Here is a 115,343-nt window from a genome sequence, read left to right on the forward strand (position 1 = left end):
TTAGGTCTAACTTTTGGGGGTCAGTTCATTATTTCTCCTTTTTTTAGTAAATAAATAACTATTTATTTACTAATTTTTGATTCATGGAATTTTTTCATAATTCCTTGTTTAGATAATAGGCTTCTTACAGTATCTGATGGTTGTGCACCACATGATAACCATTTTAATGCCAAATTCTCATCTATTTTAACTTCTGCTGGATCTTTAATAGGATTATAAGTTCCAATATTTTCTATAGAACGACCATCACGAGGTGCTCTAGAATCAGCTACAACAATACGGTAAAAAGGTGATTTTTTAGCACCTAATCTTTTCAAACGGATTTTTACTGCCATTTTATACTCCTTTAACTTTGCTCAACTTAAAATTTATTTGTGTTTATGATTTATTTAATGAAAAGTTGAATCAATAAGCTATTGTTAAGCTTTATAAATTTTATCATTTTATCTACTTAAAGTCAATATTTTTAAAGAAAAATGTCAATTTTTTTTATTGACACTTATTTTATACTGTTAAGAATGAGAATTTTGTATAAAATAGTAGAAAAGAAATAGTTTTAAAAATTAATTTTATTTTCTAAGAAACTTTTTAATTTAGATATTTCTACTCTTTCTTGTTTCATAGAATCTCTGAATCTTATAGTAACCATGTTGTCATTTTGAGATTCAAAATCATAAGTTATGCAAAAAGGTGTTCCTATTTCATCTTGTCTTCTATATCTTTTACCTATAGAACCTGTTTCATCAAATGTTATCATAAAATCTTTTGATAGATTATAAAATATTTCCATTGATTTTTCTGATAATTTTTTAGAAAGAGGTAAAATAGCTGCTTTGTATGGTGCTATTGCAGGGTGAAGTGATAAAACCAAACGTGTTTCATTTTCTGATATATTTTCTTCTTTATACGCATCACAAATAAATGCTAATAAAACTCTGTCAACTCCGACAGATGGTTCTATACAGTATGGTATAAATTTCTTGTTTGAGATTAAATCTTGATAGGAAAGATCTATTTTAGAGTGTTCTGAATGTTGTTTAAGATCGTAATCAGTTCTTGATGCAATTCCCCAAAGTTCGCCCCAACCAAAAGGGAATCTATATTCTATGTCAGTAGTTGCATTTGAATAGTGTGATAGTTCTTCTTTTTCGTGATCTCTTAATCTTATTTTACTTTCGTTTATACCTAATGATAATAACCAATTTTTGCAGAAATTTTTCCAGTAAGATTGCCAATTAAGTTCTGTACCAGGCTCACAAAAGAATTCTAATTCCATTTGTTCAAATTCTCTTGTTCTAAATATAAAGTTTCCTGGAGTTATTTCATTTCTGAATGATTTTCCTATTTGTCCTATTCCAAATGGTAATTTTTTTCTCATAGATCTTTGCACATTTTTAAAGTTTACAAAAATTCCTTGAGCAGTTTCAGGTCTAAGAAAAATTTGATTAGTTGAGTTTTCTATAACTCCTTGATTTGTTTTAAACATTAAGTTGAATTGTCTAATATCTGTGAAGTTATTACCATTACATTCTGGACATTTGATATTATTTTCATTTATTATGTTTTTTAATTCTTCGAATGAAAGTCCATCTACTACAATATCTTCCCCTTTATTTTTGAAAAAGAATTCTTCTATTAATTTATCAGCACGAAGTCTAGTTTTACAATTTTTGCAATCCATTAATGGATCTGAAAAGTTGCTTAAATGTCCAGATGCTTCCCATGTTTTTGGATTCATTAAGATAGCACTATCTAGGCCTACGTTATATATAGATTCTTGTATAAATTTTTTCCACCATGCTTTTTTAATATTATTTTTTATTTCTACACCCAAAGGTCCGTAGTCCCATGTATTTGCAAGTCCACCATATATTTCTGATCCTTGAAAAATTATTCCTCTATTTTTTGCTAAATTTAAAATTTTGTCCATTATTTTTTCTCCTTTTTAATAAATAAAAAAACCCTGTATATAAAAATTAATTTCATATACAGGGACGAATTAAATCCGCGGTTCCACCCTTATTAGTATTATACTCTCTTTTAAAATATAAAATTGTATACCAAATTTTTTCTAGCCTTCCACCATCACTAGATCGCTTATATAGATGATAACATTTTTATAAAAATATATCAATAAGTAATTTATTTTTAAATAAAAAAATGATATAATAAAATAAACGTTTAGCCTTTTTTAGCTATTTAGGAGGATTAATTGGTTAAAATTTCACAAAAAGATATAGATTTTATATTAGATACTTTAGACATTGTTGATTTAATAAGTGAATATATAAAGTTAGAAAAGAAAGGAAGAAATTATTTGGGCCTTTGTCCTTTTCATAGTGAAAGGACTCCGTCATTTACTGTTTCTAGAGAAAAAAAAATATTTCACTGTTTCGGATGTAATAAGGGAGGTAATGTATTTCAATTTTTATCTCAAATTGAAAATATTACTTATGCACAAGCTGTATCAAAGCTGGCTTCTAGGTTTGGAATAAAAGTAGAGGAAAAAGAATCTTTTGAGTATGATATAACAAATAAAAAAGATTCTATGTATTATGCCTACATATTGTTAGCAGATTACTATAATTATATATTATTAAATACAGCAGAAGCTTCAATTGCTTTGAAATATCTTTTAAATAGGGGATTAAGTCTTCAAACTATCAAGGAATTTAATATTGGCTATGCACCTAGTAATAATGATTCAGCAGTTTCTTTTTTGGAAAAATATAATTTTAATATGTCTTATGCTGTAGCTGCAGGTGTAATAAAAGAGTCAAATAAAAAATATTGTGATGTTTTTAATGATAGAATAATTTTTCCTATAAGAGATGATAGTGGTAAGATAGTAGCTTTTTCAGGACGCACATTATCTAAAGAAAAAGATATTGCAAAATACTATAATACTCATGAAACAGAAATATTTGAGAAAAAAAATATTCTGTTCAATTTATCAAACTCTAGACCATACATAAGAAAAAAGAAAGAAATAATGTTATCTGAAGGATATATGGATGTCATATCATCATATCAAGAAAATGTTAAGAATATCGTTGGTCTAATGGGTACTAATATAGATAATAGTAAAATAGATAAAATATCTCAGATTGCTGATAAATTTATTTTAGCACTAGATAATGATAGTGCTGGTATAGAGGCAACTATAAAAATAGGAGACAAATTATTATTAAAAAGTGATAATGTATATAAGTTGGTATTTAGTGGCTCAAAAGATATAGATGAATTTGTATCAGAAAAAAGAAAAAAAGGTATAGACTTTGATTTTAATGATTATATAGAAAAAAATATAGTTCATTATATAGAGTATAAAATAGACTACTATAAGAATAGTATCAAGAATTTACAAGAAAAAATAAAATGTAAAGATTTATTATTAAAAAATATTTCTGTTATTAAGGATATTGCTCTCAAAGATATACTTTTATCACAACTTTCAGAAAAATTTTTAATAGATAAAAAGATTTTATTAAAGGATATTTTATTAATTTCTAATAATAATTTTCAAAGCGAAGATAAGTTTTTAAATAATTCAGACATTTTTTATTATTATGATAAAGGGCATTTCAATAAAAAAATATGTAAATTATTTAAATATTTTTTTGTTTCCAGAGATAATTTTTTATTAGTTTATAGAAAACTAGAAAATTTTAAATTTGAAAATAATATCTTTAATATGTTATTGAAAAATTTAGTAACATATTATAATAATTATAATATTTTTTATATTCATAAATTTATTAATATAGTAGAAGATGATGAAATTATAAATTTAGTTGAGTATATAGAAAATAACAATTTTTTCATAAATGAAGAGGTAGATTTATTAAATATTGAAGAGTATGTAAATTTTGTTAAAAATGAAGAAATTCAATCAAAAAATGTAGAAAATATAAAAGATAATTTAAAATTTGCTATTGTAGAATCTGATTTTAAAAAACAATTAGAGTTATTAAATAAGTTAAAAAAATATAAAAAATAAAGAGGTAAAAATGCAAAAAAATAATAATGAAAAAACTTTTGAAATTATAAAAAAAGAATTTATAGAAAAAGGGAAAAGAAATGGTCAGTTGACACAAGAAGAAATAGTAGAAACATTTTCTGAGTACGAGATAAGTGCAGAAGATATAGAAGATTTTTATGAAGAATTAAATAAAGAAGATATAGTTTTGATAAATGAAAACCAAAAGGATGATGAAGAAGAGTTAGATTTAGAAGATATGTCTGTACCAGCAGGTATAAAAACAAATGATCCGGTTAGAATGTATTTAAAAGAAATAGGGAAAGTACCTTTATTATCAAAGCAAAAGGAATTAGAGTTAGCTGTTATTATAGAAAATGGTTCAGAATCCGAAAAAGAGATTGCTAAAAAAGAATTAGCAGAAGCAAATTTAAGATTAGTGGTAAGTATAGCTAAAAGATATGTGGGAAGAGGTATGCTTTTTTTAGATCTTATACAAGAAGGAAATATGGGACTTATTAAAGCAGTAGAAAAATTTGATTATTCAAAAGGTTTTAAATTTAGTACATATGCAACTTGGTGGATTAGACAAGCAATTACGAGAGCAATTGCAGATCAAGCTAGAACTATAAGAATTCCTGTACATATGGTTGAAACTATAAATAGATTAATAAAAATACAAAGACAATTATTACAAGATTTAGGAAGAGAGCCAAAACCAGAAGAAATAGGTGTTAAAATGGGCATAACTCCTGAAAAAGTAAGAGAAATTTTAAAAATCGCTCAAGAGCCAGTATCACTTGAAACTCCTATTGGAGAAGAAGATGATTCACATTTGGGAGATTTTATTGAAGATAAAGAAGCACAGTCTCCAGCAGAGCATGCGTCTAATGAGTTATTAAAAGAACAGCTTGAAGAAATTTTAGAAACATTGACAGATAGAGAAGAAAATGTATTAAAATTAAGATTTGGTCTTAAAGATGGGAAAACTCATACCTTAGAAGAAGTAGGGACAGCTTTTGGAGTTACTCGTGAAAGAATAAGACAAATAGAATCTAAAGCAATAAAAAAATTAAAACATCCAGCAAAATTAAATAAATTAAAAGGATATATGTAGATTTTAGATGAAATATAATATATATTTTAAAATATATAAATTTTAAAAATTTAATAAATTTAGAAATAATGATAGAATAATATAAAACAAAGGAGAAAAAATTAATTAGTTGAAATTAACTAAAATATTTTTTTCTCCTTTGTTTTATTAATTATTAACAATGTCTATTTTTTTAATTATTTAGCTCTATAGTTTAATTAATATATTATAAAAATTAAGATTATATATAAATATAATAAGTATTATTTAAAAGTATTTTGTAACTTATTGTTGAAAATGGAAATCTTCAAAAATTTCTGTTACTACGTCATTCCAAAAAGAAATTTCTTTTTCATTAAATCTATTGTATTTTGTAGAATCAATATCTAAAAGAACGACAACAGAATTATTTTTAATTATAGGAATAACAAGTTCGCTATTTGTATTACTATCGCAAGCTATATGATCTTGAAACTCATGGACATTATTCACATAAATTGTTTTTTTGTTTGTATAACATTTACCACAAACACCTTTATTAAAAGGTATTCTGACGCACGCAACCTTACCTTGAAAAGGGCCTAGAACTAAATTTTTATTAACATCATCAACTATATAAAAACCTACCCAATTAGTATCAGGTAAATATTCTTTAAAAAAAGAACTTAAATTAGAAAGATTTGCATATATATTATTTTCATTAGATATTAAAGATTTAGCTTGTGAAATTATTAATTTTTTATTTTCCATAATATTTTAACCTCCTAAAAATAGATATTAAAAATTATTACATAAAAATGAAAAAAATAAAAGTAAAAATTTGTAAAATTTATAATAAAAATAGATAAAAATAATTATATGTGATAAAATTAAATAAAAATATATTAGGAGAATGTATGAAAAAAGAAAGAGCAGACGTTCTTTGTGTTTTACAAAATTTGTTTGATTCAAGAGAAAAAGCAAAAAGAGCAATAATGGCTGGAACGGTATATATTGGGAATATAAAAGTAGATAAGGCTGGAGAAAAATATAAAAATACAACTATTTTTAATGTTAAAGGTAATATACTACCTTACGTTAGTAGGGGTGGCTTTAAATTAGAAAAAGCTATCAAGTTATTTTCTTTTTCTGTAGAAAATAAAGTTATGTTAGATATAGGGGCTTCTACTGGTGGATTTACTGATTGTGCTTTACAAAATGGAGCAAAATATGTATATGCTTTAGATGTTGGAACAAATCAATTAGCGTGGAAATTAAGAATAAATGATAAAGTCTGCGTAATGGAAAAAACTAATTTTAGACATTGTACAAAATCACTTTTTAGTAAAAAAATAGAAGTGGTATCTATAGATGTTTCATTTATATCGCTTACAATTATTCTTGAAAAATTAACAGAAATAATTGAAAAAAATGGAGATGTGTGTGCCTTAATAAAACCTCAATTTGAAGCTGGAAAAATAAATGTTTCAAAAGGAGGAATAGTTAAAAGTAAAAAAGTACATGAAGATGTTATAAAAAAAATTTTCGAATTTGCAAATTCAAAAGGATTTAGTGTTAAAGGATTAACACATTCCCCGATAAAAGGAGGAAAAGGGAATATTGAGTTTTTAATTATATTAAAATATACTCCTAATAATGTGGAAAATGATAAATCTTTACAATTTAAGGAAGTTGTAGAAAATGCTCATAATGAATTATAGAGGTATTTATTTATGTTGTTGCAATTAAATATAAGAGAATATGGAATTATAGAAAATTTATGTATAGAATTTAAAGAAGGACTTACAGTTTTGTCTGGAGAAACTGGAGCAGGTAAATCTATGATATTATCTGCAATATCACAATTAACAGGGCAAAAAACTTCTACTATATATATAAGACATGGAAAAGAAAAGGCAACCATTGAAGGGGTTTTTGATTATATACATGATGAGAATTTAATAAAAATATTAGAAGATTTAGATATATCTACAAAAGAAGAAATTTTAGTTATAAAAAGAGATATTTATAAGTCAGGTAAAAGTATTTGTAGGATAAATAATGTTATTGTAAATTTGTCAGTTTTAAAAAAAATATCTCCTTTTTTCATAGATATACATGAGCAGAGAGATGGAAATATTTTACTTTCAGAAAAAAATCATTTGTTATTATTGGATCAATTTGGAATGAATGATTTACAGCCGTATATAGAAAATTATAATAATAATTATTTAGAATACAAAGTATTAAAAGAAAAATTAATTAATATAGAAAATGAAAATAGAGAATTAACAGAAAAAATAGATTTTATAAGGTATCAGATACAAGAATTAGAGTTATTAAATTTAAAAGATGGAGAAATAGTTACTTTAGAAGAAAAAATAGATTATTTAAGTAATTATGAAAAAATAAATTTTATTTGTAATAATATAAAAAACAATATAGTTAGAGAAAATGGAATTTTGGAACAAACTTATGAAATTAAGATACTAATAGAAAAACTAGCGAAATACACTAATAAATTAAACGATAAAATTGAAAAAATTAATGATTATTATTATTTAATAGAAGATGTAAATAATGATATTGATGATTTAATTAATAATATTGATTATGATGAAGAAATATTAGATACTATGGAAAGTAGATTATTTGAACTTAAATCAATAGAAAAAAAATATTCTAAAAGTATAGATGAATTAATTTTATATAAAAAAGAATTAAATGAAAAACTTTATAATTTTGAAAATTTTGATAATAACTTATCTCAAATTAAAAAAAAGGTAAACACTAAAGAATTAGAATTGAGAAAATCAGCTGATAATCTTTCAGAAAAAAGAAAAGAAATAGCGATGAAAATGGAAGAATTAATAGAAAAAGAATTGAAATATTTATATATGGAAAATAGTACTATTAAAATAGATTTTCAAAAAAAAGAATTTTCACAACATGGAGTAGATGATGTAAAATTTTTAATTAGTGCAAACGAAGGGGAACCTTTAAAATCTTTATCTAAAGTAGCATCTGGAGGGGAATTATCAAGAATAATGTTAGGATTAAAGATAATATATACAAATAAAAATTCTTCATTATTAACTATATTTGATGAGATTGATACAGGAGTAAGTGGAAGGGTTGCTCAAAGAATGGCGGAAAAAATTTATCAATTATCAATTTCTTCTCAAGTATTTGCTATAACTCATTTGCCACAGATGGTGGCCATAGCAGATAATAATCTACTTATTAAAAAGAAAGAGATAAATGGAAGAACAATTTCCGATGTTTATGAATTAGATGATAATAAAAAAGTTATAGAGATAGCTAAGATGATATCTACTTCTTCTATTACTGAAATAACAAAAAAACATTCTTTAGAAATGATAAATAATGCAAAAAAAATAAAAAAAGGTTTAAATAAAATATATGACAAGTAATAAAGGAAGAATAATAAAATCAATAGGAGGATTTTATTATGTTTTATTTAATAATTCGTTGATAACTTGCAGAGCTAGAGGAAAATTTAGAAATGACAAAGTAACCCCTTTAGTAGGAGATATAGTAACGTTCGATATTAGTTCAGATAATAGTGGATACATAACTGATATAGATAAAAGAAAAAATAAGTTGCTAAGACCAAAAGTAGCAAATATAGATTATAATATAATTGTTACTTCAGTAAAAAGTCCTAATTTTTCCAGCAAGTTATTGGATAAAAGTATAATTTTGAATGAGAATTTTCATGTTAATACTATTATAATATTGTCTAAATTAGATTTGTTAGATGAAGAAGAATTAAATAAAATAGAGAATATAAAAAAATATTATCGAAATATAGGATATTTGATTTATACAAATAGTAAAGAGGATATATCTATTTTGAAAAATATTTTAAAAAATAAATTTGTATCTGTATCAGGTCAGTCAGGTGCTGGAAAATCTACTTTTATAAATAATTTATCTGATAGAAAATTAAAGCTAAAAACAGGAGAAATATCTTTTGTTTTAGGAAGAGGAAAACATACTACAAGACATATAGAGTTTTACAATATTGATGGTTTTTATATAGCTGATACACCAGGTTTTTCTTCTCTAGATATTTCTTTATTAGAAAAACAAGACTTAAAATTTTTATTTAGAGAATTTAAAAATTTTAATTGTAAATTTAAGTTGTGTAATCATATAAATGAGCCAGAGTGTGAGTTAAAAAAAATTTTAAAAACTAATTTAGAGAATTCTTATCTAAAAGAAAGATATAATAATTATAAAAATATTATGGATGAAATAGAGAAAGGAAGGAGAAGATATTGAGAATGAAAAAGATATTACCTTCGATATTGTCTGCAGACTTTTCCAACTTAGGAAAAGAAATTATAGAAATGGAAAATATAGGTGTTGATATGTTTCACATAGATGTGATGGATGGACATTTTGTTCCTAACATTTCTTTTGCATTTCCAATTATAAGTTCCATTAGAAAAATAACTAATAAGATATTTGATGTGCATTTAATGATAGATAATCCTGAAAATTATGTTGAGAGAATATGTGATTCTGGAGCAGATATGATTTCATTTCATATAGAATCTACAAATCATGCAGATAGAGTAATTCAATTAATAAAAAATAAAGGAAAAAAAGTAGGTATAGCTATAAATCCTCAAACTTCTGTAGACAGTATTATTTATTTGTTATCTACAGTTGATTATGTTTTAGTTATGAGTGTAAATCCAGGATTTGGAGGGCAAAAATTTATTAGTTATGTGCTAGACAAAATAAATATTCTTGATAGTATAAGAAAAGAAAAAAAATATAATTTTTTAATAGAGGTAGATGGAGGAATAAATATAGAAACCTCAAAGATTTGTAGAGATAAAGGAGCAGATTTATTAGTTTGTGGATCGTTTTTGTTTGCTTCAGATGACAAGAAAAATACATATAAAGAGTTGTTAAAATAATAATGAATGATATAAAAGAGATTAATATAATGTTAGGTGGTGAAACACCTGAGTTTGAAAATATAAGAAATAAAAAAAACTGGATAGCTGTCGATTCGGGATTAGAATATTTAATTGAAAACAAAATAAATCCAATATTAGTTTGTGGGGATTTTGATTCTTTTAAAAAATCTAGGATAAATTACGATTATGAGTTTATAAAAAAAGATAATCAAGATATGACAGATGCAGAGTTTTGTCTAAATATAATAATAAGAAAATTTTTAAATTTGAAAAAAATAAATATTTATGGTGCAACAGGTAGAAGACTAGATCATTTTTTAGCTAATATATTATTAATATCAAATGATTTATATAGAGGTATAGATATATCTATTGTAGATAATTATAATATAATCAAATTTTCTGAAGAAGGTAAAAATATAATAAAATATAACAAATATTATAAATATATATCTTTTGTTCCCTTTTTTGACGATACAATTGTTAGTATATACAACGCAAAATATAATGCTAATTTATTAAAATTGACAAAAAATAGAGCTAATGCAACTAGTAATGAATTTATTGAAAAAAAAGATATAATATTAGAAACTAATAATAGGTGTTTAATAATATATTCAAAAGATAATTAAGGAGAAAAAATGGAAACTGTTTTTTATTTATTGATTTGGTCTTTATTGGCTGGTTTTATAGGATCTTTAATAGGTTTAGGGGGAGGAATAATATTAACACCTATATTAACCATTATTTTTAACGTTGATATAAAATATGCAATTGGTTCAAGTATAATAGCAGTTATAGCAACAAGTAGTGGGTCGGCAATATCGTACATTAAAGAAGGTATTGCTAATATAAAATTAGGCTTATTTTTAGAAATTTTTACTACTCTTGGAGGAATAATAGGAGCACTTTTATCGGGTATTTTTTCATCTAGAATTTTATATTTGTTTTTTTCTATTATATTACTAAACTCGTTTTATGGAATGTTAAAAAAATCGGGACTGATAAGAAAAAAAAGTTTAGTTATTCAAGATATAGTAGAGGATAAATATGAAGAAAAATATAAATTTTCTACGTCATATTACGATAAGGCAGAAAATAGAGTTATACCTTATAAGGTAACTAATGTAAAAAAAGGCTCAATTGTAATGCTAGCTGCAGGGTTAGCAAGTGGTTTGCTTGGCATAGGAAGCGGAGCATTTAAGGTAATAGCACTTGATGATTATATGAAACTACCATTAAAAGTAAGTACAGCAACAAGTAATTTTATGATGGGAGTTACAGCATGTTCTAGTGCATTAATTTATTTTTTTACTGGAATGGTTAATCCTTTAATAGCAGGACCAGTAGCAATTGGAACTCTTTTAGGATCTAGAATAGGTTCTATAGTTATGCAGAATATAAGTTCTTTTTATATAAGAATAATATTTTTACCAGTATTATTTATTACTATTATTAATATGTTATTAAAGGGATTGGGTGTGTTATCATGAAGGATGTTCGAAAAAAAATTTCTAATATTTTAACTTTTGGTATATTTTCAAGTTCTATAGTTATTTTACTTGGTATTATTTTGGCGATATTTGGCAATTCAGAGTATAATTTAAATAAATTCTATTTTTTTGATTTTAAGAAATTGAAATTAGAAAATTTTTTAGAATATGAAAATTTAATGATGATAGGAATATTTATTTTAATACTCACTCCTATTATAAGAGTAATAGGGATGGGAATAGAATATGCAATCATTAAAGACTATAAATATATGAGAATATCTTTAATAATAGTTTTTATATTAGTTATAAGTTTAGTAATAGGATTACAAGGTAAACACCGATAAAAGTGACGTTTTTGTGAACTTTTATTGGTGTTTTTTTAACAATTACAATGTTATAAAACATATCAGTTTAAATAGAAAATATGTTATATTAAAATATAAATGTAACAAAGTAACAATAGTTTTAAAGGAGGAATTATAGTGGATTTATTATTACTTTCAAGATTACAATTTGCTGCAACAACAGTATTTCACTTTTTCTTTGTTCCAATAACTATAGGAATGGTGTTTTTAATTGCAGTATATGAAACTTTGTATGTCCGAAGTGGAGATGAACATTATAAGAGAATTACTAAATTCTTTGGACATTTATTTTTAATTAATTTTGCAGTAGGGGTAGTAACTGGTATATTACAGGAATTTCAATTTGGAATGAACTGGTCAGAATATTCTTCATTTGTAGGAGATGTATTTGGTCCTTCGCTAGCAATAGAAGCCTTATTAGCCTTTTATTTGGAATCAACTTTTATAGGTATTTGGATATTCTCATGGGAAAAAATCAATAAAAAATTGCATCTTATGTGCATATGGTTAGTGTCTATTGGAACCATACTATCAGCATTTTGGATTTTATCTGCCAATTCATTTATGCAACATCCTGTCGGATTTAAAATAGTAGAAAATAACGTAATAGGTAAAAAAGCAGAAATGGAAAACTTTTTAGAAATTATTACAAATAGTTATCTATGGCATCAATTTCCGCATGTAATATTTACATCACTAGCTACGGGTGCTTTTGTAATTTCAGGAGTTTCAGCATGGAAAATTTTAAGAAAACATGAAATAAAACTATTTCATAAAGCATTTAAAGTTTCTATAGTTGCTGCATTAATAGGATCATTGGGTCTTTTGTTAACTGGACATTCTCAAATGCAATATCTTGTAAGAGAGTATCCTATGAAAGTAGCTGCAGCGGAAGCTTTGTATGAAAACACTGATAATCCAGCACCTTTTACTGTTTTAGCATCAATAAATGAAAAACAACAACAGACAAAACCTTTAGTTGAAGTTCCGGGATTATTAAGTTTTTTAGCTTTTGATAAATTTGATGGTTCTTTAAAAGGAATGAAGGAATTACAAAAAGAAATGGATGATAAATATTATCCTGTTATTGGAGAACATTTAAATTATATACCAGAAGTGACATTAATTTTTTACGTTTTTAGAGCTATGTCAGGTGCAGGAGGAATTATGTTTATAATTTCATTATTAGGCACTATATTTGCATTTAAAAAAGTAGAAACAAAAAAAAGATGGTTATTGCATTTAATGCCTTGGATGATACTTGTTGTAGAAGTTGCAGCAGCATCTGGTTGGATTTATGCAGAAATGGGAAGACAGCCATTTTTAATATTTGGTATTATGCCAACTAGTTCTGGTGTATCACCAATACCAGCAAGTTCAGTATTGTTCTCATTAATTGTATTTTGCTTTTTATATACAATTTTAGGAATAGCTCAATTTGTTTTATTTAGATATACAATGAATAAAAAAGAAACAACAATAGGGGAGGTAAATTAATATGAATTTATCAATTGTGTTACCTAATGTTTGGTTCCTTCTAATAACTATTCTATTTACAGGTTTTTTTATATTAGAAGGATATGACTTTGGAGTTGGAGTTCTATCACATATTTTAGGACGAAATGACACTGAAAAAAGAACGTATTTTAATACTATTGGTCCTTTTTGGGATGCGAATGAAGTTTGGTTACTTACAGGGGGAGGAGCTATGTTTGCTGCTTTTCCAATCTGGTATGGGAAATTATTTAGTGGCTATTACATAGCGTTTGTTTTAATGTTAATAGCACTAATTTTAAGAGGTATATCATTTGAATTTAGAGGAAAATTAGGTAATAATAGAAAATGGATAAAATTTTGTGATTTTTCTATGTTAATAGGAAGTGCACTTCCACCAATATTATGGGGAGTTGCAGTAGCTAATTTTATGACAGGTTCAAGACTTGACGAAAACAAATCATTACTTGATGGATTTCTAGGATTGTTATCTCCTTTTTCAGTGTTAGGAGGAGTCATGATGTTTCTTTTGATGATGGTTCATGGAGCACAATTTTTAACACTGAAAACTGATGGAGATTTAAGAAAAGCAGCACAAAAGATTTCTGTTTTACTATTCCCTTTAGCCGCAGTAATAACGTTAATTTTTGCAGTATGGGCTTTATTCAAAACTGATATTTTTATAAATAATTATTATATTGGACTAATTTTGGCAGTCATAGCAGTAATATTCTTTATATTATCATTTATATTAAATTTAATTCATAAAGATTTGCTTGCATTCTTATCTACATCGGCTACATTAGGATTTTTAACATTAAGTGTTTTTGTAGGATTATTTCCTAGAGCTATTATTAATAGTGCAGATGTAACAAAATCATTATTAATATATGATGCGGCAAGTGGAACATATACACTTACACTTATGACTATAGTAGCTTGTGTCATGCTGCCATTTGTACTTGGATATCAAGTTTGGTCTTATATAGTTTTTAGAAAAAGATTAAAAAAAGAGGATAAATTGGAGTATTAATATATGAAAACTACAAGGAAGAACAAGAAATGTAAACTTCCAATTAAAAAAAGTTTGATTATTTTATTAATATTATTATCATTTTTAGAAGCAGCCTGTATAATAATGCAGGCTGCTTTTTTAGCTAAATCTATAGTATCTTTATTTTACAATGATTATAATATTTTTAAATATTCAGTATTTTTCTTTTTTGGATATTTATTAAGAACATTATTTTTACATTTAGAACAGTATTTTACTGAATTAGAGGCAATATCTTTAGAAAAAAGATTAAGAAAAAAATTAATTAAAAAATATATTTCAAATGGTGCTGATTTTACATTGAAAGAAGGAACAGGTAAATTGGTTACTCTTGCGATTGAGGGAATAGGGCAAATTAAATCCTTTTATGAATTAAGTGTATCAAAAAAAATGAGAACAGTAATAATACCTATTATGATTGTAATATACATTTTTTATACTGATAAAACTTCTGCATTACTTATATCATCATTCATTCCAGTAATAGTTATATTCATGATTTTATTAGGGATAACAGCTAAAGAAATGGCTAATAGACAATATAAAAAATATAGAATTTTATCTAATAATTTTATAGACACTATAAGAGGAATAGAAACGTTAAAATTTTTAGGTATTTCTAAGCAATATTTACCAATAATGGAAAAGAAAAATGCAGAATATAGAAAAAGTACGATGAATACTTTAAAATATGCTTTTTTAAATAGTTTTGCTTTAGATATTCTTACTACTTTAGCTATAGCATTTTTAGCTGTTAGACTAGGGATTTTGTTGTTATCGGGAGATACTAATTTATTGCCGTCATTGACAGTGCTTTTAATAGCACCTGAATTTTTCTTGCCAATGAAACAAGCTGCAACTGATTATCACGCTTCGTTAAATGGTCAAGTAGCCTATGAAGAGGTATTAGACATTTTAAATAAACAAACACATGATGAAGGGACATATACCAGAGTTTTAGAGTTTAATAACATAGAATTTAAAGATGTCTGTTACAAAAAAGATGATACTTATATTTTGTCTAACATTAATTTTAGACTAAGAAAAGGAGATAGAATTTGTTTTGTGGGGCATAGTGGTTCAGGGAAAACCTCATTAATATCTCTGATTACAGGATTTTCTAATCAAACATCAGGAAAAATAATTTTGAATGATAAAGAAATAGATTTGAAAAATTCTAATTGGATAAATAATGTTTCATATATATCTCAGTTTCCATACATATTTCCGGATACAATAAAAAATAATATATTATATTATACTGATAGAAAAATCTCATCAAAAGAATTAGAAGAAGTATGTGATATGGTAGGGTTATTACCGTTGATATCTACCTTGGAAAGAGGATTTGATACTAAAATAGGTGAAGGAGGAATAGAGCTTAGTGGAGGAGAATCACAAAGAATAGCCATAGCAAGAGCTTTAATATCTAAAAGAGATGTAGTAATATTAGACGAACCTACTAGTCACTTAGATATAGAAACTGAATATGAGATAAAGAAAAAATTATTACATTTATTCAAAGGAAAAACCGTTATAATAGCAACACATAGATTACATTGGTTAAATGATATGGATTACATACTACATTTAGAAAATGGGAAAATAAAAGATTTAGATAGTTTAAAAAATTATAAATATACTTCAAAATATTTAGATTTAAAAGAGAGTTTAATTGGAGGCAATTATATTGGATAATATACATATAGTAAGAAATGAATTAAAATCAAACTATAAACAAATAACTTTAATTATACTATTGGGCTTGACTTCAGTCATTTCAGGAGCTGCTTTAATGTATGTTTCTGGTTTTTTAATAAGTAAATCTTCACTAAAAATTGGAAATATTTTAATGTTACAAGTACCTACAGTTCTTACAAGAACATTTTCATTAGGACAGTCTGTATTTTCATATTTACAAAGATTGGTTAGTCATGATTTAGTATTAAAAATAATAGAAAAAATGAGATCAAAGACATATTCAATTTTAGAACCTATGGCATTAAAACTTAAAAAAGAGTATAAGTCTGGAGATTTATTGAGTTTAATTTCAGATGACATTGAGTATTTACAAAATATATATTTAAAAAGTATATTTCCAAGTATTATTTCTTTGATATTATATGTTATTTTTATTACGATGATATCAGAATATGATGTAAATTATGCTATTTTGTCTATGTTATATGGATTATTTATCATATTTATAGTGCCATTTTTATCTTTAGTTATAACAAAAAAACACTTAAAAGTAATGAAAGTTTCTAAAAATAAATTATATAAAGAAATAACTAGTGCTATTTTTGGTATAACTGATCTTATTTCTGCAAACAGGGTGGAAAATTTTATTGAGAAATACACAGAAAAAGAAAAATTATTATTAAGAAAAGAGCATAAGATAAAAATTTTAATTCATTTAAGAGAAAACATTATAAATTTCTTTGCAGCATTAACAGCGATATCTATTGTATATTTTTGCAAAAAAATGACTATTAATAATAATATAGAAAATGTATATATAGCCTCATTTTGTATGATAGTACTGTCTATTTTAACAGTTGTTTCATTAACAGGGGACGCTATATCACATATTCCAATATATCAAGAGTCAATTAATAGGGTGAAAAATTTTTACAAAAATGAAGGGAAAAATAAAAATAAATTTATTTTTGAAAATAAGGAATATGAACGAATAATAGAAGTTAAAAATCTTTCATTTAAATATGACGATAAAAAAATAATAAAAAATATTTCATTTTCTGTAAAAAAAGGTGAAAAGGTTGCTATTATAGGAAAAAGTGGAGCTGGTAAATCAACTATAATGAAATTATTAACTGGAACATATGCAGACTATACAGGTAAAATAAAAATTTTTGGTAATAACCCTAATGAAAGTATGTTAGGAAATAAGATATCTATGTTAAATCAAAAACCATATTTGTTTGATATGACAATAAAAGAAAATATAGCACTTTCTATTATAAATAAAAATATAAACAATAATAATAAAATTAATAAAAAAATAAATGATTCTTTAGAAAAAGCACATATAAAGAAATTAATCGATAGGTTATCTGATGGGATAGATACAACTGTCTATGAAACAGGTGCAAGATTTTCTGGAGGAGAAAGGCAACGATTAGCTTTTGCTAGAACTATAGTACAAAATAATGAATTATTATTTCTTGATGAACCTACAGTAGGATTAGATCCAAAAACAGAACATGAGTTGATTAAAACAATATTTGAAAATTCAAGAGATAAGACAATATTATGGATAACTCATCATCTAAATTTGGTAGAATCAATGGATAAAGTTATTTTTATAAATGATGGTGAAATAGAAATGATTGGAAATCATTATGAATTATACAAAAATAATGATAAATATAAAAAATTATATGATTTAAATGAAGGCTTTTAAAAAAGAGAATGTGTAAAAATTCTCTTTTTTTATGCTATACTAATGTTAAAGTTAATGAAATATGAGGTTAATTATGAGAGTAGTTCTTTTTTGTAGATATGATGGCACTAAATATTTTGGATTTCAAATTCAGCCTAATGTTATAACTGTACAAGAAGTAATTGAAAATAGTTTAAAAAGAATACATAAAGGAAAAAGTATTAGAATTCAAATGAGTGGGAGAACTGACAGTGGTGTTCATGCCTATATACAGCTAATACATTTTGATACAGAACTGAATATTAACGAAAAAAGTTGGGTAAATTCAGTTAATGCATATTTACCAAAAGATGTGAGAATAATAGCTTCAAAAATTGTAAATGATAATTTTCATGTTAGATATAGTAGTATTAGCAAAACATATGAATATAAATTATGCATTTCTAAAATATTAGATCCTTTTATGGTGAATTACGTTGGGCATTTTCCGTATAAATTTGATTACGATAAAGCCAAAGAATGCTTAGAATTATTTATAGGAAAGCATGATTTCACTTCTTTTTGTTCCAAAAATAGTTCTGTTGAAAATAAGATTAGGACAATAACTGATTTTAATATTAATAGGGATGGAGATATAATAACTTTTGAAATTACAGGAGATGGATTTTTATATAATATGGTTAGAATAATTATTGGAACTATAATAAATGTTGCTAATAGTCGCTATTCTAAAGACTATATAAAAGAAATATTTAAAAATAAAAATAGAATGTATGCAGGTAAAAGAGCTAGTGGAAGTGGGTTGTATCTAAAAAAAGTATTATTTAACAATGATGAAATAAATAATATTGTAGAATCCTTAATTAAATAATATTTTAATTTTATTTTAGATACATTATTTTATAATGTTTTCATAATATTTTTAAAAAATTTATGAGATAAAAAATAAAATTTATTTATTTTTTAAAATAAAAATGTTATAATATTGTTGTAGTATACAAAATTAAATGTGGAGGAAAATAATGGTTTATTTTTATATAATTATTTTTGCATTAATAATAATAGGAATAATTTATCTTTTTGTATTAAAAAATAGAAAAAAACAAGAATTATTTCCATTATTGAAAGAAAAAGATGAATTAGAACGTGAAACAATAACGGAAGAGTTAAAAAAATTAAAAAATTTGAATATATCAGGAAAGGCAAAAGAATTATATGATGATTTTGAAAATCAATGGTTTGAGATTCAAAGTGTAAGTATAGATGAATTAGATAAAGATTTATATTTTGCAGAGTCTTGTATTGATAAATTTAATTTTAAAAAAGCTGATGAAGTAATATTTAATAGTTTAGAGCTAATATCTGAAATAAAAGAAAAAATAACAAATATAAAAATGAATATAAAAAAATTATCAGATATAGAGTCTATAAATAAAGAAAAATATGAAGAAATTGTCAAAAATTATAAAGAATTAAATAGACAATTATTAGCTAAACGTCATCAATATGGTGGAGCAGCTGAAAATTTTGAGAATAGTATAAAAGAATTAGGACCTATATTAGAAGAATTTAAGAAATTAACATCTGTTGGAAAATATATTGAAGCAAAAGATATATTATCTGATTTAGATAGTAAGTTATCAAACTTAAAAAGTAAGATGTTAGTATTACCAGATATATTGAAAGAAATTGAAAAGACAGCACCAACACAAATACAAACTTTACGTTTGAATGTTGAAGAAATGGAGAAAAAAGGGTTTAAATTATCTCATTTAGATATAACAACTAAAATAGAAAATTGTATATGGCAATTAAATGATGCAAGAGAAAAAGTAAAAACAGGAGATATAGATTTAATAGAATCTATATTAGATGACATATATGATGTTGTTGATGAATTATCTAATAGTTTAAAAAATGAAATAGAATGTAAAAAATATGTAGAGGAAAATTATTCGGAAATTTCAAATAAAATAAAAGTACAAGATAAGTTAAATAATGCTTTATATAACAATATAAAAGAAATAAAAAATAGATATCAGATTTATTCAAAAGATGAAGAAATGGTTGAAAATAATTTTAATATTATTAGTGAAATTATGGAAATTAAAAATGATATTGATGTGTATATAAAAAATCAACCAAGATTAAACTATAAAGACTTGAAAGAAAAAATTTTAAATTTATCAAGAGATATAGAAAAAATAGAAGAAGAACAAACAGAATATTCTAAATATTTAACAAGCTTGAGAGAAGAAGAAATAGCTTCACGTAAAAAATTGGATAGTGTAAATCAAGAAAAAGAGTTTATAAAGAGAAAATTATTTAATACTAGAGTACCTGGATTTAGTGAAAGATTTATTGTTTTGTATAAAGATGTAACAGATAGTTATAAATGTGCTTTAGAAGAATTGCAAAAAGAACCAATGAATATAGATATTGTAAAAGATTCTGTAAAAGAAGTCGTTGAATCATTAAATATTTATAAAAGGGAAGTAGAAAATATATTAGTAGATATAGAATTAATAGAAAAACTTATAAGATATGCTAATAGATATAGAAAAGATAATATAGAACTACATAAACAACTTACAATTGCAGAACAATATTATAAGGAATATAGATATACTAAATCATTAGATATAATAAAAAATGCATTAAATAAAATAGATTCTAGTATATTTGATAAAAAGAAAGAAGAAATATTAAAAAAAAGAAAAGAAAGTATGATATAACTTTCTTTTCTTTTTTTAATTAAATAATAAAAAATTTAAAATATAATAAAAACAAATTCAACATAAATAAGTGTAAGCATTTTACTATATTTTTTTATAAAAAGAAGATATAATAAAACAAGAATAAAAAGAGGGTAAAATGTAAGAAGGAAGGAAGTAGGATAAATTTAGAAAATATAGATTAAATACTTATTATAAAAGTAGTATAAGTAGTCGTATAAAAAAATTAAAAAATTTAATATCTAAAAAATATAAAATTAAGGAGAAGTTATAATGAAAAATATACTTATATTGGGAGCAGGATATGGAGGATTAACAACTTTAAAAGGATTAAAGAAAGTCATTAAAAGTGGAGATGTAAAAGTAACTTTAGTTAATAAAAATTCATATCATTATGATACTGTTAATTTGCATGAGGTGTCTGCTGGAAATATAAAAAGTGATGATATATGTATAGAAATAAAAGATATTTTAGAACCAAATGTAGATTTTGTACAAGATGAAGTAGAGAGCATAGATGTATGTAAAAAAGTTGTATATACTAGTAAAAAAGAATTAAAATATGATATTTTAGTTATAGGATTAGGATTTGAATCTAATACATTTGGTATAGAAGGAATGTTAGATAATTCTATTGCGATAACAGACATAGTTCAAGCTGAAAAAATTGCAAATAAAATAGAAAATAATTTTAAAAAATATGCTGAATCTACAGAAAAAGATGAAAAAGATATTTCTATTGTAGTGGGTGGTACAGGTCTTGCAGGAATGGAATTTTTAGCCGAATTAGTAACTAAAAGAAAAGAGTTGTGTAAAAAGTATGGTATTGATGAAAAATTAGTAAAAATTGTTGGATTAGATGCTGCTCCCGTCCTTCTTCCTATGTTTGACAAACAATATAGTAATTATGCAAGAAAATACTTAGAAAATAACGGGATAGGAATAATATTAGGAGCTGGAATAAAAGGTTCAACAAAAGATAGTTTTATAATTGAACTTAATGGAGAGAGAAAAGAATTAAGAGCTAGCACATTAGTTTGGACTGCAGGAGTAAGAGGAAGTAAAATAATGGATGATACCTTTAAAGAGTTATCAAGAAATGGTAGATTGGTTACTACTCAAGAGTTAACAGTACCAAATAATGAAGATATATATATAGTAGGAGATTGTGCTGCATTTATAAAAGAAGGAGAAAAGCGACCTTATCCAACAACTGCACAAATAGCAAATCAGATGGGAGCGTATGTTGCTAAACATATAACAAATAGATTAGAAGGTAGAAAAAATTCAAAATTTGAATATATAGATAGAGGCGTTGTTTGTTCGTTAGGTTCAAAAAATGCAATAGCTCAAGTATTCGGTAAATTCAAATATAAAGGATTTTTAGCAGCTAAAACAAAAAAAGTTATTGAAGCAAAAGCAATTAATGAATGTACAGATATAAAAACTGCAATTAGAAATCAAAGAATTATATAATTTTCAATTTTAAAATAAGTAAGGAATATCAATTCCTTACTTATTTTATTATAATTGAAAAAAAATATTACTTATGATAATATAATGATTAGTAAATTTATTAATGAGGAAATAGGGGAAAAAATGATATTTAAAATAGCTAATACAGAAGAAGAATTTAACCAAATATTTAAATTAAATTACAAAACATTTGTAGATGAGATTCCTCAACATGAAAAGAATGAAAAAGAAATACTAATAGATAAATTTCATAAAGATAATATATATATAATAGCTAAAAACAAAAAAGATGTAGTTGCAATGGTATCTCTTTGTGATAAACGACCATTTTCTTTAGACGATAAAATTGGTGGCATAGAAAAAAATTATAAAGGAGTTTTTAAAAATCCTATAGAAATAAGACTACTTTCTGTGAAAAAGGAATATAGAAAAAGTAAAGTTTTATTAGAATTATTAAAAAGAGTTTATAGTTACACTATTCAAAATTCTTATGATATTGTATTTATATCAGGAATTACAAAACAGGAAAAATTATATAATCATATTGGTTTTAAGAGATTTTATAAAAATGTAGGAACAAAAGATGCTCAATACATACCTATGTTTTTAAAATTAAATGATGAAACAAATGAAGTTTTTAAAAATTTTAATAGTGGTAAGATAATAAATTATATACCTGGGCCAGTAGATTTATCACAAAGAGTTATAGAAAAGTTACACAAAAAACTATATTCACATAGAAGTAAACAATTTGTGAATTTAACCTTACAAACAATAGATAAATTAAAAAAATTGTTAAATGTAACAGATGTTACTATATTGCATGGCTCTGGGACTTTGGCTAATGAATCCATATTGGCACAATTGTCATCAAAAGAATTGAATAAAGGACTAATATTGTCAAATGGAGAGTTTGGAAATAGGATAATAAGACAAGCAAAAAGGCATAATTTAAATTTTGATACTTACGTTGTTGATTATTCAAAAAGTTTTGATATTGATGCTATAGAATTATTATTTAGTAAAAATAATTATGATTTTATTTATCTTGTTCACCATGAAACAAGTGTAGGCATAATTAATAATTTAGAAAAAATAACTAATATAGCAAAAAAATATTCAGCAATTGTTGCTGTAGATGCAATTTCGGCTGTAGGTGGAATCAAATATGATTATTCAAATGTAGATTATGTTGCTTGTTCTTCAGGTAAAGGGTTAGGGTCTGTTGCTGGATTAGCAATCGTAGGCAGTAACATAAAGTTAGTGGACGTTCCCAAAGAGAGTATATATCTTAATTTAAAGTATGCCAATGAAAATAATTCTATACCTTTTACACAACCATCTCTTTTGATGGAAGCATTGAATGAAGCACTAAATTCATTTGAAAATGATGATATATATAATAAAATATTAGAAAAAAGCTCATATATGAAAGAAAAAATAAATAAAATAAATTTAGATGTTCTTGATGTTAAACAGTCAGAACAATCTCCAATTATTATGACTATAAAAATACCTAATGATATATCATCAAAAACTTTAGGAGATTCTTTAGCTATAAATAATATTTTAGTGCACTATAATAGTAAATATCTTGTAGAAAAAAATTTAATTCAATTTTCCTTTATAAATAAATATACAAATTTAGAAGAAATAGACTTTACTGTAGATATGATAAAATATATGTTAGGAGATGAATAATGAAAAAATTTAAAGTTTTTTATCAAGAAAATAATAAAGAAATACCAGTTCGAGAAAATACAAAATCAATGTTTATAGAATCATCAGATAAGCCTTCAGTTTTAAGATATTTAGAAAGTAAAAATTATAACGTAGAGTACGTACAAGAAATGACTGAGGAATATCTAAATTTTGAAAAAAAATCATCTGATTTTAAAATGGTGAAAATAAATGGATAGATTTATAAAAAAAAATGAAGTAGGAATTGCTGCTATAGGAGGAATGGGGGAAATAGGTAAAAATACTTATGCAATCCAGTATAGAGATGAAATAATAATTATAGATGCTGGAGTAAAATTTCCTGGAGATAATATGTTAGGAATTGACTATATAATTCCTGATTATACTTATATAAAAAATAATATATCTAAGGTAAAAGCATTGGTTATTACACATGGACATGAAGACCATATAGGAGGAATTCCCTTTCTTATTAGAGATTTAAATATACCTATATATGCAGGAGCATTAGCAATAGGATTAATAAAATCTAAATTGGAAGAGCATAATTTATTAAATAGAGCGAAATTATATGAAGTAGATGAACAGTCTATAATAAAATTTAAATATTTAACTGTAGAATTTCATAATACAACCCATTCAATACCTGATGCTTTTGGGGTTATTGTTTCTACACCACAGGGTAAAATTGTTCATACTGGGGATTATAAATTTGATTTTACACCAGTTGGATGTCCACCAAATTTGTTTAAAATGGCAAAAACTGGAGAAGAAGGAGTTTTATGCCTTTTGGCAGATTCAACAAATTCTGAGAGAGAAGAATTCACTATGAGTGAAAAAGAAGTAGGTATAACTATTTCAAATATTTTGAGAAAAGTAAAAAATAGAATTATCTTTGCAACATTTGCTTCAAATGTATTTAGAGTTAAACAAGTGGTAGAATCTTGTATAGAGCAAAATAGGAAAATAGTAGTGTTTGGTAGGTCAATGGAAAAAGCTATAAAGATAGGTACTGAATTAGGTTACATAAAAGCCCCTAAAGATACGTTTGTAGAAGCTAAACATATAAACCAGATAGACCCTAATAAACTTTTAATATTATGTACAGGTACTCAAGGAGAAGAGTTGGCAGCATTAACAAGAATAGCACACGGTACCCATAAAAAAATAACTATTATGCCAACAGATACAGTAATTTTTGCAAGTTCTGCAATTCCAGGAAATGCTTTATCAATAAATAAAAGTATAGATTTATTATCTAAATTAGGGGCTAATGTAATAACATCTAGCATAAATAATGTCCACACTTCTGGGCATGGAGCAAAAGAAGAACAAAAATTAATGTTTAGACTTATACGACCTAAGTATTTTATGCCAATTCATGGAGAATATAGAATGCAAGTTATGCACGCTAAGACAGCTATTCAGTGTGATGTTAAAAAAGAAAATACTTTCATTTTGGAAAATGGAGATATTTTAGCCTTGACAAAAGATACTGCTAGAGTAGCAGGTAAGATAGAAGCAGGAGATGTTTATGTAGATGGTTTAGGCATAGGAGATATAGGTAACGTAGTAATAAAGGACAGAAAAGAATTATCTGAAAATGGTGCTATTATTATTTCTGTAGTTTTGGATATGAATAAGAGAAAAATTTTAGGTGTTCCAGACGTAATCACAAAAGGGTTTAGTCAAAATAATGAAACAAAAGATATCATTCTTATTTTAAAAGATAGTATTGAAAAAACAATAACAAATATGTTTTTAGAAGAAGATACAAATATATTTTGTATAAGACAATCTATAATAGAAAATTTACATAAATTTTTTGAAAAAGATTCTGGAAGAAAACCAGTAATAATTCCTACAATAATAGAAATATAGTACAATAAGAGGTGACATAATATTATTTAAATGTTACCTTTTTATTTAAATAGAATATTAAAGGGAGATAGAAATGAAATTTAGAAGTGTATTTGACATAATAGGTCCAATAATGGTGGGACCATCAAGTTCACATACAGCTGGTGCTGCTAGAATAGGTTTGTTTGCTAGACATTTATTTGGTCAAGAACCAAAAAATATAAAAATAACTTTATATGGATCATTTAAAGATACATACAAAGGACATGGTACTGATATTGCCTTAATAGGGGGATTATTGGGATATGATACATATGATAAAGCTATAAAAACTAGTTTAATAACTGCTAATAAAAAGAAAATTAAGTATAAATTTATTGAAAGTGATATTGAGTATGTTCATCCTAATACCGCTAAAATTCAGCTTGAGGGTAATGGAAAATATCTTGAAGTTATTGGGAAATCTATTGGCGGAGGAAAAATGGTGATTTTTGAAATTCAAGGCTTTGATGTTGAATTATCTGCTGATTTAAACACACTTTTACTGTTTTTTACAATAAATAAAGAAAATAAAGAATTATTAAAACAAGAGGTAATAAAACATGACTCAATATCTAATTATAGATTTTCAAATTCTGTGATAGAAGGAAATGGCTTATTAGTAATAGAATTATTAAAAAATGAAGATAAAATAATAAATATTTTTAAAAAATTTTCTTTTATTAATGATATAAAATATGCTGAAAAAGTTTAGGAGATTTTATGTTTAGAAGTATTAGTGATTTAGTAGAACAAGCAACTAATTATGATAAAAAAATTTCACGATTGATGATAGAACAAGAAATTGAGTTGAACGGTGGAAATGAAGAAGAAATAAAGAAAAGAATGACTGATAATTTAAATGTTATGCTGTCTGCTATAGATGAAGGTATAAAAGGAGTCGTTTCAAAAACTGGTTTAACAGGTGGAGATGCTAAAAGATTACAAAGTTACCTTGATAGTGGAAGGTCAATTTCTGGAGAAGATTTTTTAAATGGTGTAGTTGCAGCTATTGCTACTAATGAGGTTAATGCATCTTTAGGAATTATATGTGCTACTCCAACAGCGGGGTCTGCTGGTGTTTTACCGGGGTGCATACATATTCTTAAGAAAAAATTTAATATATCTAAAGAAGAGCAATTGAACATGCTGTTTGTTGCAGGAGCATTTGGATTTGTTGTAGCAAATAATGCTTCTGTATCAGGTGCAGAAGGAGGCTGTCAGGCGGAAATAGGATCTGCTAGTGCTATGGCAGCTGCAGCAATAGTAGAAGTAATGGGAGGCACTCCAGAAATGTCTTCTAATGCTTTTGCAATTGCTTTAAAAAATATGTTAGGATTGGTTTGTGATCCAGTAGCTGGGCTTGTAGAAATACCATGTGTAAAAAGAAATGCAGCAGGAACAAGCATAGCAGTCATGGCGGCTGATATGGCATTAGCTGGTGTGAAAAGTAGAATTCCAGCAGATGAAGTATTAGAGGCAATGTATAAAATAGGACAGGAAATGTCTACTAAATTTAAAGAAACAGCCAAAGGTGGATTAGCAATAACAAGAACTGGCGAAAAATATAGGAGCTTATTATTTGATGACTAATAACGTATTACAATTTTCTATAGACAAACTGCCAGGAGTAGGTATTAAAACAAAAAAATTGCTAAATTCATTTAATATATATAGTATAAAAGATTTACTATTTAACGTCCCCTATAAATTGAACTATATTCCGAACCTTACCAGAGAAATAAAGAATAAACAAAAAGTAAAAATTTTGGGAACAGTAAGTAGTCTAATAACTACAAGGTTTTACAATAAAAATAAAAGTAGATCTTATTTTACTATTATTTCAGATATAGGTTCTTTAAAAGTGTTCTTTTTTAATCAGATGTATTTAAAAAAGAAAATAAACATTGGTGATAAAGTGCTTATTATAGGAATTTATAATATAAATACTTTATCAATTACAGCATCAAGTATTAGTTTAAAAAATCTACCTAATAATGATGATGATGAATTTAAAGTCACTTATAGCCTTCCAAAAGGTATATCACAAAAAAAATTCTCTCAACTTATAGTAAATTCTTTTGAACTTTTAAAAAATGAAGATAATGAAATTGTAGATATAGTTCCAGAAAATTTTAAAGGAATTAAAAGTTTAGAAAAAATTCTTTATAATTTGCATTTTCCTAAAAATGAATGTACTTACAATAAAATAAAAAAAATGTTTGCTTTTCATGAACTATTATATTATCAATTGAAATTACAATTACAATTTTCCCAAAAAAAAGATGATAAAAAATTTGCATTAAAAATAAAACAGAGTGATGTAGATTTTTTTATAAAAAAACTTCCTTTTTTACTAACTAAATCACAGAATAGCTCAATAGAGGAGATATGTGAAGATTTAAAAAGTCCTTATCAAACAATGAGATTACTGCAAGGTGATGTTGGATGTGGAAAAACTGTTGTAGTAGCAACTCTTATATATGCAGTATCGAAATTAGGGATGCAGTCAGCTATTATGGCACCAACAGAAATCTTAGCAGTACAACATTATAATTTATTTAAAGATTTTTATAAAAATAAAAATATAAAAATAGAATTAATAACAAGTAATACAAAAAAAAATACTAGAGAAAATATTTTAGAAAAGTTAGAAGAAGGAGAAATTGATGTATTAGTAGGTACGCATTCTATTATTCAAGAAGATGTAAAATTTAAAAATATAAAATTTGCCGTTGTAGACGAACAACATAGATTTGGTGTCAATCAAAGAAAAAAATTTTTAGAAAAAAGTAAAAATATAAATTATTTGATGTTGTCTGCAACCCCTATACCTAGAAGTATGGCAATATCGTTAGTAAGTAATATAAAAATAACAAATATCGATGAGTTACCATCAGGTAGACAAAAAACTTTAACTTTTAAAGTTAATAAAAAAGATTTAAATAGTGTTTATAAAAACTTAAAAAAGGAATTGGATAAAGGTAGACAAGCCTATGTTGTTTGTCCATTAATAGAAGAATCAGAAAAAAGTGATTTAAAAAATATAATCAATGTATATAATGATATAAAAGATTATTTTAAAGATGAAATTAGAGTTGCCATATTAAATGGAAAAATGAAGATAGAAGAAAAAGATTTTATTATGAAAGACTTTGCTGAAAGGAATATAGATATTTTAGTATCTACAACTGTTATAGAGGTAGGTATTAATGTTCCTAATGCAACCTATATGATAATAATGGATGCGAACAGATTTGGTTTAGCAACACTTCATCAATTAAGAGGAAGAGTGGGTCGTGGAAAGGAACAAGCATATTGTATTTTAGTATCGGATGTAAAAAATGAAAGAATAGATATTATGTGCATAGAAAATGATGGCTTTAAAATTGCAGAATTTGATTTAAAAAATAGGGGTCCTGGTGATATTTTTGGTATTAAACAAAGTGGTTTACCAGAATTTAAAGTTGCAAATATTTTTGAAGATGTAGAATTAATGTATTTGGCTAAAAAATTATCATTTAAATTATTAGAAGAAAAATCGAATAGAGAAAAAATTATGAATTATATAAATTTCAAAAATTACAATTATTAGGAGCAGTATGAAAAAGAAAAATAGAATAATAAATATTATTATAATAATTTTGCTTTTATTATCTCTAATTTTAATATTTAAAAATTATATTAGAGAATACTTTACTGGAGATATAAATAATAAAATAATAACTGCATATAAAAATAATGAAGATAATTTAAAAATTCCATGGTGGAAAAAAATGTTTACTGAAAATTCATCAAATATAGAATTAAAGGATTCTATGTTAGGAATACTATATATAAATGATTTAAATATAAAAGAACCAATTTTTCAAGGAGCTACAGAAATAAATCTTATAAATGGTGTAGCTACTGTAGATGAAAATCAAACTCTAGAATATCAGAATGTGGTCATTGCTGGACATAGTGTACAAGGAGTAAATATAAGATTTTATAATTTAAAACATATAACAATAGGTACATCTGTTCAGATAATAACTAAAGATAAACTTTTAAATTATGAAGTAGTAAATATTTATAATGTAAGAGAAAATCAAACTGAGATTTTAGAGCAACATTTTGATGAGCCGAAAAAATTAACTATGTTTACTTGTGACGGATATAATAGCGTAACAGGTGAATGGGAGGAAAGATTTGTTGTGGAATGTAAATTTTTAGGAGAAGAATCAGAATAATATGAGAATAGGAATAGATTTATCAGGTGTAGATGATAAAAATGAAATAATATCTTTTTTAAATACTTTTTATGAAAAAGATGTGACTATGGTATCTTATGGAATACCACAAGATTTGAATTTTATAAAAAATGAACATATAGAAAAAATTTTTTGTTCGGAAGAAGTACATATTTCAGACGATCCAGCAAGAGTTCATAGAAGAAAAAAAGATTCTACTATGATAAGAATGATTAATGATTTAAAGGAAGATAAAATCGATATTTCTATATCAGGAGGAAGTACAGGTGCCTATATGGCAAGTGGAATATTTATTATAGGTAGAATATCGGATGTAAAAAAACCGGCATTAGCAACAGTTTTACCTACCGTAACTGAGCATAAATTTTTGTTGGCTGATTTAGGAGCAAATGTAGAAGCAAAACCTAAGGATTTGTATAATTATGCGAAATTAAGTATTTTATACATGAAAAATATTTATAAAATTGATAATCCTACACTATCTTTACTTAATATAGGAACAGAAGAAAATAAAGGCAATAAGTTATATAAGGAAGCATTTTTATTATTAAAAAATGGTTTTGGAAATTTTAAAGGTAATATGGAAGCTAGAGAGATATTAAATCATAAATATGATATAATATTAGCAGATGGCTTTTCAGGAAATATTTTATTGAAAACTATTGAAGGAGTAGCTAAGTCATTGTCTTCTATGATAAAAAGCATTTTTCTTTCTAGTATATTATCTAGAATATCTGGGTTATTAATAAAAAAACAATTAAAAATTTTCAAAAAAAAATTTGATTATTCAGAATACGGGGGAGCTATTTTGTTAGGATTAACAAAACCATTAATAAAGGTGCATGGATCTGCCGATAAAAAAGCTATCTATTTTGCAGTACAGCAGGCAAAAAAAATATATAAAACTAATCTTTATGAAAAGATGATAAAAGAATTTAAAGGAGAATAGTATACTATGATTTTAGAAGATTTAAAGAAAATAATCACAAGACATATAGATGTATTGCCAGAAAATATAACAATGGAGTCTGATTTAAATGACGATTTAGATGCAGATTCTATTGAAATAGCAGAGGTAGTAATGGATATTGAAGAAAAGTATAATTTTGAATTTTCTGATGAAGATACAACAAAAATTAAAAAGGTAAGAGATTTAGTAGAATTTATTAAATCAAAAATGAACAATTAGTATATAGAGTTAATAATCTTAATAAAAAAAATAGAAACTATAATATTTATAATTTCTATTTTTTTATTATATAAGTAACCATACTTTTATGTTATTTCACCTGCTCAAGAAGAACCTGCTCCTGCAGTGCAACCATAACAGTGTATAGAAGTTTGTATTCTTCTTCGACCAATTTTATTATTTACTAAATCGAAAATACTTTTAAATTTTCCATTAATTGTTATATTTTCAATATAGTTAAAGTCGCAATCAAACAATCTTCCATCTGGTCCTACTGAAATCATGAATCTGCACATAATATTTTCTACTGTTTGTTCGTTATAGGAATTGTAAAGTTTATTTATATATGATTCATATAAATTTTTTTTATTCAAAAAATCACTAAATCTTCCTATAGGATTATTTGTAAAAACAAATAAATTATTGAAGGTTACTTCAAAATTATTATATAATTTTTTTTTATATATTCTTTCTAAATTTTCTTGTTTTGGAGGAAGAAAAGCACCGTTAGGGTTGTAGACTAAATCTAATTTTAGATATGGTTCTATACCAAATCCCATTTTATTAAGCATTTTTAAAGCTTTTATAGAATTGGGAAATACTTTTTCACCTCGTTGTTTTGAAACTACTTTTTCATTATAATAAGGCAATGATGCGATTATATGTACTTTATATTCTTTATAAAGATTGGGTATGTCTTTATATTTTGGTAAAAGAAGAATAACTAAATTTGTTCTTACAATTATTTCTTTAGCATATTTTTTAATTTCCTTTAGAAACCATCTAAAATTATCATTCATTTCTGGAGCTCCTCCTGTAATGTCTATTACAGAGTAATTTCCAAATTTAAACGCCTTTATTACACTTTCTAATGTTTTTTTTGTCATATTATTCTTACGGTTCGGGCCACCATTAACATGGCAGTGAGAACACGTTAAATTACAGAGACTACCTAGATTTATTTGCATTATAGATGGGAATTCTTCTGATAATAAAAAATGTTTATTTTTAACTTTATTATAAAAGGAAGGGATATTATTCATAAAAAATTTCAATAAAATTAGTTAGTTAATTTATCAGATAATTCTTTGCTTTGGAGTCCCATAGCTATAGTCATACCTGCTTTCATTGCAGATGCAACATGAATTGCTTCAGCTAATTGGTCTTGATCGCATCCTTCTTCTAATAATTTGGTAGTATATGCCTCTATACAGTATGGACATCCTTCTGCGTGTGCTACGCCAAAAGCAATTAATGCTTTTTCTCTAGTAGATAAATCACCTTCATCCATAACAGAAGAATAATAATTTAAAAATTTTTTCCATAGTTCTGGAGCATCTTCACCAAATTTTCCTTCTGAAAATTCTTTTAAATGATCTCTTTTAAAATATGTCATATTTAAATCTCCTTACATTATTTGTGTAGATTATATCATATATAGGCATTTATATACAAGCATTCGTAACTATTTTTATCATCGTATATCTTTATATTCATTAGAAATTTTATTTATGTCTATACCTTTTTTATATTGTTTTTGCAATTTTTTCATTAAAATAATTGTTTTAAAAAATTTATTATTATATCTTCTACTAGAAGTAATTATTGTTGAATTTAGAATGTTTATTTTATATCCAAATTTTGTTATATCATTTGATAATTTAATATCTTCCATGATAGGAATTTCTGCATATCCATTTATTTTATTAAAAATTTCTTTTTTAATAAAAATCCCTTGATCTCCAAAAGCTATATTATTTTTTTTTACTCTTCGAGTAGACATTATTGAATTAATATACATTAATATATTATTTGGTTCAAATTTTATTTTTAAACATCCAACAGGGAAATTTGAGTTAATTATTTTATTCACTACATCTTTTTCTAAAAGTGAGTCTGCATGTAAAAACCATAATATATTTTTTTTTGCAAATTTTGTTCCATAATTCATTTGATATGCTCTTCCTTTTTGGGGGGATACATGGTATTCATAGCCTAAGTTTTTATATTTTAATAAAATTTTATTAGTTTTATCTGTTGATTTTCCATCAATAAAAATTATTTGGCAGTTATTAATATTTTCTATTTCAAATATATTTTTTATAAATTTTGATAGAATTTTTTCTTCATTATAAATTGGTATTATTATTGATATCATGTAACTCCTTAAAAATAATTATAAAAAAACTCTAGAAAATTCTAGAGTTAAAATTTTATTTAAATTCTGAAGTATCTACTTTAATTCCTGGTCCCATAGTTGTAGTAATAGAAACAGATTTAAAATAAGTTCCTTTCGAAGAAGCTGGTTTAGCTTTAGATAAAGCTTCTTGAATAGCTTTAAAGTTTTCAGCTAAATCTTCAGTAGAAAAAGATACTTTTCCAATAGGTGTATGGATAATTCCTGATTTTTCTGCTCTATATTCTACTTTACCTGCTTTGATTTCATTTACTGCTTTAACAACATCCATTGTAACAGTTCCTGTTTTAGGATTAGGCATAAGACCTTTAGGACCTAAAATACGTCCAATTTTACCAACTTCTCCCATCATATCAGGGGTAGCTACAATGACATCAAAATCAAACCAACCTTGTTGTATTTTAGTTATGTATTCTCCTTGTCCAACAAAATCAGCACCAGCTTTTTCTGCTTCAGCTGCTTTATCACCTTTAGCAAAGACTAGAACTTTAGCAGTTTTACCTGTACCTTTTGGTAAAACAACAGCTCCTCTAACTTGTTGATCATTTTTTCTAGTATCAATACCTAATCTAAATGCAACTTCAACTGTTGCATCAAAATTAACAACACTTGTTTTTTGAGCTAAATTAACTGCTTCTAAAACTGAATATGATTTAGAAAAATCAACTAATTTAGCAACTTCAAGATATTTTTTACCTTTTTTTGCCATATTATTTTTCCTCCTATTCAGCAATTAAGATACCCATGCTTCGAGCAGTACCTTCAATCATTTTCATTGCTGCATCCACTGATGCGGCATTTAAATCTTTCATTTTTAATTCTGCAATTTCTTTAACTTGCTCTTTAGTTACTGTAGCTACTTTATCTTTATTAGGAACAGAAGATCCTTTTTCGATTTTAGCTGCTTTTTTAAGTAAAACTGGAGCAGGTGGTGTTTTTGTAATGAAAGTAAAAGAACGATCTTCATATACTGAGATAACAACAGGAATTATAAGACCTGCTTGATCTTGTGTACGAGCATTAAATTCTTTACAAAATCCCATTATATTTACACCAGCTTGTCCTAGTGCTGGTCCTACTGGTGGTGCTGGATTAGCTTTCCCAGCTGGAACCTGTAATTTGACTATTTTTATAATTTTTTTAGCCACGATTATACCTCCTATTTTTCGTGATGTGGTAGATGAATTTAAAATTCTCCCACTCAAACAAATAATATTAATTAAAATTAATATACTGAATTATTATAACATAAATCAGAAAAAATTCAATACATAATGTTTCGAATATTTTAATTTTTATAAGTTTTTACTTATATATAAGTAAATAAAATTAGAATATATTTTTTGTTGAACATTTATGTTATAATTAAAATGTTATACAGGACTATTAATTAATATAAGGAGTTTTTATGTTTGAAAAATTTTTTAAAAAAAATAATACTTTAGAAAAATCAATTAATAATTTTAAAAACAAAGATTTTACAAAAGTTCCCAAACATGTGGCAATAATAATGGATGGAAATGGTAGATGGGCAAAAGAGAAAAAATTGCCAAGAATAAACGGCCACTATGAAGGAATGAAAAGAGTAGAAAAAATAGCTGTATATGCCTCTAAAATAGGTATAGAGTATTTAACATTATATGCATTTTCAACAGAAAATTGGAATAGACCCAAAGAAGAGGTTAAATTTTTAATGAGTTTACCAGAAAAAATGTTCAACTTTTTTTTACCTTCTTTAATGAAAGAAAATATTCAAATTAATACAATAGGTGATATAAATTCATTACCTGAGCATACTAGGAAAGTTGTAAATAATGCTGTATACGAAACTAGAAATAATACTGGATTAAAACTTATTTTTGCATTGAATTATGGAGCACGTACAGAAATTTTGAATGCTGTAAAAAAGGTAGCTATAGATTATAAAAATTCTGTTATAAAGTTAGATAATATTAATAATTCTATATTTTCTAATTATTTAGAAACAAGAAGTTATCCAGATCCAGATCTTTTGATAAGAACTTCCGGAGAACAAAGAATTTCTAATTTTTTATTATGGCAAATAGCTTATAGTGAATTTGTTTTTTCAAAAGTTTATTGGCCTGATTTTTCAGAAGAAGAATTCAATAATTCATTAGTACAATTTCAAAATAGAGATAGAAGGTACGGGGGATTAAATGAAAACTAGAATATTAACAGCTATTTTAGCAATAATAATATATTTACCTTTTTTGGTTTTAGGGAATAATTACTATTTATTTGCTAATATAATTTTATCTATTTTTGCATCGAAAGAAATATTTAATATAATTTTTAAAAAAAAGAATATTAGTATTTTATTATTAGAAATATACTTAGTATTATATATATTTCTTAGTAAAAATATAGAAAATTTTTATTTTAGATTATTATTATTCTTTATTATAATTCTTTTTATGTTTATAAAAGTAATACTTAGTTCGCATCAGGTTAAGTTAATTGACATATTAGTGTCAATATCACTGACAATATATGCATCTATAGGATTTTATTCATTAGACCTCTTGAGGAATATTAACATAAATTTAATATTTTTTATTTTAATAACTATTTGGGTTACAGATAGTATGGCATATTTTGGAGGAATGAAGTATGGTAAAAATAAATTATCTGTAAATATAAGTCCTAAAAAGACAATAGAGGGTTCGTGTATAGGAACATTTTCATCATTATTAGTGGGTATTGTATTTTACTTTTTTACAGATATATTTAATAATATTATACTATCAATTTTTATAACATTTATTGTAAGTATATTGGGTCAAATAGGTGATTTAATTGAATCGGCATTTAAAAGGGAATATAATGTAAAAGATAGTGGAAATATACTACCAGGACATGGGGGGATATTAGATAGATTTGATTCATTAATATTGGCATCTCCATTTCTTCTTATAATAGTAGAAATTTTAAGATGACTAATTTTATCATAATTAATTATAACGTGTAGAAAGGAAATTTAATGCAGGGAATAATAGTTTTTATAATTGTATTTTTTGTTGTAGTAACAGTTCATGAATTTGGACATTTTTTAGTTGCAAAAAAATCAGGGATACTTTGTCAAGAATTTGCTATAGGATTTGGTCCTAAAGTATTCCATAAAAAAATAGGAGAAACTAATTTTACAGTGAGATTACTTCCTATTGGTGGGTATGTTAAGATGCCTGACAATGTTTTTGATTTTAACAATGAGGTGTCACCTTATGATATTAAAAAAGGAATGAATATATATTTAAAACTTGATGAAGATAATAAGGTGCAAAAGATTTTATTAGATGTAACTAATGATGTAGACGCAGTTAAAATACAAGTAAATGATTGTGACTTAACATATAAATTGTTTATTGAAGGGTACTCTAATGGAGGAGAAACTTTAGAAAAATTTTTAGTAAAAGATGATGCTTGTGTAGTTTTTTCAGGTATGGAAGAGCAGATAGCACCTATTAATAGAATGTTTTCTTCACATTCGTGTGGAAAAAAGATAGCAACTCTTTTTGCTGGTCCTTTTATGAATTTTGTTTTAGCAGCTTGTATATTTGTAGGTATATCGATGGTGAATGGAGTACCTGTAGATAAACCTATCATTGGTGGTATTATCGATAATTCACCAGCATATAATGTAGGACTGAAATCGAATGATGTTATAAAAAAAATTAATGATAATGAAATTAAAAGTTGGAATGAAATAAGAAATAAAGTTCAAGAAACTAACGGAAATGAGTTAAGATTAATTATAGAAAGAGAAGGTAGAACATTAGAATATAATATAAATCCTAAAAAAGAAACATTAAGTGATAAAAATGGTAATTTAAAAAACACCTATACATTAGGGATAAAAGTAAAATATGAAAAAAATCTAATGTATTCTATTAAGTATGGACTAAAACAAACATTATATTATGGTGGTATAATTTTCATGGGGATTGTAGGACTTTTTATTTCTTTAATAAAAGGAATTTTTAGTTTAAATCAATTGGGAGGTCCAGTTGCAATATACGAAATGTCTAGTGAGGTTGCTAAAAATGGTTTAGAGAGTACATTGAGATGGATTGGAATACTTAGTGTTAATTTAGGATTGATGAACTTAATTCCTATACCTGTTCTTGATGGAGGAAGAATAGTATTTGTTTTGTATGAAGCAATATTTAAAAAACCTATTAATAAAAAAGCACAATATTATATAACGATAGTATTTGCTTTGTTGCTATTTATTCTTACCATAGCAGTGACATGGAATGATATTTCTAGACTTTTAAAATAAAAAATAAAACTATACTAAAAATTTTACTAATTTAGATGTATAATATAATATATAAAATTATAAAAGGAGTAAGGGAAAAATATGGAAATTTCAAAAGATCATTTGGAGTTATTATCTAAAAATTTTAAGAATAAAAATGAGGTAATAACAGAAATAATAAATTTAGAGGCTATTTTATCATTGCCAAAAGGGACTGAACATTTTATAAGTGATATTCATGGTGAATATGAGGCATTTGATCATATATTAAGAAATGGGTCTGGGGTAATAAAAGAAAAATTAAAACAAATATTTGGAAAAGAGTTAGATCCTAAACAAATTAATTTAATAGCAACAGTAATATACTATCCAGAAGAAAAATTAAAATTATTAAAAAAAGATTTTTCAGCAGAAGAATATATTATTTTTCAAAAAGAATTGATTTTAAGATTATTAAAAGTTTTACAGGTTGCAGCTAGAAAATATACACGTTCTAAAGTAAGAAAAACCTTACCAAAAGATTTTAGCTATATTATTGAAGAATTAATTTATAAAATGGAATTTAATGCAGATAAAAAAGAGTATTATAGTAGGATAATTGATTCTTTATTTGAACTTGAATGTTCTGAAAAATTTATAGCTGGTATATCATATTCAATACAAAAATTTGTTGTTAACCACTTACATATAGTGGGAGATATTTATGATAGGGGCCCATATCCTGATAGAATAATGGAAAGATTAATGAATTATCATTCTGTAGATATACAATGGGGTAACCACGATATGTTGTGGATAGGAGCGTGTTGTGGAGATTTATTGTGTATATCTAATGTGCTTAGAATATGTGCTAGATATGATAATTTAGACATTGTTGAGGATAGATATGGAATTCCACTTAGAGGATTGATGAATTTTAGTGAATTTTATTATGGTAAAGATGATTGTAAAGAGTTTTTACCGAAGTTAGCAGATAAAGAAAAATATTCAGAAAGAGAAATAATGCAAATAGCTAGAATGCAAAAAGCTATGGCAATAATCCAATTTAAATTAGAAAAAAAATTTATAGAAAAATATCCAGAATTTAATTTATCTAGAAGATTATTACTTGATAAGATAGATTATGAGCATAAAACAGTTAAAGTAGGGGAAAAAATATATAAGTTAACTAGTTTATATTTGCCAACAGTAGATAAAAATGATCCTTATAAATTAACTAAAGAAGAAGAAGTATTAGTAAAAAAATTACGTGAATCATTCTCTACAAGTGAAAAATTAAGAAGACATATAGAATTTATGATAAACAATGGAGCTATGTATAAATGCTATAATGATAATTTACTTATACATGGATGTATGCCTGTTGACGAAGAAGGAAATCCTAAGGGTATAACATATGAAGGGAAAACTTATTATAGTAAGGAAATGTTAGATTTTTTTGATAAAAAAGTAAGAGAAATATTTTTTAGTAATAAAAAAGATGGGCACGGGATATTTTTATACCTATGGCAAGGAGAAAATTCGCCATTGTTTGGTAAAAAAGATATGACTACATTTGAAAGATATTTTATTGCAGATAAAGAATCTCATGTAGAAGAAAAGAATCCTTATTACAAATTAAGGGAAAAAGAAGAATATGCTAAAAGATTACTAAAAGAGTTTGGATTAACTGGTGAAGGACATATAATTAATGGACATACTCCTATAAAATCTAAAAATGGAGAAGATGCAATAAAAGCTAACGGAAAAACAATAGTTATTGATGGTGGAATGTCTAAACCTTATAATAAAACAACAGGACATGGTGGGTATACTTTGACATATAATTCTATAGGTTTACAGATAATGAAACATGATATTTTTAGTAATAAAGAAAATGCAATAAAATTAGAAACTGACATTGTTTCTACTAAGAGAGTAGTAGATCAAAATCTAAAACGAAAAATGATAAGAGATACTGACACAGGTAAAGAAATAATTAAACAAATTGAGATTTTAAAAGTATTATTGTCTAAGTATCGTTCAGGAGAAATTAATGAAAAAGCAGATTAAACAAGTTCTCTTTATAAAGCAAATTTTTTGAATTAATTATAAATATTTATTATTATTAAATAAAAAGAAAATAAAAGGAGTAGTTAATATGATTTATATTGAAACTAATACAAATGATCCTAGATATAATACGGCGGTAGAATTGTATGCCTTTAATGAATTGGCAAAAAAAGATGATATATTTATGCTATGGATTAATGAACCTTGTATAGTTGTAGGAAAAAATCAAAATACAACAGAAGAAATTAATCAAAAATACTGTGATAAAAATAATATAAAAATTGTAAGAAGAGTTAGTGGTGGAGGAGCAGTATATCACGATTTAAATAATCTGAATTATACTATAATATCAAATGGTAACGGAGAAAAAGCATTTGATTTTAAAAGTTTCTCTAAACCAGTTTTAGAGGCATTATCTTCTTTAGGTGTAGATGCAAATTTCACAGGAAGAAATGATTTAGAAATATCTGGTAAAAAATTTTGCGGTAACGCACAATATGTTCGTTCTGGAAGAATAATGCATCATGGATGCTTAATGTTTGACGTTAATACTGGTGTACTATCTGAAGCTTTAAAAGTTTCTAAAGATAAGATAGAATCTAAAGGAATTAAATCTGTTCGTTCAAGAGTTACTAATATTAAAGAACATTTACCAAATCAAGATATGACAGTATTAGACTTCAAAAATGCTTTGAAAAAATTTATGAATAAAAAATTTGGTATGAATGACTATGAATTTACTGAAAAAGACTTAGAGGAAATTAAGAAAATTCAAGAAGAAAAAAATAATTCATGGGACTGGGTATATGGGAAAAATCCAAATTTCAATATTAAGAGAAATAGACGACTTTTAACAGGAAAAATAGAAGCTAATATTCAGGTAGATAATGGTATAATAACAGGAATAAAATTTTTTGGTGATTTCTTTGGAGTTATGGATGTAGAAGATATAGCTAAAAAATTAATCGGAGTAAAATATAATAAAAAAGAAATAACAAATGTTTTAAAAGATATAGATATTAATTCATATTTTTTAGGAGCAAAATTGGATGAGGTTGTCGATATAATAGTAGATTAAGGAGATGAATAATAATGTTATTAACAACTACTAATAATATTTCAGGATATGAAAATTTAGAATATATAGGATTGATAAGTTCTGAATTAGTAATAGGAATTAATATTTTTAAAGACATTGGAGCATCTATTCGTGATATCATTGGAGGTAGAAGTAAAGGTTACGAAGAAGAAATAAGCAATGCTAAAGTGGAAATAATAAAAAAATTAGAAAATAAAGCAAGAAATAAAGGGGCAGATGCTATAATAGGAATAGATTTTAATTTTCAATGTATGGGTACCAAAAATGCTATGATATTAATATCTGTTGTGGGGACTGCTGTAAAATTAAAATAATAAAATTTTAATATTTTTGTATACTATATTATTTATAAGGTAAAAAGATGAAAAAGAACAGTAAAATTTTTAAAAAATTATTTTTTGTAATATTAATTTTTTTAATATTATTCTCTATTTTCTTTTTTTTAGTAGGCAATAGTAAAAAACATAATGAAAAACAGAATATAGCAGAAAATACTTATACAATAAATGATAATGAAAAAGAATATTTGAAGAAAAAATTTGATGATTTATCTTCTATAAATAAGGATACTATAGCTTATATATATATACCAGGTACAAAATTAGATGAACCTGTTGTTCAAACTAATGATAATACTACATATTTAGATAAAACATTTGAAGGTAAACAGCAACCTTTTTTTGGAACTGTGTTTATGGATAAGGATAATAAAAGTGACTTTAGTGATAAATTAACATGGCTTTTTGGGCATGCTAGAGGAAGTCAAGTTTCAGACAATAGAATGTTTAATGATGTTAATTTTTATGATAATAAAGATTTTTTTGATAGTCATCCATTTGTAGTTGTAGAAACTCCAAAAAGAAGATATTATTATCAAGTGTCATATTTTCTTATAGTTCCAGAAACGACTCCTCTTTATAAAAATTCCTTTAAAGATGACGAAGAATTTGAGGAACAAATTAAACTTGTTTCAGAAACAGCTATTTTTAAAAATCCTAATATTAAAATAAATCCTAAAGATAAATATTTAGTCTTATCAACGTGTAGAGAAGAAGATTCAACATTAAGAGCTAACTTATATTTAAGATTAGTTCCTGATGATGAATTAAAAGATTTTTTATCAACAAATTCAGAGAAGATAAAATATAAAAAAACTAGGTAATAAAATAATAAAAATCATTGACAATTTAGTTTAATAATAATATAATATTATAAGAAGTTAATATTATATTATTATGTTGCGGGTGTAGTTTAGTGGTAAAACCTCAGTCTTCCAAACTGATGTTGTGAGTTCGATTCTCATCACCCGCTCCATTTTTATTTTAATATCATTCCACAGTAGCTCAGTTGGTAGTAGCATCTGACTGTTAATCAGAGGGTCGCAGGTTCGAGTCCTGCCTGTGGAGTTTTGATTATATAGTTTTATACATTTTGGTTGTACAATATAATCGTTGATAAACGATTTAGAGAGAAAACTAGCTTTAAAATCAAAAAAATAAAAAAATAAATATTAATACAAAAGGTAAAACAAGTTTTTTTGTCTTTTGTATTTTTTTTTGTAAGGCAATTGTTATCTTATTTTTATATGGAAATTAGTTATATCATAGAGGAGAAGAAAATAAAAAAGTTGTCAGCAGGAGCTAACAACAAAATAAATTTAAATTTTTTAAAATATTTTATATACATATTTTTTTTAATTCTTCTACAGCTTCTCTAAAATTAAATACTAATACTCCATTTGCTAATATTGCCCCCAATAAATAATGATTTATTGAATAACTCGGTATATCATACTTATTAGCTGATTTAAGTCTAATATCAGAGTTTACTGCAATAATTTTTTTACCTAAAGAAATTGCTATTCCTAATTCTATCATAACACCACTATCTTCGTTTGTAATATCAGCTAAGAAAATATCACAATCTTTTATTGCTTCTGTATCATTTGAAAATATTTCTTTTGGAGAAGGAATACCTTCTTTATTTTTATTAAATGGTTGATTTATTGGATTAAAAATATTAATTTTGTCTTTAAATTCATTTTTTAATATAATTTCTTCTTTTTTTCTTTGATGAATTTCCGCTTCATTAAATAAGGCTCCTGCAATATATATTTTCATAAATGTTCTCCTTGTAAATTATTTACTTCATTATATAATATTTAAACTTTCAATACAATTTTAAGCAAAATATTAATATCTAATAAAAGCTTTCTGCATAAGCTTTTTATTTTTGCTTTTTTGTATTTTAAATAGATAATGATGTGTTGCATTTTTTAAGAAGTGGAAAGAAGAAATTGTTCAAAATATTTTAGTAAAAGGTTGCTTAAACATTAAAAAAGTAAAAAACACCAAAAATAGAATTTGGAATACTCTTTATGTTTATTTGAAAGCAATGCATTAAAATGATATAATATTATTTATTACAACAGTTCATAGGAGTAAATATGTTTAATAAATTATTAATTGATTATAATTTAAAAAATAAAATAACTAAGAGAGAAGAAATTTTTTTTAAGAGAAATAACATAAAATTTGATTTTATTAATACATTACCAAAAAAACAAAAGAATTTATTATTTTTAACTTCTGATATTAATAAATTAAATAATGACGTTAAAACTATTTTTTTAAAAAATAATACAAATAATTTTATAGAAAAAAATGATATAATAACTATAAGTAGCATATATGAAATTAGTAAAATATATAAATCAGACTTACTTTTATCTTGGGCATTTGAACTTCAATTTTTGGCTCAAAATACACTAGCATATAGTAAAAATAAATTTGATATAGAAAGAGCAAAAAGGATTAGAGATATTTCTTGTGAAATGATGAGCATGAAATATGATAAAAGTATAAATGATATTAAAAAAAATTTTGCTCAGGAAACAGGGTACCAAACTCCTAAACTAGAAAATAGAGCTGCGATAATTCATAAAAATAAAATATTATTAGTCAGGGAACAATCTGATGGAAAATGGGCTATGCCAGGAGGATACCAAGACGCTAATAAAAGTATTAGAGAAAATATTATAAAAGAATCTTATGAAGAAGCAGGTGCTTTAGTTACCCCTATAAAAATTGTTTCTATTATGAATTATAATCTTCATCATGAATTTTTATTTCCACTAGGTATGGTAAAAATAATAATTTTATGTAAATATATTAAGCATAATTTTATTGATAATATAGAAACAAATAATGTAGGATTTTTTGATATAAATAATTTGCCAGAATTATCAAATAATAGAACAACTAAGAAACAAATAGAATTAGCTTTTAAATGTTATAATGATAAAGGAAATTGGGAGGCATTTTTTGAGTAGCAGTAACTTAAAAAAAACACAAAAAAACAAAAATATTTTTTTTCAAAGAACATTGCCTAGTAATGAACAAATAATTTTTGCGATGTTATTGACGTTATCTGGTGGTTTTTTTGATTCATATACGTTTGTAAATTGTAATGGTATTTTTGCTAACGCACAAACAGGGAATTTGATTTTTATAGGTTTGGAGATAGCACAAGGAGAATATCATAGAGCATTAAGATATGTTCCTTCAATAGCATCATTTGTATTAGGGGTTATTTTTAATAAGTATATAATGAATAAAATAAAGAATATAAGAATTTCAAATTATATAAATATTTCTTTATTAATTCAGATTTTTGTTTTAGTTTTAATATATGTTATACCAAAAATATATATATTTGACATAAGACCATGGGGAATATCATTTACATGTGCAATGCAATTTGATAGTTTTAGGAGAGTTAATAGTGTACCTTTTGCAAGTGTTTTTTGCACTGGAAATTTAAGATCTATGAGCGAGCATTTATTTAGATATTTTTATAATAAAGAAAATTTAAGTAAAATAAATGCATTAACTTACATAATAATAATTTCAGTTTTTTTACTAGGTGTAATTATAGGAGGAGTTTTATCTAGTATATTACATCAACATGCTATATTGGTACCTATAATAATATTGACATTAAATTTATTTTTAGCAGTTGTACATGACATATATTTATTTGAAAATGAGGTATAATGGTGGAAATAGATGTTTTAAAAGATTACAAAACTTATTTGAATAGTAATTTTTCTTCAAAAAATACAATAAATTCATATCTACTAGATATAAAAAAGTTAAATATGTATTATGATAATAAAAGTATTGAAAAAATTACTGTTAATTATCATGAAGTTGAGGAATATATAACATATTTAAAGTTAGAAAATTATTCTAAGGCTACATTATTAAGGGTCATTTCTTCTATAAACACTTTTAATAAATTTTTGTATAAAAAAAATATAATAGAATATAAAGCAAAAATAAATATATCAATAATAAATTTTGAAAAAGAAACAAATTCAAGACAAAATGAAGATGATTTTTTCACAAAAAAAGAAATAAAAAAGATATTAGATTTTAATGATTTTACACTAATATCACTTAGAGATAAAGCTATTTTTGAATTAGTTTATTCTATAGGTATAAAGCCCTCAGATTGTATAAACTTAGAACTATCTAATATAAATTTTAACATAGGATATCTAAAATATTTTAAAAACAATGTTACACATACATATCCATTGAATTATGAGTCTATTCAATCAATAAAAAATTATTTAAGATTACGTAAAAAAGAAAATATTCAGTCTGATTTTTTATTTGTTTCAGAAAAGGGGAAAAAGTTAACAAGGCAAGCTTTTTGGAAAATTTTTAAAAGACGTCAAAAAGATATTAATTTAAAAAAAGAACTTACACCTACAACTTTTAGAAATTCTTTAGTATTACATTTAATTGATGATGGATTAACTTTAGAAGAGGTTAGAGATATTTTTGGACTTTCATCTACACAAAGTTTAAAAAAATGTTACGTTAATATTAAAAATAAAAACTTATCAAATAAATTTTTAAAAATTCATCCAAGAAATAAATTAAATAATTGAGGTAATAGATGTATAATGTAAATTTGGAATGTTATAAAGGACCTATGGATGTATTATTATATCTAATAGAAAAAATGGAAATAGATATTTATAATGTTTCTATAGCTAAATTAACTGAAAATTATTTAGAATATATAAAAAATATGAGAACTATATCGTTAGAAAATGCAGAAGAATATTTAGTTATGGCTTCAAAATTATTGTACTTAAAAAGCAAATCATTGTTACCAATAGAAAATGAAGAGAACAATAAAGAAGAAAAAATTTTTGTTTCTAAGCTAGTAGAGTATCAAAATTATAAGAAAATATCATTAATTTTGCAGGATATGAAGAATATAAGAGAAAATTTTGGTGAAAAAGAAAGTGAAGATATTCTTATAGATGAAAAATTACAAAATATTGATATTAATTTATTGATGAATTCCTTTATAAAAATAATAAAAAATTATAAACAAGAAAATCATAGTAATAATATTATAAAATTTAAAGAAATATCAAAAAAAGATGTAAGAAATAAAATATTAATTAAAATTAGAGATAAAAAAAATATATACTTAAATGATATTTTTTTAAATTTTGTTTCCAAATCGGAACTAATATTAGGATTTTTGTGCATTTTAGATATGTTAAGCGAACAGTATATAACTTATGACAGTAAGAGTAATACAATAATAATAAAGGCGAAAGACAAATAATATGTTATTAGAAAACGAGAAAAAGGTTATAGAAGCTTTATTTTTTATACAGGGTAACGAAGGAATATCTTTAGATTACTATGTTAAGTATTCTGGAAAAACAAAGATAGAGGTAAAAAATACTTTAAATATTTTTATGGAAGAGTACAACAAAAGAAATAGTGTATTTTTAATAAAAAGGTTTGGTAACACATATAAAATGCTTATAAAAAACGATATATACAAAAATATTAAAGAAAATTTATCTATAAAAAAAATGACCAGACTTTCCAAAGCCTCTTTAGAAACATTATCTATTATTGCATATAATCAACCTATATCTAAAATGCAAATAGAAGAGATTAGAGGAATAAATAGTGATACAATAATATATAATTTATTAGAAAAGGGTCTTATTTATTCAGAAAAAACTTTAGATAAAATAGGTAAACCTAAATTATACGAAACAACTGATTTATTTTTAGATATATTCAATATGGAAAGTTTAAATGATTTGCCAAAAATAAAAGATGTAGATTTACAGTAAAAAATTATAAGGAGAAAAGATGAAAGAAAGATTACAAAAAATAATAGCTTCATCAGGTTATACTTCACGCAGGAAGGCAGAGGAGTTAATCTTAGATGGTAAAGTTTCTTTAAATGGTAATATTGTAAAAGAACTAGGTACTAAAGCTACAGCTGACGATATTATTATAGTTAATGGAACAAGAATATTGAGAGAAAATAAAAAGTATTATCTTTTTTATAAACCAGAAAAAGTTATAACATCTATGTCCGATGAAAAAGGAAGAAAATGTGTTAATGATTTTTTTAATAATGTGGAAGAGAGAGTATATCCAGTTGGGAGATTAGATTACAATACATCTGGATTATTAATAATGACAAATGATGGCAAATTTACTAATTTAATAACTCATCCTAAAAATATTATAAATAAAGTGTATATTGCCAAAATAAAAGGATATGTTCATGATGAAGACATAAAAAAATTAAGAAAAGGTGTTAAAGTAGAAAATTATATAACATCTAAAGCAGGGGTAAGAATAATAAAAAATAAAAATAAAAGTTCAAATACTTTAGTAGAAATTACAATTCATGAGGGTAAAAACAGACAAGTAAGAAAGATGTTTGAGTCTTTAAATTATACTGTTTTAAAATTAAAAAGAATTTCTATTGAATTTTTGAATTTAAACGGACTGAAAATAGGAGAATACAGACCTTTAACAGTGCATGAAGTCAAATCATTAATTAATTTAGCCAAAAATAATTAATATCATATGTAAAAAAGGAGTATAAAAATGTCTGAAAAAATATTGATTGTTGATGATGAAAATAGAATTAGACAGTTATTGACAATGTATTTAGAGAGAGAAGGATATATTGTAGATGAGGCATCTGATGGGTTATCTGGTCTTAATAAAATAAAAAATATTGAATATTCATGTGTTCTTTTAGATACACATCTTCCTAAATTGAGTGGAGTGAAAATTTTAAGAGAAATTAGGACAATGAAAGCAACGCCAATAATTATAATTTCAGCAAAAGGTGATGAACAGAGTAGAGTAGATGGTTTTGAAATGGGAGCTGATGATTATATTGTAAAACCTTTTAGTCCTAGAGAAGTAGTTTTAAGAGTTAAAGCAATATTACAAAGAACAAAGAAAAGTGTTTTTTATATGCCAGAATTTAGTGTTAAAGATGTTTTAGTATTTAATGATTTAATCATTGATGTTAATTCTCATAAAGTTATAGTAGCAGGAATTGAGGTTAATTTAACTCCTAAAGAATTTGATTTATTAATATTTTTAGCAAAATCTCCAGATAAAGTATATAGTAGAACAGAACTTATAAAAACTGTTTGGGATTATGATACATATGGTGATTTAAGAACTGTTGACACACATATTAAAAGAATAAGGAAAAAAATTTCAGAGCAATCTAAAGATGTTGCTAAGATGATAGTAACTGTATGGGGTACTGGTTATAAGTTTGATGCAAACAAAAATTAAAAGGAGAAGTATGTATAATATTATTTGTAAAATAGTCGCAATTTTTATACGCATATCATGTAAATGCATTAATAAAAAAGGAACAGATTTACCTGGAAAAATATTAAGAAAAATAGATAAGAATGTATTAAAAAAATTATCTAAAAATTTTGATGAAATAATTTTTATAACAGGAACAAATGGAAAAACAACAACATCTAATCTTATTGGATATTCATTAAAAAAAATAGGGAAAAAAATTGTAAATAATTATGAAGGGGCTAATATGCTTGATGGAATTATTACTTCTATTGCTATTCAGAATACCTCAAAAACAAAAATAGCAATATTAGAAGTAGATGAAGGATCTATAAAAAAAATCATGAATTTTATAATTCCTACTAAAATTGTATTTAACAATTTTTTTAGAGACCAAATTGATAGATTTGGAGAAATTGATGTCCTTATAAGCACTATATCTGAACAAATAAAAAATAAAGATATTCAATTGATTTTAAATACTGATGATCCTTTTGTAATGAGATTAGATAAACATGGAAAAAATAATAAATATTTTGGTTTAGAGGAAAATTTATATGATTTTAATGATACAGGTATTACAGAATCTAAGTTTTGTCCTGTCTGTTCTAATAAATTAAATTATAAATTTATTCATTATAGTCAATTAGGAATATATAATTGTTTAAAATGTGGCTTTAAAAGAAAAAATCCAAACTATTCTGTATCAAAAATAGATTTAAATCCTGAAATTAATATTTTAATTAATAAAACTAAATTTCATACTAAAATGTTAGGTGTTTTTAATGTATATAATATTTTAGCCGCATATTCATTATTAAAACAATTAGAACTTTCAGATAATGAAATCGAAATAGGTTTTTCTAGTTATGTTTCATTAAATGGAAGGATGGAAATTTTTGAAGATAAAAATAATTTAAAATATATAATTAATTTAGCTAAAAATCCTGCTGGGATGAATGTTTCCCTATCAATAGCAAATAACGTGAAAAATGATTTAAGTATAAGTTATTTGCTAATACTAAATGATAACTATGCTGATGGTTTAGATATATCATGGATATGGGATGCAGATTTTGAAATCTTGAAAAATCAAAATATTAAAAATATAATTTGTTCTGGTAAAAGAGCAAAGGAATTAGCTTTACGGCTTAAATATACAGATATAAAAGTAAAGATATATGTTGAAGAAGATATAAAATCAGCTATTTATTTATTAAAAAATAACAACTCAAATCTGAATATAATAATACCTAATTATACTGCATTGATTAAAACTAAAAAAGAAGTAGAAAGAGAGTTAAAATAATGGAATTAGAATTATATCACTTTATGCCAGATAAACTTAATTTATATGGAGATATAGGTAATATCATTGCTTTAAAAAAACGTTGTGAATGGAGAGGAATAAACTTAAAAATAACTAATATAACTGATACATCAGATGTAAAACTTTCTAATTGTGATATTTTTTTTATAGGGGGAGGATCTGATAGAGAACAAAGTATAGCAACAAAAGAATTTATGAAAATAAAAAATGAATTTAAATCAGCTATAGAAAGTGGAGTTCCTGCACTAACTATATGTGGTGGATATCAATTCTTAGGAGAATATTATAAAACAGCTGATGGAGAAAAATTAGAAGGGTTAAATATATTAGATTTTTATACAGAATCATATAATAATAAAGAACGTTTGATAGGAAATATTTTAGTAGAATCAAAAAAATTTGGCAGTATTGTAGGTTTTGAGAATCATGGGGGTAGAACTTTTCATGAGTATGAAACTTTAGGAAAAGTGTTAGTAGGTTATGGAAATAACGATTTTGATAAAAAAGAAGGACTTTTATACAATAATTTGATAGGAACATATTTACACGGACCAATTTTACCTAAGAATCCTATTTTAGCAGATTTTCTTATTAGAGAAGCGTTAAATAACAAATATAGTAATTTTGATTTTTTAAATATAGATAATACTGAAGAGAATATTGCAAATTCTTTTATGAAAGAAAAGTTACTTAAAGGTAATAAAAAAATATATATATAAAATAAAAAATATGATGTTAAACCTAAATTAGATTTAACATCATATTTTTTTTATTTTGTTATGTATTCTATAATTTTTTCTAATTGCATACTTCTGCTAGCCTTAAATAATAGAATTTCATTATTAATTTTATTTTGTTTAATGTAGTCAGAAATTTTATTTATATCATCAAAATGGATTGTTTTAATTGTGTCTTTTTTTATATTTTTTGTTATATTTTTTGCCAATTTTCCTATAGATATGACTTCATTTATTGTATTATTTTTTATATCGTTAATATATTTACCTACATTTTCATGAAATAATATTTCATTTTTTCCTAATTCATACATATCTCCTAAAATGATTCTTTTATAATTGTAACCTACTTGAGCATTTAAAACATCAATTGCAGCTTTCATTGAGGTTGGACTTGCGTTATAAGCATCATTTATAATCAATGAATTATTTCCATAAGGTATTTCTTCTAATCTCATTTTTGTTATGTCTTTAAATTCATGTAGTGTATCTAATATTTCTTGTTCATTTATATTCATTTTTTTGGCTATTGTTATTGCATAGGTTATGTTTAAAATATTATGTTTTCCTTTTATTTTAGTTGTTATCAAATTCTTCATAATATTTAGTTTAAAATCTATACAATCTTTTTTTAGCGAATAATTATTTACTTTTACAGCATTTTCTTTATTAAAACCACAGGATATATTTTTGATGTTATTTTTTAATACTAACTTATTAAGTAATGGTTCATCTCCATTATATATTAAAGTCCCATTTTTTTTCATACCTCTTGTAATTTCAAATTTTTCTTTTGCTATACCATCTCTAGTTTTAAAAAATTCAATATGACTTTCTCCAATATTAGTTATAACACAAAAATCAGGATTAGATAATTCAGATAGTAATTTTAGTTGACCAAAATTATCAGCACCCATCTCAAGTATCAGAATATCAGTATCACAAGGTGTACTAAGAATAGTAATAGGAACACCTAACTCATTATTATTATTAGATTTTGTCTTATGTACTTTATATTTAGTAGATAGTATTTTAGAAATTATATCTTTTGTGGTAGTTTTACCATTAGAACCAGTAATAGCTACAACTTTAGTATGTAATGATTTTAGATAGCTCATAGCTAATTTTTGAATAGAGGAAAGAGAATCATTAATAAAGATTATATTTTTATTTTTTAGTTTTATATTTTTTTTTATAGATAAAGAGCATACTGCTCCGTTTTTAAAAGCTTCTTCTATATAATCATGTCCATCAACGTTTTCACCAATGAATGGTATAAATAGATCTCCCTTTTTAACTTTTTTACTATTTAGTGAAATCCCTGTTATTTTTAAATTTTTATCTATTATATTGTATATTTTAGTATCTAGTATTTGAGGTAATTCAGTAATTTTAAATTCCATAAAGATGTCCTTTTTAAAGTAAATTGTTTTTTTCATCAAATGTTATTTTTGCTAGTTTTATTAATTTTTCTATAAGATTTGAATAACTTAGACCCATATTTTTCCACAGTAAAGGATACATAGAAAAAGGGGTAAATCCAGGCATTGTATTTATTTCGTTTATATATATTTCATTTTTTTCAGTTAGAAAGAAATCTACCCTAGCTAGTCCATTAGCATCGATAGAGTCAAATGCTATTTTAGCCATATCCATAAATTTTTCATATAAGTTGTTATCGATATTGGCTGGAATTTCCATTTTAGATTTTCCATTAGTATATTTAGTTTTATAATCATAAAATTCGGTTGATGATATATTAATAATTTCTCCAGGATATGTTGCATCAGAGTTTTTTGCAGTTCCTAGAACTGCTACTTCTATTTCTTTAATTGCTGATAAACCTTTTTCTATTACAACTTTTCTATCGTATTTAAATGCTAAATTAATGCCTTCTATTAACTCTATGTCATTATGAGCTTTTGTAATACCAACTGATGATCCCATATTTGCAGGTTTTATAAACATTGGGAATCCAATTCTTTTTTGTAAAACAGTAATTATATTTTCTTTATTATTTATCCATTCGTTGTTTAAAAAATCATAGTAAGGTAACTGTGGTAATTTAGCAATGGAAAATAATTTTTTCATTATTGATTTATCCATACCTGTTGCAGACGATAATACTTTATTTCCTACATAAGGAATATTCATTATTTCTAAAAGTCCTTGAATAGTTCCATCTTCTCCATTTGGTCCATGCAAAACTGGAAAAACTAAATCCATTTTTTTATCATTTATATAGAGTAATTCACTAATATTTTTATTATAATCACTATATATCAATTGGCTTTCATTTTTTATGTCTTTAACTATTTCTTCTCCTCTTGCCCATTCTCCTTTGTTAGAAATAAATATAGGAAACACTCTATATTTATTTTTATTTATGGCGTTTATTATAGATTTTGCCGTAAGTAATGAAACTTCATGTTCTGCACTTTTCCCACCATAGATTATTGCAATGGATTCTTTCATAATATTCTTCTCCTTGTAATTTTAAATGCTTACTAATTATATCATATATGATAATACTATTCATCTTTTATTTTGTATTTTTCTTTTAATTCATATATCTTATCTCGTGTATTAGCAGCATTTTCAAAATCAAATTTTTCCGCATATTTAAACATTTGTTCTTCTAATTTTTTAATTTGTTTTTTTATTTCTTTTTCTGAAAATTCTAATGGGAGTTTTAACTCATTTTCTAATTTATATCTTTCTTTTTTATATGATATTATATCTTCTATATCTTTTTTTATTGTAGTAGGAACTATATTATTTTTTTTGTTATAAGATTTTTGTATTTTACGTCTTCTATTTGTTTCTTCGATGGCCTTTTTCATACTTTTTGTTATAGTATCAGCATACATTATAACTCTTCCTTCACTATTTCTTGCAGCCCTTCCGATTGTTTGTAATAATGCTTTATCTCCTCTTAAAAATCCTTCTTTATCTGCATCTAATATTGCAATTAAGGAAACTTCTGGAATATCTAATCCTTCTCTTAGTAAATTTATACCTATAAGAACATCAAATTTACCTATTCTTAAATCTCTTATTATCTTTGTTCTTTCTAAAGTTTTTATGTCTGAATGTAGATATTTTGCCTTAATTTCTGCATTTTTTAAATAATCAGAAAGTGATTCAGCCATTTTTTTTGTTAAAGTAGTAACAAGTATTCTATTATTTTTTTTTATTTCTTTTTTTATTTCGTTAATTAAATCAAATACTTGACTATCAATAGGACGAATTACTATAGTTGGATCTAGTAAACCTGTAGGTCTTATAATTTGTTCTGCAATATTATCACTTATATCTATTTCAAAATCTGATGGTGTAGCCGAAACAAATATAACTTGATTTAATTTTTTTCTAAATTCTTCAAAATTTAGGGGTCTGTTATCTAAAGCAGAAGGTAATCTAAATCCATAATCTACTAAACTTTTTTTTCGTGCTTGGTCACCATTGTACATGCACGAACCTGGGGAATTGTAACGTGGGATTCATCTATAACTAATAAAAAATCTTTAGGAAAATAGTCAAGTAGTGTATATGGTGTTGATCCTCTTTCTCGTAAGGTTAGATGAAGAGAATAGTTTTCTATTCCAGAACAAAATCCCATTTCTTCTAACATTTCGATATCATAATTTGTTCTTTCTTCTAATCTTTGAGCTTCAAGTAATTTATTTTGCGATTTTAATTCTTTTAATCTATAATATAGTTCGTTTTTAATTCTTTCTATAGCTTTTTTTAATGTTTCCTCTCCTGCAATAAAATGACTTGCGGGATAAATAACAATATGCTCTAGTTCATATAAAATTTCTCCAGTTGTGGGGTTTATTTCTCTTATTTTTTCTACTTCATCACCAAATAATTCTATTCTGAATGAATTGTCACTTTTGGAGATTGGAAAAATATCTATAACATCACCTCTAATTCTGAAAGTGCCACGTGAAAAATTGATATCATTTCTTTCGTATTGTATACTAACTAATTTTTGTATTATTGACTTCCTTGATATTTCCATTCCAATTTTTATGTTAAGTCTTAAATGTTCATATTCTCTTGGAGAACCTAGTCCATATATACAACTGACACTGGATACAACAATTACATCTTTACGTTCTAATAGCGATGATGTTGCACTATGTCTTAATTTATCAATTTCATCATTAATTGAAGAATCTTTTTCTATATAAGTATCAGAAGAGGCTATATAGGCCTCTGGTTGATAATAATCATAATATGAAACAAAATATTCTACTCTATTGTCTGGGAAAAATGTTTTAAATTCATTATATAGTTGTGCTGCTAAAGTTTTGTTATGAGCAAGCACAAGAGTAGGTCTAGAAAAATTATTTATTATATTAGAAATTGTAAATGTCTTACCAGTTCCTGTAGCTCCGTATAATGTTTGAAATTTTAATCCATTATTTAATCCTGTTGTAATAGATTTTATAGCTGACTTTTGATCACCTTTTGGTGAATATAAACTTTTTATTTTAAATTTATTTTTATTTTTGTCCATACACTACACCTTTAATAATAATATAAAACAATTATATACTTAATAATAAAATAATTCTATAATTTAAAATTAAATTAAAATAGAAAAAAAATCAATGTAATGTTATAATAAATAATAAAAATGGAGAGTTATTATGAATAATTGGGTTGAAATAAAAATTAATACTACTGTTGAGGCCAGTGAAATTATAGAAAATATTCTTTTCGAATTAGGCTCTAGCGGTATTTCAATAGAAGGAAAATCGTTACTTGAAGAAAATTTAGATGATAATTTAGGAACAATAGTAGCTATAGATGAAAAAAAATATTCATTCGAAGGGGTGCTTATAAGAGGTTATATAGAAAAAACAGATTTTTCAAAAGATTTTTTTGAGAAACTAAAAGAAAAAATAAAAAGTATTTCTAATAATTTTGACATTGGATATTTTTTCAATATATCTTATAAAATTATAAAGGATGAGGATTGGGAAAATTCATGGAAAGATTTTTTTGAAATTTTGGAAATTGGAGATAATTTTGTTATTGTTCCTACATGGAAAAAATACAAAAATGAAAATAATAAAAATATTATTAGGATAGATCCAGGTATGGCTTTCGGCACTGGAGGTCACGAAACAACAACTTTATGCATAAAAAATTTAGAAAAATACTTAAATAAAGATGATAATGTTATTGATGTTGGGTGTGGTAGTGGAATACTAACTATAGTTTCAAGTTATTTGACGTGTGGAAAATTAAAAGCTGTAGATTTAGACGAAAAAGCAGTTGAAATATCAAAAGAAAATTTTAAAGTAAATAATATTTTAGATAGGGTATCAGTACAAAAAGCAAATCTTTTAGAAAATGAAAGTGATAATTATAATGTTATAGTATCTAATATACTTCCTCATATCATAGAAAAAATGTTAGAAGATGCATATAAATTATTAGAAAAAAATGGATATTTTATAGTATCAGGAATTATAAAAAATAAAAAAGATGATTTTCTAAAAAAAGCTATAAAAAAAGGTTTTATTTTAAAAGAAGAAATTCATCAAAATGATTGGTGTTCTTTGGTTTTTACTAAGTAATTTAACTTAATATTTTATATTAAATAAAAAAAGGAGATAAAAATGATTGAAAGATATTCTACGAAAGAAATGAAGGAAGTTTGGTCGGAGAATAATAAATATAATGCGTGGTTGGAAGTAGAATTATTATCTTGTGAAGGTTGGTCAAATTTAGGAGAAATAGAAAAAAAAGATATAATAAATTTAAGAAAAAATGCTTCTTTTGATTTAAAAAGAATATATGAAATTGAAAAAGAAACAAAACATGATGTGATAGCTTTTACAAGAGCTGTTAGTGAGTCATTAGGATATGAAAAAAAATGGATTCATTATGGATTAACTTCTACAGATGTTGTAGATACTGCATATGGCTATTTGTATAAGCAAGCTAATAATATAATAGACAATAAGCTTAATATACTTATTAAACTTTTAAAAGAAAAAGCGTATAAGTATAAAAATACTTTTATGATTGGAAGAACTCATGGCGTTCACGCAGAGATAACCACTTTTGGACTAAAAATGGCTTTGTGGTATGACGAAATGGAAAGAAATTATAAAAGATTTTCAGAAGCTAGAAAAATGGTAGAGGCAGGGAAAATATCTGGTGCTGTGGGTACTTATGCAAATATTCCAACATATATACAAGACTATGTTTGTAAAAAACTAAATATAAATTCTAGTAAAATATCTACACAAATATTACAAAGAGATAGACATGCACATTATTTTTCAACACTAGCACTAATAGCTACCTCAATAGAAAAATTTGCAGTGGAAATAAGACATTTACAAAGAACAGAAGTTAGAGAGGTAGAGGAATTTTTTGATAAAGGACAAAAAGGTTCTAGTGCCATGCCTCATAAAAGAAATCCTATCTCTTCTGAAAATATAACAGGAATAGCTAGAGTAATTAGAGGATATATGTTAACATCGTATGAGAATGTTGTATTATGGCATGAAAGAGATATATCTCATTCATCTGCAGAAAGAATTATTTCTCAAGATGCAACTAATCTTATAGATTATCAAATAACTAGATTTACAAACATATTAAAAAATTTAAAAGTATTTGAAAAAAATATGATAAAAAATATAGATAAAACTAACGGAGTTATTTTTTCCCAAAGAGTATTGCTTAAATTAGTAGAAAAGGGCTTATCTAGAGAAGAATCATATGATATTATTCAACCAAAAGCAATGTATTCTTGGGAAAATAAGATAAATTTTAAAGATTTATTGTTAAATGATAAATTAATAATGAGATATCTTTCTAAAAATGAATTAGATGACTGTTTTAACTATAAATATCATGTTTCAAGATTAGAGGAAATTTATGATAGAGTTTTCAAAAAGTAATTTTAATAAAAAGTTTAAGAATGCATTACCATTATTAGAAAAAATCAAAAAAAATTCTTATGATGCATACTTTGTTGGGGGATGTGTTAGGGATTTTATGCTTAACAAAGATTTTTGTGATATAGACATAACAACATCTGCTACTCCTGATGAAATAAAAAAAATATTTAATAATGTTATAGATACAGGAATAAAACATGGGACGGTTACTGTTATAAATAAAGGTATCCCGTATGAAATAACAACATTTAGAAGTGAAGGAAATTATATCAACCATAGATTTCCAGAAAAAGTTTTTTTTGAAAAATCTATTTCTCAAGATTTAGAAAGAAGAGATTTTACGATAAATGCTATGGCATTAGATATAAAAGGAGATTTAATAGATTTACATTCGGGAATATTAGATATAAAAAGAAAATTAATAAGAACTGTTAATAATCCTGATGAGCGATTTAATGAAGATGCATTAAGAATGCTTAGAGCTTTTAGATTTTCGTCTATGTTAAATTTTATTATTGAAAAAGATACTTATGATTCTATATGTAAAAATAAAAAATTGATAGAATATATTTCTATAGAAAGAATAGTTAATGAATTAAAAAAACTATTTATGGGAGAAAATAATTATAATTCATTTAATTTGTTAATTAAAAGTGGTTTAAATATCTATATACCTTTTTTTAAATATGTAAAACGTATAACAAATTTTTCAAATTTTAATTTTAATCAAATAATTTTTTATTTATTAATTAAGAATTCTATTGAAATACAAGATTTAAAAAAATTAAAATTATCAAAAAAAGATTACAAAGAGATAAAAGATTATTTAAAAATATCTAATTTGATAAAAAATTCAAATTTAATAAATAGAATAATATTTGATTTTAGCAAAGAAAAAGTTATTTTTGTTTTAAAGGTTATAGAATATTTTAATGAAGATGATATAGAAAAAATAAAAAAAATAATATTACCTATAAATTCATTTTCGGATGTTAATATCACTAATAGAGAAATAATTGATACAATAAAAATTAAAAAACCGGGTCCTTGGATTAAAAATATAAAAGACAAGATTATTAATAATATATTACTTAATAATTTAGAAAATGATAATTATAAAATAAAAGATTTTATAGTAAGGATTGGAGATTTATAGCATGAAAAAATATAATTTTTCTGTTATAGATTTAGAATTGACAGAAAAAAAAGAAATTCTTCAAATAGCTATTATATTCTTAAATGAAAAATTTGAAGTTATTGATAAAATAAACTATTTTTGTAATGTTAATTCTAAAATCTCATCTTTTATATCTGAATTAACAGGTATAAGAAAAAAAATGGTAAAAAAAGAAAAATATTTTTTTGAAATATCTTATGAAATTTATCAGAAAATAAAAAATAGCACATTAATTTTTCATGGGGGACAGCAAGATTACCAAATATTGAAGACAGAATTTTTAAAAAATAATAATAAAGAATTAAATAATATAGTTATTGATACGTTGGAGTTATCTAAAATTTTTTTTCCAACATTAAAAAGTTATAGGCTTGAAAAAATAGCGAAAGAACTTGATATAAAAAATATAGATTTATATCATAGAGCAGATAACGATGCGTATATTACATATAAATTATTATTAAAAATTTTGTATAAATCTTCTTGTTTGAATATTTCAAATTATAGTAAATTGATTGATGTTTTAAAAATATATTCAATAGATTATTATAATTTTTTGAAAAATTTTAGAGAAAGATTTCATAGAAAAATAAAAATAAACAAAAATGACTTCTTTAAAAATAAAGGAATTTATTTTAAGAAAATACAGGAAATAAAAACAAAAAAAGATAAAGTTAATAAAATACATGTTACATCAATATTAGAAAATGAATATATATCATTTTTTTTATCTGATGAAAAAAATGACTCGTTAGTATTAGGAAACTTTAGTGATTATATTGATTTTAATTTTCATAAAAAAATAGTAATTGAGAATAAAGTAGAATTATTTTTATATATGAAAATTCTTGTATGGATAATGGAAACAGATACAGGAAATTTAATAGAGTTAAATATAAATAATGAAGAAAAAGAGTATTTGAAAAAATATAAAGGTAAAAATAAAAAAAATTATTTTTATAAAAAAAATATTGAAAATTCAAGAAATAAAAAAAACATTGTAATAAGTTATAATACATTTCGAAATATATGGAAAAGTACATTATTTTCTAATAGTATATATGTTTTTGAAGACTTAGATATATTGAAATTAGAGATAAAAAAAATGTTTTCATCTAAAATAAGTTTTAGAGATATAGTGAAAGAATTTGATATAGATAATGATGGCTTAGATGCAAAAAGAAATATATTAATTTTAAATAAAATACAAAAAATGATAGACTTTATATACATATTGTATAATAAAAACAATAAAAAAGTTGATAATGAGCATATTAAATATTTTATATCAGAAATTAAAATATTAAAACAAGATGTGAATAAAATAAAAAATAAATTATATTTAACAAATATTTTTTTAAAAAAACTTCAGGAGATTTTATTATTTAATATTGATGGTATTGTAGGTTTCGAAATAATTAATAGCTATCCTTGTATTTATATACAATATAGTCATAAAACAAAAGAAAAAAACTGTTTAAATAAATTATTTTCAAAAAAAATAATTTATTTAAACATTAATCAAAAAAAAGATAAAATAAATAGTATAAAATCCTGTGATAAATTTATAATTTTTGATGACAATATAAAAAAAGATGTATCTTATTATAAAAGAAAAAAATCTAAACATAAAAAGTATAAGAATTACTCTTATTTTGATAATTTTTATAAATTATTTAAATATATAGAAAAAAATGATAATTATAAGTTCTATTGCTATGTCGATAAAAGTATTTTTACCTATAGTTATTATTTAGAAAAATTATTTAATTAATTTTTTGATGAAATTCTAAGCATTTGAATGTATATAAATTTTTGATATACTATAATATGAATAATAAAAATAAGGAGAAGTATAATTGAATAAATATAATTTTAAAGAACAAGTAGGAAATGAAATTTCTTTTGGAGCATGGATTTCTAACAAAAGAAGTAGCGGGAAAATAGCCTTTTTAAAATTAAGATATGGAAAAGGATTTATTCAAGCAGTAGCGATAAAAGAAAAACTAGGAGAAGAAAAATATAATAAATTAAGACATTTACCTCAAGAAACATCTATTAATGTCAAAGGAATTATTAAAGAAAATATTAGAGAAGCTTCAGGAGTAGAATTAGAGCTAATTGATTATGAAGTAATAAATATATCTACTGATTATCCAATAACTCCAAAAGAACATGGTGTAGAATTTTTGGCAGATAATAGACATTTATGGATAAGATCAGAAAAACAACATGCGATTTTAACAATTAGAAATCAGATAATAAAATCAACATATGATTTTTTTGAAAACGAAGGATTTTTAAAATTAGATCCACCTATATTGACATCTTCAGCTCCAGAAGGAACTACAGAATTATTTCATACTAAATATTTTGATGAAGAAGCATTTCTTTCACAATCTGGACAATTATATATGGAAGCATGTGCTATGTCATTTGGTAAAGTTTTTTCTTTTGGACCTACATTTAGGGCTGAAAAATCTAAAACAAGACGCCATTTAATTGAATTTTGGATGATAGAACCAGAAATGGCATTTTACAATCATGATGATAGTATGAAATTACAAGAAAAATATGTTAATTATTTATTAGAAGAAGTTCTAGAAAAAAATAAATTACAACTAAACATATTAGGAAGAGATATTGAACCGTTAAAAAAATGTCTTGGAGAGTTTCCAAGAATAAAATATAAAGATGCTGTAGAATTGCTTAAAAAAAATGGTTTTGAAGACATAGAATATGGAAAAGATTTTGGCTCTCCACATGAAACATTTATAGCTAACCATTATAATAAACCTGTTTTTATAACAAATTGGCCAAAAGATATAAAACCTTTTTATATGAAAGAAGATATAAATGATAAAAATACAGTATTGTGTGCTGACTTAATTGCTCCAGAAGGATATGGAGAAATAATAGGTGGTTCACAACGTGAAGATGATTATAATATATTATTGTCTAACATAAAAAATAACAATCTAAATTTGGATGAATATAAATGGTATTTAGAACTAAGAAAATATGGTTCTGTAGAACATTCAGGTTTTGGATTAGGATTAGAAAGGACTGTAGCTTGGATAACTGGTAATGGACATGTAAGAGAAACTATACCATTTCCTAGGTTACTAAATAGATTAAAACCATAAATATGAAAAATATACAAACAAAAGGTTTATTTATAGAAGAAAATTTTTTATTAAATTATAGCCGATATAATATTAATTCGAGCGAGGCATTCTTTTTATTGCAATTAAATTATATTTCCAATCAGGGAAAAATAAATTTTGATTCAAAGAGATTTGCTTCTGAACTCTCTATGTCAGAAGAAGAATTAATAGCTAATATTAATTCTCTTTATAAAAAAAATATTTTATTTATTTCAGAAAAAAATAAAATTCAATTTTTATTAGATAAATCAGCGAATTATTATACACTAAAAGAATTATATATTGTAGTAGAAAAGATAACTAATAAAATTTTAAATTCAAAAGAAATGAATATATTATCTACTTGGATAGACAAGTGCTATACAAAAGAAGAAATACTTAGTGCCTTTAAATCATCGAAAAATATTAATTATGTAGATGCTATACTTAACAATAAGCCAATAAATATTAATAATAAAGAAGATGAGGATGATATTTTATTTTATGAATGGCTCCATGACTAATATTTCAAAGAGTAGACTGATAAAAAAATATTTAGATGATATGTATCCTGATGTAGAATGTGAGTTGAATTTTAAAAATAATTTAGAGCTTCTAATAGCTGTAATATTGTCTGCGCAATGTAAAGATGAATATGTCAATAGAGTTACACCTAAATTGTTTAATAAATATAAATCTATTGATGATTATGCAAATGCTAAAATTTCTGATATAGAAATTTATATTAAAAGTTTAGGCTTATATAAATCTAAATCAAAAAATATAAAAAATATGGCTATAATGTTAAAAAAAGATTTTAATAATAAAATTCCTAATGAATTAGATAAATTACTGCTATTACCAGGGGTTGGAAGAAAAACTGCAAATGTGGTTTTATCAGTAGGTTTTAATATACCAACAATTGCCGTAGATACTCATGTAGAAAGGGTATCTAAAAGATTAGGATTAGCTGACAAAAAAGATACAGTTTTACAAGTTGAAAAAAAATTGAATAAAATATTTCCTAAAAATGAATGGGGAAAAATTCATCATCAATTAATTCATTTTGGAAGATATAAATGTAAATCTATAAATCCTAAATGCGATGGTTGTGGACTTTCTAAAATTTGTACATATAATAGGAGTAGTAAATGATAGTAATAGTGGTTATATCTATTATACTTGTTTTAATAGATCAAATTTCTAAAAAAATAATAGAATTAAATTATAATATAGGAGATAGTAAAGAAATAATAAAAAATTTTTTTTATATCACATCGCATAGAAATAGAGGAGCAGCATGGGGTATATTGCAAAATTCTAGATATCTATTTTTATTTATTACTATTTTATTTTTATTTTTATTATTTTTTTATATTTATAAAAATAAAGTATTACTAAAAATAAATGATTATGTTATGTTCTCCTTAATTATAGGGGGGGCACTAGGAAATTTTCTTGATAGAATAATAAAAGGAGAAGTCATAGATTTTTTAGATTTTCATATTTTTGGGTATGATTTTCCTATATTTAATTTAGCAGATACATTTATTTGTTTAGGTATTTTTTTATTAGCTTTAAAAATATATAAAGAATAATATAATTACATAATGAAACATTTTAAATCATTAAAAAATAGTAAGGAATTCGATAGTTAAATGTATGCGTATATAAATGGTATTATAAAAGAAATTAATCCTAAGAATATTATCTTAGAATCTTCTAATATTGGTTATGAAATTTTTGTTTCTAATCCTTATGAATATGAAATAGGAGATAGAATTAAAATATATATAAGTCAACAAATAAGAGAAGATTCGAATAATTTATATGGTTTTAAAAAAAAAGAACAAAAAAAATTATTTTTGGACTTGCTTAAAGTAAAAGGAGTAGGTCCAAAAAGTGCTTTAGCTATTTTAGCAAGTGCTAATTATAGTGAGATAATATCTGCAATTAATAATTCAGATATTAAATTCATGAAAAAATTTCCTGGAATAGGAGTTAAATCAGCGCAACAGATAATTTTAGATTTGAAAGGAAAATTAAAATTCTCAAAAAATAATCTAGAAAAATCTAATCAAAAGGTAGTAGATGCAATTTTAGTTTTACAAGCACTAGGATATAATAAAACTGAATTATCTAAAATAGAAAATAAGTTATATGAATATAATTTTGAAAAAACAGATGATTATGTAAAAGAAGGATTAAAGTTATTAATAAATAAGTAAATTTAATAATTAGGAGATTTTATGGATGAAAGATTGCTTTCAGAAAAAAAGAATGATGAAGATAGATTAAATGAATATACATTAAGACCTAAATTTTTAAATCAGTATATTGGCCAAAAAAATATAAAAGAAAATTTAAATATCTTCATCAAAGCTGCAAAAATTAGAAATGAAGTATTAGATCATTGTTTAATATATGGACCGCCTGGATTAGGTAAGACTACCTTAGCAACTATAATATCTAATGAAATGGGAGTTAATATTAAATATATATCTGGGCCAGCAATAGAAAAAGCAGGTGATTTGGCTGCTATTTTATCAACGTTAGAACCAGGAGATGTTCTATTTATAGATGAAATACATAGAATAAGTAGATCTATAGAAGAAATTTTATATTCAGCAATGGAAGATTTTTATTTAGACATAATAATAGGAAAAGGGGAGGAATCAAGGACAGTTAGAATAGATTTACCTCCTTTTACTTTAGTAGGAGCAACAACAAGAGCAGGAGCACTTACTGCACCATTGAGAGATAGATTTGGTGTACATTGTAGATTAGAGTTTTATGATATTGATGAATTGAAAAAGATAATAAATAGAAGTTCAAAAATATATAATTTCGATATAGATAAGTATAGCTGTTATCAAATAGCCAAAAGGTCTAGAGGAACTCCAAGAATTGCTAATAGATTATTAAAAAGGATAAGAGATTATGCTCAAGTTCAAAATAATGGAAAAATTAATGAAGAATTGACAATAAATTCATTAAATGCATTGCAAATAGATGAATCCGGATTAGATAATATTGATTATAAAATTCTTGAATGTTTGGTTAAAAGGTATTCAGGACGGCCTGTAGGATTAGAAACTATAGCCATTTCTATAGGTGAAGAAAGTATAACAATTGAAGACTTATATGAACCTTATTTAGTAAAAGAAGGATATATAGAAAGAACCCCAAGAGGAAGAAGAGCTACAAAAAAAGCATTTGAACACCTAGGAGAGGAATATATGGACAAATAGATGATTGATAGTAAAAACTTTATAAATATAAGACACAAAAATCAAAAAATTAATTATGATAATTTACTAAAAAGGTTAATTATAGAATGGGAAAACAAAAAAATAAAACCCAATATATTGATACATTCTTGTTGTGCTCCTTGTAGTACATATGTATTAGAATATTTATCTAAATTTGCTAATATTACTATTTATTTTTCTAATTCTAATATACATCCTAAAGATGAATATATAAGAAGAGCATTAGTTCAGAAGAACTTCATATATGAATTTAATGTTAATACAGGTAACAATATTAAATTTATAAGTGAGAAGTATAGACCTAATGTTTTTGTTAAAAAAACAAAAGGTTTAGAAAAAGTTCAAGAAGGTGGAGAAAGATGCAATATATGTTATGAAATGAGATTAGAGGAAACCGCTAAAAAGGCAGAAGAATTAGGATTTGACTATTTTGCATCTGCCTTAACAATAAGTCCGCAAAAAAATTCTATTAAAATTAATAAAATAGGATATGATATACAAGAAAGAATATCTATATATTATTTACCATCAGATTTTAAAAAGAATAATGGATATAAAAGATCAGTAGAAATGTGTAAAGAATATAATATATATAGACAATGTTTTTGTGGGTGTATATATGCTGCTATTAAACAAGGTATAAACATAAAAAAAATAAAAAAAGAAGCTCAAGAATACAATAAAAAATACAAATCATATACATCGTTATTTTTGTAGTTAAATTTAAAAAATATTTATATAAAAATACTATAATTTTAATAAACTTGTAAATAAGTTTTTTATATGGTATTATTGCATTGTAAATGCTTAAATAAAAGGAGAAAAAAATGATAAAAAAAGAATATAAGATTATTAATGAAACAGGTATACACGCAAGACCGGCAACTATTTTGGTTCAAGTAGCATCAAGGTACGAATCAGTTATAGAATTAGAATTTAAAAATAAAAAAATAAATTTGAAATCCATAATGGGAGTAATGAGTTTAGGTATATCTCAAGGCTCTACAATTACCATAACAGCAGATGGGACTGATGAGAATGATGCAATTAGAAATATAGAAAATACTTTAAAAACAGAGGGCCTTGTATAGATGATTCAAATAAAAGGTATTGCTGCGTCGCAAGGAATATCTTTTGCAAAGGCTTATTTTTTTAATAATCCAAAGTTGGAAGTATTAGAAAAAAAAATAGTCAACACTTCAGAAGAATTATTAAAATTAGACTCAGCTATAGAATTATCAAGAAGAGAACTAAAATTAATAAAGGAAAAAACTTCAGAAATGATTGGAAATGATAAAGCAAATATATTTGAAGCACATTTATTAATTTTAGAAGATGAAGAATATATAGAAACTGTAAAAACTGATATTATATCAAAAGAAATAAATGCAGAATATGCTTTAAAAGAAACGTCAGATATGTTTATACATATGTTTGAATCAATGAATAATAAATATATGAAAGAAAGAGCATCCGATATAAAAGACGTTTCTAAAAGAATTATAGCTCATTTATTAGGAGTTTCTTTACCTAATCCAAGTCTAATAAATGAGAAAGTAATAATAGTAGCTAATGACTTAACACCATCACAAGTTGCACAATTAAATCATAAATATATAAAAGGATTTGTTACTAATATAGGTGGAAAAAATTCTCATTCATCTATAATATCAAGGCAATTAGGAATTCCTGCAGTTGTAGGAACAAATAATATAACAAGTATTATTAAAAATGGAGATTTTTTAATAGTCGACGGTACAACTGGTATTGTGGAAATTAATCCAAATAATGAAATTTTAAAAAAATATAAAGAAAAAAAGGAAATTTTAAAAAAGGAAAAAGAAAATCTTTATAAATTGTCATTATTGAAAACAGAAACAGCAGATAATAAAAAAATTATTTTATCTTCTAATATAGGAACATTAAAAGATTTGCAAGAAGTAAAAAAGAATGGTAGTGAAGGGATAGGTTTATATCGTACTGAATTCTTGTATATGACAAAGGGAGAATTACCAACTGAAGAAGAACAGTTTAATATATATAAGCAAATCCTATTAAATATGAAAAATAAATCTGTGGTAGTGAGAACGTTAGATATAGGTGGAGATAAACGAGTTCCTTATTTAGGATATCCTAATGAGATGAATCCTTTTCTTGGATGTAGGGCAATTAGATTATGTTTGAAAGAAAAAAATATTTTTAAAACACAATTAAGAGCATTAATTAGAGCATCTATTTATGGGAAATTATGTATAATGTTTCCTATGATATCGACATTAACAGAGTTAAGAGAAGCAAAAAAAATATTTGAAGAACAAAAAATAATATTAAAGAAAAAAGGATATAAAATTGCTGAAAATATAGAAATTGGAGTTATGATTGAGGTACCATCTGCGGCTATACTTTCTGACTTTTTTTCTAAAGAGGTAGATTTCATATCGATAGGAACGAATGACCTTATCCAATATACAATGGCAGCAGATAGAATGAATGAAAATGTATCTTACTTATATCAGCCTTATAATCCAGCAGTATTTAGATTAATAGATTTTATTATAAAGTCTGCACATAATGAAAATAAATGGGTTGGAATTTGCGGAGAAATGGCATCAGATCCTATAGCTATACCTATCCTTGTAGGTATGGGCATAGATGAGTTATCAATGACATCTACATCAATTCTTAAGGTTAGAAAACATATTAAAAAATTGAAATTTTCAGAAATGAAAAATTTATCAAAAAAAATACTAATGTGCAGAACATCAGATGAAGTAATTTCAGTTGTAGAGAAAGAAATTATTAAATAATAACTTATGATTTTTAAATAAAAAGGGGGAGAGAATATGGAAGAAGTAAAAATAAACTTTTCAAAAGAAGAAAAAAAATTTGTAGAAAAATACGCTGAACAGCAAAAAGAAACTTTAGCAGAATATATAAAAAAAGCAGTATTTGAACAAATAGAAGATGAAGAAGATAAAAAAGCTTATCAACGAGCAAAAAAAGAATATGAAAAAGATAAAACTACATATTCTCACAATGAAATGAAAATATTATTAGGACTATAAAAGAATGTACACACTAATATATTCAAAAACAGTTCTAAAAGATTTTAAAAAAGCAGATAAACAACTTCAAAAAAATATATATAATTAGATAGATAAAAATTTACAAAACTGTATAAATCCTAGAGAAAAAGGGAAAGCATTATCTTATAATAGAATAGGACAATGGAGATATAGAATAGGAAATTACAGACTAATCTGTGAAATAAAAGACAAAGAATTAATAATTTTAGCATTAGAATTTGGACACAGAAAAAATATCTATAAATAAAAAGTGGGAAGAATATGGAAGAAATAAAAATAAACTTTTCAAAAGAAGAAAAGAAATTTGTAGAAAAATACGCTAAAGAACAAAAAGAAACTTTAGAAGAATATATAAGAAAAGCAGTATTTGAACAAATAGAAGATGAAGAAGATTTAGATGAACAAGAACTTTTAAAAGAAATAGAAAATACAAAAACTGATAAAAAGTAAACTCATGAAAAAGTGTGGAAAATATTGGGAATATAAATGTATCAAGTAATATTCACGGAAGTTGGTACTATTTTAACGAGTCTGGATATATGGTAGCTAGTATCTGGATAGGTAATTATTACCTAGGAGAAAACGGAGCAATGCTTACAAACACAACAACACAAGACGGATACAAAGTAGGTTGTGATGGAGTGTGGATAGCGTAATACACCAAAAAAAGGCAACTAAATAAAACAAAAGAGAGTAACAAAAGTTACTCTTTTTTCATACTCAAAAGCACACGCAAGTAGTGTTTTTTTAACGGGATTGACATATCATTAAAAAAATTAAACGGAGTAGAAAGACTAAAACTATTTGATGAAATACTAAATAGAAATAGTAACTTTAGCTACACATACGAAGACATAAAACAAAGTAAAATAGGAGCAAAATCATTTATAGCACCGTCAAGAATAGAAATAAAAGAAAACTTCCTAAAAATAAATGAAGAATACGCACAAGTGTTATATATAAAACATTTTCCAAAATCATTAAATGATAAATTAATAAAAAACTTAACGAATTTATCGTTTGAATTAGCAATAACAGTCAACGCAGAAATCTATGAAGAAGATAAAGTACGAAAAGAATTGGAATATATAGAAACAACATCATATATAAACCTAGTGAAAAGTCAAAAAAAAGCAAGTAGGGACGGAGTGTTCGTATCAGATGAATTTATAGGAGGAGATATAGACAAAAAAACCGTAAAAAACATAAAAAAATGGAAAGAAGAAATGGACGAATATGACCAAAAAATATTTAATCTTTCCATTTGAAAACAAAAGTAACTATAAAACCTACCTTGCAGTGTTTTTAAGTTTTCTAATAATCTTAATTATAAGCTTAACATTAAAATGTTTTTTATTGATTTTTAATTTTATGTAACGTTTATGTAACGTTACTTTTTATTTACTGGGTTTTTATGGATTATTTAAAAATTAAAAACCTTGTTATATAAGCTTTTTAAGAGATATGAGTTTTTTTGAATAGTCAGTATTATATATAATAATTTATTATTAAATATCTAAATATGAGTTAATATATTGATATAATTTTTTATGCTTTATAGTTTAAACTCAATGTGATAAAATAATATATAAATACTTTTTAAGGAGAATATTTTGGAAATAAATAAAATTTTAAAAATAACCAAATTATATGATTTTTACTCAGAATTGTTAAAAGAAAAACAAAAAAAATATATTGAAAGTTATTTTTTCAATGATTTATCTCTTACAGAAATTTCAGAAAATTTTAATATATCAAAACAAGCAGTTTCGAATAATATAAAAAGAAGTATATTAGAATTAGAAAATTATGAAAAAAAATTGTCTTTAATTGAACAAAGTGATAAAAGAAATAAGTTATATAAAAAAATAGAAAATATTAATAATGATGAAAAAATTTCAAATATGATTGAAGAATTAATTAAATTAGAAAATTAGGAGAATAAAATGGCATTTGAGGGATTATCTAAAAAATTACAAGATACTATTTCAAAAATAACAGGAAAAGGGAAAGTTTCAGAAAATGATGTTAAACAAATGATGAGAGAAATAAGATTGGCATTATTAGAAGCTGATGTTAATTTTAAGGTAGTTAAAAGCTTTATAAAAAAAGTAAGCGAAAGAGCTGTTGGAACAGAAGTTATGAAATCCTTAACTCCTGCACAACAAATAATAAAAATAGTTAACGAAGAATTAGTTTCATTATTAGGAGGAGAATCAGCAAAATTATCCGAGGGGAAAAAAATAACAGTAGTGATGATGATTGGTTTGCAAGGAGCAGGAAAAACAACAACAGCAGCAAAATTAGCACTTAAAATAAAGAAAAAACATCATAAAAATCCGTTATTAGTAGCAGCTGATACATATAGACCAGCTGCTGTTCAACAATTACAATTATTAGGGAAGCAATTAAATATACCTGTTTTTTATTGTGAAAAAACACCTGTTGAGATAGTAAAAAAGAGCTTAATTTATGCTAAAGAGAATAATCATAATTATATAATTATAGACACAGCCGGAAGACTTAACATTGATGAAAAGTTGATGAATGAATTAAAAATGATAAAGTCTGTTTCTAACCCTAATGAAATATTATTGGTTGTAGATTCTATGATAGGTCAAGAAGCAGCTAATATTGCTAAATCATTTGACGATCAATTAAATATATCTGGATTGGTTCTAACTAAATTAGATGGTGATGCCAGAGGTGGAGCAGCATTATCAATAAAATCAGTAACAAATAAATCTATCAAATTAGTAGGATTAGGGGAAAAAATGAATGATTTAGAATATTTTTATCCTGATAGAATGGCATCAAGAATACTAGGAATGGGCGATGTAATATCATTAATAGAAAAGGTACAAAGTACAATAGATAAAGAAGAATCTAAAAAGATTCAAGAAAAAATGTTAAAACAAACTTTTACATTTGACGATTTTTTGAAGCAGATAGGGCAAGTAAAAAAAATGGGGTCTATAAAAGATATTATAGGAATGCTTCCTGGTATGAGCAAATTAAAGGGCTTTGATGTTAGCAAAATTGATGAAAAGCAGTTTGTTTATATAGAAGCAATTATTAAATCTATGACTAAAAAGGAAAGAGAAAATCCTGATATTTTAAATATTTCAAGAAGAAAAAGAATTTCTTTAGGAAGTGGAAGACCGATTTCTGAAGTTCATAGACTAATAAAACAATTTAATGAAATGAAGAAAGTCATGAAAAAATTTGGTAATATGTTTGACAATAAAAATAAAATGAAAGGATTAGGAAAATTATTTTCTAAAAATTTTCCTTTTTAGACAATATAAATGATTAATATAGTACTATTTCAACCAGAAATACCATCTAATACAGGTAACATTTCAAGAACTTGTGTAGGGACTTCAACAAGATTACATTTGATAAAACCATTAGGTTTTTTATTAGATGACAAGCATTTAAAAAGAGCAGGTCTTGATTATTGGAAAAATCTTGATTTAATTATATGGGATTCTTTTGAAGATTTTTTGCAAAAAACTAATTCAAAAAATTATTTTTTAATTACTAAATTTGGTAATAAATTATATTATGAAGAAAATTTTAAAGATAAAATTAATGAAGATATATATGTAATATTTGGTAGAGAGACCAAAGGATTACCTGAAAATTTCAGGTTAAATAATATAGATAAATGCTTAAAAATACCTATGAGTAAAAACGTAAGATCGTTAAATTTATCTAATACAGTGGCTATCGTATTATATGAAATTTTAAGACAACAAAATTTTAAAAATTTATAATATATTTAAAGGAGGTAAAATGAGTAAAGATTACATTATTTCACAAAAGGCAACAAAAGAAAATATAAAAAATATAGCGAAAAAATTAGATATAAATGAAAATAACCTTGAAATCTATGGAAATTATAAGGCAAAAATAAAATATGAAAATTTAAAGAATAATCAGAAAAAATCTAATTTGATATTAGTATCTGCAATAAATCCAACTCCATCAGGAGAAGGGAAAACTACAGTTACAATTGGATTATCAGATGCTTTGAATATGATAGGGAAAAAATCATGTGTGGTATTAAGAGAACCCTCACTTGGTCCTGTATTAGGGAAAAAAGGTGGAGCATGTGGAGGAGGATATTCTCAAGTTGTACCAATGGAAGATATAAATTTACATTTTACTGGAGATATGCATGCAATAACAACTGCTAATAACGTAATTTCTGCATATTTAGATAATCATATTTTTCAAGGTAATAAGTTAAATATTAAGAAAATTATTTTTAATAGAGTTTTGGATATTAATGATAGATCTTTAAGACATATAGAAGTGGCTACAAAAAATAATGGTATTCAAAGAGAAGACCATTTTGATATCACAGTAGCAAGTGAACTAATGGCAATTTTATGTTTATCAGAGAATTTACTAGATTTAAAAGAAAAAATTTCTAATATATTAGTTGCTTATGACATAAATGACAATCCGATATATATAAAAGATTTAAAAATAGAAGGTGCAATAACCGCTATTTTAAAAGATGCGATAAATCCTAATTTAGTTCAAACTTTAGAAAATAATCCTGCAATAATACATGGTGGCCCTTTTGCTAATATAGCACATGGTTGTAATTCTGTCATAGCAACAAAAACTGCACTGAAATGTTCTGAATATGTTGTAACAGAAGCAGGGTTTGGGGCTGATTTAGGTGCTGAAAAATTCTTTAATATAAAATGCAGAAAAGCAGATTTAAGACCAGAAGCTGTTGTTCTTGTAGCGACTGTAAGAGCATTAAAATTACATGGTGGAGCATCTTATAATGAATTGAATGAAGAAAATATTAATGCCTTAAAAAAAGGTATACAAAATTTAGAAAAACATATAGAAAATATGAAAAAATTTAATCTTCCTGTTTTAGTATCTCTTAATATATTTGAATCTGATACAAATCTTGAACTAGAAATAATAGATAAGTGGGCTATAGATAATAATGTAATTTACTCTAAAACAGAAGTCTTTTCAAAAGGCGGAAAAGGTGCAATAGATTTAGCAAATAAATTAATAAATATAATAAAAAATAACAAAGAAAATTTTAAATTATTATATGAAAATAATTTATCTATATTTGAAAAAATAAAAATAATTTGTACTGAAATATACGGAGCTAATAATGTTAATTATACTGAAGAAGCCTTAAAAGAAATAAAAAAAATAGAGAAATTAGGCTTTTCTAAATTGCCTATATGTATGGCTAAAACTCCACTTTCATTATCAGATAATAAAGAATTAAAAGGTAGACCACGAAATTTTTCAGTAAAAATAACAGACGTGAAATTAAAAGCTGGAGCAGGCTTCATAGTTGCATATACAAATAAAATATTAACTATGCCTGGACTTTCAGAAGAACCAAATATGCAAAAAATAGATATTGATAAAAATGGAAACATAATAAATATATTTTAAAAAGGAGAAAAACTGTGGGATTTGTTGAAATTATTGATGATGATTTATTAATGGATAATTCTTTAAAAATAATGGTACAAGAATTATTAAAAGTAGCAGCAGATTATGAAAAAATAGATACTAAGTTAACAGAACTTTCTTTATCGTTTGTAGATATTAAAACAATACATAAAATTAACAAAGAGTATAGAAATATAGATAGGCCTACAGATGTTATATCTTTTGCACTTAATGATGAAATTGATGGAGAACTTAAAATTATAGGAGGAGATGAAAAAAATTATATAGGAGATATATTAATATGTGTAGATATTGCAAAAAAACAAGCTCTTGAGTATAATCATTCATTTGAAAGAGAAGTAGGTTTTCTTGCAGTACATGGTTTTCTACATCTTTTAGGCTATGATCATGAATTACCTGAAGAAGAAAAAATTATGTTTGGAAAGCAAAAAGAAATATTAGATATTTTTGGGCTTAAAAGATAGGAGAAACTCATGGATAATACTATAAAAACAGGTTTTATAACACTTATAGGTAGACCAAATGCCGGTAAATCCACACTTCTTAATAATATATTAGAACAAAAAATTGCAATTATGTCTAATAAGCCCCAAACAACAAGAAACATAATAAATGGAATATATACTGATGAAAATTCTCAGATAGTATTTATAGATACTCCAGGCATCCATAAACCAAAGCATAAATTGGGTGATTATATGATGAAATTAGCAAATGGAGCATTAAGTGAATCTGAAATAATATATTTAATAATAAGTGCTGATGAAAAATTTGGTTCTGGAGATCAAAGAATCATAAATATTGTAAAAAAATTAAACGTTCCTACTTTTTTAATATTAAATAAAATAGATTTAATAAAAAAAGACGATATATTTAAAATTATTGATTTTTATAAAAAACTTTATGATTTTAAAGAGATAATACCAATATCTGCATTGAAATCAATAAATGTTAATAAATTAATAAATTTAACAAAAAAATATTTACCAGAAAGTATTAAAATGTATCCAGATGATATAATAACGGATTCTCCTGAATATTTTTTAATATCTGAGTTTATAAGAGAAAAAGTTTTATTATTAACATCGGAAGAAATACCACATTCAGTATCAGTAGTGATAGATAAGATAGAGAAAGAAGATAATTATAAAAAACATATTATGGCTACCATAGTAGTGGAAAGAAAATCTCAAAAAGGAATTATAATCGGAAAACAAGGAAATTTAATAAAAAAAATAGGTAAATTAGCCAGAAAAGATATTGAAGAATTATTACAAGAAAAGATTTTTTTAGAGTTGTGGGTTAAAGTTATAAAAGAATGGCGTAATAGTTCATATAATATAAGAGAATTAGGTTATAGAGATGATATATTCTCGTAAACATTCATTTATTTCAGGAATTGTAATAAAAAAAATAAAATATAAAGATTATCATGAAATAATAAATGTATTTACAGAAAATGGTAAAATTGAAAGTTTTTTCTATAAAAACTTTTATAAAGATAATAAAAAAATAAATATAAATATACCAGTATTTATAAATATTTTTTTTTATAATAACATAGGATTAAAAAAAATATTTAAACTAGAACCTATTAAACATTATAATGATATTAATTATGATATAAACAAATATATATATATTGAAAACATTATAGAACTTATATTTTATTTTAAAAATTCAAATAAAGAAATGTATATATTATTTTGTAATATACTAAATGATGTAAATCAAAATAAGATAAATCCTATTTTAGCTAGTATTTTTTTTATATTACAATTTTTGAAGAAAGATAATTTTACATTTAAATATAAAAAAACAAAAAATTTTTATATAGGGTATTCTTTTATACATAATATGTTTTTAGATCAAAAAAATGATTCTTTATCTTTTTACGAAATTAATGATAAATTAGTAAAATATATTTATTTGATATTTACTAGTGAATATAACACGATAAAAAATATTAAATTAAATAATAATGAACTACTTATAATATATAAATTTATAAATATCATTCTTTTAGAATATTCAGGTATTAATCTTAAATCATATAAAAAAATATTAGAATTAGAAAACTTTTTAAAATCTATATGAAAGGAATATAAAAATGATTGGTAGACCAATAGGAGTTTTTGATAGTGGAGTAGGCGGACTAAATATCACTATTGAGTTAATGAATAATTTTCCTAATGAGTATTTTTATTATTTAGGAGATTTAAAAAATTGTCCATATGGTAATAAAACAAAAAGTCAAATTATTCAATATACTAAAAATGCTGTAGAATTTTTCATAAAAAATAATGCCAAAATCATAATAATAGCTTGTAATACGGCAACAGCAGCAGCATTAGACATAGTAAAAAATAATTATGATATTCCAATACTAGGTGTGATAAAATCGGGTGTAAAAGATGCCTCAATTATATCAAAAACCAAAAGGATTTTAATATTAGGAACAAATTTTACTATTAAATCTAAAATATATGAAAATGAATTAAAAAAAATAGATGAGTCTATGATTATTTATAGTAAGGCATGTCAACCATTTGTAGATTTTATTGAAAATAAAGAATATATTAATAAAAATAAACTAAATAAAATTTTATTTGATGAATTAGAAGAAACAAAAAAATTAGATTTCGATACCATTATATTAGGTTGTACACATTTTAAGATATTAAAAAATGCAATTGAAAATTATTATGGTGGTAATAAAAAAATAATTTTTTCTGGAGATGGACTTATAAGCGAAATAAAAGACATATTAAAAATAGATACTATGAATAATAAAAATTTTTTTAATAATTCTAAATCTAAAATTTTTGTAACAAAAGAAAATAATAATTTTAAAAATATAGCTAGTGATATTTTACATAAAAATTTAGAGATAAATAAAATAGATTTATAGTGGGGTAGTATATGAAAGAATTAGTTGTTGCAACAAATAACGAACACAAATTAAAAGAAATAAGAAATATTTTAAAAGATTATAAAATTTTATCATTAAAGGATATTAATTTTTGTAATTCAATATTAGAAGATGAAAACACATTTGAGGGTAATTCATTAAAAAAGGCAACTATTGTATCTAAGTATTGCTCTAAAAATACAATAGCTGATGACAGTGGATTATGTATAAGTTTGTTAAATGGAGAACCGGGAGTCTTTTCTGCAAGATACTCGAATGAAGGAACAGATGATGCTAATATAGAAAAAGTATTAAAGAAATTGAATGGGAAAGAATCTTCTGCTAAATTTATATCTGCTATTACAATAGTTTTTACAAATGGCAATCATGAAACTTTTATAGGGGAATGTAAAGGAAAAATAATATTAGAAAAAAAAGGAAAATATGGATTTGGATATGATCCGATTTTTTTTGTTGAAAAATATAAAAAAACATTTGCTGAGATGAAAGATATTGAAAAAAATGAAATAAGTCATAGAAGAAAAGCACTTGATAAATTGAAACAATATTTGGAGAACAATTTATGAAAATAAAAATTTGTAAAGATGAATGTATACTATGTGGAAATTGTTATTCATTATGTCCAGAGATATTTGATTGTGACTACGAAGGTGTACCATATTGTAAAATTAGTACTGATATTAAATATAAAAAATTTGAAAAGAAAATATTAAAATCATATTCTTCATGCCCTGTAAATGCAATTAAAATATCTAATTCTAAATAAAAAGGAGTTTATTTTGGTAAAGAAAAAAATAAGTAAAAAAAATAATAAAAAAAGAAAAAATAAAATTAATATTTTTGATATTATCTTAAATTTTAAAAAAGAAAATAAAAAATTGTATGATTTAATAATTGTTTTCTTTTCTATTATTATAACTTTAATATCTTTATTAAGAATGGGTATTATAGGTCAAATAATTGATAATGTGCTGAAATATCTAATAGGTAGCACGGCTTACATAATATACATTATGTTATTTATTTTTCTAATATTATTAATTTTCAATATAAAACTAAAAGGTAAAATTCACTTATTTTTATTTATTATATTTACGTGTATATTATTTCAATTGATTTATATAAAAACTTCAAATTATAATTTACTGAATTATAATTTAGTAAAAGAAAACTATAATTCTTTTTTGGGGGGAGGAGTAATATCATATTATCCCGTTATGATGTTATCTAATTTACTTTCTTTTTATGGGACAATAATAATTATTATCTCATCAATATTAGTAGATATTATTTTATATGCAAATATAATATATCCTGATAAAGTTACGTTATTTATAGAAAAATTATTAATAAATAAATCTAATAAAAATAAGGAAAAAAATGATGAGATTATAGATGTAATAAATAACGATACAGTAAATAACAAATATAAAAAAAATAAACAAATTGAAAATAGTATAGATGATTTAGAAATAACTATGAATGAAAATTCTATTTATAATGAAAAAAAATCACCTAATAAATTAGCTACTAATTATGATAATTTAGATTTGCATCATAATGATACAGATTATTTAGATAGTAATAAAGATAAAAACAATAATAGTTATATAAATTATAAATTTCCACCTATATCTTTATTAAATGATGCTACAGATACAAATGTTGTATCAAAAGATGAGATTTTAAAAAAATCCAAAATTTTAAAAAAAACACTGGAAAATTTTGGAGTTAATATAAAAATAGTAAAAGCTGTTGTAGGGCCAACAATAACACAATTCCAGATATTGCCAAATCCTGGAACAAAAGTAAGTAAAATTATAAATTTAAGTAATGATATTGCACTAAATTTAGCTGCAAAAGACGTAAGAATAGAAGCTCCCATTCCTGGAAAATCCTTAATAGGTGTAGAAATACCTAATGAAAAAACAAAAATAGTAACTTTAAAAGAAATAATTTTGAAAAATACAGATACTTCTCCTTTATCTGTATCATTAGGTAAAAATGTTTCAGGAGATCCCATATTTGCAAGATTAGATAAAATGCCTCATTTATTAGTTGCGGGATCTACAGGAAGTGGAAAATCTGTTTGTATTAATACTATTATTTCTAGTATACTTATGAAGAATAAACCAGATCAGGTTAAATTAATATTGATAGATCCTAAAATGGTGGAATTATCTGTTTATGACGGAATACCTCATCTAATGACTCCAGTAGTTACGAATCCAGTTAAAGCTGCAGAAGTACTTTTTAAAGTAGTTTTAGAAATGGAAAGAAGGTACAAGGAATTTTCAATAGCTAGAGTAAGAAATATTGATAGCTATAATAAAATAGCTTTAGAAGACAATGAATATAAAAAATTACCTTACATAGTTGTAATAATAGACGAATTAGCAGATTTGATGATGGTAGCTTCTAAAGAAGTAGAAGAGTCTATAGTTAGAATAACTCAAATGGCAAGAGCTGCAGGTATTCATTTAATAATAGCTACACAAAGACCATCAGTAGATGTTATAACTGGAGTAATAAAATCTAACATACCTTCAAGAATAGCATTTTCTGTAAGTTCTAATGTAGATTCTAGAACAATCCTAGATAAATCAGGTGCAGAAATGTTACTAGGAAAAGGAGATATGTTATTTCAATCTTCCGATTCTATAAAAGCACAAAGAGTTCAAGGAGCTTATTTATCAGATCAAGAAGTAGAAAAAATAGTTGAATTTATTAAAAATCAATATATTGCTGAATATGATCCTAATATGAGTATTTCAGAAAGTAAAAATAAAGAAAATGTTGCTACTGATACTGATCCTATATATCAAGAAGTTTTACAATTTATAGCTAAAACGCAAAAAGCGTCTGCATCTTTATTGCAACGAAGATTTAAAATAGGATATAATCGAGCAGCAAGAATAATAGACTATTTGGAAGAAGATGGCTATATAGGACCTTCTGAAGGTAATAAACCTAGAAAAGTTTTTTTAGAACCTGAATTTTTAGAAAATAATAATTAGTTTATTTCTGTTTATTGTTGTGAAAATTAAAATATGTTATAATTTTAATGTATAGTATATATGATATATATTTAAAATAAAATTTGTGATAAGGATATTTTTATGGATAGACATCTACCAAATAAAATAACGATTTTAAGAATTATATTGATTCCTATATTTATATTTTTATTATTATATAACTTTTCAGGAGAAATTGTTCTGCTAGGAAGTAGAAAGATTGATACAAATATATTTATGGCTACAATTATATTTATAATAGCTGCAATTACTGATTTTTTAGATGGATATTTAGCTAGAAAATATAATTTAGTAACAAATATTGGAAAATTTTTAGATCCATTGGCAGACAAATTATTGGTATGTAGTGCCTTTATAGTTATGATTGAACTTAATTTAATTCCAAGTTGGTTTGTAGTATGTGTAATAACAAGGGAATTTGCTGTAACTGGGTTGAGAATGTTGGCTTTAGAACAAGGAGAAGTTATTGCAGCAGGTATACTAGGTAAATTAAAAACTGTAATGCAATTATTAGCAATAATATTTATATTATTAGGGAATCCAATATTTAATTATTATAGTATTCCATTTGATAGGATAGTTTTGTGGTTATCTCTTATATTAACAATTATTTCTGGATTGGAATATTTTAAAAATGCAATTTATGTATTTAAATAATTTATATAAAATAAAATATAATATTTTGTAAATGTAAATAAAAATACTTTGATAACAATTTATATCAAAGTATTTTTATTTTTAGTAATAATAAATAGTAAAAGAAATCTTTAATCGTCAAGTTTTTCTATATTTTTTTTAATAATTTTTTTAGACTCATTTATATATAACATAGATGTATCGCTATTAGAATGACCCATTTGAGTCATTATTATAGGAATATTTCCGTTTGTTTTTAATGCCAATTTAGTCCCATAACTATGTCTTAATTTATGTGGAGACATAGGAACATTATAGCTTTCTGTATATTTAATAACTAATTTTTGTATCGCCCTAATAGAAAGTTGTCTTTTATTTTTATTTGATACAAATAAAAAATCATCTCTTTCTAATGTAACAGTAGAATTATTTAAATAAGCTTTTATTTTATTAATGGCTGATTGAGTAATAATAACAGAATCTTCTTTATTTCCTTTTCTAATAACATTAATTTCATTATTTTTTAAATCAACATCTTTTATTTTTAGATTAGATAATTCACTAACACGGATTCCACTTTTTAAAAAGAGTGTAAGAATAGCAATATCCCTATCCTTATTTTTTGAAAAAAATATTTTTTGATGTTTTGTTAAGGTTTTTTCATAATCAAATTCTACATAATGTAAAAATTTTTTATCTTCTGAATCAAAAAAGATATTTTTTGAAATTTTTTTTGATCTTGAAGAAAGTGTTTCTTTTATTCTATTAATTGGGATTTTGAGCATAACATTTTTATTTAAATATGATTTTCCAAATTTATCTTCGCTTGTAACTGATAAAAATTTAAACAGAGATCTCATAGCAGCTTTATAATTGTTTATAGTAGATTTTGATCTGTATTTATTATTTATTTCTTCTCTAGATAAAAATTTAAAATAAAATTCCATATCTTTTTTTGAAATATTTTCTAAATCATCAATTTTTATATCTTTTATTATGTTTGCTTTAGTTAAATTTTCTTTTATTATCCAAGATAGAAATGTATCATAACTTTCTAAATATCTGTTTAATGTTAGCGGAGAAAGAATATCATAGTAAGTATCGAAATAATCTTCTATGAAATAAGGAAAATTTTCTATTTTCTTATTTATTATTTTTTTATAATAATCTTTTTGATTCATTTTAAATTAAAACCTCATAAGTTTAGAAATATAATTATTCATATAATATGTATTATGCGAATAGTTATATCTATTATAACATTTATTTATAAAAAAGTAAAAAACTACCTAAGATTTACTTAGATAGTTTAAAGTTAGTATTGTATTATACTCTTTCTACTTTCCCAGATTTTAAAGCACGAGTAGAAACCCAAACTTTTTTTGGTTTGCCATCTACTAATATTTTTACTTTTTGTAAATTAGCTTTAAATGTTCTTTTTGTAGCGTTCATTGCATGAGAACGAGCATTTCCAGAGCGAACTTTACGCCCAGTTACGTAACAAACTTTTGCCATGAATTATTCCTCCTTTAGAATGTATATTCATAACATTTACTACATACACAAGACATATTATAATATAGAATAAATAAAATTTCAACTATTTTATTTAAGCTCTTGAAATATAATGACCTTCTGCAGTGTTTATTATCAATTTGTCTCCCTCTTTTATAAATAGTGGAACTTGAAGGGAATAACCAGTTTCTAACGTTGCTAATTTTGTTGCTCCAGTAGCAGTATCTCCTTTAACTCCTGGTTCTGTTTCAGTAACAAGCAGTTCTACTGATGAAGGGAGATCGACACCTAAAATTTCAGAACCATACATCAATACAGATACTTCCATATTCTCTTTTAAGAAGTTTAATTCATATTCAATATGACTTCTAGGTATTTCTATTTGTTCATAAGTAGTATTATTCATAAAAACAAACGAATCACCTGATGAGTAAAGATAAGACATTTTTTCATTAGTTATTAATGCTTTAGATACTTTTTCTCCAGCTCTGAAAGTTTTATCATTTACTGCCCCAGTACGCAAATTTCTTAATTTGGATCTTACAAATGCAGCTCCTTTACCTGGTTTAACATGTTGAAATTCTAATACTTTCCAGATGTTACCATCTACTTCTATTGTAACACCTGTTTTAAAATCATTTACAGAAATCATTTTTTTCTCCTTTTATTTATTTATTTTATTATAAAAAAATTAATAAAAAAAATCAAATTTTTTTATCGCTCATATTTTGCATAATAAATTATATTTCCTTTTTTTGTAAATTTATCTTCATATTCAGTTTTAATATTATTATTTTTCAAATCACTATTCTCCAAATCAAGAGAAATTTCAGTTATTGAAAAATTCTTTTTTGTAAAATTTTTTAAACTATATTCGAATAAATTAATGTTGTCTGTTTTTTGTTCTATAAGATTATTTTTTCCTAATATAATAAGATATTTATCTATAAAAGATAATGATGTTAATCTTCTTTTTTCATGTCTTTTTTTAGGCCATGGGTCTGAAAAATTTAAATATATTTTTTCTATTTCTTGTTTATCAAAATATTCAGTTATATAATTAGCATTTCCCCAGATTAATCTAATATTTTCTATAGAAGTGTTTTCTAATTTATCCAATAAACTACACAATATTGTAGCTTGTGTTTCTAATGCAATAAAATTTATTCTAGGAAATTTTTTAGCCATATCAATAATGAATTTTCCTTTTCCAGAACCTATTTCTAAATGAATAGGATTAGAATTTTTAAAAATATCATTCCAATTATTATTTTTTTCTCTTGGATCTACTAATACTAAGTTAGAATTCATTAATCTAGTTTTAGACTTTGGGTTATTTCTTACTCTCATATATCCTCACTATTCTAATTTTATGGTATCACTAAAAATTTTTTGGTTTTCCTCAATATTTTTTTTGGAAGAAACTACGCATATATGGTTTTTTTCTTTTATGTTTTCAAATAAACTTTTTAGTGATTTTAACTCTTCTATTTTTGTATTTTTTATTTCTGTAATAATTTTATCAAATTCTTTTATATCAATGTCTGATAAATAATATTTTAAAGATATTGATGATTTTTCATTTGGCGACATTAATTGATTAAATGTATTTAATGCACCTATTTTAAATTTATTCAAATCTGTATCAGATATACTTAAATTTTCTATAAATTTACTTATATCTTTATAAATATCTATAGTTTTAGTTAAATTTGGATCTCTATATGACCAAAAATAAATTTCATTATATCTATTAATACTAAAACCAGTTCCATATGCTCCACCTTTAATTCTGATCTTATTCCACAAATAATCAAAATTTATGATATTACTTAGAACTAATAATTTACCATTATAATTGCATTTAATATTTGAAGCTAAAGATACATATTGTACATTAGTATTAAAATAAAAAGCTTCTGAATATTTATTAGATTTCGTATTAAATAAAATATTTGATTGTTTATATTTTCTCTCACTTTTTATAAAATTGGTAATATTACTTATATTATCTAAAAATAATTTATCATCATATTCAGAACATGTAGAAATTGTTAGTAAATCTTCTTTATTCAATATTTTTTTCATAGTGTTAATTAAGTTTTCTGATATATCATTATAATTAACATTAATATTTTTTAATAAATCTTTTATAAAAATATAAAAATTAAAACCATTTATAATTTCTTTAATATAATTAGCCTTTGACATATAACTTGATAATCTTTGTAAAGTAAATAAATGAGCATTTTCTTTAAATTTATTATCTAAATATAGTTTTAATTCTACTAAGATATTTTTAATGTTATCTTTTTTGGAAAAATCATAATTTATAAGGTTTTCTTTTATAATTTTTGAAGATTCTTTCATATATATATTTAAATTTTTTGCAGATAGTATGAATTTTATTTTTAAATCATTGTTTTTAGAATTTCTAAATACATTTATAAATGTATCAACTCCTCCTAAAAAGGAATTTATATCTATATTATTTTCAAGTTTTGATTTATTTTTAGTATTATTATTAAATAATATATATGATATGAGTGAAGCATATTTTAACTCTTTTTCAGAAAAATCACTTATATCAAATATAAATTTATAATAAATAATATCGTTTGTGAAAACCTGATAATTAGTGTGTCTAATGCCGTTGATATTTTTAAATATTAAGGGTTTAATAGGATTTTTTATTAAAACTTTTTTAGAATCAACAGCTTTTATTTTTTGAAGGTCTTCAGCACTATTTTCTTTATTTTGCCATTTTATAAAATCAGAAGTTTTTTTCATTATACCTTTTTTTATATTTTCATCAAAATCTTCAAAAAAAGCTTTTGTATAACTAATATTATTTTTTTGAGGAATAGCTTTTATTAGTGATTTTTTTTCATTTTGTAAAATAAACTTTGTAGCTATATTTTCATAATTATTATTAATAAAATTATCTTTCAAATTATTTATAATGGATTCAAAGTCAAACACTTGTAATGGATCTTTTTTGTGTATCCAGTTTCTTAATAAAAATATAGCGTAATTAACTCCTTTAGGCTCACTACTTTTATTAATTTCATCTTTTATGTCAAATACAAAATTTCTTATAATGGATTTTATATGTCTTTTATTAAATCCATTTTTTATTTCATTATTTAATTTTTTATCATATATTTTATCAATTTTATCAATATATTTATCTTTTACATTTTTAAACACTATAGAATAAGAAACTTCTAATCTATCTTTTTGTAAATACCCGTAAACATCTTCACATATGTTATTTTCAATAAAATAATTTTTAAATGAGGAATCAGAATTTCCTAAAAGTAGTTCGTTAATTATTTCAATTGATGATAATAAATTTATATTTTCATTTGTATCTATTAAATAACTTGCTGTGAAATAATTTTTATCTAGCAATTCGCTATTTGGATAATTTACTGTAACTATATTTTTATTAAAATTATCTTGTTTGTTTAATACATAATTAGAGTAATTTTTAAAATTATATTCAGATAAATATTCATCAATAATTTTTAAAAAAGAATTTATATTTAGATTTCCATATAAAAAAATATAAGCATTACTAGGATGATAACAATTTAGGTATTCATCTACTAATTCTTTATATTCTAAATTTACTATTTTTCTAGGGTCTCCTCCATAAGAATACATGTAAGGAGAATTTTTATATAGGTTTTTTGATATATTTATATCTATTAATTCATCTATAGAATCATAAACACCCCTCATTTCGTTATAAACAACACCTTTATAGGATATCTCATCTTCTAAATTTTCTAAATGATAATGCCATCCTTCTTGCATAAAAATTTTATTGTTTTCTAATAAATTAGGATTGAAAACAGCATCTAAATATATATCCATTAACACTTTTAAGTCATTTTCATCCTTAGAAGAAACAGGATAAACTGTTTTATCTGGGAATGTCATTGCATTTAAAAAAGTATTAAAAGAACCTTTTAATAATTCTAAAAAAGGTTCTTTTAATGGGTATTTTTTAGAACCACAAAGAACAGAATGTTCTATTATATGAAAAATTCCTTTATCATTTTTAGGTATTGTTTTAAAAGATATACTAAAACTTTTATTTTCATCATCATTTTTAAAAAACAATAATTCAGCTTTTGTTTTAAGGTGTACATATTTATATGAAGTAGTATTTATATCTTTTAAATATCTTTTTTCTACTAACTCAAAACTCATAATCACACTCCATTACATTGTTAATAAAGTTAGAATATCATAGTTTTTTAGTTTTTCATAGCCATTTAATTCTTTTAATTCAATTAAAAACGCAATCCCTGCAACAATTCCACCTAACTGTTCTACTAATTTTATAGTAGCTTCTATTGTTCCACCAGTAGCAAGTAAATCATCTGTTATTAAAACTCTTTGTCCTTTTTTAATTGAATCTTTATGAATTGTTAGTGTATTACTACCATACTCTAAATCATATTTATAACTTATTACTTCTCTTGGTAATTTATTAGGTTTTCTTACCGGAATAAATCCTATCCCTAAAGAATAAGCAACTGGGCAACCAATTATAAAACCTCTAGCCTCCGGGCCAACTACAACATCAATTTTTTTTTCTTTAGCATATTCTACAATTTTATTTGTTGCATATTTATATGCTTCCCCATTTGCCATTAATGTTGTTATATCCTTAAAACTAATACCCTTTTTAGGCCAATCTTCAACTATTGATACATATTTTTCTAAATTCATAATATTCTCCTATATAAATTATAATTATTCGACTTTTAAATTATACTATATTTTTTACTTTTGACAAAATTCGTTATTTATACTTTCTATATTATTTCTAGTAAAAAAATTCTCTGATTCTATTATTTTGTTTATTTTCATATAAGTTTGTGATTTTTCAAGTTTTATATTTTTATAATTTTGATTAATTTTAATTTTATTATTTTCATATGAAATTAAATCTAGTTCTAAAAGAATTTTTATCATAATTTTTAAGTTAGATATGTCTATTTTTAATATTTTTAATAATTTATTTAAAAATTCTTTTTCTAATAATATACTTTTTTGATTATATGCGATATTAAATAATTTTATTAGTTTATTCTTATCTAAAATATATTTTTTATTTAAATTTTTACTAAAAAGTAATTTAATTTTTTTAGGTTTTAATTTTAAGATATTATAAATAATTTCTTTGTCATGAGGAATGTCAATAATATTTATTATTTTATACTCATCATGATTAAGTTTTTCTATTTGATCATATTTAAAAAAATTATTTTTTTCATCATTGTAATAATTTGACAATTTTAATTCATTTATATCTAATAAATTTAATTCTATGTTTTCATCTCTATAATCAGCAAAAATAAAATCTTTTTTTTCTATATCAATCAGAGAAAATTGTAATTTTGTTTTACCATAAAAATTATTTTTTTCTAAATTAAAAATTATAGATATGATGTCTCCTTCTTTTATATCATCAAAAATATCATTATTTTTGAAACTAACACATTCAAATTTTTGATTTTTATTTTTTATTATAATTTTTAAATATTGATTATTTTCTCCAAATTTTATTTTTTCTATAACATTTACATTTTCTAGTAAAATAATAGGTTCTTCAAAGTTCATACCAAATGGTTTGATTTTTTCTAATTCTCCTAATAATTGATAACTAATATTCTCTAATGATATTTTAAAGTCAATATTTTTTATCGTTTTTTTATTTGATTTTTTTAAAAAATTATTATAGGATTCATTTAATTCTTTTTCTATTGTTGCTATATTTTCTATATTTGTTGTAAAACCAGCAGCCATATTGTGTCCACCAAATGCTGAAAATAAATTTTTTATTTTTTCCATTGCCTCATATATATTAAAATTATTTGTGCTTCTAGCAGAACCTTTAAGAATTTCACCTTTTTTATTAATTATTAATGCTGGTTTATTATATTTTTCTACTATATTTGATGCAACAATACCTAAAACTCCTTCATGATAATTTTCTCCATATATAATTAATAAATTATTTTTATTATTATTAATTTTTTTTTCAACATCTATTAATATATCTTTTGTTATATTTTTTCTTTCTATATTTAATTCATTAATCTTTTCAGCAATACTGTAAGCTTTTTTTTCATTTTCTTCTGTGAATAATAATATTCCTTCTTTTGCTGATGACAATCTACCTATAGCATTTATTCTTGGAGCTATAATAAATGAAATAGTTTTTTCATCTATTTTTCCATTAAAATTTGATATATTTAATAAATGTTTTATCCCAATTCTAGTATTTTCATTAATTAATTTAAGTCCATTTTTTACAAATAATCTATTTTCAGACTCCATAGGAACTAAATCAGATATAGTACCTATTGCTACCAAATCTAATAAAAAGTCTGGAAATATTTCTAAAAGTGCATGAGCAAGCTTAAATGCTACGCCAACTCCAGCTAATTTTTTAAATGGATATTTAAAATTAGGGTGTTCTGGATGAATTATAGAAAAAGCATTTGGCATTTTATTTTGAATTTGATGGTGATCAGTAATAATCACATCGCACCCTAATGAATTAGCGAATTCAACTTCATCTATAGCAGCTATTCCATTATCAACTGTTATAATTAAAGATACGCCTGATTTTATGATTTTTTCAAAAGCTAGTTTATTAGGGCCATATCCTTCTGAAAATCTATTAGGTATATAGGTTGTTACATTTGCTCCTAGTGAGGAAAGAGTTTCCAATAATAATACTGTTGATGTAATTCCATCAGCATCATAATCACCATATATTAAAATCTTCTCTTCTTTTTCTATAGCAGAATATATCCTATCTTTAGATTTTTTCATATCACTTAATAAAAATGGATCAAATCCTTCATCATAATCATTAATTAAATATTCCTTTATATCATTTATTTTAGATATGTTTCTTGATAAGAAAATTTTAGACTGTACTTCAGTTAAATTATAATTTTCAATTAATTCTTTTATTATTTCTTTAGAGTGTTCTTTTATATTCCATTCATATCTTAAACCCATTATTTATTTTCCTCTTTTTGACTCTCTGTATATATATTTTCTTTTTTAAATAATAATTTTTCTGTTCTTTCTAATTTTTGCTTCAAAATTTTATATTTATTATTCCAAAAAAAATTAACAAATAATGCTCCTATAAAAAAAAATATAAAAAATAATAACGTTAGTGGAATTTTGGCCGAAAAAAATATAAATGTAACTTGAACAGGATTATAATTCATTATTAAAAATGTTATAAATGATACAATAATTAAAACTAAAATAAAAATTTTATATGCTAATTTATTATTTTTCATTATTTATCTCCGATAATATTTTATAAAATTCTTGCTCTGAAATTATATTTATTTTCATTAATTTTGCCTTTTCTAATTTAGTTCCTGGTTTTTCACCGTATATTATATAATCGGTTTTATTATTCACCGACGATGATACTCTAGCACCTATTTTTTCTAACGCACTTTTTGCTTTATTTCTAGTTATTAGAGATAATTTTCCTGTAAAAACTACTTCTTTTTTATAAAATATAGAATTTTTAATATTATTATCTTTATATTCAGGATTAATACCTAATTTAATTAAATCTGTAATTAAATTTAAATTCTCTTCTTGATGTAAAAAATTAACTATTGAATTTGACATAATATCACCAAAATCATCTAAATTTTTTAATTCTTCAAATCTGCAATTTATAAAATTTTGTAGATTTTTATATTTTTCTGAAAGAGTTTTCGAAGATTTTTCTCCTACATTAGGGATTCCTAGAGAATATATAACTTTGTCTAAAGAAGAGATTTTTGATTTTTCTATAGAGTCTAATATTTTAGTTGCTAATTTTTCTCCCATTCTATCTATTTTTAACAGATCTTCTTTTTTTATTTTATATAAATCTACTACTGTTTTTATTATATTATTTGAAAAAAGAAGTTCTACTTGTTTATCACCTAATCCTTCTATATTCATAGCATTTTTAGAAGAAAAATGAATAATTTTTTTTATGTTTTTTTGTTTGCATTTATTATTAGTACAAAAAATAAATGAGGTGTCTTCATCTTTTTTTAACATTTGTCCACAAGAGGGACACTTAATAGGAAATACTAGTGTTTTAGAGTTTTTATTTCTAAATTCCTTCATTACTTTTACTACTTTTGGAATAATTTCAGCTGCTTTTTTTACAATAACTGTATCTCCTATTCTAATATCCAGTTTTTCCATAACATCTTTATTATGAAGTGATGCTTTTGTAATTGTACTTCCTGATATTTCAATAGGCTCTAATATCGCTACAGGAGTTATCATTCCTGTCCTTCCTACACTGTATGTAATATCTACTAATTTTGTTACTAGTTCTTGCTCTGGAAATTTATATGATGTGGCCCATTTTGGAGATTTAATAGTATTACCTAACATATCTTGTAATTTTATATCATTAATCTTAATAACTATTCCATCAATATCATATGTTAAATTTTGTTTATTATTTTCCCAATAGTCTATATAATTTAATACATCATTAATATTTTTAAAAATTTTATAATTAGAATTAATAGGAAGTCCTAGTTTTTTAGCATAAATTAAATTTTCTTCTTGCGTTTTTTGGTTACTATCTATAACATTATATATAAAAATAGATAATTTTCTTTGAGATGATATTTTTGAATCTAATTGTCTTATAGAACCACTTGCTGCATTTCTAGGGTTAGCAAAAAGTGGTTGAAGTTTTATTTTATTAATTAAATTTAAATTTTTAAGTTTTTTAATTTTATTTTCTTTTTCTATTTTTTCATTTTCTATTTCAATTTTTTTATTATTATTTTTTATTTCTTCATTTAAAAGTTCAAATGATTTTTTAGGTAGATATACTTCTCCTCTTACTTCTATATTTTCTTTTCTATTTAATTCTTTTGGAAGAGAAAATATTGTAGATATATTTTCGGTAATTATTTCTCCAATTTTGCCATCACCTCTAGTTGAGGCCTCATAGAGAATACCATCTTTATATTTTATGCTAACGGCAAGACCATCTATTTTTAATTCGCATATATATTCAATGTTATTTATATTTAAATTTTTTTTAATTTTTTTATCAAATTTTAATAAATCTTCTTTAGAAAATGTATTAGATAAACTTAGCATTGGTACTGTATGTTTAGCTTTTCTGAATTTGTTTAAAATTTTATCCCCTACCCTTTGAGTGGGAGAGTTTCTTTTTATTAATTCGGGATTATCTTTTTCTAATTTTTCTAATCTTTTATATAGTATATCGTATTTTGTGTCACTTATTTTAGGGTTATCTTCTACATAATATTGGTAAGAATATTCATTTAAAACTTTTACTAAATTTTCAATTTCAAATTTTATTTTTTTATTTATCATAAAAAATTACTCCTTAAGCAAATTAGCATATTCTAGTAATAATGTCTTTTCACCATACTCTAGAAAATTTATTAGTATTTCTTTATCATTTATATCAATCACTGTTCCAGTGCCAAATTTTTTGTGTGAAACTTTATCATTGATTGAAAATTTTTTATTTGATTTTGAAATAACATTTTTTTCTTTTATTATAGGAATAGATATTGTAGAGGCATTGTATAAATCAGTTTTATTTTCATTATTCGTAATAACTAAATTATTAGGAATTTCAGTAATAAATCTAGATAATTTATTAGTTATATTTTTCCCGAATTTCATTCTTCTTTTTGTAGCACTTATAAATAAGTTATTTTTTGCTCTAGTTATTGCAACATAAGCTAGTCGTCTTTCTTCTTCAATTTTTTCTTTTATATCTGTATCATCTTCCATTATATTGGATGGGAATATATTTTCTTCAAGACCTATTATAAATACTGTATCATACTCTAAGCCCTTAGAAGCATGAATCGTTGATAATGTAACAGAATTATCTTTGTTATTTTCATTTTTGTCAGTATCAGAATATAGAGATATATCTGACATGAATTCTAAAATTGATTTATTATTTTTAGAATATTGTATAGATGATGATACCAATTCTGAAATGTTGGAAATTCTTTCTCTATTTTCAACATTAACAGTCTGTTCTAACATTTCTTTATAACCACTATCTATATAAATTCCTTCTAATATTTCTGCAATAGAATAATCATTAAAATTTTTATATTTTTCAAATATTTCTATAAATGCTACTATTTTTTTTGTTATATTAGTCGACAATCTTATATCTTTTACATTTTTTAATGCTTCGTACATATTTATTTTATTTTGTTGCATATATATTTCTATTTTTTTTAATGTTTCCTTACCTATTCCTCTTTTAGGTACATTTATTATTCTCTTTATGCTTAATTCATCATCCGGATTTATTAAAACATTTATGTAAGAAAGAATATCTTTAATTTCTTTTCTATTTAGAAAATGAAGAGATCCTAGAATTTTATATGGTATTGAATTTTTTATTAATGAATTTTCTATTACTCTAGATAAATAATTATTTCGATATAGTATAGCTGTATTATTATAATTATTTAATTTTTTTATTTTTTTAGATATATAATCAGCTTCTTCTATGTCATTTTCAGCATAATTAAAATTAATTTTATTGTCAGATATTATATTTGTCCATAATTTTTTTTCTTTTCTTTTTATATTATTTTTTATAATACTATTTGCAGCGGATAATATAATATTATTTGATCTATAGTTTTGATTTAAATAAATAATTTTTGAATCTTTAAAATCTTTTTCAAAATCTGTTATATTATTTACGTTAGCACCTCTCCAAGAGTATATACTTTGATCATCATCACCAACTACACATATATTTTTATGAAAATTTGATAGTAATTTTATAAGTTTATACTGTATTATACTCGTATCTTGATATTCATCAACATGGATATATTTAAATTTATTTTGATAATATTTTAATGTTTCATCTGATTTTTCAAATAATTCTATAGTTTTTATTATTAAGTCATCAAAATCTAGAACATTATTTTTTTTTAAATATTGTTGATATTTTAAATATATATTAGAGACATTTTTCATAAATCCGAATTTTGATTTTTGACTTAAATCCTCAGGACTTTCATTTTTATTTTTTGAATTAGAAATAACTTTTAGTATAAAATTAGGATTGTATTGATCAATATCATATTTATAATTTTCTATTATATCCTTAATTACCCTTTTTTGTTCACTATTATCTAATATAGTAAAATTAGTTTTGTATCCTAAATATTCTATATTAGTTCTTAAAATTTTAAGACACATTGCATGAAATGTATTTATCCAAATATATTTTGTAGTATCTCCTATTAAATTGAATATTCTTTCTTTCATTTCATTAGCAGCTTTATTAGTAAAAGTTATGGCTAAAATATTTGATTCATTTATTTTTTTTTCCTTTATTAAATGCATTATTCTATGAGTTAAAACTCTTGTTTTTCCACTACCTGCTCCTGCTAGGATAATAAGTGGCCCCTCAGTTGTAAGTATTGCTTCTTTTTGGTTGTCATTCATTGTTTCTAGATACTCTAACATAATTTCTCCTAATATTTTATTTTATTATCTGGATTATACATAATAAAGAGAACTAGTATTTCTAGTTCTATTTAAATATTTATTTATTTTTAAAGAATAATTAAAAGAAAACAGAAAGACCAGCAATCATACAACTTGAGATTATAGAAATAATCATTAACCATATTACGACTTTAAAAATCTTTTTATTCATATATTAATTATTCCTCTTTTATATTATTTTCTTCTTCTATAGTTGAATTTTCGTTGGAATTTTCATAATTTTTTAAAAATATTTTTTTAACTTTTTGGTTAATTTCTTCATATAATTCTTTATTTTCTTTTAATACTTTTTTAGATGCTTCTCTTCCTTGTCCGAGCTTTTCACCCTGATATGAATACCAGGATCCTGCTTTTTTGATTATTTCTAAATTTGCAGCTATATCTAATGTTTCTCCTATAGGAGATATACCTTCTCCATACATCATATCTACTTCAGCTATTTTGAAAGGAGGTGCTACTTTATTTTTAACTATTTTTATTTTAGTTCTATTACCTATTACATCAGAGCCATTTTTTATTTGCTCTCCCCTTCTTACCTCCATTCTTATAGTAGAATAAAATTTTAATGCACGTCCCCCTGTTGTTACTTCAGGATTTCCATACATTACTCCAACTTTTTCTCTAAGTTGATTTATGAAAATAGCTACAACATTTGACTTATTAATTATTCCTGTTAATTTTCTTAATGCTTGTGACATTAGCCTTGCTTGCAAGCCCACATGAGAATCCCCTATATCGCCTTCTATTTCAGCTCTAGGAACAAGAGCTGCAACTGAGTCAATAACTACTATATCTATTCCTCCAGATTGAAGTAATTTTTCAGTTATATCTAATGCTTGTTCTCCAGTATCAGGTTGTGATAAGAAAAATCTATTTGGGGTGAAATCCACTCCTAACGATTTTGCGTATTCTGTATCAAGAGCATTTTCAGCATCTATAAATGCTGCTACTCCTCCCTGTTTTTGTGCTTCTGCTATGGCATGAAGAGCCACAGTAGTTTTACCAGAAGATTCTGGACCAAATATTTCGATTATTCTTCCTCTAGGATATCCATTAATTCCTAGTGCTTTATCTATGGAAAGAGAACCAGAAGATATTGATTCTACTTTTACAGTATAATCACCTTCTAAATTCATAATAGAACCCTTACCATAAACTTTTTCTATTTCCTTTATCGCCTTAGCAAGTGCCTCTTCTCTGTTTGAGGGAGTATTTATATTTATTTTATTTTTTTTTTCTTTAGCCATTTTAATCTCCTATTGTATTTGTTAATGTGCCTATTCCATCAATAGATATTTTTATTTCATCTCCTTTTTTTAAAAACTGTGGTGGATTCATTGTAGATCCTATACCAGCGGGAGTACCAGTAGCTATTATGTCGCACGCTTCAAAGGGAATTACCTTACTTATTTCAGTTAATAAATCATCTATTCTAAATAACATTTCAGAGGTTGATGAATTTTGTCTTATTTCCCCATTCACTTTTGTAATTATATTCATAGATTCAGGTGATGAAAATTCATCTTTTGTAACCAGATATGGACCAATTATAGCCGATTTTTCAAGCGATTTACCTAAGAAAAATTGGCCATGTTTGTATTGCATATCGTGAGCAGTTATATCGTTAATAATTGTATAACCAAAAACATAATCAAGAGCAAGTGGTTTCAAAATATTTTTTGATTTTTTTGCTATTACTACAGCTAATTCTCCTTCATAATCTAGTTGGCTTGTTAATTCTTTATGAGAAGGAATAATTTCATTATTGGCCGCTACAGATGTAGCTACTTTTGTAAATATTATTATATCTTTTGGAGTTTTAATATCATCATATTTTATTTCTTTAATTAGTGATGGATAGTTATGTCCTACACAAAATATATTTTTAGGAGGTCTTATAATTGGAGCTCTCCATATAATATCAGATAAAGAAATTTTATAACTTTCACTATTTTTCGATTTTTGAACTTTTGATATTAATAATCTTATTTTTTCTATAAACTCTATTCCGTATACTTCTATTGCTTCTCTCAATGTAGATGGTATAAAGTCGTCATCATCAAAATCTTTTATAATATCTATAATATTCCAAACTTTTTCTTCTTTTTTTACTTTAACACCGTATAATTCAACATTTTTATATTTAAAAGATAAAAATTTCATCAGTTTCTCCTAACAATTTTTAATTAAGAATGCATTTATTTTTAGTAAATTATATCATATATAAAATATTTATTCTATAAATTTTTTAATAGTAAATATTAATAACAACAAAAATTATATTAACAATTTTATCCTATGGAATCTTTCATTTGAAATGAAATAAGTCTATTTAATTCTACAGCATATTCCATAGGTAATTTTTTAGAAAATGGCTCTATAAAGCCCATAACAATCATTTCTGTAGCTTTTATTTTATTTATACCTCTACTCATTAAATAAAATAACTGTTCTTCAGAAATTTTTGAAACTGTAGCTTCGTGTTCTAATGAAATATTAGGATTTTTTATATCATTATATGGTATGGTATCTGATGTTGATAATTCGTCTAATATTATTGTATCGCACTCAATGTTAGATCTTGAACCATCAGAATTTTCTCCAAATTTTATCCATCCTCTGTAATTAACCTTACCTCCACGTCTAGACATAGATTTAGATATAACTGTAGATGAAGTATTAGGTGCTAAATGAATCATTTTACATCCTGCATCCAAAAATTGATTTTCACTAGCTAATGCAATAGAAAGAGTACTACCTCTAGCACCTTTACCCATAAGTACACAAGATGGATATTTCATGGTTAATTTTGATCCTAAATTCCCATCTATCCATTCCATATTTCCATTTTCTTCTACAATAGCCCTTTTTGTTACTAAATTATAAACGTTTGTCGACCAGTTTTGTATTGTAGTATATCGAAATCTAGAATTTTTTTTAATAAATATTTCTACAACAGCAGCGTGTAAAGAACTTGCTGAATATGTAGGAGCTGTACACCCTTCCACATAATTAATTGATGAATTTTCATCAATTATTATTAATGTTCTCTCAAATTGTCCCATTTTTTCAGAGTTAATTCTGAAATAGGCTTGTAAAGGTGATTCTATTGATACATTTGGAGGACAATAAATAAAAGATCCTCCAGACCAAACAGCAGAATTTAATGCAGAAAATTTGTTATCTGATGATTTTACTGATTTTGAAAAATATTTTCTGAAAATTTCTTCATGATTTTTTAATGCTGTGTCTGTATCTTCAAAAATTATTCCGAGATCTTCAAATTTTTTTTTCATGTTATGATAAACTACCTCTGATTCATATTGTGCAGATACACCAGCTAAATATTTTTTTTCAGCATCTGGTATACCTAATTTTTCAAATGTATTTTTTATTTCATAAGGCACTTCATCCCAATTTTTTTCTGTTTTTTTTGAAGATTTAACATAATATGTTAAATCTTCAAAATTAAGTTCTGATAAATCTCCTCCCCATGTAGGCATAGGAATTGAATAAAATTCTTCTAATGCATTTAATCTATATTCCAACATCCATTTAGGTTCTTTTTTTCTAATAGATATGGTTTTTACTATATCTCTAGTAAGTCCTCTATTAGTTTTAAAAATGGAAATATCTGCATCTGAGAAACCATATTTATATTCTGAGAACATTGATTCATTTTTATTCAACTTTATTTTCCTCCTCATCTAATATTTTTTCTACTATTTTCCAACTTAACACTGCACATTTAACTCTAGCTGGGAGTTTAGAGATATTTTTTAAAACTATAGCATCATTTAATATATTTTCATCATAATTTTTACCCATTATCATATTAAGAAAATTTTTTATTTTTATTTTTGCTTCTCTTATAGATAAATTTCTCAATTCATCAGTTAATATTGACGATGAAGCTAGAGAAATAGAACATCCTTCCCCTAAAAATGAAATATTTTTTATTTTAGAATCAATTATTTTTAAATAAACAGTTATTCTGTCGCCACAACTAGGATTTAACATCTCTAATTCATGATTATAATCTTTTATTTTTAGAAAATTATGAGGATTTGAACTATGGTCTAATATAACTTGTTTATAAATTTCTCTCATATTATCAAAATTCATTTTTAAAAAACTCCCTTATATCTTTTAATGTTTCAATAAATATATCTATTTCTTCGATTGTGTTATAAAAGTACAAACTAACTCTAACTACAGAAGAAACATTAAGTCTACATAATAAAGGTTGAGTACATTGATGTCCTGCTCTTACGCATATACCTTTAGCATCTAAAAATGATGCAAGATCATGAGGATGAATATTTTTTAAATTGAATGAAATTAATGAAACTTTTTTATTTACATCTCTTGTTCCGTAAATTTCTAAGTCTTTTATTGTTTCTAATTTTTTCAATAAATAGTTGGTCAAATATTTAGTGTATTTTTCAATATTATCAATGCCTATATTATTAATATAATTTATTGCAGCCATAAGTGATACTGCTTGTTCTAAAAGAGGAGTTCCTGCTTCGTATTTATAAGGTATTGGAGCCCACGATGATTTAAAATCATTAACTGTTTTTATCATTCCACCTCCATATTTTGCAGGAGATAAATTATCTAGGATATTTTTTTTACCGTATAAAACTCCTATTCCAGTTGATGCTAAAAGTTTATGACCAGAAAAAACAAGAAAATCGCAATTAATTTTTTGGACATCAATTTTAAAATGAGGAACAGCTTGAGCAGCGTCAACTATAAAATATATATTTTTTTCACTTAGTTGATTTCCTATTTTTTCAATTGGGTTAATTGTTCCTAAAACGTTAGAGGCATAAGTTAATGAAATTATTTTTGTGTTAGAGTTTATAATTTTTTTTAATTTTTTTATACTTATTTCATGGTTATTATCTACTTCTAATATTCTCAATTTAGCCTTTTTCCTTTTTGCTAATTGTTGCCAAGGAATAAAATTTGAGTGATGTTCTATAGAACTTACTATAATTTCATCATTTTCTTCTATTTTTTCTTCTAACATTCTTGATAAAATATTTATTGATTCTGTTGTACCACTTGTATATATTATTTCTTCAGAATGTTTTGCATTTATAAATTTTTTAACAATATCTTTGCTTTCAGAATATAAATTTTCTGATTCATTTCCTAATGTGTATACAGATCTGTGGATATTGGAATTATAATTTTCATAATAATTAACAATAGAATTTATTACTGCATTAGGTTTTTGTGTTGTAGCAGCATTATCAAAAAAAATTATTTTATTGTTATTAATTTTTCTTTTTAAAATCGGGAAATCTTCCCTTATATTGTCAATATTCATTTAAAACTCACTTTTCCTTATTATTTTTTTTATATTTTCAATAATATATTCTTTTATTTCTTTATTTTTTATTTTATGAATTATTTCAAAAATAAATCCTGATGACAGTAAAAAGTTGGCATCTTTCGTTGATATTCCTCTACTATTTAAGTAATAAATTTGTTCTTCATTTATTTTTCCTATTGAGGCTCCATGGCCTGCTTTAACATCGTTTTCATCAATCAAAAGTATAGGATTTGTTTTTGCTTTAGCATTTTTAGAAAGTGACATCAATTTTAAGCTTTGAAAAGATTTTGAATCATGTGCTCCCTTAATTATTATACCTACTCCATTAAATGTAATATCAGAATATTCTAGCAAAATTCCTCTTTGTAGTATATTTCCACTTGTTTTTTCTCCAATATTTGTCAATTCAGTATTAAAATAATGTTGTTTATTTTTTGCACCTATTGTGACAACATTAATATTAGAAGTAGAATTTTTTTCTTTTATTTTTGTATCATTATCATAATATATATTAGATTCATCTATAGCTACTATATTCCAATCTATTGTAGAGTTAGTTAAGGTTTTACCAAAATGAGAAATATAACCATATTCCTTATTTTTTATGTTACTAACAGAATCATATAGCAAATGAGAATTTTCTTCGGTTATTGCTTCTGTTATTATATTGAATGGTTTATCAGAAAAAGATGATATATAATTTTCAATAAAATTTAATTTTGAATTTTTATTTAATTTTAAAAATACATGATTATATAAAGAAAAATTGTCTTCAATAAAGACATAATATTTCATTGGAATATCTATCTCACAATTTTCTAAAACTTCTATATATATTCCTGAATTTATAAAAATATAATGCAAATATTTATATATATCATTTAATAATGAAATTTCAGAAAAATTTTTTATTTTTTTTTCATTTAAAGATTGAAAAATATTCTTAATAATTATTTTATCCTTATATTTTTCTGGTATGTTGAAATATTCTATTTTATTATTTTTTTGTATAATAACAAGATCATCATTATTAAAGGAAAATAATTTTTTATAATCTTTTTTTGAACATTTATCATATACAAAATTTTTTATATTGAAATCTAATTTTAAATTTTTAGTTTTTTTATCCTCAAATGAAATATTTCTGGAATTAAAGTTATTTTTTAATTTTTTCCTAAAATTATAATATTCAACAGATTCATTAGTGTTTTTAGCTATTAAATAAAGCTCATCATTTGAAATATTTATATATTTTTCTTTCATATCTACCCTTTCTTATTTATTTCGTTTTCAACCAATCATATCCTTCTTTTTCCAATTTTAATGCAAGTTCAGGTCCTCCAGATTTTACTATTTTGCCATCCATTAACACATGAACATAATCTGGTTTAATATAATTAAGCAATCTTTGATAATGTGTAATAATTAAAAATGCAGTATCTTCTTCGTCTTTCATTTTATTAACACCTTTAGATACAATTTTAAGTGCATCAATATCCAATCCTGAATCTATTTCATCTAAAATTGAAAATTTAGGTTTTATCATCATCATTTGAAGGATTTCATTTCTTTTTTTTTCGCCTCCAGAAAATCCTTCATTTACGTATCTTTGTGACATCTTCAAATTCATTTCTAAAAATTTCATAGTTTCATCTAATTTTTTAACATATGATAATAAAGGTATATTTACTTTGTTTTTAGAATTTATTGCTGTTTTTATCAACTCTGAATTTGTGATACCTGGAATTTCTGAAGGATATTGCATAGCTAAAAATAATCCCTCTCTTGCTCTTTCATCAACTGTCATATCTAAAATTTCTTTATCATCTAATTTTATATTTCCTTTTAAAATATTATATTTAGGATCTCCCATGATTGCAGATGCTAACGTTGACTTACCTGCACCATTTGGTCCCATAATAGCGTGAATTTCACCTGAGTTTATTTTTAAATTTAAATCATTTAATATTTTTTTATTGTTAATAGAAACATTTAAATTAGTTATATTAAGTGTAGACATAAATTCCTCCTTCTATATTAACAATTATATCATGATATTTATTTTTTATCATTAAAAGTCGCCCACAATTTAAAGAAAGTTCATAGTTTATGAAAAACCTATATAACAAGATTTTTTTATTTTTTATAAAAACAAATATAAAAAAATCAACAACAAAACAAGTATATTTTTGTTGTTGATTTTTCTTTTTTTATTTTTTAAATTTTAAGCTAGTTTTCTCTCTAAATCGTTTATCAACGATTATATCGTACAATTTTTTTAAAAAAATAATTTGTTAATAATTATATTGTATAATTATTTTTATTTATTTTCTTATTTATTTGACAATTCGAACGTATCTTTTGCTATCATTAATTCTTCATCTGTAGGAATAACAAATGCTTTTACTTTTGATGTAGGTTTTGTTATTTCTGCAATTTTTCCTCTCACATCATTAGCTTTTTTATCAAATTCAATTCCTAAAAATGAAAGATCTTCTAGTACTTCTTCACGTACCCAAGAAGCATTTTCACCTACTCCTGCTGTAAACACAATAACATCTACACCATTCATTAGTGCCGCATATGATCCTATATATTCTTTAATTCTAGTTAAATAAACATCTATTGCTTCTGTTGATCTTGAATCTTTATATCTCAAGTCTTCAACATCTCTTAGGTCTGAAGAAACACATGAAAGTCCTTTTAATCCTGATTCTTTATTAAATATATGTATTATTTCATCTAGAGATAATCCTGTTTTAAGAGAAATGTATGGGATAGTAGCTGGATCTATATCCCCTGTTCTAGTTCCCATAACAAGTCCAGAAAGTGGTGTGAATCCCATAGATGTATCTAATGATTTTCCATCTTTTATAGCACAAACAGATGCCCCATTACCTATATGACATGAAATAATTTTTAAATCTTTTTTATTTCCTAAAATTTTTGTAACAGCCTTAGCTATATATCTATGACTAGTACCGTGTGCTCCATACTTTCTAACCCCATATTTTTCGTATAATTCTCTAGGAATTGCATACATATATGTAGATTTTGGCATTGATTGATGGAAAGCAGTATCAAAAGTTAAAACATTTGGCACTCCCGGTAAAGCTTTTTGAAAAGCTTTTACTCCCATTATATTAGCAGGATTATGTAATGGAGCTAAATCTTCAATTGAGTCAAGTTTTTTTAACACTTCATCCGTAACTAAAACAGATGAATCATAAAATTCACCACCATGTACAACTCTATGTCCTACACCTTCTATTTCATTTGTATTTTCTACTATTTTAAGTTCTGTTAATTTTTTTAATAATCTATCTATTGCAAAATTATGATTTGGAATATCTAATTCTTCTTTTATTTTTTTGTCACCAAATTTAATTGTAAATATACCGTTATCTATTCCAATTCTTTCTACTAATCCTTTTGCAATTACTTTTTCTTCAGGCATTTCAAATAATTGAAATTTTAACGATGAACTACCTGAATTAATAGCTAATATCTTTGTCATAATATATCTCCTTGTTTTTTTGTCTTTTTTTATTATCTCACTTATTTACAATAAATTCAATAAAAAATAATATAAGATTTAATAATTTTTCAGACTGATTTTTTTGACAAAACTTTTTTCAATTCTTTCGTTATTTTTAATGGAATTCCTATACTAACTAATTTTTCATCTGTTGTATTTAATATGCTTTCTATGCTAGAAAAATTATCATATAAAATTTTTTTTCTTTTTATACCTATACCTTTTATATTGTCAAATACAGAATTATACATAGATTTATTTCTAATATTTCTATGATAAGAAATAGCAAATCTATGAACTTCTTCTTGTATATTTTCTAAAAATAAAAATTCTTCTAAATTTTTTTTAATTTTTATTTTTTCAAATTCATCAGTTATAATATGGTCGGTTTTGTGTTTTTTATTTTTTACTAATCCTATTATTTTTATATTTAATTTTAGTTTTTTGTGAATTACTTCTATAGCTCCTTTAACATGCTGAATTCCTCCATCAACAATAATAAGATCTGGTAAATTAAATTCTTTTTTTCTATATTCTTTATATAAAACATTTTTTAATGTAAAAACATCATCTATGTAATTATTTTGTATCCTATATTTTTTATATCCATTTTTATTTTTTTCACCATCTATATAATTAACTTTTGCTGAAACAGCATTTTGACCTAAAATGTTCGAATTATCAAACATATCTATACTCTTTGCATATCCAATATTTAAAATATTAGATACTTTTTCTACAATTTTTTTATTTTTTTTATGTTTTTCTTGTATTTTTATTAAATTATTTTCTAAAAATTTTTTAGAATTTATTTCTATATTTTTTATTATTTTTTTATTTGTGCCTCTCTTAGGAGAAATAATTTCTGTTTTTAATATATCTTCTAAAAATTTATTATTTACGCCTTTTATATATATTTTTTTGGGTTTTTTATTCTTTGTATAATATTGTACTAAATATAAATATATTAACTCTTTATAATCATCATAGACATCAAAATATTCTACTTTTCTTTCTATTATACTTCCAAATCTGTATAAAAAAATTTGAATACATATATAATGTTCATTTAAATAATAGCCCACATAATCTCTATCTTCTTTAGTTTTCAAATAAATTGTTTGATTTTCTAAAGATATATTAATTAATTTTATCAATTCATAATTTCTCTGGGCTTCTTCAAAATTTAATTTTTTAACATTATTTTTAATTTTTTCATTTAATATTTTTAGAACACTTTCTTTGTTGCCGTTTAAAAATTTTTCTATTTTTTTTATATTTAAATTATATTCTTCTCTAGATATATTTTTAGCACAAGGGCCTATACATTCGTTAATTTGGTAGTATAAGCAAGGTCTTTTAGCTATAGGATTACATCGCCTTAAAGGAAATAATTTATATATAATATCTTTCAATATATTAGCAGAATTATTATTTTGATATGGACCAAAATACAAATTTTTTGAATTATAATTAAACTTTTTAGAAATGATAACCCTTGGATTATCTTCATTAGTTATAACTATATAGGGTAATCTCTTGTCATCTTTTAATTTTATATTATAATATGGTTTATATTTTTTTATTAATTTATTTTCTAAAAATAAAGCTTCTTTTTCTGATGAGACAACTATATATTGAATATCTTTTATATTTTCTACAAGTTTTTTAGTTTTTACATTAACATTATCATTAAAATAAGAATAGATACGTTTTTTTATGTTTTTTGCTTTTCCTATATATATGATTTTATTATTTTGATCTAAATATAAATAACATCCAGGATTATTTGGTAGTATTTTTATTTTATTTTTTAATATATCATTCATTTTTAATCCTCATAAAAAAAGATAAAGCATTACTCTTTATCTTTTTAACAATATTATTTTGCTACTACAACAGTTATAGTAGAACCTTTTTTTAGCATTCCTGTATTAGGATTTTGTGAAATTACAATATTTTTTGAATAATTTGAGTTCTTTTCATAAGAAATTGATAAGTTAATATTATTATCATGTGCCCAATCTTTTATTAATTTAAAATCTTGATTAGAAAAATTTTTAACATTAACTGAAGATTTATTTGGATCTTCTCCTTTTGATAAAGTTACTGTGACACTGTCCCCTTTTTTTATCTTAGAATTTTTTTCAGGATTTTGGTCAATTATTTGATTTTGTTTATATTCTGAATTATATTCACTGCTTCCAACTTTAATTTGAATACCTAGTTTTTCAGCAATTACATAGGCATCATTCAAATCTTTTCCTACAAAATTAGGAACTGATATTGCTTTAGATCCTGTAGATATTTTTATTATCAGATTTGTTTTTTTAGGAGTAACTTTTTCTCCTGCATCTATACTTTGATGCATGACTTTTCCTTCTTCGTATTCATCAGATTCAGATTTTTCAAACGTAACATTTTTGAACCCGATATCCTCGACTGATTTTTTTACCTGTTCCTCTGTCATACCTACATAATTCGGCATAGAAATTGTATTTCTTCCCGATGAAACTTTTACATTAATTTCTGTCCCTTTTTTAACTTTTTTACCAGCCGCTGGATCACTACTTATAATTTCATTTTCATCCACATCATCACTAGGTGTCTCTGTTACCTCTCCTAATTTCAAATCTAATTTTTTAAGTTTTTTTTCAGCTTCTTCTACTGTCATATTTTTCAAATCTGGAACTAATATATTAGATTTCAAATAATAATTATATGAAAAATAACTTAATATAGCAATTAATAAAAGTATTATTATAGATAATGAAACTTTTGCTTTTTTAGAAAGCCGTTTTTTATTTGCATTTTTATTTTTTTTAATATTATCATTTTCATTTTGTTTTCTTAATAGATTTTGATTATCCTCATCATCTAAATTCATATTTTTAATGGAAGTTTTTTCATATGAATCACTATCATTTTCTAAACTATCAAAACCAAAATATGAATTTTCATTTATTCTATCTGCATTTAAACAAGTTTCTAAATCATTTTTTAATTCTTTACTACTAATATATCTTTCATTTGGATTTTTCATTGTAGCTTTTTTTATTATATTTTTTACACTTTGAGGAACATCGTTTCTATATTTACTTATTTCTGGTAATGGTTCTCTTAAATGTTTTAATGCTATAGCTACAGGAGACTCACCTTTAAATGGTATTCTACCTGTTATTAGTTCAAACATCAAAATCCCGAATGAATAAATATCACTCTGTGCTGTAGCAACATTTCCCCTAGCTTGTTCAGGAGATAAATAATATACTGTTCCTAACATTTGATTAGTTTGAGTTAAAGTAGTATCTCCATAAGCTCTAGATATCCCAAAATCTGTTATTTTGCAAGTCAAATCCTTTGTCATTAATATATTTTGAGGTTTAATATCTCTATGAATTATTCCATTTTTATGTGCTTCTGATAAACCACTAGCTATTTGTGTCATTATATTTATTGCCTTTTCAATAGGAATATTCGGATTTTCTGACATATAATCTTTTAATGTTTGACCCTCTACGTATTCTAATATTAAATAGTAGAAATTACCTTCATTTTGCACATCATATATTGATACAATATTTTTATGATATAAAGAAGTTACCGCATTCGCCTCTCTATTAAATCTTTTTATAGCTTCTTCATCATCAGAATTAATATTAAATGTTTTTACAGCTACTTTTCTATTTAAAATTATATCTTCTGCTAACCAAACGGTAGCCATCCCTCCCGTTCCAAGATGGGAAATTATTTTATATCTATTGCATATTAATTTATTTAACACCTTCTACACCTCTTAAAAATTTAAATAAAGAAATAGAAATATTATCTACTCCTCCTTTTTCATTTGCCAATTTTATAAGTTTTTCAACCGCTATCTTTAATTCATTTTTGTATATTATATCTACAATTTCTTTCTTTGATAACATAGTAGTTAAACCATCAGAACAATTTATTATATATTCAAATCTATCTATTTCATTTTTGTAATGAATTTTTATATTTTCTGAAACTCCTAAAGCTTGAGTCAAAAAATGTTTTTTAGGGTGTTTACTTGCTTCATATTCAGTAATTGCTCCAGCATTTAAAAGTACTCCTACAAAAGAATCATCACTACTTAAAAGTTCAATATTTCTATCAACTATTCCAAAAGACAAACTATCTCCTACATTTGCTGTAAATATTTTTTTGTCATATATTACAGTTATTAAAATAGTAGTACCCATTTGTATATTACTTTTAATTGACTTATCTAATATCTCATCATTAAAATGGTTTATTTTTTCTAAAACCCAAGTTTTCATATTTTCATAGCTAGAAAATTTAGTATTTACCCATAATTTTGATAACTTTTTTGTAATATAATTGCTTGAAAAAAGTGAATTATCATGGCTACTAACACCATCACATATTACACTTAAAATATATCCTTGACTATTTTTTTTTACAATAATAGCATCCTCATTTTTTTGTTTTTTCAAACCTATATTATTACTATAAAAATATGCTACTGACATTTTCACCACCACCAATAATTTCTTTTTTTCTTTCTTTAGCTCTTAATTGACCGCATGCTGCATCAATGTCATCACCTTGTGTTCTTCTTATCGTAACATTAACATTATTTTTTTTCAAGATATTTTTAAATTTTAGAATATTTTCTTTAGTAGTTCGAACATAACCTCTCTCTGGAACATAATTTATAGGAATTAAATTGACATGACAATTCAATCCTTTAATTAATTTTGCTAAAAGATAAGCATGTTCGGGCTTATCATTTACTCTTCCCATTAAACCATATTCAAATGTTATTCTTCTATTTGTAACTTTTTGATAATATTTTATTGCTGTCATTAATTTTTCAATACTATACGCCTTATTTATCGGCATAATTTTACTTCTTATTTCATCATTAGGTGCATGGAGCGATATTGCAAAATTTATTTGTGTATTTTCATTTGCAAATTCATATATTTTAGGGACAATTCCTGAAGTTGAAACAGTTATATGTCTTGCTCCTATATTAAATGAAAAAGGAGAATTAATTATTCTAATAAAATCCATCATTTCAGTATAATTTTCAAAAGGTTCTCCTATTCCCATAATAACTACACTAGATATTTTTTCATGAGTCTTATCAAGTTCTTGTTGTACCTTTAACACTTGAGAAACAATTTCTCCTGCTTCCAAATTTCTTTTAAGGCCCCCTAAGGACGAAGCACAAAAAGTACAACCAATTCTGCATCCTATTTGAGTTGTTACACATAGAGAATTACCATATTTATTTTTCATAAGAACACTCTCTATAGTATATTTATCTTGAAGTTGAAATAAAAATTTTATAGTCCCATCTCTTGAGGTTTGTTTTACAAGTGTCTTAAGCGTTGTAATTGTAAAATCTTCTTTTAGCTTTAAAATTAAGTTTTTTGGTATATTTGTTATATTATCAAAATTTTTAATTTTTTTATTATAAAGAAAATCAAATATTTGTTTTGCTCTATATTTTTTTTCTCCAATAGACAAAATATATTCTTCAAGTTGATCTATTCTTAGAGAATATATAGACATCTTATCAAAATTTTTAATCCAATGATTTTTATTATATTTTTTGAACTCTGAAAGCTTCATTATACTCCTTTTTTTCTTAATTTACATATGAAAAATCCATCACATTCATACTCATCTGGAAGAATTTTAATCATTCCTTTTTTATATTCTTTTATTATACTATTATCTATTGAAATTTTTTCTAATACAAAATTATTATTTTTTTTCAAAAACTTTTTAATATTATCTTCATTTTCTTTGTTATCTATAGTGCATGTTGAATAAATTAAAATACCATTTTCTTTCAAATATTTTTTTGAATTTTCTAAGATGCTTAACTGTGTTTTTCTTATTTGATTTATGTAGTTAGTGTTTATTTTATATTTTATTTCAGGTTTATTTTTTATAACTCCTATTCCAGAACAAGGAACATCACAAATAATAATGTCAAATTTTTCTTTGTACTCATCTTTGTAAATAGTAGCATCTTGTTTAAAAACTTTGATATTTTTAATATCTAATTTTTTGGCATTATCCTCTATTAAACTTATTTTATGTTCATGCTTATCGCATGAGTAGACTATAGAATTAGGATAAAGTGTTGCAATATGTAATGATTTACCCCCAGGAGCAGCACAAGTATCCAATATTTTATAATTTATTTTTTTATTTTCTCCTATAGAATGAGCTACTAATGAACTTGACTCTCCCTGAAATATGTAATTTCCTAAGTTGAATTTTTCATCATTACTTATTATATTTTTTAATAAAAGGTTATCGGGAGATATATTGCTATGTACAGCTTCTATTTTTTTATTTTCAAAATACTGTTTTAATTCTTTAACATTGTTTTTAATTAAATTAACTCTTATAGAATTTTTACTTTTATTGTTAAATGATAAAATAATTTTTCTAGTTTTTTCTGTGCCATATTCTTTTTTTAAAATATAAAATAAATCTTTAGGACAGGAATTTTCTATCATGAATTTTTCTTCATCATTTTTAAAATTAATATTATTAGCATTAAAATTTTTTATTATATTTCTTAAAAGTGCGTTAACAAATGAACTGGAAAATTTACCGTCTATTTCTTTAGAAATTATAACAGCTTCATTTACAATAGCATAATTAGGTGTTCTATTCATAAACAATATTTGATATAAAGACATTAATAATATAACTTTTATTTTATTTTTAGTTTTTGATTTAGAAAAACATTTTATTATGTACTCTAAATACAATTTATTTTTTATAGTACCATACACTACTTCTGTTATAAATTTTTTATCTTTAATATCTATAATATTATTTTTTTTATAAAAATTATTTAATGTTATATTACTAAAAGCATCATCGGAAAATATTTTTAATAAAATTTCATAAATATAAAATCTTGTACGGTTCTTAATCATTATTTTCTCCAAGAATAATTCCTTCATAATTTCTACTATTAATAAAATTATTTATGCACATTCTTTTTTTACCAGATATCTGTACTTCTTTAAGTTTTAATGTTGTATTTTCTCCACATTTTACTAATAAATATTGTTTATTTTGTTGTATTATAGTCCCTGGTTTTACATTACTATAATCTATTTCTCCAATTATTGATTTATATATTTTAAATATTTTGTTATTCAAATAAGTGTATGCTCCTGGAACAGAATCTAATGATCTTATTTTGTTAAATATTATCCTAGAATTATCATTCCAATCTATTTTTTCATCATGTCTAGTTATGTTATAAGCAAAGCACACTTCATTTTCATTTTGTTTAATTGGATTTATAGTATTATTAAAAATTTTAGGTAATGTGTCCTTTAGTAAATTTTTTCCCAAATTAGATAATTTTTCATATAATGAATCATAGTTCATATCATCAGTAATTTCAATTTCTTTTTGTTCTATTATATCTCCTGCATCTAATTTGTTTATCATATACATTATAGTAATACCTGTTTTTTTATAATCATTCATGAGTGCATATTGAATTGGAGCTCCCCCTCTTAACATAGGTAATAATGAGGCATGAACATTAATAGCTTTATATTTTGGAATATTTAATATACTATCAGGAACTATCTGTCCATATGCAGCCGTAATTATTATATCTGGATTTATTTTTTTTACTTCATCTAATACTTTAGAATCAGAGTATATTTTAACTGGCTGAATTACTTTTATATTGTACTTTTCTGCTAAAATTTTAATAGGAGATGGAGTTAATATTTTTTTTCTTCCTACTTTTTTATCTGGTTGAGTTATTACAAGTTCAACATTATAATTTTTTATTAACATCTCCAAAATTGGAACAGAAAAATTAGGCGTACCCATAAATATTATTTTTTTATTTTTCATATAATTCTCCTTATAATAGACAAATAATAAAATCTTTAAAAAAACTAGAGTAAACTCTAGTTTTTTATTATTTTTCTTTATTTAAATTTCTTGCTATCTTGTCTAATTCATTTATTTTTAAAAATTCTTGACTAATTAATTTTGAATTTTTTAATGATATAGCTTTTTCCGATTTATTTTTTAATATTTCAGAATATTTTTTTATTGTATCTATATCGGTGTTATTCAAATAAATATCTTTATTTTTAATATTTTCAAAATCATTGATACTTTGTAATAATATATTATAATTTTGATTTAGAATTTCTATAACATTTTCACTTATTAAATTTTTATCTAAATCTACTTCTATTTTCCCAATTATATCATTAAATTTTATAATATTTTCTGCTATATTTTTTAATTTTTGATTTATATATTCAGATGAATAAGTGTACGAAACTATATTTGAAACTATTTTACTATCTTTATTATCAAGAATAAAATTATTATTATTTTTATAACTAAATTTTATTTTATTAGATATATTTAATATTTTATCATCTTTAAATGCTTCTAAGCCATAGTTTTTTTTAAATTGATAATTTGATAAACTTGTCTTAAATTCATCTTCTGATATAACTTCATCATTAATGTGAAAAATTAATAATTTTTCATTTGAATTGTAGTCTATTTTTTCCAAATGAGTGATATTAGAATTTTTAAATATATCATTTATATATTCTTGATTTACGATTTCAGAGGGTTTATTGCCACATGAACAAAGAGTTAATATTAAAAATAACATAGATATTAATATATATATTTTTTTTATCATAGTATTTTAAAAAAGTTCTGGATGTTTTACTATATTTAAATTTTCATCAATGTCAAACACTAATGGTTTACCTGTAGGTATGTTTAATTTTAATATTTGTTCATCTGATATATTTAACAGATATTTTATTAATGCTCTCAAACTGTTACCATGAGCTGAAATTAAAACATTTTTCCCTTCTTTAATATCATTAGATATTACTTTTTTCCAATAAGGTAGTACTCTATCTATAGTTAGTTTTAGGCTTTCTCCTCTAGGTATTTCATTTTTAGGGATTATTGAGTATCTTAACTCATTACCAGGATAATATACACTATTTTCATCAACTAGAGGGGGAGTTATATCGAAACTTCTTCTCCAAAGTAATACTTGTTCATCACCATATTTTTCTGCTGTTTCTTTTTTATTTAATCCTTGCAAAGCTCCATAATGTCTTTCATTTAATCTCCAACTTTTTAATACTGGTATCCATAATTGATCCATTTCCTCTAATACAATATTTAATGTTTTTATTGCTCTTTTTTGAAATGAAGTATATGCCACATCAAATATTATATTTAAATCTTTTAAAATTTCTCCCGCCTTTTGTGCTTCATTTTTTCCTTTTTCAGTTATGTCGACGTCTACCCAACCTGTAAATTTATTCTCTAGATTCCATTGACTTTCTCCATGTCTTGTTAAAACTAATTTCATTTTTTCTCCTTTTCTTAACTAAAAGTATTTAAAATATAGATAATTGGTATATTTCTAAAATTGATAAATAAAATAAATATCCTATGATTATTGATAAAATCATATATAAAAAGAATATTTCCCTATTTGAATTTTTTTTAAATATTTTTTGAAAATCTATTTTAATAATTATTTTATTTACTAAAATAATAATAACAAATAATAAAAACAACTTTATTACTTTCATATTATACTCCTAAAACATATCAAACCATCCTTTTTTCTTAAAGAACCATAACATTCCAGCGGCGATAAGAAACATAACAATCCAAAGAACAAAATATCCATACTCTGTTTGAAGTTCTGGCATATATGAAAAATTCATTCCATAAACTCCAGCTAGGAAAGTTAAAGGTAGGAATATAGTAGATATAACTGTTAGTGTCATCATTATGTTATTAGATTTAAATGAGTTATACGTCATATAGTTTTCTCTTATATCACTAGCTAATTCTCTGCTAGCTTCAATAATTTCAGTTTGTTGAACTAATTCGTCATATACATCATGAAAATATTTTCTATCGTTATCTGTCATATCAACTCTTCTAGAAACTAAAAATCTATGAATTAACTCTCTCATAGGAAGTAATCCTCTTCTTAATTTTAAAAGATCACTTCTTAAATCAAAAACTTCGTTCATGATTTTACTACCTTTTGTATGTGCATCATTTTCTTCTAGTTCATCTAATCTATTTTCTATTTTAGAAATTAAAGGAATATATCCTTCAACTATTTCTGATATTAACATATGCATAACATGCATTGGGGAATATTCATCACCTTTATACAAAACTTTAGAAATAACTTTACTTAAAAATCTTATATGAGTTAAATGAATTGTTACTATATAATTTTTTCCAATAAACATATTTATAGTTTCATATTCAGAATCAATATTTTTTAAAATATGCGATACCAAAAAAATCTGTTGTCTTGTTATTTCAATTTTTGGTCTTTCTAATAATGTAAGACAATCCTCAATTAGTAATTCATGAAACCTAAAAAACGTAGTAAGTAATTCTATTTCTTTTTTAGTAGGACAGTTAAAATCGACCCAATACCAAGAAATATTATCGTTTTTTACTTCTTCTAATGATAAATTTGTTAGCAAACCTCCTAGTTTATCAATAGCGATAATTTTTAACATAATATCTCCTCCAACAATATATTATAATAATAACATATAAAAAAAAATTAGTAAATTTATTTTAAAATATTTTTTAAGTAATACATTATAATTCCAGAACTTATGGCAACATTGAGACTTTCAGCCTTACCTTTCATATCTATTTTAATTTTATAATCAGATTTTTTTATAATATCTGGCTCTATACCATTTCCTTCATTTCCAAAAATAATAGCATATTTTTTACTTATTTTATCTAAATCACTTAGCTTTATAGAGCAGTTTAGAGCAGTTGAAATTATATCGAACTCCTTCATGTTTGATAATTGTTTTATTATATCTATATTTTCATAACAATCTATGTGAAAATTACTTCCTTGCATACTTCTTATAGCTTTTTGCGAATATAATGATGCACATCCTTTTCCTAATAAAACACAATCAAAGCCAAAAGCATCAGCGTTTCTGACAATAGTTCCTAAATTACCGGGATCTTGGATTCTATCTAAAATAATAATGTTTTTGTAATTATTTATTTCTAATTTCTTTTTTTTTATCTCACAAATAGCAAATATTCCCTGATTATGAATTGTTTCTGATAAACATTTTGCTATATTTTCAGTTATTATAGTTGTTTTATATTTAGAAAAATTATTTAGTCTTAAGTATTCATCACCTATCTTATCTGTTAAAAAAATTTCTTTTACTACATTAGATGCTAATGCTTCTTTCAATAAGTGAATTCCCTCTATCACAAATAAATTTTTCTTTTTTACTTGTTTGTTTTTTTTTAAATTTAAATATAGCTTAATTTTTTTATTTTCAATAGATGTTATCAAAACTTATCTCCTTTTTAAAAATTGAATTTATTAAATACATATGATACAATTACTTATACATTATATCATATGTATGGAGGCATTATGAATTATTTAATATTTTTAGCGATAGTTTTCTTATTTATTATAATATTTTTAGTATATAATTATTTTAAAATATCTAAAGCAGTAACAAAACTTAATTATGATGAATTTAAAAAAAATATAAGAAATGTACAATTAGTAGATGTTAGAGAAAAGGATGAATTTATGTATGCACATATAAATGGAGCAAGAAATATACCTATGTCTCAAATTAATTTTAAATGTATGTCTCTTTTAAAAGACAAACCTATTTACCTTTGTGATAAAAATGGAACATTATCACCAAGAGCGGCATTAACTCTTAGAAAAAATGGATATTCTGATATATATATGCTAAAAAATGGGTTACAAGATTGGAAAGAAAATTTAAAAACTAAAAAATAAATAGAAATAGTTATCTATCTTCTAAAATTATAAATTTTTAGAGGATAGTTTTTTTATCTAAAAATAACTTTAAAATAAAATATATACTAATATTAAATAATTTATATATATTTATTTTTTTCATAAATTTTTTTAAAAATTCTTATTATTAATGTAACTCTTATTTTTCTACCTACATAAGAAAAATTTTATGAATTATTATATGTAACTGTCCCTCAATTATAACCACATTATATGTTTTTACTTTTTTGTATTAAAAAATGGAAATTTTATATATTTAAAAAAATAAAAACTTAATAAATATAGAAGCAGGAAAAAACTACTTAAAAGGAATGTTGGATAGTTTGGTTAATATTAAGTTTAAATGCAATGTTAATATTTTCTGTTTTTAAAAAATGTAGATTTATAGTTTATTATTTGAAAGTAGTAAAAAAATATAAAAACTGTTCAATACATATTAGGATACTGATACATCAAAACAATCATTGATATGTGTATACGTTATAAAATTATAAAAATATAGGTGATAATTTACAAAATATATAAAAATAAAAAAACACATAAAAAAATAAAATATTAAAAGACTTCTTTGTATATAAAGAAGTCTTTTAATTATTTATGATGTTAATTTTTAGATAAATCTGATAATATATTTTCTATCTTTTGAGCATATTCATAAGTATTATCATATTCAAAAAATAATTCAGGAAATTTTCTAATTTTAATTTTTTTAGATACTTCTGTTTTAATAAATCCTTTTAACTTAGACAATGATTTTTTGACATTTTCTTTTTCTTTATCATTTCCATATATTGTATAATATACTTTAGCTTGAGAATAATCTGCTGTCATGTTAACATCTGTAATTGTAATAAAACCTAAATTATATGATTTTACTTTTGTTGATATTACAAATGATATTTCTTTTTTTATCTGTTCTGCTAATCTATTAGCTCTTAATTTTGACATTTTAAATTCCTTCTTATATTATTTTATTTTTTTGTTTCCTCCATTACGAATAATTCAAAAACATCTCCTTCTTTAATATCAGAATAGTTTTCAACTGTTATTCCACATTCATATCCATTTTGTACTTCTTTAACGTCATCTTTATATCTTTTTAATGTTCCAATTTTACCTTCAAATATTACAATGCTATCTCTTATTACCCTTAATTGAGCATTATGAAGTACCTTACCTTCTGTTACGTAAGAACCTGCAATTGTCCCAATTTTTGAAACTTTATATACCTGTCTTACTTCTGCTAAACCTAATATTTTTTCTTTAAATTCA

At 23.9% G+C, this 115,343-nt stretch carries 114 protein-coding genes, 2 tRNA genes and 1 pseudogene (1 of these 117 running past the window's edge); 74 read left to right on the forward strand and 43 right to left on the reverse strand.

What is annotated here, in order from left to right:
• Positions 1-62: 62 nt before the first annotated feature.
• Both rpsP and HMPREF1871_RS01395 read right to left on the reverse strand, forming a co-directional pair.
• Positions 63-335 carry a 30S ribosomal protein S16 gene (gene rpsP / locus HMPREF1871_RS01390; RefSeq protein WP_066129018.1) on the reverse strand — a complete coding sequence of 91 codons (273 nt, stop codon included), beginning with the start codon at positions 333-335 and terminating at the stop codon, positions 63-65.
• A gap of 221 nt (positions 336-556) precedes the next feature.
• On the reverse strand, positions 557-1,930 hold the full coding sequence (locus tag HMPREF1871_RS01395; RefSeq protein WP_066129019.1) for a glycine--tRNA ligase: 1,374 nt from the start codon (positions 1,928-1,930) through the stop codon (positions 557-559).
• A 282-nt stretch (positions 1,931-2,212) separates the two neighbouring features.
• Between HMPREF1871_RS01395 and dnaG the strand changes: the two genes are divergently transcribed.
• Positions 2,213-4,000, forward strand: coding sequence for a DNA primase (gene dnaG / locus HMPREF1871_RS01400; protein ID WP_066129022.1), 1,788 nt, complete (start codon positions 2,213-2,215; stop codon positions 3,998-4,000).
• Complete coding sequence (gene rpoD / locus HMPREF1871_RS01405) at positions 3,990-5,096, forward strand: RNA polymerase sigma factor RpoD (RefSeq protein WP_066129025.1); 1,107 nt, start codon at positions 3,990-3,992, stop codon at positions 5,094-5,096. Before dnaG ends, rpoD begins: the two co-directional genes overlap by 11 nt.
• Before the next feature lie 264 nt (positions 5,097-5,360).
• Here rpoD and HMPREF1871_RS01410 read toward each other — a convergent pair whose 3' ends face one another.
• Positions 5,361-5,825 carry a GAF domain-containing protein gene (locus HMPREF1871_RS01410; protein ID WP_066129028.1) on the reverse strand — a complete coding sequence of 155 codons (465 nt, stop codon included), beginning with the start codon at positions 5,823-5,825 and terminating at the stop codon, positions 5,361-5,363.
• A gap of 146 nt (positions 5,826-5,971) precedes the next feature.
• On the opposite strand from HMPREF1871_RS01410, the gene HMPREF1871_RS01415 reads away from it, so the two are divergent.
• From HMPREF1871_RS01415 to HMPREF1871_RS01525, 23 genes are all read left to right on the forward strand, one after another.
• Positions 5,972-6,775 carry a TlyA family RNA methyltransferase gene (locus tag HMPREF1871_RS01415; protein ID WP_066129031.1) on the forward strand — a complete coding sequence of 268 codons (804 nt, stop codon included), beginning with the start codon at positions 5,972-5,974 and terminating at the stop codon, positions 6,773-6,775.
• Positions 6,776-6,787: 12 nt separating this feature from the next.
• Positions 6,788-8,488, forward strand: coding sequence for a DNA repair protein RecN (gene recN / locus HMPREF1871_RS01420; protein ID WP_066129034.1), 1,701 nt, complete (start codon positions 6,788-6,790; stop codon positions 8,486-8,488).
• Positions 8,478-9,362 carry a ribosome small subunit-dependent GTPase A gene (gene rsgA, locus HMPREF1871_RS01425; RefSeq protein WP_066129036.1) on the forward strand — a complete coding sequence of 295 codons (885 nt, stop codon included), beginning with the start codon at positions 8,478-8,480 and terminating at the stop codon, positions 9,360-9,362. Before recN ends, rsgA begins: the two co-directional genes overlap by 11 nt.
• 2 nt (positions 9,363-9,364) lie before the next feature.
• The gene (gene rpe, locus HMPREF1871_RS01430; protein WP_066129452.1) at positions 9,365-10,009 is read left to right on the forward strand and encodes a ribulose-phosphate 3-epimerase; all 645 of its coding nucleotides are present in this window, start codon (positions 9,365-9,367) and stop codon (positions 10,007-10,009) included.
• Between the two features lie 2 nt (positions 10,010-10,011).
• The gene (locus HMPREF1871_RS01435; protein WP_066129039.1) at positions 10,012-10,644 is read left to right on the forward strand and encodes a thiamine diphosphokinase; all 633 of its coding nucleotides are present in this window, start codon (positions 10,012-10,014) and stop codon (positions 10,642-10,644) included.
• 9 nt (positions 10,645-10,653) lie between these two features.
• Positions 10,654-11,505 (forward strand): sulfite exporter TauE/SafE family protein, encoded by an 852-nt coding sequence (locus tag HMPREF1871_RS01440; RefSeq protein WP_066129042.1) that lies wholly within the window; start codon positions 10,654-10,656, stop codon positions 11,503-11,505.
• Positions 11,502-11,852: a DUF1634 domain-containing protein gene (locus HMPREF1871_RS01445; RefSeq protein ID WP_066129045.1), complete on the forward strand. Its 351-nt coding sequence runs from the start codon at positions 11,502-11,504 to the stop codon at positions 11,850-11,852. Before HMPREF1871_RS01440 ends, HMPREF1871_RS01445 begins: the two co-directional genes overlap by 4 nt.
• Positions 11,853-11,990: 138 nt before the next feature.
• A complete protein-coding gene (locus tag HMPREF1871_RS01450; RefSeq protein ID WP_232297341.1) occupies positions 11,991-13,370 on the forward strand; it encodes a cytochrome ubiquinol oxidase subunit I in 1,380 nt (459 codons plus the stop codon).
• A 1-nt stretch (position 13,371) separates the two neighbouring features.
• Positions 13,372-14,400, forward strand: coding sequence for a cytochrome d ubiquinol oxidase subunit II (gene cydB / locus HMPREF1871_RS01455; protein ID WP_066129051.1), 1,029 nt, complete (start codon positions 13,372-13,374; stop codon positions 14,398-14,400).
• A gap of 3 nt (positions 14,401-14,403) precedes the next feature.
• A complete protein-coding gene (gene cydD / locus HMPREF1871_RS01460; RefSeq protein WP_066129055.1) occupies positions 14,404-16,119 on the forward strand; it encodes a thiol reductant ABC exporter subunit CydD in 1,716 nt (571 codons plus the stop codon).
• Entirely contained in the window at positions 16,112-17,845 is a 1,734-nt protein-coding gene (cydC, locus tag HMPREF1871_RS01465; RefSeq protein WP_066129058.1) for a thiol reductant ABC exporter subunit CydC, read from the forward strand. Before cydD ends, cydC begins: the two co-directional genes overlap by 8 nt.
• 73 nt (positions 17,846-17,918) lie before the next feature.
• A complete protein-coding gene (truA, locus tag HMPREF1871_RS01470) occupies positions 17,919-18,695 on the forward strand; it encodes a tRNA pseudouridine(38-40) synthase TruA (RefSeq protein WP_066129061.1) in 777 nt (258 codons plus the stop codon).
• A 151-nt stretch (positions 18,696-18,846) separates the two neighbouring features.
• Positions 18,847-20,559 (forward strand): septation ring formation regulator EzrA, encoded by a 1,713-nt coding sequence (locus HMPREF1871_RS01475; protein WP_066129064.1) that lies wholly within the window; start codon positions 18,847-18,849, stop codon positions 20,557-20,559.
• Between the two features lie 273 nt (positions 20,560-20,832).
• Positions 20,833-22,035, forward strand: coding sequence for an NAD(P)/FAD-dependent oxidoreductase (locus HMPREF1871_RS01480; RefSeq protein WP_066129067.1), 1,203 nt, complete (start codon positions 20,833-20,835; stop codon positions 22,033-22,035).
• A 123-nt stretch (positions 22,036-22,158) separates the two neighbouring features.
• A complete protein-coding gene (locus tag HMPREF1871_RS01485; protein WP_066129070.1) occupies positions 22,159-23,736 on the forward strand; it encodes an aminotransferase class V-fold PLP-dependent enzyme in 1,578 nt (525 codons plus the stop codon).
• Positions 23,736-23,954 (forward strand): DNA-dependent RNA polymerase subunit epsilon, encoded by a 219-nt coding sequence (locus tag HMPREF1871_RS01490; protein ID WP_066129073.1) that lies wholly within the window; start codon positions 23,736-23,738, stop codon positions 23,952-23,954. The genes HMPREF1871_RS01485 and HMPREF1871_RS01490 overlap by 1 nt, the downstream gene beginning before the upstream one ends.
• Positions 23,947-25,617 (forward strand): ribonuclease J1, encoded by a 1,671-nt coding sequence (gene rnjA, locus HMPREF1871_RS01495; protein WP_066129075.1) that lies wholly within the window; start codon positions 23,947-23,949, stop codon positions 25,615-25,617. The genes HMPREF1871_RS01490 and rnjA overlap by 8 nt, the downstream gene beginning before the upstream one ends.
• A gap of 73 nt (positions 25,618-25,690) precedes the next feature.
• Complete coding sequence (sdaAB, locus tag HMPREF1871_RS01500) at positions 25,691-26,350, forward strand: L-serine ammonia-lyase, iron-sulfur-dependent subunit beta (protein ID WP_066129078.1); 660 nt, start codon at positions 25,691-25,693, stop codon at positions 26,348-26,350.
• A gap of 8 nt (positions 26,351-26,358) precedes the next feature.
• Positions 26,359-27,228: an L-serine ammonia-lyase, iron-sulfur-dependent, subunit alpha gene (gene sdaAA, locus HMPREF1871_RS01505; protein ID WP_066129081.1), complete on the forward strand. Its 870-nt coding sequence runs from the start codon at positions 26,359-26,361 to the stop codon at positions 27,226-27,228.
• On the forward strand, positions 27,221-29,230 hold the full coding sequence (gene recG / locus HMPREF1871_RS01510; RefSeq protein WP_066129084.1) for an ATP-dependent DNA helicase RecG: 2,010 nt from the start codon (positions 27,221-27,223) through the stop codon (positions 29,228-29,230). Before sdaAA ends, recG begins: the two co-directional genes overlap by 8 nt.
• Positions 29,231-29,237: 7 nt before the next feature.
• Complete coding sequence (locus HMPREF1871_RS01515; RefSeq protein WP_066129087.1) at positions 29,238-29,867, forward strand: class A sortase; 630 nt, start codon at positions 29,238-29,240, stop codon at positions 29,865-29,867.
• A 1-nt stretch (position 29,868) separates the two neighbouring features.
• Positions 29,869-30,837, forward strand: coding sequence for a phosphate acyltransferase PlsX (gene plsX, locus HMPREF1871_RS01520; RefSeq protein ID WP_066129090.1), 969 nt, complete (start codon positions 29,869-29,871; stop codon positions 30,835-30,837).
• Between the two features lie 6 nt (positions 30,838-30,843).
• Positions 30,844-31,077, forward strand: coding sequence for an acyl carrier protein (locus tag HMPREF1871_RS01525; protein ID WP_066129093.1), 234 nt, complete (start codon positions 30,844-30,846; stop codon positions 31,075-31,077).
• A gap of 104 nt (positions 31,078-31,181) precedes the next feature.
• On the opposite strand, the gene arsS is transcribed toward HMPREF1871_RS01525, so the two are convergent.
• The 5 genes from arsS to rplK form a co-directional block, all read right to left on the reverse strand.
• Positions 31,182-32,120: an arsenosugar biosynthesis radical SAM (seleno)protein ArsS gene (gene arsS, locus HMPREF1871_RS01530; RefSeq protein ID WP_066129096.1), complete on the reverse strand. Its 939-nt coding sequence runs from the start codon at positions 32,118-32,120 to the stop codon at positions 31,182-31,184.
• A gap of 17 nt (positions 32,121-32,137) precedes the next feature.
• Positions 32,138-32,473: an arsenosugar biosynthesis-associated peroxidase-like protein gene (locus HMPREF1871_RS01535; RefSeq protein WP_066129098.1), complete on the reverse strand. Its 336-nt coding sequence runs from the start codon at positions 32,471-32,473 to the stop codon at positions 32,138-32,140.
• A gap of 78 nt (positions 32,474-32,551) precedes the next feature.
• Positions 32,552-33,235 (reverse strand): TIGR04283 family arsenosugar biosynthesis glycosyltransferase, encoded by a 684-nt coding sequence (locus HMPREF1871_RS01540; protein WP_066129101.1) that lies wholly within the window; start codon positions 33,233-33,235, stop codon positions 32,552-32,554.
• 55 nt (positions 33,236-33,290) lie between these two features.
• Complete coding sequence (rplA, locus tag HMPREF1871_RS01545; RefSeq protein WP_066129104.1) at positions 33,291-33,983, reverse strand: 50S ribosomal protein L1; 693 nt, start codon at positions 33,981-33,983, stop codon at positions 33,291-33,293.
• Positions 33,984-33,996: 13 nt separating this feature from the next.
• Positions 33,997-34,422, reverse strand: a complete 426-nt coding sequence (rplK, locus tag HMPREF1871_RS01550; RefSeq protein WP_066129107.1) for a 50S ribosomal protein L11 — start codon at positions 34,420-34,422, stop codon at positions 33,997-33,999.
• A 260-nt stretch (positions 34,423-34,682) separates the two neighbouring features.
• On the opposite strand from rplK, the gene HMPREF1871_RS01555 reads away from it, so the two are divergent.
• The 9 genes from HMPREF1871_RS01555 to HMPREF1871_RS01595 all read left to right on the forward strand — a co-directional run bounded on the left by HMPREF1871_RS01555 (position 34,683) and on the right by HMPREF1871_RS01595 (position 42,110).
• Complete coding sequence (locus tag HMPREF1871_RS01555; RefSeq protein ID WP_066129111.1) at positions 34,683-35,462, forward strand: isoprenyl transferase; 780 nt, start codon at positions 34,683-34,685, stop codon at positions 35,460-35,462.
• The gene (locus HMPREF1871_RS01560) at positions 35,452-36,231 is read left to right on the forward strand and encodes a phosphatidate cytidylyltransferase (protein WP_066129114.1); all 780 of its coding nucleotides are present in this window, start codon (positions 35,452-35,454) and stop codon (positions 36,229-36,231) included. Before HMPREF1871_RS01555 ends, HMPREF1871_RS01560 begins: the two co-directional genes overlap by 11 nt.
• A gap of 44 nt (positions 36,232-36,275) precedes the next feature.
• Positions 36,276-37,574 carry an RIP metalloprotease RseP gene (gene rseP / locus HMPREF1871_RS01565; RefSeq protein WP_066129117.1) on the forward strand — a complete coding sequence of 433 codons (1,299 nt, stop codon included), beginning with the start codon at positions 36,276-36,278 and terminating at the stop codon, positions 37,572-37,574.
• Between the two features lie 81 nt (positions 37,575-37,655).
• Entirely contained in the window at positions 37,656-39,605 is a 1,950-nt protein-coding gene (locus tag HMPREF1871_RS01570; RefSeq protein ID WP_066129120.1) for a fructose-bisphosphatase class III, read from the forward strand.
• Between the two features lie 88 nt (positions 39,606-39,693).
• Entirely contained in the window at positions 39,694-40,683 is a 990-nt protein-coding gene (locus HMPREF1871_RS01575; protein ID WP_066129123.1) for a lipoate--protein ligase, read from the forward strand.
• 14 nt (positions 40,684-40,697) lie between these two features.
• Positions 40,698-41,018, forward strand: a complete 321-nt coding sequence (locus HMPREF1871_RS01580; protein WP_066129126.1) for a YbjQ family protein — start codon at positions 40,698-40,700, stop codon at positions 41,016-41,018.
• A 47-nt stretch (positions 41,019-41,065) separates the two neighbouring features.
• The gene (srtB, locus tag HMPREF1871_RS01585; RefSeq protein ID WP_066129129.1) at positions 41,066-41,866 is read left to right on the forward strand and encodes a class B sortase, LPKTxAVK-specific; all 801 of its coding nucleotides are present in this window, start codon (positions 41,066-41,068) and stop codon (positions 41,864-41,866) included.
• Between the two features lie 78 nt (positions 41,867-41,944).
• Positions 41,945-42,018 (forward strand) — tRNA-Gly (locus HMPREF1871_RS01590).
• An 18-nt stretch (positions 42,019-42,036) separates the two neighbouring features.
• Positions 42,037-42,110 (forward strand) — tRNA-Asn (locus HMPREF1871_RS01595).
• Positions 42,111-42,380: 270 nt separating this feature from the next.
• On the opposite strand, the gene HMPREF1871_RS01600 is transcribed toward HMPREF1871_RS01595, so the two are convergent.
• Positions 42,381-42,824, reverse strand: coding sequence for a nucleoside 2-deoxyribosyltransferase (locus HMPREF1871_RS01600; protein WP_066129132.1), 444 nt, complete (start codon positions 42,822-42,824; stop codon positions 42,381-42,383).
• A 326-nt stretch (positions 42,825-43,150) separates the two neighbouring features.
• On the opposite strand from HMPREF1871_RS01600, the gene HMPREF1871_RS01605 reads away from it, so the two are divergent.
• From HMPREF1871_RS01605 to HMPREF1871_RS01645, 9 genes are read left to right on the forward strand one after another with little or no spacing between them, the layout of a single operon-like run.
• Positions 43,151-44,035: an NUDIX hydrolase gene (locus tag HMPREF1871_RS01605; protein WP_066129135.1), complete on the forward strand. Its 885-nt coding sequence runs from the start codon at positions 43,151-43,153 to the stop codon at positions 44,033-44,035.
• Positions 44,028-44,759, forward strand: a complete 732-nt coding sequence (locus tag HMPREF1871_RS01610) for a YoaK family protein (RefSeq protein WP_232297342.1) — start codon at positions 44,028-44,030, stop codon at positions 44,757-44,759. Before HMPREF1871_RS01605 ends, HMPREF1871_RS01610 begins: the two co-directional genes overlap by 8 nt.
• Complete coding sequence (locus HMPREF1871_RS01615) at positions 44,759-45,664, forward strand: tyrosine-type recombinase/integrase (RefSeq protein WP_066129141.1); 906 nt, start codon at positions 44,759-44,761, stop codon at positions 45,662-45,664. Before HMPREF1871_RS01610 ends, HMPREF1871_RS01615 begins: the two co-directional genes overlap by 1 nt.
• A gap of 8 nt (positions 45,665-45,672) precedes the next feature.
• Positions 45,673-46,359 (forward strand): segregation and condensation protein A, encoded by a 687-nt coding sequence (locus tag HMPREF1871_RS01620; protein WP_066129144.1) that lies wholly within the window; start codon positions 45,673-45,675, stop codon positions 46,357-46,359.
• A 1-nt stretch (position 46,360) separates the two neighbouring features.
• The gene (scpB, locus tag HMPREF1871_RS01625; RefSeq protein WP_066129148.1) at positions 46,361-46,885 is read left to right on the forward strand and encodes an SMC-Scp complex subunit ScpB; all 525 of its coding nucleotides are present in this window, start codon (positions 46,361-46,363) and stop codon (positions 46,883-46,885) included.
• Positions 46,886-46,904: 19 nt separating this feature from the next.
• Positions 46,905-47,630, forward strand: coding sequence for a pseudouridine synthase (locus HMPREF1871_RS01630; RefSeq protein ID WP_066129151.1), 726 nt, complete (start codon positions 46,905-46,907; stop codon positions 47,628-47,630).
• Positions 47,631-47,657: 27 nt separating this feature from the next.
• Positions 47,658-48,368 carry a response regulator transcription factor gene (locus HMPREF1871_RS01635; protein WP_066129156.1) on the forward strand — a complete coding sequence of 237 codons (711 nt, stop codon included), beginning with the start codon at positions 47,658-47,660 and terminating at the stop codon, positions 48,366-48,368.
• A 10-nt stretch (positions 48,369-48,378) separates the two neighbouring features.
• The gene (locus HMPREF1871_RS01640; protein ID WP_066129162.1) at positions 48,379-49,695 is read left to right on the forward strand and encodes a MurT ligase domain-containing protein; all 1,317 of its coding nucleotides are present in this window, start codon (positions 48,379-48,381) and stop codon (positions 49,693-49,695) included.
• Entirely contained in the window at positions 49,695-50,435 is a 741-nt protein-coding gene (locus HMPREF1871_RS01645; protein WP_198145744.1) for a type 1 glutamine amidotransferase, read from the forward strand. Before HMPREF1871_RS01640 ends, HMPREF1871_RS01645 begins: the two co-directional genes overlap by 1 nt.
• Before the next feature lie 50 nt (positions 50,436-50,485).
• Here the strand turns inward: HMPREF1871_RS01645 and HMPREF1871_RS01650 are convergent, their stop codons facing one another.
• From HMPREF1871_RS01650 to uvrB, 3 genes and pseudogenes are all read right to left on the reverse strand, one after another.
• A complete protein-coding gene (locus HMPREF1871_RS01650; RefSeq protein ID WP_066129457.1) occupies positions 50,486-51,856 on the reverse strand; it encodes a UDP-N-acetylmuramoyl-tripeptide--D-alanyl-D-alanine ligase in 1,371 nt (456 codons plus the stop codon).
• Between the two features lie 13 nt (positions 51,857-51,869).
• Positions 51,870-52,931, reverse strand: a complete 1,062-nt coding sequence (locus HMPREF1871_RS01655) for a D-alanine--D-alanine ligase (RefSeq protein ID WP_066129167.1) — start codon at positions 52,929-52,931, stop codon at positions 51,870-51,872.
• A 53-nt stretch (positions 52,932-52,984) separates the two neighbouring features.
• Positions 52,985-54,981 (reverse strand): annotated as a pseudogene (gene uvrB / locus HMPREF1871_RS01660) (excinuclease ABC subunit UvrB).
• A 133-nt stretch (positions 54,982-55,114) separates the two neighbouring features.
• Here uvrB and prmA point away from each other — a divergent pair.
• From prmA to pgsA, 30 genes are all read left to right on the forward strand, one after another.
• On the forward strand, positions 55,115-56,050 hold the full coding sequence (gene prmA, locus HMPREF1871_RS01665) for a 50S ribosomal protein L11 methyltransferase (RefSeq protein WP_066129170.1): 936 nt from the start codon (positions 55,115-55,117) through the stop codon (positions 56,048-56,050).
• A 42-nt stretch (positions 56,051-56,092) separates the two neighbouring features.
• On the forward strand, positions 56,093-57,388 hold the full coding sequence (gene purB / locus HMPREF1871_RS01670) for an adenylosuccinate lyase (RefSeq protein WP_066129173.1): 1,296 nt from the start codon (positions 56,093-56,095) through the stop codon (positions 57,386-57,388).
• Positions 57,366-58,544 (forward strand): CCA tRNA nucleotidyltransferase, encoded by a 1,179-nt coding sequence (locus HMPREF1871_RS01675; protein ID WP_066129178.1) that lies wholly within the window; start codon positions 57,366-57,368, stop codon positions 58,542-58,544. The genes purB and HMPREF1871_RS01675 overlap by 23 nt, the downstream gene beginning before the upstream one ends.
• A 1-nt stretch (position 58,545) precedes the next feature.
• Positions 58,546-60,339 (forward strand): 3'-5' exonuclease, encoded by a 1,794-nt coding sequence (locus tag HMPREF1871_RS01680; protein WP_066129180.1) that lies wholly within the window; start codon positions 58,546-58,548, stop codon positions 60,337-60,339.
• An 85-nt stretch (positions 60,340-60,424) separates the two neighbouring features.
• On the forward strand, positions 60,425-61,711 hold the full coding sequence (gene asnS / locus HMPREF1871_RS01685; RefSeq protein ID WP_066129182.1) for an asparagine--tRNA ligase: 1,287 nt from the start codon (positions 60,425-60,427) through the stop codon (positions 61,709-61,711).
• Between the two features lie 2 nt (positions 61,712-61,713).
• Positions 61,714-62,235 carry a DnaD domain protein gene (locus HMPREF1871_RS01690; RefSeq protein WP_066129186.1) on the forward strand — a complete coding sequence of 174 codons (522 nt, stop codon included), beginning with the start codon at positions 61,714-61,716 and terminating at the stop codon, positions 62,233-62,235.
• On the forward strand, positions 62,228-62,866 hold the full coding sequence (gene nth, locus HMPREF1871_RS01695) for an endonuclease III (RefSeq protein ID WP_066129189.1): 639 nt from the start codon (positions 62,228-62,230) through the stop codon (positions 62,864-62,866). Before HMPREF1871_RS01690 ends, nth begins: the two co-directional genes overlap by 8 nt.
• Positions 62,863-63,309: a signal peptidase II gene (gene lspA / locus HMPREF1871_RS01700; protein WP_066129191.1), complete on the forward strand. Its 447-nt coding sequence runs from the start codon at positions 62,863-62,865 to the stop codon at positions 63,307-63,309. Before nth ends, lspA begins: the two co-directional genes overlap by 4 nt.
• Positions 63,310-63,369: 60 nt before the next feature.
• Positions 63,370-63,939 (forward strand): Holliday junction branch migration protein RuvA, encoded by a 570-nt coding sequence (ruvA, locus tag HMPREF1871_RS01705; RefSeq protein ID WP_066129194.1) that lies wholly within the window; start codon positions 63,370-63,372, stop codon positions 63,937-63,939.
• Between the two features lie 21 nt (positions 63,940-63,960).
• Positions 63,961-64,962, forward strand: coding sequence for a Holliday junction branch migration DNA helicase RuvB (gene ruvB / locus HMPREF1871_RS01710; protein WP_066129197.1), 1,002 nt, complete (start codon positions 63,961-63,963; stop codon positions 64,960-64,962).
• On the forward strand, positions 64,963-65,700 hold the full coding sequence (locus tag HMPREF1871_RS01715; RefSeq protein WP_066129200.1) for an epoxyqueuosine reductase QueH: 738 nt from the start codon (positions 64,963-64,965) through the stop codon (positions 65,698-65,700).
• 110 nt (positions 65,701-65,810) lie between these two features.
• Positions 65,811-66,074, forward strand: a complete 264-nt coding sequence (locus HMPREF1871_RS01720) for a phosphocarrier protein HPr (RefSeq protein WP_066129202.1) — start codon at positions 65,811-65,813, stop codon at positions 66,072-66,074.
• Positions 66,075-67,790: a phosphoenolpyruvate--protein phosphotransferase gene (gene ptsP / locus HMPREF1871_RS01725; protein ID WP_066129204.1), complete on the forward strand. Its 1,716-nt coding sequence runs from the start codon at positions 66,075-66,077 to the stop codon at positions 67,788-67,790. It abuts the gene before it with no gap.
• Between the two features lie 36 nt (positions 67,791-67,826).
• A complete protein-coding gene (relB, locus tag HMPREF1871_RS01730; RefSeq protein ID WP_066129207.1) occupies positions 67,827-68,048 on the forward strand; it encodes a type II toxin-antitoxin system RelB family antitoxin in 222 nt (73 codons plus the stop codon).
• An 88-nt stretch (positions 68,049-68,136) separates the two neighbouring features.
• Positions 68,137-68,316 (forward strand): type II toxin-antitoxin system RelE family toxin, encoded by a 180-nt coding sequence (locus HMPREF1871_RS06435; RefSeq protein ID WP_083505612.1) that lies wholly within the window; start codon positions 68,137-68,139, stop codon positions 68,314-68,316.
• Positions 68,317-68,330: 14 nt separating this feature from the next.
• Positions 68,331-68,519 (forward strand): DUF6290 family protein, encoded by a 189-nt coding sequence (locus HMPREF1871_RS01735; protein WP_066129209.1) that lies wholly within the window; start codon positions 68,331-68,333, stop codon positions 68,517-68,519.
• Positions 68,520-68,533: 14 nt separating this feature from the next.
• Positions 68,534-68,725 (forward strand): hypothetical protein, encoded by a 192-nt coding sequence (locus tag HMPREF1871_RS06255; protein WP_066129212.1) that lies wholly within the window; start codon positions 68,534-68,536, stop codon positions 68,723-68,725.
• A gap of 294 nt (positions 68,726-69,019) precedes the next feature.
• On the forward strand, positions 69,020-69,337 hold the full coding sequence (locus HMPREF1871_RS01745) for a hypothetical protein (protein WP_066129215.1): 318 nt from the start codon (positions 69,020-69,022) through the stop codon (positions 69,335-69,337).
• A 345-nt stretch (positions 69,338-69,682) separates the two neighbouring features.
• On the forward strand, positions 69,683-70,006 hold the full coding sequence (ylxM, locus tag HMPREF1871_RS01750; RefSeq protein ID WP_066129218.1) for a YlxM family DNA-binding protein: 324 nt from the start codon (positions 69,683-69,685) through the stop codon (positions 70,004-70,006).
• 9 nt (positions 70,007-70,015) lie between these two features.
• Positions 70,016-71,368 (forward strand): signal recognition particle protein, encoded by a 1,353-nt coding sequence (gene ffh, locus HMPREF1871_RS01755; RefSeq protein WP_066129220.1) that lies wholly within the window; start codon positions 70,016-70,018, stop codon positions 71,366-71,368.
• A 9-nt stretch (positions 71,369-71,377) separates the two neighbouring features.
• Entirely contained in the window at positions 71,378-71,848 is a 471-nt protein-coding gene (trmL, locus tag HMPREF1871_RS01760; RefSeq protein WP_066129222.1) for a tRNA (uridine(34)/cytosine(34)/5-carboxymethylaminomethyluridine(34)-2'-O)-methyltransferase TrmL, read from the forward strand.
• 19 nt (positions 71,849-71,867) lie between these two features.
• Entirely contained in the window at positions 71,868-73,520 is a 1,653-nt protein-coding gene (locus HMPREF1871_RS01765; protein WP_066129225.1) for a formate--tetrahydrofolate ligase, read from the forward strand.
• A 14-nt stretch (positions 73,521-73,534) separates the two neighbouring features.
• Complete coding sequence (gene ybeY / locus HMPREF1871_RS01770; protein WP_066129228.1) at positions 73,535-74,005, forward strand: rRNA maturation RNase YbeY; 471 nt, start codon at positions 73,535-73,537, stop codon at positions 74,003-74,005.
• Positions 74,006-74,014: 9 nt separating this feature from the next.
• Positions 74,015-74,920, forward strand: a complete 906-nt coding sequence (era, locus tag HMPREF1871_RS01775; protein WP_066129231.1) for a GTPase Era — start codon at positions 74,015-74,017, stop codon at positions 74,918-74,920.
• The gene (recO, locus tag HMPREF1871_RS01780; protein WP_066129234.1) at positions 74,904-75,638 is read left to right on the forward strand and encodes a DNA repair protein RecO; all 735 of its coding nucleotides are present in this window, start codon (positions 74,904-74,906) and stop codon (positions 75,636-75,638) included. The genes era and recO overlap by 17 nt, the downstream gene beginning before the upstream one ends.
• Positions 75,639-75,651: 13 nt before the next feature.
• Positions 75,652-76,452: a glutamate racemase gene (gene murI, locus HMPREF1871_RS01785; RefSeq protein ID WP_066129237.1), complete on the forward strand. Its 801-nt coding sequence runs from the start codon at positions 75,652-75,654 to the stop codon at positions 76,450-76,452.
• A gap of 11 nt (positions 76,453-76,463) precedes the next feature.
• The gene (gene rdgB, locus HMPREF1871_RS01790) at positions 76,464-77,039 is read left to right on the forward strand and encodes an RdgB/HAM1 family non-canonical purine NTP pyrophosphatase (protein WP_066129240.1); all 576 of its coding nucleotides are present in this window, start codon (positions 76,464-76,466) and stop codon (positions 77,037-77,039) included.
• The gene (locus tag HMPREF1871_RS01795) at positions 77,036-77,239 is read left to right on the forward strand and encodes a ferredoxin (protein ID WP_066129243.1); all 204 of its coding nucleotides are present in this window, start codon (positions 77,036-77,038) and stop codon (positions 77,237-77,239) included. The genes rdgB and HMPREF1871_RS01795 overlap by 4 nt, the downstream gene beginning before the upstream one ends.
• Before the next feature lie 172 nt (positions 77,240-77,411).
• On the forward strand, positions 77,412-79,490 hold the full coding sequence (locus HMPREF1871_RS06440) for a DNA translocase FtsK (RefSeq protein WP_066129459.1): 2,079 nt from the start codon (positions 77,412-77,414) through the stop codon (positions 79,488-79,490).
• Between the two features lie 102 nt (positions 79,491-79,592).
• A complete protein-coding gene (gene pgsA, locus HMPREF1871_RS01805; RefSeq protein ID WP_066129245.1) occupies positions 79,593-80,168 on the forward strand; it encodes a CDP-diacylglycerol--glycerol-3-phosphate 3-phosphatidyltransferase in 576 nt (191 codons plus the stop codon).
• A gap of 110 nt (positions 80,169-80,278) precedes the next feature.
• On the opposite strand, the gene xerS is transcribed toward pgsA, so the two are convergent.
• The 29 genes from xerS to HMPREF1871_RS01950 all read right to left on the reverse strand — a co-directional run bounded on the left by xerS (position 80,279) and on the right by HMPREF1871_RS01950 (position 113,582).
• Positions 80,279-81,328, reverse strand: coding sequence for a tyrosine recombinase XerS (gene xerS, locus HMPREF1871_RS01810; protein ID WP_066129248.1), 1,050 nt, complete (start codon positions 81,326-81,328; stop codon positions 80,279-80,281).
• A 145-nt stretch (positions 81,329-81,473) separates the two neighbouring features.
• Positions 81,474-81,662, reverse strand: coding sequence for a 50S ribosomal protein L28 (rpmB, locus tag HMPREF1871_RS01815; RefSeq protein ID WP_066129252.1), 189 nt, complete (start codon positions 81,660-81,662; stop codon positions 81,474-81,476).
• 94 nt (positions 81,663-81,756) lie between these two features.
• The gene (gene efp / locus HMPREF1871_RS01820; protein WP_066129255.1) at positions 81,757-82,314 is read right to left on the reverse strand and encodes an elongation factor P; all 558 of its coding nucleotides are present in this window, start codon (positions 82,312-82,314) and stop codon (positions 81,757-81,759) included.
• 62 nt (positions 82,315-82,376) lie between these two features.
• Entirely contained in the window at positions 82,377-83,012 is a 636-nt protein-coding gene (gene trmB, locus HMPREF1871_RS01825) for a tRNA (guanosine(46)-N7)-methyltransferase TrmB (RefSeq protein ID WP_066129258.1), read from the reverse strand.
• A 9-nt stretch (positions 83,013-83,021) separates the two neighbouring features.
• Positions 83,022-85,883, reverse strand: coding sequence for an insulinase family protein (locus tag HMPREF1871_RS01830; protein ID WP_066129261.1), 2,862 nt, complete (start codon positions 85,881-85,883; stop codon positions 83,022-83,024).
• Between the two features lie 12 nt (positions 85,884-85,895).
• Positions 85,896-86,408 (reverse strand): adenine phosphoribosyltransferase, encoded by a 513-nt coding sequence (locus tag HMPREF1871_RS01835; RefSeq protein WP_066129264.1) that lies wholly within the window; start codon positions 86,406-86,408, stop codon positions 85,896-85,898.
• Positions 86,409-86,462: 54 nt separating this feature from the next.
• A complete protein-coding gene (gene recJ / locus HMPREF1871_RS01840) occupies positions 86,463-88,715 on the reverse strand; it encodes a single-stranded-DNA-specific exonuclease RecJ (RefSeq protein WP_066129267.1) in 2,253 nt (750 codons plus the stop codon).
• The gene (locus tag HMPREF1871_RS01845) at positions 88,715-89,008 is read right to left on the reverse strand and encodes a DUF1049 domain-containing protein (protein ID WP_066129270.1); all 294 of its coding nucleotides are present in this window, start codon (positions 89,006-89,008) and stop codon (positions 88,715-88,717) included. The genes recJ and HMPREF1871_RS01845 overlap by 1 nt, the downstream gene beginning before the upstream one ends.
• Entirely contained in the window at positions 88,998-91,088 is a 2,091-nt protein-coding gene (gene ligA, locus HMPREF1871_RS01850; protein WP_066129273.1) for an NAD-dependent DNA ligase LigA, read from the reverse strand. The genes HMPREF1871_RS01845 and ligA overlap by 11 nt, the downstream gene beginning before the upstream one ends.
• A 6-nt stretch (positions 91,089-91,094) precedes the next feature.
• Positions 91,095-93,236 (reverse strand): ATP-dependent helicase, encoded by a 2,142-nt coding sequence (locus HMPREF1871_RS01855; RefSeq protein WP_066129276.1) that lies wholly within the window; start codon positions 93,234-93,236, stop codon positions 91,095-91,097.
• A gap of 200 nt (positions 93,237-93,436) precedes the next feature.
• Positions 93,437-94,525, reverse strand: coding sequence for a recombinase RecA (recA, locus tag HMPREF1871_RS01860; protein ID WP_066129279.1), 1,089 nt, complete (start codon positions 94,523-94,525; stop codon positions 93,437-93,439).
• A gap of 1 nt (position 94,526) precedes the next feature.
• Complete coding sequence (locus tag HMPREF1871_RS01865) at positions 94,527-95,441, reverse strand: fumarylacetoacetate hydrolase family protein (RefSeq protein WP_066129282.1); 915 nt, start codon at positions 95,439-95,441, stop codon at positions 94,527-94,529.
• 128 nt (positions 95,442-95,569) lie between these two features.
• Positions 95,570-96,949, reverse strand: a complete 1,380-nt coding sequence (sufB, locus tag HMPREF1871_RS01870; RefSeq protein WP_066129462.1) for a Fe-S cluster assembly protein SufB — start codon at positions 96,947-96,949, stop codon at positions 95,570-95,572.
• 10 nt (positions 96,950-96,959) lie between these two features.
• Positions 96,960-97,403 carry a Fe-S cluster assembly sulfur transfer protein SufU gene (gene sufU, locus HMPREF1871_RS01875; RefSeq protein ID WP_066129285.1) on the reverse strand — a complete coding sequence of 148 codons (444 nt, stop codon included), beginning with the start codon at positions 97,401-97,403 and terminating at the stop codon, positions 96,960-96,962.
• On the reverse strand, positions 97,393-98,619 hold the full coding sequence (locus HMPREF1871_RS01880) for an aminotransferase class V-fold PLP-dependent enzyme (protein ID WP_066129288.1): 1,227 nt from the start codon (positions 98,617-98,619) through the stop codon (positions 97,393-97,395). Before HMPREF1871_RS01880 ends, sufU begins: the two co-directional genes overlap by 11 nt.
• A complete protein-coding gene (locus HMPREF1871_RS01885; protein ID WP_066129290.1) occupies positions 98,620-99,888 on the reverse strand; it encodes a SufD family Fe-S cluster assembly protein in 1,269 nt (422 codons plus the stop codon).
• Positions 99,889-99,904: 16 nt separating this feature from the next.
• Complete coding sequence (gene sufC / locus HMPREF1871_RS01890) at positions 99,905-100,645, reverse strand: Fe-S cluster assembly ATPase SufC (RefSeq protein WP_066129293.1); 741 nt, start codon at positions 100,643-100,645, stop codon at positions 99,905-99,907.
• A 312-nt stretch (positions 100,646-100,957) separates the two neighbouring features.
• Positions 100,958-102,142: an acetate/propionate family kinase gene (locus HMPREF1871_RS01895; RefSeq protein ID WP_066129297.1), complete on the reverse strand. Its 1,185-nt coding sequence runs from the start codon at positions 102,140-102,142 to the stop codon at positions 100,958-100,960.
• 89 nt (positions 102,143-102,231) lie between these two features.
• Positions 102,232-103,992 carry an excinuclease ABC subunit UvrC gene (gene uvrC, locus HMPREF1871_RS01900; protein ID WP_066129299.1) on the reverse strand — a complete coding sequence of 587 codons (1,761 nt, stop codon included), beginning with the start codon at positions 103,990-103,992 and terminating at the stop codon, positions 102,232-102,234.
• A 53-nt stretch (positions 103,993-104,045) separates the two neighbouring features.
• Entirely contained in the window at positions 104,046-105,947 is a 1,902-nt protein-coding gene (gene pknB / locus HMPREF1871_RS01905; protein WP_083505607.1) for a Stk1 family PASTA domain-containing Ser/Thr kinase, read from the reverse strand.
• A complete protein-coding gene (locus HMPREF1871_RS01910; RefSeq protein WP_066129302.1) occupies positions 105,937-106,680 on the reverse strand; it encodes a protein phosphatase 2C domain-containing protein in 744 nt (247 codons plus the stop codon). Before HMPREF1871_RS01910 ends, pknB begins: the two co-directional genes overlap by 11 nt.
• The gene (gene rlmN / locus HMPREF1871_RS01915; protein ID WP_066129305.1) at positions 106,658-107,791 is read right to left on the reverse strand and encodes a dual-specificity RNA methyltransferase RlmN; all 1,134 of its coding nucleotides are present in this window, start codon (positions 107,789-107,791) and stop codon (positions 106,658-106,660) included. The genes HMPREF1871_RS01910 and rlmN overlap by 23 nt, the downstream gene beginning before the upstream one ends.
• Entirely contained in the window at positions 107,791-109,122 is a 1,332-nt protein-coding gene (rsmB, locus tag HMPREF1871_RS01920; protein ID WP_066129308.1) for a 16S rRNA (cytosine(967)-C(5))-methyltransferase RsmB, read from the reverse strand. Before rsmB ends, rlmN begins: the two co-directional genes overlap by 1 nt.
• Complete coding sequence (gene fmt / locus HMPREF1871_RS01925) at positions 109,115-110,068, reverse strand: methionyl-tRNA formyltransferase (RefSeq protein WP_066129311.1); 954 nt, start codon at positions 110,066-110,068, stop codon at positions 109,115-109,117. The genes rsmB and fmt overlap by 8 nt, the downstream gene beginning before the upstream one ends.
• A gap of 67 nt (positions 110,069-110,135) precedes the next feature.
• On the reverse strand, positions 110,136-110,885 hold the full coding sequence (locus HMPREF1871_RS01930) for a hypothetical protein (protein WP_066129314.1): 750 nt from the start codon (positions 110,883-110,885) through the stop codon (positions 110,136-110,138).
• Between the two features lie 6 nt (positions 110,886-110,891).
• A complete protein-coding gene (gpmA, locus tag HMPREF1871_RS01935) occupies positions 110,892-111,578 on the reverse strand; it encodes a 2,3-diphosphoglycerate-dependent phosphoglycerate mutase (RefSeq protein ID WP_066129317.1) in 687 nt (228 codons plus the stop codon).
• A 28-nt stretch (positions 111,579-111,606) separates the two neighbouring features.
• Positions 111,607-111,804, reverse strand: a complete 198-nt coding sequence (locus tag HMPREF1871_RS01940; protein ID WP_066129320.1) for a DUF1146 family protein — start codon at positions 111,802-111,804, stop codon at positions 111,607-111,609.
• A gap of 9 nt (positions 111,805-111,813) precedes the next feature.
• On the reverse strand, positions 111,814-112,764 hold the full coding sequence (corA, locus tag HMPREF1871_RS01945; RefSeq protein ID WP_066129324.1) for a magnesium/cobalt transporter CorA: 951 nt from the start codon (positions 112,762-112,764) through the stop codon (positions 111,814-111,816).
• 56 nt (positions 112,765-112,820) lie between these two features.
• A complete protein-coding gene (locus tag HMPREF1871_RS01950; protein WP_066129326.1) occupies positions 112,821-113,582 on the reverse strand; it encodes a TrmH family RNA methyltransferase in 762 nt (253 codons plus the stop codon).
• A gap of 84 nt (positions 113,583-113,666) precedes the next feature.
• Between HMPREF1871_RS01950 and HMPREF1871_RS01955 the strand changes: the two genes are divergently transcribed.
• Positions 113,667-114,050 (forward strand): rhodanese-like domain-containing protein, encoded by a 384-nt coding sequence (locus HMPREF1871_RS01955; RefSeq protein ID WP_066129329.1) that lies wholly within the window; start codon positions 113,667-113,669, stop codon positions 114,048-114,050.
• Positions 114,051-114,674: 624 nt separating this feature from the next.
• On the opposite strand, the gene rbfA is transcribed toward HMPREF1871_RS01955, so the two are convergent.
• On the reverse strand, positions 114,675-115,019 hold the full coding sequence (rbfA, locus tag HMPREF1871_RS01960; protein ID WP_066129332.1) for a 30S ribosome-binding factor RbfA: 345 nt from the start codon (positions 115,017-115,019) through the stop codon (positions 114,675-114,677).
• A 23-nt stretch (positions 115,020-115,042) separates the two neighbouring features.
• Positions 115,043-115,343, reverse strand: partial view of a translation initiation factor IF-2 gene (gene infB, locus HMPREF1871_RS01965; protein ID WP_066129335.1) — the end only. The gene runs 1,769 nt beyond the window's last position; only the last 301 of its 2,070 coding nucleotides appear in the window; its start codon lies off the right edge, out of view; it ends in the stop codon at positions 115,043-115,045.

The organism is Gemelliphila asaccharolytica (assembly GCF_001553005.1).
Taxonomy (GTDB): Bacteria; Bacillota; Bacilli; order Staphylococcales; family Gemellaceae; genus Gemelliphila; species Gemelliphila asaccharolytica.

What these genes read in the sequence shown, in the direction of transcription:
- efp (WP_066129255.1), bottom strand. Translation starts at nt 82,314, where the DNA reads ATGATTTCTGTAAATGATTTTAAAACAGGTGTTACAATAGAAGTAGAT.
- prmA (WP_066129170.1), top strand. Translation starts at nt 55,115, where the DNA reads ATGAATAATTGGGTTGAAATAAAAATTAATACTACTGTTGAGGCCAGT.
- rlmN (WP_066129305.1), bottom strand. Translation starts at nt 107,791, where the DNA reads ATGAAGCTTTCAGAGTTCAAAAAATATAATAAAAATCATTGGATTAAA.
- recO (WP_066129234.1), top strand. Translation starts at nt 74,904, where the DNA reads ATGATATATTCTCGTAAACATTCATTTATTTCAGGAATTGTAATAAAA.
- cydB (WP_066129051.1), top strand. Translation starts at nt 13,372, where the DNA reads ATGAATTTATCAATTGTGTTACCTAATGTTTGGTTCCTTCTAATAACT.
- nth (WP_066129189.1), top strand. Translation starts at nt 62,228, where the DNA reads ATGACTAATATTTCAAAGAGTAGACTGATAAAAAAATATTTAGATGAT.
- trmL (WP_066129222.1), top strand. Translation starts at nt 71,378, where the DNA reads ATGATTAATATAGTACTATTTCAACCAGAAATACCATCTAATACAGGT.
- HMPREF1871_RS01675 (WP_066129178.1), top strand. Translation starts at nt 57,366, where the DNA reads ATGATAGAGTTTTCAAAAAGTAATTTTAATAAAAAGTTTAAGAATGCA.
- truA (WP_066129061.1), top strand. Translation starts at nt 17,919, where the DNA reads ATGAGAGTAGTTCTTTTTTGTAGATATGATGGCACTAAATATTTTGGA.
- HMPREF1871_RS01645 (WP_198145744.1), top strand. Translation starts at nt 49,695, where the DNA reads ATGGAATTAGAATTATATCACTTTATGCCAGATAAACTTAATTTATAT.
- pgsA (WP_066129245.1), top strand. Translation starts at nt 79,593, where the DNA reads ATGGATAGACATCTACCAAATAAAATAACGATTTTAAGAATTATATTG.
- sufU (WP_066129285.1), bottom strand. Translation starts at nt 97,403, where the DNA reads ATGAATTTTGATAATATGAGAGAAATTTATAAACAAGTTATATTAGAC.
- HMPREF1871_RS01600 (WP_066129132.1), bottom strand. Translation starts at nt 42,824, where the DNA reads ATGAAAATATATATTGCAGGAGCCTTATTTAATGAAGCGGAAATTCAT.
- rplA (WP_066129104.1), bottom strand. Translation starts at nt 33,983, where the DNA reads ATGGCAAAAAAAGGTAAAAAATATCTTGAAGTTGCTAAATTAGTTGAT.
- HMPREF1871_RS01835 (WP_066129264.1), bottom strand. Translation starts at nt 86,408, where the DNA reads ATGAATTTAGAAAAATATGTATCAATAGTTGAAGATTGGCCTAAAAAG.
- HMPREF1871_RS01570 (WP_066129120.1), top strand. Translation starts at nt 37,656, where the DNA reads ATGGAAATTTCAAAAGATCATTTGGAGTTATTATCTAAAAATTTTAAG.
- purB (WP_066129173.1), top strand. Translation starts at nt 56,093, where the DNA reads ATGATTGAAAGATATTCTACGAAAGAAATGAAGGAAGTTTGGTCGGAG.
- corA (WP_066129324.1), bottom strand. Translation starts at nt 112,764, where the DNA reads ATGTTAAAAATTATCGCTATTGATAAACTAGGAGGTTTGCTAACAAAT.
- HMPREF1871_RS01540 (WP_066129101.1), bottom strand. Translation starts at nt 33,235, where the DNA reads ATGATATCAATAATAATACCAATTTATAATGAAGAAAAAATTCTATCA.
- ruvB (WP_066129197.1), top strand. Translation starts at nt 63,961, where the DNA reads ATGGATGAAAGATTGCTTTCAGAAAAAAAGAATGATGAAGATAGATTA.
- HMPREF1871_RS01880 (WP_066129288.1), bottom strand. Translation starts at nt 98,619, where the DNA reads ATGAATATTGACAATATAAGGGAAGATTTCCCGATTTTAAAAAGAAAA.
- arsS (WP_066129096.1), bottom strand. Translation starts at nt 32,120, where the DNA reads ATGAATAATATCCCTTCCTTTTATAATAAAGTTAAAAATAAACATTTT.
- HMPREF1871_RS01690 (WP_066129186.1), top strand. Translation starts at nt 61,714, where the DNA reads ATGAAAAATATACAAACAAAAGGTTTATTTATAGAAGAAAATTTTTTA.
- recA (WP_066129279.1), bottom strand. Translation starts at nt 94,525, where the DNA reads ATGGCTAAAGAAAAAAAAAATAAAATAAATATAAATACTCCCTCAAAC.
- xerS (WP_066129248.1), bottom strand. Translation starts at nt 81,328, where the DNA reads ATGAATCAAAAAGATTATTATAAAAAAATAATAAATAAGAAAATAGAA.
- murI (WP_066129237.1), top strand. Translation starts at nt 75,652, where the DNA reads ATGATTGGTAGACCAATAGGAGTTTTTGATAGTGGAGTAGGCGGACTA.
- recJ (WP_066129267.1), bottom strand. Translation starts at nt 88,715, where the DNA reads ATGGGTTTAAGATATGAATGGAATATAAAAGAACACTCTAAAGAAATA.
- HMPREF1871_RS01680 (WP_066129180.1), top strand. Translation starts at nt 58,546, where the DNA reads ATGAAAAAATATAATTTTTCTGTTATAGATTTAGAATTGACAGAAAAA.
- HMPREF1871_RS01485 (WP_066129070.1), top strand. Translation starts at nt 22,159, where the DNA reads ATGATATTTAAAATAGCTAATACAGAAGAAGAATTTAACCAAATATTT.
- HMPREF1871_RS01795 (WP_066129243.1), top strand. Translation starts at nt 77,036, where the DNA reads ATGAAAATAAAAATTTGTAAAGATGAATGTATACTATGTGGAAATTGT.
- plsX (WP_066129090.1), top strand. Translation starts at nt 29,869, where the DNA reads ATGAGAATAGGAATAGATTTATCAGGTGTAGATGATAAAAATGAAATA.
- HMPREF1871_RS01765 (WP_066129225.1), top strand. Translation starts at nt 71,868, where the DNA reads ATGAGTAAAGATTACATTATTTCACAAAAGGCAACAAAAGAAAATATA.
- sufC (WP_066129293.1), bottom strand. Translation starts at nt 100,645, where the DNA reads ATGTCTACACTTAATATAACTAATTTAAATGTTTCTATTAACAATAAA.
- HMPREF1871_RS01955 (WP_066129329.1), top strand. Translation starts at nt 113,667, where the DNA reads ATGAATTATTTAATATTTTTAGCGATAGTTTTCTTATTTATTATAATA.
- rdgB (WP_066129240.1), top strand. Translation starts at nt 76,464, where the DNA reads ATGAAAGAATTAGTTGTTGCAACAAATAACGAACACAAATTAAAAGAA.
- HMPREF1871_RS06440 (WP_066129459.1), top strand. Translation starts at nt 77,412, where the DNA reads ATGGGTATTATAGGTCAAATAATTGATAATGTGCTGAAATATCTAATA.
- lspA (WP_066129191.1), top strand. Translation starts at nt 62,863, where the DNA reads ATGATAGTAATAGTGGTTATATCTATTATACTTGTTTTAATAGATCAA.
- sdaAA (WP_066129081.1), top strand. Translation starts at nt 26,359, where the DNA reads ATGTTTAGAAGTATTAGTGATTTAGTAGAACAAGCAACTAATTATGAT.
- HMPREF1871_RS01395 (WP_066129019.1), bottom strand. Translation starts at nt 1,930, where the DNA reads ATGGACAAAATTTTAAATTTAGCAAAAAATAGAGGAATAATTTTTCAA.
- HMPREF1871_RS01630 (WP_066129151.1), top strand. Translation starts at nt 46,905, where the DNA reads ATGAAAGAAAGATTACAAAAAATAATAGCTTCATCAGGTTATACTTCA.
- rpsP (WP_066129018.1), bottom strand. Translation starts at nt 335, where the DNA reads ATGGCAGTAAAAATCCGTTTGAAAAGATTAGGTGCTAAAAAATCACCT.
- HMPREF1871_RS01560 (WP_066129114.1), top strand. Translation starts at nt 35,452, where the DNA reads ATGAAAACTAGAATATTAACAGCTATTTTAGCAATAATAATATATTTA.
- HMPREF1871_RS01515 (WP_066129087.1), top strand. Translation starts at nt 29,238, where the DNA reads ATGAAAAAGAAAAATAGAATAATAAATATTATTATAATAATTTTGCTT.
- ligA (WP_066129273.1), bottom strand. Translation starts at nt 91,088, where the DNA reads ATGATAAATAAAAAAATAAAATTTGAAATTGAAAATTTAGTAAAAGTT.
- cydD (WP_066129055.1), top strand. Translation starts at nt 14,404, where the DNA reads ATGAAAACTACAAGGAAGAACAAGAAATGTAAACTTCCAATTAAAAAA.
- scpB (WP_066129148.1), top strand. Translation starts at nt 46,361, where the DNA reads ATGTTATTAGAAAACGAGAAAAAGGTTATAGAAGCTTTATTTTTTATA.
- HMPREF1871_RS01435 (WP_066129039.1), top strand. Translation starts at nt 10,012, where the DNA reads ATGAATGATATAAAAGAGATTAATATAATGTTAGGTGGTGAAACACCT.
- sufB (WP_066129462.1), bottom strand. Translation starts at nt 96,949, where the DNA reads ATGTTCTCAGAATATAAATATGGTTTCTCAGATGCAGATATTTCCATT.
- HMPREF1871_RS01605 (WP_066129135.1), top strand. Translation starts at nt 43,151, where the DNA reads ATGTTTAATAAATTATTAATTGATTATAATTTAAAAAATAAAATAACT.
- rbfA (WP_066129332.1), bottom strand. Translation starts at nt 115,019, where the DNA reads ATGTCAAAATTAAGAGCTAATAGATTAGCAGAACAGATAAAAAAAGAA.
- HMPREF1871_RS01885 (WP_066129290.1), bottom strand. Translation starts at nt 99,888, where the DNA reads ATGAAAGAAAAATATATAAATATTTCAAATGATGAGCTTTATTTAATA.
- HMPREF1871_RS01650 (WP_066129457.1), bottom strand. Translation starts at nt 51,856, where the DNA reads ATGGAATTTAAAATTACTGAATTACCTCAAATACTAGATACTAAAATA.
- HMPREF1871_RS01865 (WP_066129282.1), bottom strand. Translation starts at nt 95,441, where the DNA reads ATGAAATTTTTATCTTTTAAATATAAAAATGTTGAATTATACGGTGTT.
- gpmA (WP_066129317.1), bottom strand. Translation starts at nt 111,578, where the DNA reads ATGAAATTAGTTTTAACAAGACATGGAGAAAGTCAATGGAATCTAGAG.
- HMPREF1871_RS01940 (WP_066129320.1), bottom strand. Translation starts at nt 111,804, where the DNA reads ATGAAAGTAATAAAGTTGTTTTTATTATTTGTTATTATTATTTTAGTA.
- rpmB (WP_066129252.1), bottom strand. Translation starts at nt 81,662, where the DNA reads ATGGCAAAAGTTTGTTACGTAACTGGGCGTAAAGTTCGCTCTGGAAAT.
- HMPREF1871_RS01525 (WP_066129093.1), top strand. Translation starts at nt 30,844, where the DNA reads ATGATTTTAGAAGATTTAAAGAAAATAATCACAAGACATATAGATGTA.
- HMPREF1871_RS01555 (WP_066129111.1), top strand. Translation starts at nt 34,683, where the DNA reads ATGTTTGAAAAATTTTTTAAAAAAAATAATACTTTAGAAAAATCAATT.
- recN (WP_066129034.1), top strand. Translation starts at nt 6,788, where the DNA reads ATGTTGTTGCAATTAAATATAAGAGAATATGGAATTATAGAAAATTTA.
- srtB (WP_066129129.1), top strand. Translation starts at nt 41,066, where the DNA reads ATGAAAAAGAACAGTAAAATTTTTAAAAAATTATTTTTTGTAATATTA.
- rsmB (WP_066129308.1), bottom strand. Translation starts at nt 109,122, where the DNA reads ATGATTAAGAACCGTACAAGATTTTATATTTATGAAATTTTATTAAAA.
- recG (WP_066129084.1), top strand. Translation starts at nt 27,221, where the DNA reads ATGACTAATAACGTATTACAATTTTCTATAGACAAACTGCCAGGAGTA.
- fmt (WP_066129311.1), bottom strand. Translation starts at nt 110,068, where the DNA reads ATGAAAAATAAAAAAATAATATTTATGGGTACGCCTAATTTTTCTGTT.
- ptsP (WP_066129204.1), top strand. Translation starts at nt 66,075, where the DNA reads ATGATTCAAATAAAAGGTATTGCTGCGTCGCAAGGAATATCTTTTGCA.
- HMPREF1871_RS01830 (WP_066129261.1), bottom strand. Translation starts at nt 85,883, where the DNA reads ATGAGTTTTGAGTTAGTAGAAAAAAGATATTTAAAAGATATAAATACT.
- HMPREF1871_RS01715 (WP_066129200.1), top strand. Translation starts at nt 64,963, where the DNA reads ATGATTGATAGTAAAAACTTTATAAATATAAGACACAAAAATCAAAAA.
- sdaAB (WP_066129078.1), top strand. Translation starts at nt 25,691, where the DNA reads ATGAAATTTAGAAGTGTATTTGACATAATAGGTCCAATAATGGTGGGA.
- trmB (WP_066129258.1), bottom strand. Translation starts at nt 83,012, where the DNA reads ATGAGAGTAAGAAATAACCCAAAGTCTAAAACTAGATTAATGAATTCT.
- rseP (WP_066129117.1), top strand. Translation starts at nt 36,276, where the DNA reads ATGCAGGGAATAATAGTTTTTATAATTGTATTTTTTGTTGTAGTAACA.
- HMPREF1871_RS01895 (WP_066129297.1), bottom strand. Translation starts at nt 102,142, where the DNA reads ATGACAAAGATATTAGCTATTAATTCAGGTAGTTCATCGTTAAAATTT.
- rsgA (WP_066129036.1), top strand. Translation starts at nt 8,478, where the DNA reads ATGACAAGTAATAAAGGAAGAATAATAAAATCAATAGGAGGATTTTAT.
- HMPREF1871_RS01845 (WP_066129270.1), bottom strand. Translation starts at nt 89,008, where the DNA reads ATGAAAAATAATAAATTAGCATATAAAATTTTTATTTTAGTTTTAATT.
- HMPREF1871_RS01490 (WP_066129073.1), top strand. Translation starts at nt 23,736, where the DNA reads ATGAAAAAATTTAAAGTTTTTTATCAAGAAAATAATAAAGAAATACCA.
- HMPREF1871_RS01475 (WP_066129064.1), top strand. Translation starts at nt 18,847, where the DNA reads ATGGTTTATTTTTATATAATTATTTTTGCATTAATAATAATAGGAATA.
- rnjA (WP_066129075.1), top strand. Translation starts at nt 23,947, where the DNA reads ATGGATAGATTTATAAAAAAAAATGAAGTAGGAATTGCTGCTATAGGA.
- HMPREF1871_RS01635 (WP_066129156.1), top strand. Translation starts at nt 47,658, where the DNA reads ATGTCTGAAAAAATATTGATTGTTGATGATGAAAATAGAATTAGACAG.
- HMPREF1871_RS01535 (WP_066129098.1), bottom strand. Translation starts at nt 32,473, where the DNA reads ATGACATATTTTAAAAGAGATCATTTAAAAGAATTTTCAGAAGGAAAA.
- era (WP_066129231.1), top strand. Translation starts at nt 74,015, where the DNA reads ATGGATAATACTATAAAAACAGGTTTTATAACACTTATAGGTAGACCA.
- HMPREF1871_RS01720 (WP_066129202.1), top strand. Translation starts at nt 65,811, where the DNA reads ATGATAAAAAAAGAATATAAGATTATTAATGAAACAGGTATACACGCA.
- HMPREF1871_RS01930 (WP_066129314.1), bottom strand. Translation starts at nt 110,885, where the DNA reads ATGATAAAAAAAATATATATATTAATATCTATGTTATTTTTAATATTA.
- HMPREF1871_RS01415 (WP_066129031.1), top strand. Translation starts at nt 5,972, where the DNA reads ATGAAAAAAGAAAGAGCAGACGTTCTTTGTGTTTTACAAAATTTGTTT.
- HMPREF1871_RS01910 (WP_066129302.1), bottom strand. Translation starts at nt 106,680, where the DNA reads ATGTCAGTAGCATATTTTTATAGTAATAATATAGGTTTGAAAAAACAA.
- ruvA (WP_066129194.1), top strand. Translation starts at nt 63,370, where the DNA reads ATGTATGCGTATATAAATGGTATTATAAAAGAAATTAATCCTAAGAAT.
- uvrC (WP_066129299.1), bottom strand. Translation starts at nt 103,992, where the DNA reads ATGAATGATATATTAAAAAATAAAATAAAAATACTACCAAATAATCCT.
- HMPREF1871_RS01615 (WP_066129141.1), top strand. Translation starts at nt 44,759, where the DNA reads ATGGTGGAAATAGATGTTTTAAAAGATTACAAAACTTATTTGAATAGT.
- HMPREF1871_RS01480 (WP_066129067.1), top strand. Translation starts at nt 20,833, where the DNA reads ATGAAAAATATACTTATATTGGGAGCAGGATATGGAGGATTAACAACT.
- HMPREF1871_RS01640 (WP_066129162.1), top strand. Translation starts at nt 48,379, where the DNA reads ATGTATAATATTATTTGTAAAATAGTCGCAATTTTTATACGCATATCA.
- HMPREF1871_RS01855 (WP_066129276.1), bottom strand. Translation starts at nt 93,236, where the DNA reads ATGTTAGAGTATCTAGAAACAATGAATGACAACCAAAAAGAAGCAATA.
- rpe (WP_066129452.1), top strand. Translation starts at nt 9,365, where the DNA reads ATGAAAAAGATATTACCTTCGATATTGTCTGCAGACTTTTCCAACTTA.
- HMPREF1871_RS01735 (WP_066129209.1), top strand. Translation starts at nt 68,331, where the DNA reads ATGGAAGAAATAAAAATAAACTTTTCAAAAGAAGAAAAGAAATTTGTA.
- HMPREF1871_RS01440 (WP_066129042.1), top strand. Translation starts at nt 10,654, where the DNA reads ATGGAAACTGTTTTTTATTTATTGATTTGGTCTTTATTGGCTGGTTTT.
- HMPREF1871_RS01445 (WP_066129045.1), top strand. Translation starts at nt 11,502, where the DNA reads ATGAAGGATGTTCGAAAAAAAATTTCTAATATTTTAACTTTTGGTATA.
- HMPREF1871_RS01575 (WP_066129123.1), top strand. Translation starts at nt 39,694, where the DNA reads ATGATTTATATTGAAACTAATACAAATGATCCTAGATATAATACGGCG.
- HMPREF1871_RS01410 (WP_066129028.1), bottom strand. Translation starts at nt 5,825, where the DNA reads ATGGAAAATAAAAAATTAATAATTTCACAAGCTAAATCTTTAATATCT.
- relB (WP_066129207.1), top strand. Translation starts at nt 67,827, where the DNA reads ATGGAAGAAGTAAAAATAAACTTTTCAAAAGAAGAAAAAAAATTTGTA.
- HMPREF1871_RS01620 (WP_066129144.1), top strand. Translation starts at nt 45,673, where the DNA reads ATGTATAATGTAAATTTGGAATGTTATAAAGGACCTATGGATGTATTA.
- HMPREF1871_RS01580 (WP_066129126.1), top strand. Translation starts at nt 40,698, where the DNA reads ATGTTATTAACAACTACTAATAATATTTCAGGATATGAAAATTTAGAA.
- ffh (WP_066129220.1), top strand. Translation starts at nt 70,016, where the DNA reads ATGGCATTTGAGGGATTATCTAAAAAATTACAAGATACTATTTCAAAA.